Annotated in this window: 96 protein-coding genes, 1 tRNA gene, 1 other RNA gene and 2 pseudogenes (1 of these 100 running past the window's edge); 44 read left to right on the top strand and 56 right to left on the bottom strand. The window is 40.1% G+C overall.

Annotation, left to right across the window (positions count from 1 at the left end):
* Positions 1 to 659: the 3' portion of a DEAD/DEAH box helicase gene (locus AC0SAP_RS05625; protein WP_473383334.1), read on the top strand. It extends 4,351 nt beyond the left edge of the window; the window shows 659 of its 5,010 coding nt (coding positions 4,352–5,010); its start codon lies off the left edge, out of view; the stop codon is at positions 657 to 659.
* Positions 660 to 1,231: 572 nt separating this feature from the next.
* Here AC0SAP_RS05625 and AC0SAP_RS05620 read toward each other — a convergent pair.
* Complete coding sequence (locus AC0SAP_RS05620) at positions 1,232 to 1,522, bottom strand: hypothetical protein (RefSeq protein WP_473383333.1); 291 nt, start codon at positions 1,520 to 1,522, stop codon at positions 1,232 to 1,234.
* Between the two features lie 3 nt (positions 1,523 to 1,525).
* Complete coding sequence (locus AC0SAP_RS05615; RefSeq protein ID WP_473383331.1) at positions 1,526 to 1,840, bottom strand: helix-turn-helix domain-containing protein; 315 nt, start codon at positions 1,838 to 1,840, stop codon at positions 1,526 to 1,528.
* A 390-nt stretch (positions 1,841 to 2,230) separates the two neighbouring features.
* Between AC0SAP_RS05615 and AC0SAP_RS05610 the strand changes: the two genes are divergently transcribed.
* Genes AC0SAP_RS05610 through AC0SAP_RS05600 form a run of 3 tightly spaced genes read left to right on the top strand, consistent with a single transcriptional unit; the run spans position 2,231 to position 5,309 of the window.
* Positions 2,231 to 4,057 carry a hypothetical protein gene (locus tag AC0SAP_RS05610; protein WP_473383330.1) on the top strand — a complete coding sequence of 609 codons (1,827 nt, stop codon included), beginning with the start codon at positions 2,231 to 2,233 and terminating at the stop codon, positions 4,055 to 4,057.
* Positions 4,054 to 4,293, top strand: a complete 240-nt coding sequence (locus tag AC0SAP_RS05605; protein ID WP_286481547.1) for a hypothetical protein — start codon at positions 4,054 to 4,056, stop codon at positions 4,291 to 4,293. Before AC0SAP_RS05610 ends, AC0SAP_RS05605 begins: the two co-directional genes overlap by 4 nt.
* A 14-nt stretch (positions 4,294 to 4,307) precedes the next feature.
* Positions 4,308 to 5,309: a tyrosine-type recombinase/integrase gene (locus AC0SAP_RS05600; RefSeq protein WP_473383328.1), complete on the top strand. Its 1,002-nt coding sequence runs from the start codon at positions 4,308 to 4,310 to the stop codon at positions 5,307 to 5,309.
* Between the two features lie 214 nt (positions 5,310 to 5,523).
* On the opposite strand, the gene AC0SAP_RS05595 is transcribed toward AC0SAP_RS05600, so the two are convergent.
* The gene (locus AC0SAP_RS05595; protein ID WP_473383327.1) at positions 5,524 to 6,180 is read right to left on the bottom strand and encodes an IS1595 family transposase; all 657 of its coding nucleotides are present in this window, start codon (positions 6,178 to 6,180) and stop codon (positions 5,524 to 5,526) included.
* Positions 6,181 to 6,263: 83 nt separating this feature from the next.
* Between AC0SAP_RS05595 and AC0SAP_RS05590 the strand changes: the two genes are divergently transcribed.
* The gene (locus tag AC0SAP_RS05590; protein WP_286481550.1) at positions 6,264 to 8,102 is read left to right on the top strand and encodes a DUF262 domain-containing protein; all 1,839 of its coding nucleotides are present in this window, start codon (positions 6,264 to 6,266) and stop codon (positions 8,100 to 8,102) included.
* Between the two features lie 141 nt (positions 8,103 to 8,243).
* Here AC0SAP_RS05590 and AC0SAP_RS05585 read toward each other — a convergent pair whose 3' ends face one another.
* Positions 8,244 to 8,597 (bottom strand): hypothetical protein, encoded by a 354-nt coding sequence (locus tag AC0SAP_RS05585; RefSeq protein WP_473383326.1) that lies wholly within the window; start codon positions 8,595 to 8,597, stop codon positions 8,244 to 8,246.
* 424 nt (positions 8,598 to 9,021) lie between these two features.
* Here AC0SAP_RS05585 and AC0SAP_RS05580 point away from each other — a divergent pair, with 424 nt between their 5' ends.
* The 4 genes from AC0SAP_RS05580 to AC0SAP_RS05565 all read left to right on the top strand — a co-directional run bounded on the left by AC0SAP_RS05580 (position 9,022) and on the right by AC0SAP_RS05565 (position 12,800).
* The gene (locus tag AC0SAP_RS05580) at positions 9,022 to 9,582 is read left to right on the top strand and encodes a hypothetical protein (protein ID WP_473383324.1); all 561 of its coding nucleotides are present in this window, start codon (positions 9,022 to 9,024) and stop codon (positions 9,580 to 9,582) included.
* Positions 9,583 to 9,706: 124 nt separating this feature from the next.
* Positions 9,707 to 9,925, top strand: coding sequence for an EexN family lipoprotein (locus tag AC0SAP_RS05575; protein WP_473383323.1), 219 nt, complete (start codon positions 9,707 to 9,709; stop codon positions 9,923 to 9,925).
* A 531-nt stretch (positions 9,926 to 10,456) separates the two neighbouring features.
* On the top strand, positions 10,457 to 11,458 hold the full coding sequence (locus tag AC0SAP_RS05570) for a reverse transcriptase domain-containing protein (RefSeq protein ID WP_473383322.1): 1,002 nt from the start codon (positions 10,457 to 10,459) through the stop codon (positions 11,456 to 11,458).
* A complete protein-coding gene (locus AC0SAP_RS05565; protein WP_473383320.1) occupies positions 11,445 to 12,800 on the top strand; it encodes an ATP-dependent nuclease in 1,356 nt (451 codons plus the stop codon). Before AC0SAP_RS05570 ends, AC0SAP_RS05565 begins: the two co-directional genes overlap by 14 nt.
* A 21-nt stretch (positions 12,801 to 12,821) precedes the next feature.
* Here AC0SAP_RS05565 and AC0SAP_RS05560 read toward each other — a convergent pair whose 3' ends face one another.
* The 3 genes from AC0SAP_RS05560 to AC0SAP_RS05550 are packed head-to-tail and all read right to left on the bottom strand — an operon-like array spanning position 12,822 to position 18,842.
* On the bottom strand, positions 12,822 to 14,069 hold the full coding sequence (locus AC0SAP_RS05560) for a GIY-YIG nuclease family protein (protein WP_473383318.1): 1,248 nt from the start codon (positions 14,067 to 14,069) through the stop codon (positions 12,822 to 12,824).
* Positions 14,066 to 16,117, bottom strand: a complete 2,052-nt coding sequence (locus AC0SAP_RS05555; protein ID WP_473383316.1) for a DEAD/DEAH box helicase — start codon at positions 16,115 to 16,117, stop codon at positions 14,066 to 14,068. The genes AC0SAP_RS05560 and AC0SAP_RS05555 overlap by 4 nt, the downstream gene beginning before the upstream one ends.
* A 1-nt stretch (position 16,118) precedes the next feature.
* Positions 16,119 to 18,842: a DNA methyltransferase gene (locus AC0SAP_RS05550; RefSeq protein WP_473383314.1), complete on the bottom strand. Its 2,724-nt coding sequence runs from the start codon at positions 18,840 to 18,842 to the stop codon at positions 16,119 to 16,121.
* 168 nt (positions 18,843 to 19,010) lie between these two features.
* On the opposite strand from AC0SAP_RS05550, the gene AC0SAP_RS05545 reads away from it, so the two are divergent.
* From AC0SAP_RS05545 to AC0SAP_RS05525, 5 genes are all read left to right on the top strand, one after another.
* Entirely contained in the window at positions 19,011 to 20,054 is a 1,044-nt protein-coding gene (locus tag AC0SAP_RS05545) for a cyclic GMP-AMP synthase DncV-like nucleotidyltransferase (protein WP_473383508.1), read from the top strand.
* The gene (locus AC0SAP_RS05540) at positions 20,051 to 21,784 is read left to right on the top strand and encodes a HesA/MoeB/ThiF family protein (protein ID WP_473383312.1); all 1,734 of its coding nucleotides are present in this window, start codon (positions 20,051 to 20,053) and stop codon (positions 21,782 to 21,784) included. The genes AC0SAP_RS05545 and AC0SAP_RS05540 overlap by 4 nt, the downstream gene beginning before the upstream one ends.
* Entirely contained in the window at positions 21,774 to 22,250 is a 477-nt protein-coding gene (locus tag AC0SAP_RS05535) for a Mov34/MPN/PAD-1 family protein (RefSeq protein WP_473383311.1), read from the top strand. Before AC0SAP_RS05540 ends, AC0SAP_RS05535 begins: the two co-directional genes overlap by 11 nt.
* Positions 22,243 to 23,823: an SAVED domain-containing protein gene (locus AC0SAP_RS05530; protein WP_473383310.1), complete on the top strand. Its 1,581-nt coding sequence runs from the start codon at positions 22,243 to 22,245 to the stop codon at positions 23,821 to 23,823. The genes AC0SAP_RS05535 and AC0SAP_RS05530 overlap by 8 nt, the downstream gene beginning before the upstream one ends.
* A 1,071-nt stretch (positions 23,824 to 24,894) precedes the next feature.
* Positions 24,895 to 25,659, top strand: a complete 765-nt coding sequence (locus tag AC0SAP_RS05525; protein WP_473383309.1) for a hypothetical protein — start codon at positions 24,895 to 24,897, stop codon at positions 25,657 to 25,659.
* A gap of 241 nt (positions 25,660 to 25,900) precedes the next feature.
* Here the strand turns inward: AC0SAP_RS05525 and AC0SAP_RS05520 are convergent, their stop codons facing one another.
* Positions 25,901 to 27,199 carry a CitMHS family transporter gene (locus AC0SAP_RS05520; protein ID WP_473383307.1) on the bottom strand — a complete coding sequence of 433 codons (1,299 nt, stop codon included), beginning with the start codon at positions 27,197 to 27,199 and terminating at the stop codon, positions 25,901 to 25,903.
* Between the two features lie 460 nt (positions 27,200 to 27,659).
* On the opposite strand from AC0SAP_RS05520, the gene AC0SAP_RS05515 reads away from it, so the two are divergent.
* Positions 27,660 to 28,355: a DUF1345 domain-containing protein gene (locus AC0SAP_RS05515; RefSeq protein WP_473383306.1), complete on the top strand. Its 696-nt coding sequence runs from the start codon at positions 27,660 to 27,662 to the stop codon at positions 28,353 to 28,355.
* 314 nt (positions 28,356 to 28,669) lie between these two features.
* Positions 28,670 to 29,272, top strand: a complete 603-nt coding sequence (hflD, locus tag AC0SAP_RS05510; RefSeq protein ID WP_473383305.1) for a high frequency lysogenization protein HflD — start codon at positions 28,670 to 28,672, stop codon at positions 29,270 to 29,272.
* 106 nt (positions 29,273 to 29,378) lie between these two features.
* Here the strand turns inward: hflD and AC0SAP_RS05505 are convergent, their stop codons facing one another.
* Complete coding sequence (locus AC0SAP_RS05505; protein WP_473383303.1) at positions 29,379 to 30,347, bottom strand: KamA family radical SAM protein; 969 nt, start codon at positions 30,345 to 30,347, stop codon at positions 29,379 to 29,381.
* A gap of 75 nt (positions 30,348 to 30,422) precedes the next feature.
* On the opposite strand from AC0SAP_RS05505, the gene miaA reads away from it, so the two are divergent.
* Positions 30,423 to 31,334 carry a tRNA (adenosine(37)-N6)-dimethylallyltransferase MiaA gene (miaA, locus tag AC0SAP_RS05500; protein WP_473383302.1) on the top strand — a complete coding sequence of 304 codons (912 nt, stop codon included), beginning with the start codon at positions 30,423 to 30,425 and terminating at the stop codon, positions 31,332 to 31,334.
* Positions 31,335 to 31,389: 55 nt separating this feature from the next.
* Here miaA and AC0SAP_RS05495 read toward each other — a convergent pair whose 3' ends face one another.
* From AC0SAP_RS05495 to AC0SAP_RS05485, 3 genes are all read right to left on the bottom strand, one after another.
* A complete protein-coding gene (locus AC0SAP_RS05495) occupies positions 31,390 to 32,325 on the bottom strand; it encodes a TAXI family TRAP transporter solute-binding subunit (RefSeq protein WP_286483064.1) in 936 nt (311 codons plus the stop codon).
* A gap of 182 nt (positions 32,326 to 32,507) precedes the next feature.
* Positions 32,508 to 32,584: transfer RNA gene (locus AC0SAP_RS05490), tRNA-Asn, on the bottom strand.
* 111 nt (positions 32,585 to 32,695) lie between these two features.
* A complete protein-coding gene (locus AC0SAP_RS05485; RefSeq protein WP_094567623.1) occupies positions 32,696 to 33,532 on the bottom strand; it encodes a transporter associated domain-containing protein in 837 nt (278 codons plus the stop codon).
* A gap of 259 nt (positions 33,533 to 33,791) precedes the next feature.
* Between AC0SAP_RS05485 and mrcB the strand changes: the two genes are divergently transcribed.
* From mrcB to AC0SAP_RS05465, 4 genes are all read left to right on the top strand, one after another.
* Entirely contained in the window at positions 33,792 to 36,149 is a 2,358-nt protein-coding gene (gene mrcB, locus AC0SAP_RS05480) for a penicillin-binding protein 1B (RefSeq protein ID WP_286483063.1), read from the top strand.
* A gap of 120 nt (positions 36,150 to 36,269) precedes the next feature.
* On the top strand, positions 36,270 to 36,983 hold the full coding sequence (locus AC0SAP_RS05475) for a tetratricopeptide repeat protein (protein WP_158214359.1): 714 nt from the start codon (positions 36,270 to 36,272) through the stop codon (positions 36,981 to 36,983).
* 220 nt (positions 36,984 to 37,203) lie between these two features.
* Positions 37,204 to 40,533: an Rne/Rng family ribonuclease gene (locus tag AC0SAP_RS05470; RefSeq protein ID WP_473383300.1), complete on the top strand. Its 3,330-nt coding sequence runs from the start codon at positions 37,204 to 37,206 to the stop codon at positions 40,531 to 40,533.
* Between the two features lie 151 nt (positions 40,534 to 40,684).
* On the top strand, positions 40,685 to 41,266 hold the full coding sequence (locus AC0SAP_RS05465; RefSeq protein ID WP_094567625.1) for a peroxiredoxin: 582 nt from the start codon (positions 40,685 to 40,687) through the stop codon (positions 41,264 to 41,266).
* 195 nt (positions 41,267 to 41,461) lie between these two features.
* On the opposite strand, the gene AC0SAP_RS05460 is transcribed toward AC0SAP_RS05465, so the two are convergent.
* The 7 genes from AC0SAP_RS05460 to AC0SAP_RS05430 all read right to left on the bottom strand — a co-directional run bounded on the left by AC0SAP_RS05460 (position 41,462) and on the right by AC0SAP_RS05430 (position 47,637).
* Positions 41,462 to 42,442: a tyrosine recombinase XerC gene (locus AC0SAP_RS05460; protein ID WP_473383299.1), complete on the bottom strand. Its 981-nt coding sequence runs from the start codon at positions 42,440 to 42,442 to the stop codon at positions 41,462 to 41,464.
* 90 nt (positions 42,443 to 42,532) lie between these two features.
* Entirely contained in the window at positions 42,533 to 43,936 is a 1,404-nt protein-coding gene (locus tag AC0SAP_RS05455) for an aspartate ammonia-lyase (protein WP_286483058.1), read from the bottom strand.
* Positions 43,937 to 43,979: 43 nt separating this feature from the next.
* On the bottom strand, positions 43,980 to 44,354 hold the full coding sequence (locus AC0SAP_RS05450) for an RNA-binding S4 domain-containing protein (RefSeq protein WP_109236479.1): 375 nt from the start codon (positions 44,352 to 44,354) through the stop codon (positions 43,980 to 43,982).
* A gap of 157 nt (positions 44,355 to 44,511) precedes the next feature.
* Positions 44,512 to 44,775, bottom strand: coding sequence for a cell division topological specificity factor MinE (minE, locus tag AC0SAP_RS05445; protein WP_109236478.1), 264 nt, complete (start codon positions 44,773 to 44,775; stop codon positions 44,512 to 44,514).
* Positions 44,776 to 44,777: 2 nt separating this feature from the next.
* On the bottom strand, positions 44,778 to 45,587 hold the full coding sequence (gene minD, locus AC0SAP_RS05440) for a septum site-determining protein MinD (RefSeq protein WP_094567712.1): 810 nt from the start codon (positions 45,585 to 45,587) through the stop codon (positions 44,778 to 44,780).
* A gap of 769 nt (positions 45,588 to 46,356) precedes the next feature.
* The gene (gene minC, locus AC0SAP_RS05435) at positions 46,357 to 47,124 is read right to left on the bottom strand and encodes a septum site-determining protein MinC (protein ID WP_473383297.1); all 768 of its coding nucleotides are present in this window, start codon (positions 47,122 to 47,124) and stop codon (positions 46,357 to 46,359) included.
* A gap of 30 nt (positions 47,125 to 47,154) precedes the next feature.
* Positions 47,155 to 47,637, bottom strand: coding sequence for an FKBP-type peptidyl-prolyl cis-trans isomerase (locus AC0SAP_RS05430; protein ID WP_094567631.1), 483 nt, complete (start codon positions 47,635 to 47,637; stop codon positions 47,155 to 47,157).
* Between the two features lie 144 nt (positions 47,638 to 47,781).
* Here AC0SAP_RS05430 and rpiA point away from each other — a divergent pair, with 144 nt between their 5' ends.
* The 8 genes from rpiA (at position 47,782) to ssrS (ending at position 54,610) form a co-directional block, all read left to right on the top strand.
* Positions 47,782 to 48,447 carry a ribose-5-phosphate isomerase RpiA gene (gene rpiA, locus AC0SAP_RS05425; protein ID WP_286483055.1) on the top strand — a complete coding sequence of 222 codons (666 nt, stop codon included), beginning with the start codon at positions 47,782 to 47,784 and terminating at the stop codon, positions 48,445 to 48,447.
* Between the two features lie 254 nt (positions 48,448 to 48,701).
* A complete protein-coding gene (gene lptC, locus AC0SAP_RS05420; RefSeq protein ID WP_094567633.1) occupies positions 48,702 to 49,328 on the top strand; it encodes an LPS export ABC transporter periplasmic protein LptC in 627 nt (208 codons plus the stop codon).
* Entirely contained in the window at positions 49,318 to 49,863 is a 546-nt protein-coding gene (lptA, locus tag AC0SAP_RS05415; RefSeq protein ID WP_286483053.1) for a lipopolysaccharide transport periplasmic protein LptA, read from the top strand. Before lptC ends, lptA begins: the two co-directional genes overlap by 11 nt.
* A gap of 102 nt (positions 49,864 to 49,965) precedes the next feature.
* A complete protein-coding gene (lptB, locus tag AC0SAP_RS05410) occupies positions 49,966 to 50,688 on the top strand; it encodes an LPS export ABC transporter ATP-binding protein (RefSeq protein ID WP_286483052.1) in 723 nt (240 codons plus the stop codon).
* 289 nt (positions 50,689 to 50,977) lie between these two features.
* Positions 50,978 to 52,390 (top strand): exodeoxyribonuclease I, encoded by a 1,413-nt coding sequence (gene sbcB / locus AC0SAP_RS05405; RefSeq protein WP_473383294.1) that lies wholly within the window; start codon positions 50,978 to 50,980, stop codon positions 52,388 to 52,390.
* Positions 52,391 to 52,441: 51 nt separating this feature from the next.
* Positions 52,442 to 53,299, top strand: coding sequence for an endonuclease/exonuclease/phosphatase family protein (locus AC0SAP_RS05400; protein WP_286483050.1), 858 nt, complete (start codon positions 52,442 to 52,444; stop codon positions 53,297 to 53,299).
* A 354-nt stretch (positions 53,300 to 53,653) separates the two neighbouring features.
* Positions 53,654 to 54,376 (top strand): ComF family protein, encoded by a 723-nt coding sequence (locus tag AC0SAP_RS05395; RefSeq protein WP_473383293.1) that lies wholly within the window; start codon positions 53,654 to 53,656, stop codon positions 54,374 to 54,376.
* A 39-nt stretch (positions 54,377 to 54,415) separates the two neighbouring features.
* A non-coding RNA gene (gene ssrS, locus AC0SAP_RS05390) (6S RNA) lies at positions 54,416 to 54,610 on the top strand.
* A 467-nt stretch (positions 54,611 to 55,077) separates the two neighbouring features.
* Here ssrS and AC0SAP_RS05385 read toward each other — a convergent pair.
* The 8 genes from AC0SAP_RS05385 to ubiD all read right to left on the bottom strand — a co-directional run bounded on the left by AC0SAP_RS05385 (position 55,078) and on the right by ubiD (position 64,194).
* Entirely contained in the window at positions 55,078 to 55,608 is a 531-nt protein-coding gene (locus AC0SAP_RS05385) for an OmpA family protein (protein ID WP_286483048.1), read from the bottom strand.
* A gap of 267 nt (positions 55,609 to 55,875) precedes the next feature.
* The gene (msbA, locus tag AC0SAP_RS05380) at positions 55,876 to 57,609 is read right to left on the bottom strand and encodes a lipid A export permease/ATP-binding protein MsbA (RefSeq protein ID WP_473383291.1); all 1,734 of its coding nucleotides are present in this window, start codon (positions 57,607 to 57,609) and stop codon (positions 55,876 to 55,878) included.
* A 94-nt stretch (positions 57,610 to 57,703) separates the two neighbouring features.
* Positions 57,704 to 58,216: an OmpA family protein gene (locus AC0SAP_RS05375; protein WP_109236471.1), complete on the bottom strand. Its 513-nt coding sequence runs from the start codon at positions 58,214 to 58,216 to the stop codon at positions 57,704 to 57,706.
* Between the two features lie 47 nt (positions 58,217 to 58,263).
* Positions 58,264 to 59,532: a Tol-Pal system beta propeller repeat protein TolB gene (gene tolB, locus AC0SAP_RS05370; RefSeq protein WP_473383290.1), complete on the bottom strand. Its 1,269-nt coding sequence runs from the start codon at positions 59,530 to 59,532 to the stop codon at positions 58,264 to 58,266.
* A 29-nt stretch (positions 59,533 to 59,561) separates the two neighbouring features.
* Positions 59,562 to 60,113, bottom strand: coding sequence for a hypoxanthine-guanine phosphoribosyltransferase (locus AC0SAP_RS05365; protein ID WP_094567641.1), 552 nt, complete (start codon positions 60,111 to 60,113; stop codon positions 59,562 to 59,564).
* Positions 60,114 to 60,170: 57 nt separating this feature from the next.
* The gene (hemA, locus tag AC0SAP_RS05360; RefSeq protein ID WP_473383289.1) at positions 60,171 to 61,421 is read right to left on the bottom strand and encodes a glutamyl-tRNA reductase; all 1,251 of its coding nucleotides are present in this window, start codon (positions 61,419 to 61,421) and stop codon (positions 60,171 to 60,173) included.
* A 637-nt stretch (positions 61,422 to 62,058) separates the two neighbouring features.
* A complete protein-coding gene (locus AC0SAP_RS05355) occupies positions 62,059 to 62,622 on the bottom strand; it encodes a Slp family lipoprotein (RefSeq protein WP_473383287.1) in 564 nt (187 codons plus the stop codon).
* Positions 62,623 to 62,721: 99 nt separating this feature from the next.
* Entirely contained in the window at positions 62,722 to 64,194 is a 1,473-nt protein-coding gene (gene ubiD / locus AC0SAP_RS05350) for a 4-hydroxy-3-polyprenylbenzoate decarboxylase (protein WP_473383286.1), read from the bottom strand.
* A 309-nt stretch (positions 64,195 to 64,503) separates the two neighbouring features.
* On the opposite strand from ubiD, the gene AC0SAP_RS05345 reads away from it, so the two are divergent.
* Positions 64,504 to 66,195, top strand: coding sequence for a sulfatase-like hydrolase/transferase (locus tag AC0SAP_RS05345; RefSeq protein ID WP_473383285.1), 1,692 nt, complete (start codon positions 64,504 to 64,506; stop codon positions 66,193 to 66,195).
* 203 nt (positions 66,196 to 66,398) lie between these two features.
* Here the strand turns inward: AC0SAP_RS05345 and AC0SAP_RS05340 are convergent, their stop codons facing one another.
* A complete protein-coding gene (locus AC0SAP_RS05340) occupies positions 66,399 to 67,742 on the bottom strand; it encodes an MATE family efflux transporter (RefSeq protein WP_473383284.1) in 1,344 nt (447 codons plus the stop codon).
* Positions 67,743 to 67,986: 244 nt separating this feature from the next.
* On the opposite strand from AC0SAP_RS05340, the gene AC0SAP_RS05335 reads away from it, so the two are divergent.
* Entirely contained in the window at positions 67,987 to 68,913 is a 927-nt protein-coding gene (locus tag AC0SAP_RS05335; RefSeq protein ID WP_473383282.1) for an HAD-IIA family hydrolase, read from the top strand.
* Positions 68,914 to 69,058: 145 nt separating this feature from the next.
* On the opposite strand, the gene AC0SAP_RS05330 is transcribed toward AC0SAP_RS05335, so the two are convergent.
* The 3 genes from AC0SAP_RS05330 to AC0SAP_RS05320 form a co-directional block, all read right to left on the bottom strand.
* Positions 69,059 to 70,537: a Ppx/GppA phosphatase family protein gene (locus AC0SAP_RS05330; RefSeq protein WP_286483034.1), complete on the bottom strand. Its 1,479-nt coding sequence runs from the start codon at positions 70,535 to 70,537 to the stop codon at positions 69,059 to 69,061.
* Between the two features lie 46 nt (positions 70,538 to 70,583).
* Positions 70,584 to 71,366, bottom strand: coding sequence for a 16S rRNA (adenine(1518)-N(6)/adenine(1519)-N(6))-dimethyltransferase RsmA (gene rsmA, locus AC0SAP_RS05325; protein ID WP_286483033.1), 783 nt, complete (start codon positions 71,364 to 71,366; stop codon positions 70,584 to 70,586).
* A gap of 292 nt (positions 71,367 to 71,658) precedes the next feature.
* Positions 71,659 to 72,651 carry a peptidylprolyl isomerase gene (locus tag AC0SAP_RS05320; protein ID WP_473383280.1) on the bottom strand — a complete coding sequence of 331 codons (993 nt, stop codon included), beginning with the start codon at positions 72,649 to 72,651 and terminating at the stop codon, positions 71,659 to 71,661.
* A 170-nt stretch (positions 72,652 to 72,821) separates the two neighbouring features.
* Here AC0SAP_RS05320 and AC0SAP_RS05315 point away from each other — a divergent pair, with 170 nt between their 5' ends.
* From AC0SAP_RS05315 to ppnN, 7 genes are all read left to right on the top strand, one after another.
* On the top strand, positions 72,822 to 73,406 hold the full coding sequence (locus AC0SAP_RS05315) for a ProQ/FINO family protein (protein ID WP_473383279.1): 585 nt from the start codon (positions 72,822 to 72,824) through the stop codon (positions 73,404 to 73,406).
* A gap of 177 nt (positions 73,407 to 73,583) precedes the next feature.
* Entirely contained in the window at positions 73,584 to 75,302 is a 1,719-nt protein-coding gene (argS, locus tag AC0SAP_RS05310) for an arginine--tRNA ligase (protein WP_473383278.1), read from the top strand.
* A gap of 52 nt (positions 75,303 to 75,354) precedes the next feature.
* On the top strand, positions 75,355 to 76,101 hold the full coding sequence (locus tag AC0SAP_RS05305) for an SPOR domain-containing protein (RefSeq protein ID WP_473383276.1): 747 nt from the start codon (positions 75,355 to 75,357) through the stop codon (positions 76,099 to 76,101).
* Positions 76,102 to 76,334: 233 nt separating this feature from the next.
* Complete coding sequence (locus AC0SAP_RS05300) at positions 76,335 to 76,904, top strand: single-stranded DNA-binding protein (protein WP_094567653.1); 570 nt, start codon at positions 76,335 to 76,337, stop codon at positions 76,902 to 76,904.
* Between the two features lie 142 nt (positions 76,905 to 77,046).
* Positions 77,047 to 77,655 carry a 5-formyltetrahydrofolate cyclo-ligase gene (locus tag AC0SAP_RS05295; RefSeq protein ID WP_473383275.1) on the top strand — a complete coding sequence of 203 codons (609 nt, stop codon included), beginning with the start codon at positions 77,047 to 77,049 and terminating at the stop codon, positions 77,653 to 77,655.
* Positions 77,656 to 77,758: 103 nt separating this feature from the next.
* Entirely contained in the window at positions 77,759 to 79,942 is a 2,184-nt protein-coding gene (gene yccS, locus AC0SAP_RS05290; RefSeq protein ID WP_473383274.1) for a YccS family putative transporter, read from the top strand.
* A gap of 420 nt (positions 79,943 to 80,362) precedes the next feature.
* Entirely contained in the window at positions 80,363 to 81,772 is a 1,410-nt protein-coding gene (gene ppnN / locus AC0SAP_RS05285) for a nucleotide 5'-monophosphate nucleosidase PpnN (protein ID WP_286483025.1), read from the top strand.
* Between the two features lie 119 nt (positions 81,773 to 81,891).
* On the opposite strand, the gene AC0SAP_RS05280 is transcribed toward ppnN, so the two are convergent.
* The 4 genes from AC0SAP_RS05280 to AC0SAP_RS05265 form a co-directional block, all read right to left on the bottom strand.
* Entirely contained in the window at positions 81,892 to 82,134 is a 243-nt protein-coding gene (locus AC0SAP_RS05280; RefSeq protein WP_473383272.1) for a hypothetical protein, read from the bottom strand.
* A gap of 48 nt (positions 82,135 to 82,182) precedes the next feature.
* On the bottom strand, positions 82,183 to 82,440 hold the full coding sequence (locus tag AC0SAP_RS05275) for a hypothetical protein (RefSeq protein WP_473383271.1): 258 nt from the start codon (positions 82,438 to 82,440) through the stop codon (positions 82,183 to 82,185).
* A gap of 126 nt (positions 82,441 to 82,566) precedes the next feature.
* Positions 82,567 to 84,210 carry a chaperonin GroEL gene (groL, locus tag AC0SAP_RS05270; RefSeq protein WP_286483021.1) on the bottom strand — a complete coding sequence of 548 codons (1,644 nt, stop codon included), beginning with the start codon at positions 84,208 to 84,210 and terminating at the stop codon, positions 82,567 to 82,569.
* Positions 84,211 to 84,367: 157 nt separating this feature from the next.
* A complete protein-coding gene (locus AC0SAP_RS05265; protein ID WP_094567660.1) occupies positions 84,368 to 84,658 on the bottom strand; it encodes a co-chaperone GroES in 291 nt (96 codons plus the stop codon).
* A gap of 422 nt (positions 84,659 to 85,080) precedes the next feature.
* Between AC0SAP_RS05265 and AC0SAP_RS05260 the strand changes: the two genes are divergently transcribed.
* Complete coding sequence (locus AC0SAP_RS05260) at positions 85,081 to 86,424, top strand: MATE family efflux transporter (RefSeq protein WP_473383268.1); 1,344 nt, start codon at positions 85,081 to 85,083, stop codon at positions 86,422 to 86,424.
* Positions 86,425 to 86,759: 335 nt separating this feature from the next.
* On the opposite strand, the pseudogene AC0SAP_RS05255 reads toward AC0SAP_RS05260, so the two are convergent.
* Positions 86,760 to 87,284, bottom strand: a pseudogene (locus AC0SAP_RS05255) (RNA pyrophosphohydrolase); the annotation flags it as partial.
* 574 nt (positions 87,285 to 87,858) lie between these two features.
* Between AC0SAP_RS05255 and fabG the strand changes: the two are divergent.
* Positions 87,859 to 88,614 carry a 3-oxoacyl-ACP reductase FabG gene (fabG, locus tag AC0SAP_RS05250; RefSeq protein ID WP_473383267.1) on the top strand — a complete coding sequence of 252 codons (756 nt, stop codon included), beginning with the start codon at positions 87,859 to 87,861 and terminating at the stop codon, positions 88,612 to 88,614.
* A gap of 144 nt (positions 88,615 to 88,758) precedes the next feature.
* On the opposite strand, the gene AC0SAP_RS05245 is transcribed toward fabG, so the two are convergent.
* The 4 genes and pseudogenes from AC0SAP_RS05245 to lptM form a co-directional block, all read right to left on the bottom strand.
* Complete coding sequence (locus AC0SAP_RS05245; protein WP_473383266.1) at positions 88,759 to 90,033, bottom strand: MFS transporter; 1,275 nt, start codon at positions 90,031 to 90,033, stop codon at positions 88,759 to 88,761.
* A gap of 3 nt (positions 90,034 to 90,036) precedes the next feature.
* Positions 90,037 to 91,074: a tRNA preQ1(34) S-adenosylmethionine ribosyltransferase-isomerase QueA gene (gene queA, locus AC0SAP_RS05240; protein ID WP_473383506.1), complete on the bottom strand. Its 1,038-nt coding sequence runs from the start codon at positions 91,072 to 91,074 to the stop codon at positions 90,037 to 90,039.
* A gap of 221 nt (positions 91,075 to 91,295) precedes the next feature.
* Entirely contained in the window at positions 91,296 to 92,513 is a 1,218-nt protein-coding gene (lysA, locus tag AC0SAP_RS05235) for a diaminopimelate decarboxylase (RefSeq protein WP_473383264.1), read from the bottom strand.
* 67 nt (positions 92,514 to 92,580) lie between these two features.
* Positions 92,581 to 92,673 (bottom strand): annotated as a pseudogene (lptM, locus tag AC0SAP_RS05230) (LPS translocon maturation chaperone LptM); the annotation flags it as partial.
* A 448-nt stretch (positions 92,674 to 93,121) separates the two neighbouring features.
* Between lptM and gyrA the strand changes: the two are divergent.
* Positions 93,122 to 95,803: a DNA gyrase subunit A gene (gene gyrA, locus AC0SAP_RS05225; protein ID WP_473383263.1), complete on the top strand. Its 2,682-nt coding sequence runs from the start codon at positions 93,122 to 93,124 to the stop codon at positions 95,801 to 95,803.
* A 152-nt stretch (positions 95,804 to 95,955) separates the two neighbouring features.
* Here gyrA and AC0SAP_RS05220 read toward each other — a convergent pair whose 3' ends face one another.
* From AC0SAP_RS05220 to AC0SAP_RS05145, 16 genes are all read right to left on the bottom strand, one after another.
* A complete protein-coding gene (locus AC0SAP_RS05220; RefSeq protein ID WP_473383505.1) occupies positions 95,956 to 96,309 on the bottom strand; it encodes a RidA family protein in 354 nt (117 codons plus the stop codon).
* A 190-nt stretch (positions 96,310 to 96,499) separates the two neighbouring features.
* Entirely contained in the window at positions 96,500 to 97,249 is a 750-nt protein-coding gene (gene ptuB, locus AC0SAP_RS05215; protein ID WP_473383262.1) for a retron Ec78 anti-phage system effector HNH endonuclease PtuB, read from the bottom strand.
* A 3-nt stretch (positions 97,250 to 97,252) separates the two neighbouring features.
* Positions 97,253 to 98,971, bottom strand: a complete 1,719-nt coding sequence (gene ptuA, locus AC0SAP_RS05210; RefSeq protein WP_473383261.1) for a retron Ec78 anti-phage system effector ATPase PtuA — start codon at positions 98,969 to 98,971, stop codon at positions 97,253 to 97,255.
* A gap of 211 nt (positions 98,972 to 99,182) precedes the next feature.
* Positions 99,183 to 100,817 carry a thiamine pyrophosphate-binding protein gene (locus tag AC0SAP_RS05205; RefSeq protein WP_473383259.1) on the bottom strand — a complete coding sequence of 545 codons (1,635 nt, stop codon included), beginning with the start codon at positions 100,815 to 100,817 and terminating at the stop codon, positions 99,183 to 99,185.
* A 168-nt stretch (positions 100,818 to 100,985) separates the two neighbouring features.
* On the bottom strand, positions 100,986 to 102,455 hold the full coding sequence (locus AC0SAP_RS05200) for an aldehyde dehydrogenase (RefSeq protein WP_473383504.1): 1,470 nt from the start codon (positions 102,453 to 102,455) through the stop codon (positions 100,986 to 100,988).
* Positions 102,456 to 102,481: 26 nt separating this feature from the next.
* Positions 102,482 to 103,273, bottom strand: coding sequence for an aspartate dehydrogenase (locus AC0SAP_RS05195; RefSeq protein WP_473383257.1), 792 nt, complete (start codon positions 103,271 to 103,273; stop codon positions 102,482 to 102,484).
* 143 nt (positions 103,274 to 103,416) lie between these two features.
* Entirely contained in the window at positions 103,417 to 104,229 is an 813-nt protein-coding gene (locus AC0SAP_RS05190; protein WP_286482899.1) for an SDR family oxidoreductase, read from the bottom strand.
* Positions 104,230 to 104,354: 125 nt separating this feature from the next.
* Positions 104,355 to 105,152: an alpha/beta fold hydrolase gene (locus tag AC0SAP_RS05185; RefSeq protein WP_473383256.1), complete on the bottom strand. Its 798-nt coding sequence runs from the start codon at positions 105,150 to 105,152 to the stop codon at positions 104,355 to 104,357.
* 255 nt (positions 105,153 to 105,407) lie between these two features.
* On the bottom strand, positions 105,408 to 105,929 hold the full coding sequence (locus tag AC0SAP_RS05180) for a cupin domain-containing protein (RefSeq protein ID WP_094567675.1): 522 nt from the start codon (positions 105,927 to 105,929) through the stop codon (positions 105,408 to 105,410).
* A gap of 167 nt (positions 105,930 to 106,096) precedes the next feature.
* Positions 106,097 to 107,326: an MFS transporter gene (locus AC0SAP_RS05175; RefSeq protein WP_286482883.1), complete on the bottom strand. Its 1,230-nt coding sequence runs from the start codon at positions 107,324 to 107,326 to the stop codon at positions 106,097 to 106,099.
* 330 nt (positions 107,327 to 107,656) lie between these two features.
* Complete coding sequence (locus tag AC0SAP_RS05170; RefSeq protein WP_473383254.1) at positions 107,657 to 108,868, bottom strand: NAD(P)/FAD-dependent oxidoreductase; 1,212 nt, start codon at positions 108,866 to 108,868, stop codon at positions 107,657 to 107,659.
* Between the two features lie 59 nt (positions 108,869 to 108,927).
* Positions 108,928 to 109,860 carry a VOC family protein gene (locus tag AC0SAP_RS05165; protein ID WP_473383253.1) on the bottom strand — a complete coding sequence of 311 codons (933 nt, stop codon included), beginning with the start codon at positions 109,858 to 109,860 and terminating at the stop codon, positions 108,928 to 108,930.
* Between the two features lie 85 nt (positions 109,861 to 109,945).
* Complete coding sequence (locus AC0SAP_RS05160; protein ID WP_473383251.1) at positions 109,946 to 110,704, bottom strand: SDR family oxidoreductase; 759 nt, start codon at positions 110,702 to 110,704, stop codon at positions 109,946 to 109,948.
* Between the two features lie 11 nt (positions 110,705 to 110,715).
* The gene (locus AC0SAP_RS05155; RefSeq protein WP_094567680.1) at positions 110,716 to 111,786 is read right to left on the bottom strand and encodes an aromatic ring-hydroxylating oxygenase subunit alpha; all 1,071 of its coding nucleotides are present in this window, start codon (positions 111,784 to 111,786) and stop codon (positions 110,716 to 110,718) included.
* Positions 111,787 to 111,814: 28 nt separating this feature from the next.
* A complete protein-coding gene (locus tag AC0SAP_RS05150) occupies positions 111,815 to 112,114 on the bottom strand; it encodes a recombinase-like helix-turn-helix domain-containing protein (RefSeq protein ID WP_094567681.1) in 300 nt (99 codons plus the stop codon).
* Positions 112,115 to 112,547: 433 nt separating this feature from the next.
* Positions 112,548 to 112,859 carry a non-heme iron oxygenase ferredoxin subunit gene (locus tag AC0SAP_RS05145; RefSeq protein ID WP_094567682.1) on the bottom strand — a complete coding sequence of 104 codons (312 nt, stop codon included), beginning with the start codon at positions 112,857 to 112,859 and terminating at the stop codon, positions 112,548 to 112,550.
* A gap of 344 nt (positions 112,860 to 113,203) precedes the next feature.
* On the opposite strand from AC0SAP_RS05145, the gene AC0SAP_RS05140 reads away from it, so the two are divergent.
* The 3 genes from AC0SAP_RS05140 (at position 113,204) to AC0SAP_RS05130 (ending at position 115,049) form a co-directional block, all read left to right on the top strand.
* The gene (locus tag AC0SAP_RS05140; protein ID WP_473383250.1) at positions 113,204 to 113,989 is read left to right on the top strand and encodes an IclR family transcriptional regulator; all 786 of its coding nucleotides are present in this window, start codon (positions 113,204 to 113,206) and stop codon (positions 113,987 to 113,989) included.
* 208 nt (positions 113,990 to 114,197) lie between these two features.
* The gene (locus AC0SAP_RS05135; RefSeq protein WP_094567684.1) at positions 114,198 to 114,551 is read left to right on the top strand and encodes a TM2 domain-containing protein; all 354 of its coding nucleotides are present in this window, start codon (positions 114,198 to 114,200) and stop codon (positions 114,549 to 114,551) included.
* Positions 114,552 to 114,773: 222 nt separating this feature from the next.
* Positions 114,774 to 115,049 carry a hypothetical protein gene (locus tag AC0SAP_RS05130; RefSeq protein WP_473383248.1) on the top strand — a complete coding sequence of 92 codons (276 nt, stop codon included), beginning with the start codon at positions 114,774 to 114,776 and terminating at the stop codon, positions 115,047 to 115,049.
* Positions 115,050 to 115,343 lie beyond the last annotated feature (294 nt).

The following is a 115,343-nucleotide window of genomic DNA, read 5'->3' as shown; positions in this document are numbered from 1 at the left end:
TGAAGCACTTCCAAGATGCTTATCCTGATAATTCAATTACGAAAGAAGATTTGTTCTATTACATTTATGGCTTATTGCATAGTGAAGAATATCGTGAGAAATATGCTGATAACTTAACTAAGCAATTACCACGAATACCTAGAGTTAAAACATATAAAGATTTTGCTCACTTTTCTAATGCGGGTCGTGAATTAGCTGAACTTCATTTGAATTACGAAACAATAGATATTCATGACAAAGTTAAACTGAAAGGCAAGAATGGATATACGGTAACCAAACAAGCTGTAAAAGGTGGTGCTGATAGCGATTATTATGTGACTAAAATGAAGTTTGGTAAAAAGAAAGATCCTGAAACGGGTAAGAATGTGAATGATCTATCCACTGTTATTTATAACAACTTCATCACCATCGAAAATATCCCTGAAGAAGCTTATGACTATGTTGTGAATGGAAAACCTGCCCTTGAGTGGGTGATGGAACGTCAATCTGTGACAACTCATAAGGCATCTGGCATAACGAATGATGCAAATGATTGGGCGATTGAAACGATGAATAATCCACGTTATCCATTAGAATTATTCTTGCGTGTCATTACAGTGAGCTTAGAAACTCAAAAGATTGTGAATAGTTTGCCTAAACTAGACTTATTGGTGAATTAAGGTAATTCACTTTAACTTTAAACAAGGCTCTACAGTTTGTGAAGCCTTAATGTAAGTAATGCGTGCCTTATTTTAAGCTGTCATTCTTTAGGAGGAACCACTCTTATTAGACATAACAGGAAAGGCTACTAAATAAAGATCCCTAAGGCTACATAATTAATACCAATTTAAAGCAAATTTATATTTTGGCAAAAAAACACCGTAACAAATGTAACAAAACCAAAAAACTCCCAAATACGTTGGTATCATGGGGTTATAAAGAATTGTGATTTGTGACATTTCTGTAACATTCCTGTAACACAATGATGAACACATCTCTATTTAGTAACATTGTTATATCTTTGTTACGTAAATGTTACACCAATACTATCTCTGAAAACCCTGCAATAATCAGGAATACAAGAGAAAAAAGGGTTTCTGTTACATTGTTACAAGTTTTATTCAGGCCTTTGGTTTTTTACTTTTTAATTGCTCTTTTCACTGAATAAGCTTAGAAACAACGGCTAAAAAAATCTAACTAATAAAAAAGCTCCTCAAAGGAGCTTTTCTGGAATGCTAGAGCTGGCAGCAATTTATTGGTCCAGCTTTGCTTTTCGAATGACTGCCTCGCTAAATTCTCTATACTCCTCTTCCATTCTCTTTAATTTTCGGATAAGAATCACATTAGAAATGATCGAAACGACTACGAACACAACTAATCCAATCATGAATATATTTTGATATTCCGAAGAAACAATCTGGGTAACGAACGCAAAAATAAAAAAGAGAAAGATTAAGGTGAAATTAAAAATAATTAACTTTTTAAAATCAAAAAAAATATCTCGTTGAATAGTTTGATCTAACCTATCTTCTGCTGATTTCATAATTTACTCTTCTGGTAATTTGGTTTTTAATACTTGAATCGCTATTAACTTCAATGGTTTCTTTGCCAATTTAAATAGCGTTAGAAATTCCGCCTCTTCCGGTTCAATACATTGATCAGAAGCCACACCTGTAACTATATATTGAATATCACAGCCTATTTTTGCAATATTTGCTAGATATTCAACATCTGGTTTTCTAGAACCTCTCTCATAATTATATTGGGATGCTTTTCCCACACCGCCTAGGATGCCAAATTCTTCCGCACTCAAGCCGGTTTTTTCTCGTTCTAGTCTTAATCTTTTAGCAAGTTCTAACATATTATAAAAATATCCTTGATATTGTTACGAATGTGCACTACTATACTTCTATAGAGCTACTCCAAGCCATACATAAAAGTATCTTCAACAGGTAAGTGTATATGAAAAATAACAATGTTCCAACAAGGCGATCCGAAGTAATTAATATTCGATTTATGCCTCAAGATATCTCTCGATTACAAAAATTAGCAGAAAAAAAGGGGATACCTTTATCCACCTACTGCTATTTAATTATTAAAAACGCTATCGATCACGAAGCTAGCCTTATTTCTTAGCTTCATATCTAATCCCCACACTCATACTAATTAGCTTAAATCTAAGCTATAGGGGGATTTTTCGTCTAAAAAAAGCTACTACATAAATTCATCTTTATGTAGTAAAGGAGTAATCATGCCTAAAAAAAGTCAATCTTCCCCGATAATCAGGGAATCTAAAAATGATTATCGATCTTTTCTGCAAGATAACCTTTTGAATAATGTCTATACTTCATGGCTTATTAACAAGGAAGATCAATTATTTACTGAGTTTGATAACAAAATTTACTGGTGCAAAGTTGATAATCATAAAATCAATAAAGATCTTTCAAAAGTCGAGGCTCCTAGAGTCGATAATACAGGATTTAATCTTGATTTATTTATGATCTTTTGTCGGAATTGCAAAGTTACAGAGATAGGTAACTTTACTATCCAATTTCTATATTTTCAAAGAGATTCCATCACTCAAGAAAGCTTTTATTTCACAAGTATAAAAAATAAAAATAATAAAATTAAACTGCCGATTTCACCTAAATCTTTGGCAAGTAGTACAGAGTTTAAAGCCACTATTATGGGATCTCTTCCAGGGGCTATATTTCTTGGTAATACAAATCAATTGAATCAAATATTCAAAGATAAAGCCCATGATCTAAAGAATATTGAAACAATTCCTTACGTAGGATATTGCAAAGAAAATAAGGCCTACATATTCGAAAAATATGCCGTCAAATTAGGTCAAATCTATCCTATACATGATGAAGGCTATTTTCAGCTTCCTAATAATCTCAATATCAAAAGTACTCTAGCACTTAATTTTACTCATCATATTGAATACAGAAATGAGTGGCTACAAGACTTTATAATTACATTTGGACACAAAGGGATCATTGCACTTGCCTTTTGGGTTGGTACTTTATTTGTACAACAAATTAGAGAAAGAGAGCATCCATGGCCTTTCCTTACTATTACAGGACAAGCCGGTGCAGGTAAATCCTTTCTAATAGAGTTTTTATGGAAACTCTTTGGAAGAAATCAATATGAAGGCGAGAATCCTTCATCGGGCTCACATTCAGCCCGATCTAGATACTTAATGCAGGTCTCCAATTTACCCATCGTATTTATAGAAGGAGATATCGATGATCCATACAGCAATCAAACATTAAAGGGCTTTAATGTTGAAGTATTAAAAGCTTTATTTGATGGTAATTCTCCTCGTATCACAGCTAAGAAAACAACTGATAATACCATTAATAGCCAACCTTTTAGAGGCGGGTTAGTTATATCTCAAAATAGAAGAGTGGAGGGATCTGAGGCTATAGAGTCTAGATTAATAGATCTCCATTTTGACAGATCACACCATACTCAAGATTCTTATTTATCAGCTAATAAGTTATCACGCTTAACTGTTCAAGAGCTATCTGGATTTTTATTCTATGTCCTAAGACATGAAGAATTAGCACTACAAATTATAGATAAAGATTTTTCTTTTTATCGAGATAGCCTCAAACAAACCTTACAAAATAATAGCTATAACCGCATCGAAGTAACACACGCTTTAATTTTATGTTGCTTAAAGTTTTTAGGAAAAATTTTACCCTTAGAGTCAGCTCATTTGTCATTTACTGAAGCATTTATCCACAAAATGGCTCTACATAAAACAAAAGAAATCATAAGGGAACCTATGCATATTACTCAATTCTGGGATGTGTATGAATATCTTTCTAATAATGCATCTATGAGTTTTAATCACGCAAAAGATCCTAATCAAATAGCTATTAATATGAATGAATTCTATCGCTTAGCGAGTCAATTTAGTCAAAGTTTAGAAGATATTAAGATCATTCAGAAAAGCTTAAATCAATCTATTAGACACAAATTTATCGAAGCAAAAACTATTAGAAGCGCAATAACTAACAAAACGCTACGTTGTTATATTTTTGAAAAAGGAACTGAGAGATTATGACAAAAGAATCTATGAGTTATCTAGTAAAAGAAGGACAAAATTATATTCTAATTAAATCTGAAAGATGCCTATCTATTAAAAAGGTTGCCGAAAAATTAGATGTTCATGTGACGCATGCAAAAAAAAATATTGTCACCCTTCCTGACTTCCCTAAACCAATACGATACGAAGATAAAAGTCACCCTAAGTGGTTAGAGTCAGATATTGATTATTGGTTATTTAAAAAGAAAGCTTAAAAGAGGGGGATAATATGGGATCAATTACTAAAAAAGGCAAAAATTATCATGCCAGAATACGCATTGTACACAATTATAAAACCTATGCTGATTACAAAACATTCCCCACTAAATTAGAAGCAATCAAATGGGTAGAAGTCAGAGAGGCACAAATTAGAGCCGGTATATATAAAAATATAGACACGACTAAGACGCTAAGAGAAGCTATTGAAAGATATCGGGATCTCGTTACTCCAGAAAAAAGAGGTGCCAGATGGGAAACATTAAGATTAAATGCTATGCTTCGCGATTCTAATCTCCCTCTTGATAGAAAGCTAGACTCAATAACTACAGATGAACTCGCACATTGGAGAAGGCTTTTAAAGGTTACACCTGCAAGTAAAAACAGAATAACAACTATCCTAAGAGCAGTTTTTGAAACCGCTAGATTAGAATGGAAATGGTTATCTACTAACCCCTTAGACGATCTTAGAAGATTACCAGAGCCTCCACCTAGGGAAAGAAGAATTAGCGATCATGAAATATCTTTAATATGTTCTGAATTAAATTTTAATCCTGATGATCCTGATGTAAGTACCCAAAAACAGAAAGTAGGATTAATATTTTTATTTGCTCTAGAAACTGCTATGAGACAAAGTGAAATTACAACACTTACTTGGCAACAAATTAATCTAAGAGCCAAATATTTAACTCTTATAGAAACAAAAAACGGTTATCGCCGTCATGTTCCTCTTAGTAGTAGAGCTATCCAATTATTAGAAATTATGAAGCCACAAAAAAATGGAGATGTTTTTGGAATCGACGCCGATACAGTATCTACATTATTTAGAAGATGCGTTAGAAAATGCCACATTAAAGATCTGAGATTTCATGATACAAGACATGAAGCTTGTACTCGATTAGCTCAACTAATCCCCTTATTAGATTTAGCTAAAATGTTAGGACACAGAAATATAAAGTCTTTAATGATTTACTATGATGCCACGCCTACAGAAATTGCTAATAAACTTGGTTAAGTAAAATTTAGAGAGCTACCCTATAGCTCTCTTTTTTTTTGAGGACTATTTGAGGATTTTTTGAGGATTGAGAATTGAAATTTTAAAGTTAGGGCACGATGGCGATCCGTTTACAAATTACTACGTAATCTGATTGGATCGACTGTGCTTAAGGACTTCCCTAAAACCCTTCTTATAAAACCAAACAAATATAAAATGGGGCTGTCCTAGATAACTAACCCATAAACTCTCGAACAAGTCGTTTTAACTGCCTTAGCTGATTTTGATAACCACTGTTGTTAAAACGCCACTCACATTCCTTCAAATATAACTCAAAATGATCTTTAGGAATGCCATTAAATTTTCTCATATGGCGTTTCGCTTGGTTCCAAAAATTCTCAATTTCATTAATGTGATTATGAGATTCTACGAAGAGTTCGCTATGGTTAATTCGATAATGTTTAAACTCACTAACATCAAGCGCATTATAGCTTTTAAATGAATCACTATAGACAATGCTATCGGGAATAACTTTTTTCTCAATAATGGGAATTAATGTTTCAGATTTAGCATTGGGAATAATCTTTGTATAGACCATTCCTCCGCGTTTTAATAGACCAAAAACAGGGGTTTTCCCTCCAGCACCACGACCTCTTTTACCTTTACGAATTCCACCAAAATAAGATTCATCTACTTCAATTTTCCCTTCAAAAAGGGTATTTTCAAATCTCTTCTGATGTTCGTAAATAATCAGACGTAAACGATGAAAATAGTAAGCTGAAGTATTCTTATTTACCTGGACCAATTCAGCAGCGCATCTTGCTGTTGTGCCCGCCACAAAATGCTCAATTAAACGATCCTGTTTATACTGACTTAATCTACTTTTTCTCATACCCAAATAATACCTTAAAGTGTATTATCTAGGATAGCCCCCATAATTAATTAATATTTATATCAAATATAATAGGATGAATAATGCAACAATTAGAGAAGAAAATAGAAGCTAGTGACCGTAATATCTCTCAAGTTCTAACTGAAAAAAAATACTCTGTCGATTACTTTCAACGAGAATATCAATGGACAGAAAAACATATAGAAGAGCTGATTACTGATTTAACAGGCGCTTTTTTAAATGAATATACGCCTGGTGATTCTCGAGAAGAAGGACAAAATTACAATAATTACTATTTAGGTCCTTTCGTGGTCTGCAATAAAGGCGGTCAGCTCAGTATCATTGATGGTCAACAACGGTTAACATCCCTTACCCTATTTTTAATTTTTTTAAATAATTTGCAAAAAGATTTTGAGCATCAAGAAAATATTACGCCGATGATTTTTTCAGAATTACGAGGCGTTAAGTCTTTTAATATAACAGTTGATGAGCGTATTCCTTGCTTGAAATCTCTTTTTGAAACAGGCGACTATCAAATTAAAGAAAATGACGATGAGTCAACTATTAATATGTTAGAACGATATCAGGATATCGAACAGTTCTTCCCGGAAGAATTGAAAAAAGAAGCATTCCCACACTTTGTTGATTGGTTGAAATACAATGTCATCTTAGTAGAAATAACTGCTCATTCAGATGAAAATGCTTACACAATCTTTGAAACAATGAATGATAGAGGATTAAGTCTTACATCAGCTGAAATGTTAAAAGGATTTATTCTCTCTAAATTCAAAAATGCTGAAGCTCGAAAACGAGCCAATGAGACTTGGAAAAAAAAGATATTAGATTTAAAGAGCATTGATCAAAATGATGATTCTAAATTCTTTCAGGCTTGGTTACGGGGGCAATATGCTGATACGATTCGCCCAGGTAAAGCAGGCTCTAAAAATGAAGATTTTGAAAAAATAGGTACTCGATTCCATAGTTGGTTTAGAGATAACCTTGATAAAATGGAGCTAGATTCAGATAAAAAATCATTTGAAACTTTTTTTGATATTGATTTTCATTATTTCTTTGAAAGTTATCTTAAAATTTTAAAAGCAGAACAACAATTAACCACTGATATGGAGTATGTCTACTATATTAATCATTGGGGAATTGCGCCTACATTGAGCTATCCTTTAATGCTAGCACCATTAGTAATTGGAGATAGTGAAGCTATAACAAAAGCTAAAATCAATCTTGTTGCTAGATATATTGAAACATTTGTTGTTCGCCGCTCTGTCAATTTTAAAAATTTCTCAGCAAATTCTATTCGCTACACAATGTATAGTCTTGTTAAAGAGATACGGCATAAATCATTGGATGATTTGAGGGATATCCTTTCTCAAAAGCTCAATAGTATGGGAGAAAAATTTAATGCAATGGCCAATTTTAGATTACATGGGCAAAATCGTAGATTTGTAAAATATCTTTTATCTAGAATAACTGCTTGGGTTGAAAAAGAAGCAGGAATGGGAAGTAATTTCTTAACATATTATAATCCAGAACATGGTAAGCCCTTTGAAGTAGAACATATTTGGGCTGATAAATTCTTTCGTCACACCGATGAATTTTCACAAGAGAGCGAATTTGAAGTATATCGCAATCATATTGGTGATCTACTTTTACTGCCTAGAGGATCAAATCAATCATATGGCGATAAACCTTATGAACAGAAACAGGCGCACTATATAAAAGAGAATCTCTTAGCTAAATCATTATGTGAGCTTACCTACAAAAATAATCCTAATTTCACCAATTTTATTCATCACAGTGAGTTGCCATTTAAACCACATAACACGTTTAAAAAAATGGATATAGATCAAAGACAACAGCTCTATCAAGAAATTTGTGAAAGAATGTGGAATGAATCATTGGAATAGATCAAATCAAAAAATCCCATTACCCTCTAATAACGCCGCTCATCATACAATGAGAAGCTCGAGGGTAAGAACCGATTTTATATATTCAGAATATATTTTAAATTATTAAAGGGGCTATTGAGGCGCAATATTCAACAGCTCCTATTTATTTTTAAATTCAGTAATACCTGTTCTAAAGTTTTCATTAAGATTATTAACACTTCTTAAAATTGCATTTAAAGTTTCTTGTTTTAACTCTCCATTCTCTTTTAATGATTCTTGATGGATTCTTTTTGCAACTTGATTGATATTATTACTGGCTTTATTGAAGCAATAAAGAAGCCCGTTAAATGTTTCTGTTTTTCTTTTATCGACTTTATTTAAATCAAAGTTAGATACAACTAAACTTCTAAAAAAATCAGATTTATTATCGCTTCTTAATATCTCCATAGCCTCCAAAAAAGGTTTAAATTCTTCATCGCTTAAGCGGAATGTAATCACATTATTTTTCTTCATTTTCTTAGTCCTTAAATCGTATGATTTCCAAAAAGGGTTTTAGGGGCTTCCCCTAAGCACATGTGGTTGTTATCAGATTGCGTAGCAATTTGTATACAACCACCATCGTGCCTTCCTTTTTAATCAATGTGGTGGCATGAGAGTATCTAAACATATCCGATCCACACGAGATCCACAAGAGATCCACAAAAGTTTAGAAAAAAACTTGCAATCCACAAGAGATCCACGCACAATCCACAGCAGATCCACAGGAAAAAGAGGAGGTTCATCATACAATCCACACGAGATCCACAATAGATCCACACGATCCACACGAGATCCACAAGAAATCCACACGATCCACACGAGATCCACAAGAAATCCACACGATCCACAATAGATCCACACGATCCACACGATCCACACGAGGTTCATAATGTAAGAAATGATAAATAAACCTGAATATAAATTTTTAATTGAGAACTTAAAAGCAAGCACAGATAGAGATGGGAGTATCCAATATGCACAATTTGTTAGGCTATCTTATGACCATTTAAAATACTTCTTGGATCGATCTCTTAACTTAACAGATATATCAAGATTATTAGGGAAAGATCTTAACTTAAAAATAAGATACAGATCGCTCTGGGAAGCTTATAACAGATATGTAAAAAAAATAGAGGAAAACAAAAGCAGTGCGATAGAAAATATTCCAGAGGGAGGATTTCAAGACAAAGAAAAACCAAGAGAAGAAAACAAAAAAACAGTCAGTGATGAAATTAAAGATTCAGAAAAAAATATTGAATTGGATTGGATTAAAAAGCCAAAATTCGATCATTTAAATAAAAAAGAAATTATAGAAACTATTATTGAATACGGGATAACAGAACAGGAAGTTATTGATCTAAATTTACCGTTATATACTTTGAAATGCTTAGATCTTTTAATTCACTATGGCGAAAGAAAGAAAGCTGAAGAAATCGGTAAACTCTATTTTGGAAATTAAAGAATGGTTATACATATAATTACTTTAAATAGTCCCAAAAGTCTGCATATTTAAAAAATTTAGATAGTTTAAAGGCAGAAATAAAATTCAAGAACCTAAAGATTTTAATATAAGGAAATTTATTGTGAAAAAAATTATGATTACTGTTTTCTCTATTTTTGTAATTACAGCTTGCTCTGAAGAAGTTAAACCTGTTGATTACTATCTCGATAATTTAGATGAAGCTGAAGCAGTAAAAAAGAAATGCGAAGTCACTCAAGGAAGTAAAAATGATCAGAACTGCATCAACGCAGATAAGGCTCTTTATAGAGATTATATGAATAAAATGATAGGTATAGAGTAATAAAAAAATAAAGGTTATGTAACGTGTAATACTTCAATTGTAAGCTGTGTTTCTAAGGCCTAAAAATGTACGGATTACTCCAACTTTTACTCCAACTCAAAGGTTTTATATAACAATATATATATTTAATTTTTAGCTATCTTGCTGATATTATTAGATATACCACTATATACACATCCCTAAATTTCCGGCCCTAGGCACCATTACAAAGTCTTAAAGCCCGCTATTTAGCGGGCTTTTTGCTGTCTGGATTTTGATTTACTCCAACTTTTATTTAAATTAGACTGTTTTTGATAGATCTAACAATTATGATTGCAATTAAAATCAGACCTAAAATTTACAATAATGCTGGATCCACTCAACTAAGTTGACTTTATCAACACTCCGTGAAATAATTTACCCATGTCGATGACTAGGAGTATCTCCAGTCAATCCTTAAATGGATGATCGACCTCTACGGGATTTTAGCAAATTTATAAAAGCACGTGTAAGGTAACTTGCACGTGCTTTTATAAATTTAGAGGAAATATTATGAGTAATCATCAGTTATCTCAAAGTGAAACCAGGCACCCAACTTTAAAGCAATCTTTTAATGCATTTTTTGCAGGTAAATATCTTTTTGATGAATTAATAAACTTAAACGCAGAAAGAGAATCTAGAGCTTTTACTATTAAAAAAAAAGAAGCTTATAAAGCCAATCAAAAACTAGCTGATACTCATAATTTTTTAAGATTAGCAGTTCTCTCCAACTTAAAATTCAACACAGAAATCGTATTCTCATACAGAAAAAATAAAAATAGCAAAAATGCTGTTGAACCCCATGTAAAAAATCAGTTCTATTACATAACAGACTTTCAAAACTTTTTTGCAAGCTTAACACAAGCTGATATTAAAAAAGTTATACAACATAATCTCGATATAATTCCTATTTCAGATTGTGATAAGTATCTAGAACAAATAATTAGCCTTACAACGATACAAGAAAAACTACCTATCGGATTTTCCACATCTCCTATATTAAGCAATTGTATTTTGTTTGATTTTGACAATTTACTCCAACAGTCTTGCTCCCAATTATACGTAACTTATACAAGATATGCTGACGACCTCATCTTTTCTAGTAATCAGCAAGAAAGCCTCTTAACAATTCCCCAGATAATAGATAACTTACTAGAGACTGAATTTAACAATAGACTACGTATTAATAAAAACAAAAGTAAAATGTTAAATAAACAATCTGATAAAATTAAAATATTAGGCAATGTTATATTACAGAATGGGCTTATTACTGTTGATCGCTCTACTAAAAATGACATTGAGAGCGCTCTATACATTTATTTGAATAAGCCTGATCTCTGGCCAACATTCCTTCAAGAAAAATTCCCCAATGGTATTTCACATATATCTGGCGTACTTGCTCACATTAATGCTATAGATCCTGCATACATTAGAAAATTAAAGGGAAAATATGGAATATTAGCTGTAGATTTATTTTTAAAAAAAATATTAGAGACGGAAAATGCTGAGAATTGAAATTAAAAACATTCAGGGAATCTCACATTGTATATTTGATATAAGTGCACAGTCTCCAAATATACAGTGTATTGTAGGAAAAAATGCATCTGGTAAAACAACCCTTATTAGAGCTATCGCTAACATAGCTATAAGCGATATTTTCAGAAGGCAATGTACTCGTCACATATTTGATGAAAACTCTAGTCAAATTAGCTATACACTATCAGATGGACAACACTACTCTTATCTATACAATAAGATCCTAAAATCTTTAGACTGTAAAGGAAAGATCCCCCCAGATCATATTATTAATCAGTTCTGCATTGAGTCAGCATTTCCATATGGAAATAGATACTCTCATATACAAAAAATAAGAACCAAAGATAAGAATATTAAAATTCAAATCAGTCAAAAAGAATACAAGAAACCAAGCAAATTGATTAACTTTCTTAACTCAATCTATAACACTAATAAATTCGATAAGCTGAAAGAAACTATTGTAGATAAACTGTCCGTTTGCTTCTTTTTAAGAGGTACTAATAGATATATTAGAGAAGACCATTTTAGTTCTGGAGAGTTTTTTCTTATTAATCTTTATCGTGCATTTCAAAACCCTTCAAAAAAGATAATTCTTATAGATGAAATCGACTCGGCATTAGATGCTGAGGCTCAAGTAAATCTTATTCAATATCTGAGAGACTTAAGTGAAAAAGAGGATAAAAAAATCATATTCACAACTCATTCTCTCGCACTAATGAAAACTCTAAAAAAACAAGAATTATTATATTTATCCAATACAAAAAAAGAAGTAACAATCAAACCCCAAAGCTATTATTATATAAAAAGTTTATTGTTTGGTTTTAAAGGGTTTGATAAATATATTCTTGTTGAAGATAACTTAACCTGCGACTTTATTGAGCGCTTAATCCGAAAAAAAATTTCTAATTGCTTTTATAAATATAAAATATTGCCAGTTGGAACAGCTAATAGTACTAATGCTTTATATGAAAAAAACAAAAATGATAATTTTTTATCGAATCCAAGTAATGTAATAGTAATTTTAGATGGGGATCAAAAGTCGGAAAAGTTCAAAAATTCACATTATTTCTTACCCTTTGATGATATTGAGAAATATACCTATAACTTATATACCAATACCCCCTCTGCTCTTGATGATTTACTTGATAAAGACTTTCAATTTATTCCTAAGGAAAACATAAATCCCAGTAAAAATGCCAAGAATTTCTACAAAACTCTCACAAACTATAAAGATATCAGTCCGGCATTAATTTTCGATTTCATACTCGATCAAGAAATATGCGAAGATCTAATCCAAGAGCTAAAAATGTTTTTAGCTTAAATATTTAATAAGAATTAGTATTTATTTCTTCATTAACTTCATAGTCGTATTATTCATTCTGTATTGATTAATAGTGCCGTTACTAATTTTACTAATCACTTCTTTAATGGTGTCCAAAGAGACATTAAACCACTCTTGTGGCTGATAACTCTCACCGTTTTTCCCTATTAAAGTAATATTCAGTCTTTGAGCCTCTAAAAATGTATGTGTTAAAAGCTCAAGCTTCTGCGGGTTAATATGGTAGCAAGCAAAAGAAGTCACTAACTTCACAGGTGCCTCCAGAAAGGCAATATCATTTTCTGCATTACAAATGCGTTGCTCGACAGATGTTGTCGTAAATCCTATTTTGTGGAGCTCTGGGTAAGCAGCAAGTTCTGGCTTATTAGCTAAAGATCGAAGTACATATATATAACCTAACGGCTTATCTCTATGTGATACTTGATTAAAAGCATCCACAATATCATCAGACCCCTTTATAACCCGCCTCCCATTATGCTCCTTATATAAAGATGCTGCTAACGAACGCATAAGCATATTGGACTCTTGTCCATTCTCAAAAATTAAGCGCAATCTGGGATTATAATAATCATCTCGCTCACTCTCGGTTCCAATAGCATCAACTAAGCAACTAACTCCTTTTAAAATAAAGAAATCCCCTTCTCTTATCTGCGAGTTATTACTAAATTTTTGTAGTGTATAAGCTCCTTGCTGTAACTTAGTGTGCATATCTTGAAAAAGTGGCTCAAATCGCCAAAAATCCTCACATGGAAAACGATCAGCAATTTCATCTGGCATATTTTTGGTCTCTCTAGGAACATGCTTAAGATTAAAAATCTCTGATTTTGGTAAAGATAATAGATCTCCACCTGTGGCAAAAATATCATCCAAGGACGTTACTTTAGCTGCTATTTCCTTCTTTTTTTTTTGCTCATGCATAACTGGAGGATTTACCTCTTGAGTGTTCTGCAAAAGACCATGCCTATCAAATGAGTACAAATGCCGCCTCTGCTCCTCATTCTGTTTAATCGCCATTAAGGTTTCAGCCAGTAACTCTTCATTAAAATCATCACTTTCTAATTCAGGCTCCCTGCCTTTTTGATCTATAAATTGATTAATCTCCTCAAGACGGCGTACTAAAGGAGAATCACTAAACGCCTGCTTTCTTTTAGGCTTTACAGACTTTAGTAATCCATGCGGATCGTTTCCTTCTTGAAAAATTTCCTCTAATGAAGTGAAAGGAAGCTGTGCTCTTAAACCTACTAACTTCATGATTCATTCTCCAATCTTTCAGCATATTTTCGGCGAATATAGAACAATCCTTCAGCCATCCGCCTCTCGATATTGTCATTACTATCAACAGAGGGTTCTCGACCATGCTCCTCTATAAACTCACCTATTCGTGGCCACAACATAACCGCTTCTTCTTCGGTCATATCAATTCTTTTGGCTGCTAACGTATCTTTTATAGTCTTTAATAAAGGCGCATCGATACTTTTAGAGAGAATCTCATAAGCCCCCTGAAAAGGATTTACAGAAGAAATGAGATCTACATTTAAATCATCAATATTGATAAATCTATTCCCGATATTCACAAACTGTCTCCCTGTATAATCAGGGTCAGATTGTGACTCTCCCTCACTAGGAATCTCTTGTACAAAGCCACCATCAATCACAGCATCTTTAGGTAGCTCATCTTCTGAAATAAGGCCGCCATTCTGTCTTACAAATAGATCCGTTAATAATCCTTGTTGTACTTGATCCACTTCTTCGTCAGTAAGATCTGGATAAAGATTACGAATGATTTTAGGAATGATGAATGTATTGACCACTTCTGTTTCAATAACACCTTCTTCAGTCCAATAAGCTTGTTGTGCTTGATCATCCTGTAACAAGGCTGCAAATAGATCATCTGTAGAACCATTTAAAATATCTAGGACCTTTTTTGAAGCTGGTTTAGTCGTATCATCAACAATAATGGTTCCTGGCTCTAAGATTTCTCCTTCTGCCACCGTTGAGCGAGGTCTAAAGGTAATATTAGGCTTTAAAATCTGCTCCATTAAAAGCGAGGCACTAATCGCCTTTAACATTGTATTTACAGAGATAGCAACATCTTCATCTGCCGCATCAGGCTGAGGAATAAGATTAGTGAATTGTGCATGTGTTTTCCCTTCACAGTCCCGAGTAGCTCGACCAATAATTTGCACAATCTCTGTCAGGGAGCTTCGAAACCCTATTGTTAAAGCATGTTCGCACCATGGCCAATCAAAGCCTTCTTTAGCCATACCTAACGCAATAATAATATCGATATCATCCGCATGATTTACATTGCGCAGATACTCCATAACAATTGGACGCTCTTTACTATCATCAACTAAATCAGCTACCCTAATTAAAGCCCCGTCAGTATGCCTTTTTACAGTAAAAATATGAGTATCAGGATCTTTAGAGACTATCTCTCCAATCACATCATGAATGTGCCCAACTTCCATATATTTATTCCCTGTTGAAGCGACAGAGTTTACATGAGGGATATGGATTAATGTTTTCTTATGGGGATCTAAAACCTCACCTAATGCATCAAGATAACGTCCTTGATAAAAGTGATATCCAATGCCTAAGGTTTTTAAATGGGTATAACCATTTAACTGCTCATAATAGGTATAAGTGACTTTTGTGAACTTTGCCTCTGATTCTGCCTCTAATATAGGAACAGCATCCCCTCTAAAATATGAGCCTGTCATTGCAACAATATGCGCATTAGAGTGGGACATTAGCTTGTCGATTAACTTGCCTAAAATATTATCTTCGGCTGCTGATACGTGATGAAATTCGTCAATCGCTAATAAGGTTTGATTAAACTCTTCTGGATCTAGCTTTTCAAACGCAAAACGTAATGTTGCATGTGTACAAAGTAAAATATTATCTTCTGGGTCATCGCTTCTTATAAAATCTACGAAGCGATCAACCTTTCCGGAGGATACTCCATCAGTTAAACAAAGATTATTGCGCTCCAATATCTTCCAGTTAGCATAGAAACCATGGCTCATTAAGTCTGTATCGTTAAAAGAACCCCCAATAGACATCTCGGGTACGGTCACAATGGCTTTTCTTAAGCCCTGCTTATGTAACTTATCCAGAGCCAAAAACATTAAGGCTCTAGATTTACCTGAGGCGGGTGGCGCTTTAATAAGGAGATATTGGCTTGCACGCTGCTCATATGCTCTCGCCTGCATTTCCCGCATTCCAAGCGAATTATTCTGTGTGCTTAAGCCTGTTTGATCATAGGTAACATTCACAATATTAGTTACGTGGGACATGCTACTTCTCCTCCTCAGCAATTAATTTTTCATATTGCTTAAAAAGGTGCTCTAATCGCTCACTGCTATCTCTAAAGGGAGCATCTCGATAGAGCTTTTCTACAGCACGATCTAAAGCCTCATGCGCCGCCAGCAAATCTCTTGGCATCTTTTCGGGATCATATAGATCTGCTAAGGTTTTATCAGGATATCGAGCCCTGACTCTTAAAATATCTTTGGCTAATTCCTCAATATGAGCACGACGTTGAGGCCCAATGTTTTGGGGCCATGGGAAGGTATTGTACACAACTGTAACTGAATAACTAAATCGCATTTCTAGTCTGCCAGAAACAATCCTAACCCAATCATTGTGCATAGTAGAATTTAACACCCCAAAATCATAAAGTGTCCCATTAGGAATAATATAGTTTCGATTGGAACTAATCACTGTATGCTCATAAAATCCTACTGGAATATATCTTCGTCTTTCTGAGCTTACGCTTGGAACTAAAATATAATGACCACTCCTTGGCTGACGATCCTCTCCAAATAAATGGGGAATATCAGCCCATTCACGAGTATTTTTTCTAGTACTAGATAATCTAAAGTCTCTTACTCTTTCTATTTTTTTTGATATTTCTGGTAATTTTTTAAGTTCTTCTGAGCTTATTCCTTTTAACCATAAACACCAACGGGATATGTTATTAATAAATTCGTGAGCCCCTAAAATAGGTTTAATCCACTTTTCCGCTTCAGGCTCAAACTCTAATAGCTTTTCTTTTTCTTCATCTGTTAATAATAAGTTTCCTGCATCATAAGGTATACTTCCTTTAGTCATTGGTGTAATCCCAGAACATATTGGCTTTCTCTTCGTGACGATTGCCAAGTTTTTCCCCTCAATTAAATAAGGATTAATATTTTTAACCTCAGTTTGATGCCAATTCTTATCAATCTCACGATAAATTTTCTTATGCTTATTATCTGCTACTCTGGAAAGTCCGATAATTACTACATGAACACCGGCAACATCACGGGCACTATTCTTCCAAGGAAATGCTTGATAAGCAAAATCAATCTCAACGCCTAATTCAAAAATGGGTTCCCAAAGAGGCGCCACTTGCGCTCCTTGACAAATGGAATTGGTGGCTACTAAAGCGAGCTTTGCATCTGTTGCTTTAATATATTGAGCACCTCGCCAAAACCATGAGGTGACATAATCGAGCGATTTAAATGAATTAAACCCTTTAAAGCCTTTAAAGATAATTTCCATATCTTCCGATTGCTCATCGGAGCGGCTATTAACGCCATTAAAAGGCGGATTTCCCACAACATAAATCTCTCTACTATCACCAGTAGGACAAAACTGTTCCCAATCCATGCGCAAACTATTCCCTTGAACAACATGCCCACTCTCATGAAGAGGTAAGGTTGCTAAATGACTACTCAGCTCTTGATTGAACTTACGATTCATCTGATGCTCTGCAAGCCAAAGCGATAAACGGGCAATTTCATGAGCAAAATCATCAATTTCAATTCCATGAAATTGATCAAGCCTAATATTCGTTACGAACATCTGTTGAGCGCTATCTAGCTCACGAATCGCTTTTAATATCTTTATTTCTAATGCTCTAAGCTCTTTAAAGGCAATAATCAGAAAGTTTCCAGAGCCGCAAGCTGGGTCAAACACATGTATATTTCCCAAGCGTACAAGTAGGGACTTTAAGCGTTGCTCACTATGACGACTACGCTCAAATTCCTTCTCCAAAGGCTCTAAAAAGAGAGGACATAATACCTTTAAAATATTAGGGACTGAGGTATAGTGCTGCCCCAAACGACGGCGCTGCTCTTTATTGATCACCGCCTGGAACATCGACCCGAAAATATCAGGATTAATTTCAGACCAATCTAAATTACTACAATCAAGTAACATTCGACGAGTTCGAGCATCAAAATGAGGAATTGTTTCCTCTTTTTCAAAAAGCTGCCCATTAACATAAGGAAAATCTGTTAAATGGCGTGGGGCATTTTGACGAAATTGAGAATCTTCTGGACTGTTTAATACTTTAAATAAACTCTTTAAAAAAGCCTTAAGGTCTGAACCATCTGCCTTTGTATATTCTGCAACTGTCCTAGTAAACTGCCCCTTTTTAAAGATCTCCGTACTCTCTGCAAAAAAGCAAAAGAGCAAACGTGTTAAAAACACATTTAAAGCATGTGTTTCTTCTGTGCTTACAATTTCATTTCGATAACGGATTAAATCAAAAAGACGCCCTATTCTTTCAGCAGCCTTTACATCCGCAGGATTATCCGAAAATTCAAATCCCTTCTCTAATCCAGCCAAAGGCAAGAAGAAGCCATATTCCTTATAAAGCTCTTCAAATGGTAAATCTAAAGACTCATCATTAACAACATCATAAGCCAATAGATCTACATAATTGGTCACAATAATAAAGTGAATGTTCTTGGCCTTAATCACAGGCAGAGCACGTAATTTATCCATCTCTGCCAGCAAGCTCTCCTCACTTTTAATCGGCTTAAAATACACTCCCCGCTGGTAAGCAATTTCACCAACTTCCGGATTAGTGGCGATATTAATATTGTCTTGATCCCCAGACAGAGTCTTTTTGAGACGTGTAATAGTCGATTTAGGTAAATTATATAGCGCTAAAAACTCAAAAATAAAATTCTCTTGGCTTCTTTTTTCCGTGAGTTTTTTTAAATTCTCAAAAAGTTCTGTTTGGTTCATCAGGGCTCTCCATTAATTAATCTTGTTATTATTTACTTTATCTTAATGCAGCCCTAAACGCATCTGTTAATATATATACTAGTTGGATAATAAATGACTGATTTAATTAAAAAACAATCCCCATACCGCAAAAACATCTACATAACCTACAAAGAGGGACTCATACAAATGTCATTACAAAAAAAGTTTCTAGAATTTAATAAAAACATTCATTTAACACGAGAGGACCCTGTATATTCAGCTGCTCGCAAAAAAGATGATAGTATTCTCGCAAAGATTAAAGAGAGATTTAAGGAGGAAGGGTATCCTGTTATCGATAATTTTATTCAAGGTTCACTTTCTACATTTACTGCTATAAAGGACGAGAATGAAGATTTCGATATTGACCGAGCGATAGTGATTGATGCAGATCAAGCGCCTGACAATCCTCTAAAACCTAAAGAGATCGTTCTAGACATTCTAGAGAAAAGAGGATTTGAAAATGCAAAAATTAAAAAACCTTGTGTAACGGCAGATTATAAAAATGATAACTTACACATAGATATCCCTATCTATAAACGGGATTCTCATGGGAACTATCAATTGGCAGTTGGTAAAAGTAATTCGACAAAAGAATGGTCTGATTCCGATCCAATAGGTTTAAGGAATTGGATTAATGATTTTGATATGTATTTTTACTATAAAGATGAGCATCGAGATCAGTTTAGACGTTTAGTTCGTTATATAAAAAAATGGAGAAACCATCAGTTTTCTGACTTTATCAAGAAAAACATATTTTCTATCGGATTAACTGTGATGTTTAAGAGGCAATTTAAGCCTTCCATTAACAGTGAAGGTATTGCAGATGATGTTCAAGCGCTAAGAGACACAATTAATGCCATTTTATTTGCAGGTTACTTTATTCCACAAGGCGATAATAAATATAAGATCAGAATTGATTTGCCAGTAACACCCTATAGAGACATTTATGATGGAAAGGGAAGTTCTGAGAGTGGAACTCAGCTATGCAATCGCTTAAATAGATTAGTGGATAAGCTCAATGAAGTAAGTGATCCTAGTATGGATTTATCTAAACAATGCAGAATAATGAATAAACAGTTTGGAGATCAGTTTCCGTCGGTGGCAGTTACGGAAGAGAGTTCTACTGAATCCAACGATTCAAGCAATAAATTTTTATCAGCAGGTATCGTAGGGACATCTCAGGGCGCATGATTAATTACGACGATATTTTAAAGCACTTGGATGATTGTGGTTATAAAGTAGAAGAGTCATATTTTCTAGAGCAACCATGCTTAACGGTTTTTCTTAACATCGATAATAATAAGATTAAATTGGTACATTTTAAGTTAGATCAACTAACTGAAATGCCATTGTTCTTTGTGAAAAGTCCATTAGCGCTAGGTAGGCTGGCACACATATCACTTCATGAAATTGAGGATGAGGAATTGGGAATGTTTTGTGTGAATACTCCCGAATCTCTCTCTATAAACTTTGATCGCCCTAAGCTTGTTTTTGAGGAAACTTTAAAGCGTTATGAAAATCTGTTAACTGAAGTTATTATGGATGACAATTTTAATCAATTAGAACAGCTTCGCGAATTCCAAGCGCATTGGCTCAATATTTATACCGATTCACATAAGAAAATAATTTGCACTTCTGAATCTGGAGATTTTGAAATACTGAATATTTATGCCCCACCTTCTGAATATGGATTAGGTTCTTATTATATTGCCGACTCTAAAGAGAGCGAATTGTCAGATTTTTTTGAATTGTCTTTAAAATATAACTCAAGAAAAATTGCAAGAAAGCGAGGATATATTCTACCCTTGCAATCATTATCGCCTGCCCCTTGGCGTAAAGAAGAATTATCAGATTACTATCTCAATTGTTTATCACAACTTTCTAAAGAAGATGAAAGATTGTTTCAAGATCAATCAGGGTATCGCTCTAATGAGTTTTGGTTAATATTTAATGCACCTGTACCATCAGGCAAAACGTGGTTTTGTATCTATTTGAAACTAAAAGATAAAAAATCTAAAAAATCTTTACCGCTAAATAGAGAAGCGCTAGATAAATGGGATATATCAGCTATAGAAATTATTTCTTTTAATAGAGAATTGATGATGCCTCGCAGTGGGGCTGAAGTAGCTTTAAGCGATAAAAAAGTTTTATTGGTTGGTACTGGATCAGTAGGTGGAGAAATTGCTGAGAAACTAGCCTCATCAGGATTAGGTTTTTTAGATATGATCGATCCTGATTGTTTTAGCTTAGATAATCTGTTTAGACACACTTTAGATTTAAATTCATTAAATCGTCCCAAAACAAGTGCTTTACAGATAGAATTATTAGGAAAAAACCCATGGTTAAATACTAGAGCTTTTCACGACAAGCTTTTGAGTTTAACAAAAAATGAATTGATTAAAAGTTTAGAGCTTTATGATCTAATTATTATTGCTATAGGAAATCCCACGCATGAACGACTATTTAGTCGAAAACTTAAAGAGAACAATATTAATGTGCCAGTCATTAATACATGGGTAGAAGGATATGGTATCGGGGGGCATGCTATTTTAGATATTCCAAAATCCAAAGGGTGTTTATATTGCGCTTATACAGAGCCTACTGGTATTAATGGATTAAATTCAAATCTTAATTTTTTAAAAGAAGATCAAAATTTAACCAAGAATCATGGGGGATGTGGAAGTGCATTTTTACCCTATAGCGGATTGTCTGCATCACAAACAGCATTAATTGCTACAGATTTAGCTCTAAAATATTTATTAAGAGAAATCACAGAATCATCTAAAATTAGTTGGAAAGGGAGTGAAGTGAAAGCTAAAGAAGAAGGGTTTGAATTAACCGATCGCTACTATCTGTTTCAAGAATCTTTAATACCTCTTTCTCTTCATAATCCATTATGTGATTTTTGTAATGTTAGTTAAATATCCTCTTGTCTTCTCTTTTAATGAGAAAAAAATTTATATTCATCGGAGAGTCTTAAGAAGGTGGAAACATTCCAGGCAGTTAGCGAAAAGGGATACTGAAAAATTTGGAATTTTAATTGGCAGGAAGGATAAAGAGAATATTTATATAGATTTTGTAACGCAACCTTATAAACACGACGAGTCTACAAGATATTCCTTTAAGTTAAAAGATAATAGTCATCAAAAAGTAGTCTCCAGAGCCTTTGAGCGAACGCGAGGGAGGTTAGGATATGTAGGAACTTGGCATACTCATCCAGAAGATTATCCAACCCCCTCAAATATTGATCGGAAAGACTGGGAACGTTGCATCAAACGCAACCAGGATCGGAATCTGTTTTTCTTTATTGTAGGGAGAAAAGATATTTATCTTTTCTATAAAAGATATAATCAATTTATAAAAATCAGGAAAGATAAGGATGAATAATTTAAAGTTAAGATTACAAACTCAATATACCCCGTTTGATCAATTAGATAAGTTAGCAGATTATCTTAATACTCTTCGTAAGCAAGGAATTTCCTGGGATCAGGTAGGTATATTAGCTGATCAAGGCCCTAAATCCATTATCTTATTTCTCATCTATCAAAAGGAAATAGTTGTAGCATTACGGGCTGCCTTAGGAACAGGAGAAAATATAAAAGCTCTTAAACTGTTGTCTCCAAAATTAGATAATATCGAATATAGATGTATTCAAGGTATATCAATACAATACAATGATTTAATTTCTTTAGAAGCTTTAAAAAATTTATGGAATCGAGCAAAGGCTCAGGCAAAAACTATTCAAAAATCAGAGATTGAAAAGTTAGTTTTACGACTAGAAGACCTAAGCCTAACAACTGGAAGAGGGACGAATATCCCCACTAATACAAAAAATACTGTTCTATTCGAATCTCATGGACGATGTATGTTTGAAGGTTGTGCGGTAAATATTAATTTAGATGAAATAACAGGTGCAAAAGGCTGCTTTTCATATTTAGCTCATAATGTCGCCTCTTCAGAGAAAGGGCCGAGAGGAATTTTATATTTGTCAGCTGAACTTTCAGATGATCCTAATAATATCCTTCTATTATGCGATAAGCATCATCGCCTAATAGACAAAATAGCAACGCCAGATTATCCAGCAGAGAAGCTTTCAAGAATGAGAAACAGTTATGTTAACTCAGCAAACAGATTACTTAATAGTTTAGCCTATCATCCTGTTAAGGTTTACTCTGTTCTATGGCCTGTTCAAAAAAAAACAATAAGTGCTCCCTCCAACCTTCAGGTTAATCAATGTTTAAATAAACTGGAATGGCGCATGCACAATGAAATAAATTGTTTATCAGATAACGAAAGTGCTTTAAAGGATCTACCTTCAAATTATGATTGGCAGATTCTTCCCTCTCTTATTGATAAAACTTCTAAGGAGATTTTACAACAGACACATAGTGATAATTATAGAGCTGGATTATTTGCATTTGGCTTAATGCCCGCATTAATTGGGTTAGGTGCAAAACTCGGTAATAAAAATGAGATTTATCCAATGCTTCGTTATCGTGATGGAGGACAGTGGACATGGCCTTTAGATCAGCCACGAGAAGAAAAACCTTATACTGTAAATGGCTTGGAAACTCTTTCTTCTAATGAAAAAGAGGTTATTCTAACGCTTGCATTTACAGGGAATCCTCCACAATTTAAAAAGTTTCAAGAGGAGAACCCCTCTTTGTATGTAATAGAAGTAGTTGCACATAATCCTGGCAATGGATCAATAGGGCATCCAACTGAAGGAATCAACTTTATGAATGAGATGCAAAAGCTCATGCTACAGTTAAAAAATAATCACGGAGTGGAAAAAATACACGTCTTGCCCTGTGCCTCAAATGCTGTCTGCGTTTTTTTCGGAAAAGCCTATGATAATTATCACCCTGTACTTAAAATATATGACTTCTCAGAAGAATCAATGAAAGCTGTATTAACAATCAAGAACGAAAATGGGGAATGTATCACTCAGAATTCTTGACTCTCCTAAGCCACTTGCTAGCTACCTCTGCTCACTATAAGTTCTCCCTCACTAAGTCTAAATTATAAACTTTTAGTTCGTGTTATAGCTGGCAACATTTTAAAGAATATGCCGTTAAATCAGGACAGTTCTTTCTACCCATGATGAAGGTTATCTCCCATTAACGCAATGGAAATCAAATAGTTTTTTAACCATAAACTTAAAATACTCATCCCGGTCCTAAGCACCTACGAAAGTCCGCTATTTAGTAGGCGGTCCATTATCCAGAAATAAATATCTCCAACTTTGCTTCAATTATTGATTAAATATCCCAAAGAAAATTTACAGATCCCCAAAAAAGGCGTAACAGATGTAACAAAACTAAAAAAAACGAAAAGCATTGATATTACTGGTTCACAAGGACTCACTATCTGTAACATCTATGTAATATTCGTATAACACAATTATGAACAGGCCACTATTTAGTAACATTGTTACGCCTTTGTTGCGTAAATGTTACATCGCTTCAATCTCTGAAAACCATGTAATAGTCAGTGATACAAAATAAAAAAGAGTTTCTGTTACGTTGTTACACGTTTTAGTCAAGCTTTTTTTATTTTTTAATTACTCTTTTCGTCAGTTATCACATACACTAAAACCTTTCGTTAAATATTCACCTAATATACGCGTTGCTCATTTCCGAAATTAAGCCTCTCTTGTTGAACAAGCGCGATAACCAACGGTAAAAATCACATCTGAATTATAATGATCAATTTTATCTGAAAGCCTCTCTACTACACTATTTTCGAACTATCCGGAATTTCCGGACAGTTGAATTTTTATACAGCTCTTCTTCATCACAAATATAATAAAAAACAAAAGATGGAGTCTAAAAAAATAAATGAAGAACTTCTATCTCCTCATCATATCGATTCCAAACAAAATGTTTCACATAAAACATTTTGGAAAATAATGACTATATCGATCGATAAGTCAAAAAGTAAGATGATTTAGAAACACTTAAAATATCGCCGGTTTATAATGTGAAAATAATTTAAAAATATTGATTGAAGCGATACTTTAGGAGAGCTTATGAGAAAAGCCGCGATGATGCTCTGTGCAGTAGGTTCTATTGCGACAGCTGCTTATGCTACACCTTTCACCTGGAACACTGGTTTTGGACAAGGTTATCTTGAATATAGTTTAGAAAACAATGACGGCGCCGAGCTATTTATTAGTTGTAATGTAGGGGCCGGTGAGGATTATGATCATGGCGTTACTATCTACTTTCAAGGGAATCAAGTCCCTGCCTACGATGATGATGGCGTACTAGCGCCGATTGAACTTGCCATTGATGGGCGATCCTACTCCGTTCCGGAAGAGACCTTTAGTGATAAAGGCGCTCGGGAATGGAATCAACTTACACAGGCGCTCTCTCAAGCGAGCTTTTTTGAGCTCTTTTGGAATGGAGAATACTTAGGGGTATTTAACCCACAAAATAGAGAGATTAGCAAAAATCTTGCTGATTGCCCTGACCTCTCCGATATTTTACCGCGTAACGAGTATCAACGTTATGAAGCTGCTCGAAATGAGGAAGCTCGTCTTCGGGCTATTTTAGATAATTTTGATAATTACACTGCGGATCACTACAAAGATTTCCAATATCAAAATATCAAAGAGACATTAGTTTGGGTCGTCAATGATCGTAAAGAGGTCTTCTTCCTTGAAGGAGTTGTGGAAGGAGATCGAAATAGATCTAACGATACCCTTTTTGAGTACCAAAACTACTTCTATATCCTCAACAACTATGAGAATAATAATGTTATTGACTATCTACAGTTGAGCAATGAACCATAAGCCATTATGTCCATAAAGTTAATCTATAACGTTATTCTATAAAGCTTTTCTATAAAATTGTTCTATAAAATCGCTTTATAAAATCGCTCACAACATAGCAATAAAAGCGAGATCACAATTACGGGTCAGATGATTCTCGATTGATGACTCTAGCTATTAAAAATCCCTAATAGTCGCAAGCGCCATCGATTTTGCGTCTATTAGGGATTATCTATTTTAATTTAGCCTATTGCAGCCCTACTTATACCGCAATAACACCCATAATAATGGCTGCAATCAACAATAAGATGCCAATCGCCCACATCCAAAAGAAGGAGTAACGGATATAGCGTCCCATCTCGATATTCGCTAAACCAAGTGCGAGCCATAGTGCAGGAGAGAAGGGGCTAACAAATGTTCCTACAATATTACCAACAATCATCGCATAAGCTGTTGAGGTTGATACTATTCCATAAGTTGTCGCTATTTGGTCAACAACGGGCAGTAATGCAAAGTAGTAAGCATCTGTACTTAAAAGAAGATCGAAAGGCAATCCTAAAAAGCCAATAATTAGATGGATATAACGTCCCATAAATTCCGGCATAATATTGATAAGATCTTGCGCAATAGAGGTTAACATTCCTGTACCATTTAAAACGCCCAAGAAGACGCCGGCAGCAAGAATAATTGACGCCATCGATAAAGCGTTAGGCGCATGACGTTTAATACACTCATTCTGTAGCTGAATCGTTCTGAAATTCACCGGTAAAGCGATCGCAACCCCGATCATAAAGGCAAATCCGGCAGGAATAATTCCCGTCACTAAGATAGCGATGATGCCAATCGTTAAAAGGAGGTTAAAGAGGTAGAGCCCCGGCTTAAGATCAGATGTCATCGGTGCTAAATCTTCATCACTTCCCTCTACCTCGGATGATGCCGGCAATGCCGCAATACGACGCTTCTCACGCATGCCCAAAACAGTTGCTAAGCCTACCATAAGAATCATTCCCACAACTTGCACAGGAATCAAGGGACGCCACAATTCCGTGACATCCATATCGATTACACTCGCCGTTCTTCCTAATGGCCCACCCCATGGGATCATATTCATGATACTAGCACTTCCACCTATCAAGAGAACTAGAAGGTAAGGACTGATACGCATCCGCTTATAGAGGGGCAATAGTGCCGGGATTGTAATTAAGAAAGTAGAGGCTCCCGAACCATCAAGCTGCGCAATTGCAGCAATAATGACACTGCCGATACAGATCGTAATAATATTTCCTCGGGTTAACTGAATCATCTTATTGATCAGCGGATCAAAAAGACCGGCATCTTGCAAAATCCCGAAAAAGATAATGGCGAAGATAAACATCACCACAACATTCATCACCGAGCCTAAACCCGATTTAAAGAATCCCCCGATCTCTTCCATTCCAAAACCCGCTACTAACGCGCCGATGATCGGAATCAATGTTAAGGCCACTATCGGGATCACCTTCCCCCGAATTAATAAGGTAACAATTGTTAAAATTGTGGCAAACCCAATAAGACTTAGCACTCCATTCTCCTTTACTGTTTTCTATATAAAAAGTTATCTAACTTCGTTTAACTACTTATAGAGGAGATTAGAACGAAGAACAAGAAGTTAAAATGATTTGTCTACAAATTAACTACATTTAATCGCGAATTTAATCGTATTCAATTCCATAAAACTTCTTTTTTGAGAATTATCTTAGACAAATAACGCTCTTTTCTTCTCTCGCTTTAAAAATATCTTTACGCAACTTAATATTTATTCGATATAATTCTTCTATCAATTTTGAAAAATAATTCAAAAAATTTAATGCTTTTAGAGATCTTTTAGAGATATTTAAGAATACTCAGAAATATTCAAAAATACTCAGAAAATACTTAGAAGCACTGAGAAGATCTTAAAAAAAGCCTTAAGAAAACTGAAATATATTTTGAAGATCCAGATTTAAAACTCGATATCTGAGCACACAAAGGGAACGCGCATTATGCAAAAACCTCATGCAGAAAGAAAAAATTTTCGCACCATCCACTTTATCCACAATACAATTCTTTCTCGCCCTCGCTTTATCGTCTCTCTCATCGTCGCTATTACGACCTTCTGCCTCTTAATCTCGAAACATACCCCCTGGATGAGCTTTATCATTAGCTGGAATGCCTTCTCTTGGGTCTATATTCTCTTCTTAGCACAAAAAGTGATTCGTCATAAGAATCGAGATATTCGCAAACTCACAAGCAATGAGGATGAGAGCGCGCGAATGGTTCTCTTCTTTCTTCTTACCGGTTGTTGCGCAAGTCTCCTTGTCCTCTTCTTTGGTCTTGGCGGACATGATGGGTTAACCGGAGATGAAAAGATTCTCCAATATGTCTTAACAGCATCAACACTCATCTCCTCTTGGCTACTGCTTCCCCTCGGATATACGATGCATTATGCTCATCTCTTCTACAGTAGCCCCGATATTGAGAAAAGCCCTTGGCTCCTCTTTCCTGATAAAATTACACGTCCCGGCTATCTCGATTTTATGTATTTCTCTTTTACCATTGCCGTTGCGTCACAAACAGCAGATGTTGAGATCGCCTCAACACCGATGAGACGCGCCGTACTATTGCAATCGATCGTCTCTTTTATCTTCAACATGGCGATATTAGGCTTATGTATTAATATCTCCGCAAGCCTCTTTTAATGATTTTGCAGAAAAAGTATCGGCTCTGTTATGATTTACAACAGTTACAATAGCTGCAATAGTTATAGGTTAACAGACTTCAACAGCGGTCATAACTCTTCACCATTTCCTCAATAGAGATCAAATGGATGAATAATATTAATGAATAAAATTAGTAGATAAAATTGATGGGAACTAAATTAGACCTACTCTCAAAGTGATGAAATAATAGTGACCAATCACATTGTAAAATGTGGCTTATATAAATTGATCTTAATGAGTTAGTCTTAATGAGTTAGACTCAATAATCTATCGAAAGGATGAAATAGAAGGGAATGAATAGAAATCAAGTCATTGCACTATCAGCGGTACTCCAATCAGCGATGTTAGTTGATCGAATTGCAACGGTCGGTTCTATCCCTAATGAGGAGCGAAATCCTCTCCTCCATAGTATCTTTGTCCTAAAACCTGAGAATATTGATGATGTCTACGATGGTGTAAGCAATATTAAACCGGGATTATCTGCTTTTGCACAAGGATTGAAAAATGTGCCGGCACCGGCAAAAATCTACCTCTACTCCCTTATCTCATTAGAGGCTTCTCTTAGAAAGAATCAGGAGATGCTCAATGTTTTAGGGGCCGGTCTTGAAAATATCGCCTCAAGATTACAGCACTTTGAGATTACCCACGAAAATATTATTGCCGCAATTGCAGATCTCTACTCTCAAACACTCAGCAAACTCACCCCGCGTATTATGGTTAAAGGAGAACAATCGATTCTCTCTCAACCCCATATCGCCAACGAGATCAGAGCTCTACTACTTGCCGGCATTCGCTCAACAATGTTGTGGCGCCAATATGGTGGTTCGCGCCTCAACTTACTGCTTCCATGGAATCGCATCCCCCAAACAGCACATGAGATTCTCTTAACGATCTAAGAAATTATCTGCAGATATTAGAGATTGGCCATTAGAAATTAGCTGTTGGAGATGAGCTATGGGAGATTATCCACAAATACTCCCCATAGATACTCTCGAGAGAGATCTAGGCTAAAACATGCTTTCCCTCGCCTTCTGGTATCTCAATAATCAGGCGTGGGATACAGATTCCGGAGATCTCTTCCCGCAATGCGTTGATCAATGCGATACCCTGCTCATTGCTCACGACAAAATGGCTCGTACCGCGCGCTAGATCCATCTGATGGAGATAGTAAGGTTTAACCCCATTCTCGACAAAGGTATACATCAACTCCTTCAATGCCGGAAGATGATCATTAACCCCTTTCAATAGAACAGATTGGGAGAGCAACATCACCCCCCTACTTCGTAAAGCTCGTAATGCAGCTCGCCCCTCAAGAGAGAACTCCGCAGCATGATTCGCATGAAGGACCACAGTAACCATCTTTCCTTGCGCCATTACCTTATCAAGCAGTGTTAACAACTCCTCAGAGATCTTATCAGGAGAAATAAGGGGAATACGCGAATGAATCCGAATACTACGCAGATGTGGAATTGCTGCAAGTGCCGATAAAACCTCTTCTAATCGACGAACAGAGAGAATTAAAGGATCTCCCCCTGTTAAAATCACCTCCCACAACTCTTCATGCCGGGCAAAGTAGTCGAGCGCATCTTGAAGCTCTGACTTAGTTAGATTCTCCCCCTTTTGCCCGATCATCTCTTTACGAAAGCAGAAGCGACAATAGACCTCACACAACTGAGTGATCTTTAGAAGCGCCCGATCGCGATAACGGTGTACCACGCCGGTGACAGGTGTAAAGCGACGATCACCAATGGGATCATCTAGCTCTTCTGGCAAGATATGACTCTCTGCGACAGAGGGAATAAATTGCCGCAATAGAGCATCCCGATCCTCTTCACTAGCGCTAGCGATCTGTTGCTGCATTGTCGGACTAATCTTAATCTGAAAGGATCGAGCCACCTGCTCAATCTCCGCTCCAGGCTCAAGTAACTTTTCTGTATAAAGGTCATCTAAGGTCGTCCAATACTGACTCATTGCGCTATACTATCCTGTAAAAAATAATCTTATTATCATAAAGGATTTTACATGAATAAGAGAGTAATTTGTTTGATGGGCCCCACCGCTACGGGAAAAACGGAGCTTGCAATGCGAATTGCTGATCAAATTCCGGTGCAGATTATCTCAGTAGATTCAGCCATGATCTACAAAGAGATGAATATTGGGACAGCAAAGCCAGATAGAGAAACATTGATGCACTACCCCCATCGCTTGATCGATATTTGTGAGCCTACAGAACGTTACTCTACAGCAGAATTTCGCCGTGACGCCCTTACTGAGATAGAAGAGAGCTTCTCTGCCGGAAAAACACCACTTCTCGTCGGCGGGACCTTTCTCTATTTTCAATCTCTTTTAGAGGGGATCTCCCCGATCCCACAAGTCTCTCCCGCGCTTTTAACACAGTTAACCGAACGAGCGGAGATAGAGGGATCAGCACAATTACATCAAGAACTCAAAGAGATTGATCCCGATAGCTTCCAACGCTTAAACCCTAATGATACACAGCGGGTAATTCGGGCGTTAAGTGTCTATCTTGAGACCGGTAAACCACTTACTTACTACTGGAGTCTCCCGAAAAAGCCAGGAATCGAGTATCCTTTTCTTAAAATTGCTCTAGCTAATAATGATGAGAAGAGAAGAAATCAGCAGATCGCCAATCGTTACCATAAAATGATCGATGCCGGTTTAATAGAAGAGGTGGCAACACTCAGAGAGAGATATCCTGAACTCAATCTCGATTATCCTTCAATGCGCGCTGTCGGCTATCGTCAAATATGGAATTACCTCGAAGGAGAGATGACTTTAGCTGAAGCAGTAGAGCGCGCGATTATTGCCACGAGACAATATGCGAAAAGACAGAGGACTTGGTTAAGAAGCGAGGAAGATCTCGCCATGTTTGAGGTCAATACCCCACACTATACGCAAAAAGCACTCGATCAAATCCTACACTTTATCGATCATTAAATTTCGATAATTAGGTACTAGAGCAACGCTAGATTGAATAGATTAAGATCAGCGCCTAAGATTGAGCTTCTGCAGCCAATTCCGCTTGAAGCTCCTCTTGTAACTCCTCAATAATATCATCCCCTACTTCATGAAGCGGCGTTTGCAGATTATTGTAGTTCAGAAGAATCGAGGCCTCCGTAACAGGCAGTGAACGATTATATTCAAGCTCATCGATAAAGCTATTCATCAAAGCCTCTAACTCATCACTGTCATATCGATTATTAACAGCTAAGAGATGCCGGATACTGAGCGTCTCTATATCTTCAGGAATACGCCAGTAGAACTCTTTCGGAACAACTGTTTTATAGAAATAACGATGTTTTTGAAAAAAGTTTTTTGGGAGCGCCGAAACAATTGAGAGCGGTTCACCGCCACAAAGAGTATTGAGTTGTCGCACAATGCGGCTCGGATGCGCGCCCGTTACAAAAGCAACGTTGATCTCAAAACTACAGAAGTAATCGATCAACTCTTGAGAAGAGAAGTGCCGAAGCGGTATTTTTTTGCGATTAATATTCATCGCCCTTAACACATCCGCTAAAACTTTTGTCTGTGTCGGCTGATCTAGGACACCAAAACTTTGACCTTCAGTGAAGAGTTCATCACGTGAAATGCCTCTCGAAACTACAGTAAAGGCCTGATGATAGAGGGGTAATACTAACTGAAAATCATTCGCCAATGATTCATTATAGAACTGCTCCGTAGTGATAATAAAATCATACTCTCGCAATGCTTTCTGATCGAGATCACCTTGATCATAGTAACGTTCTAGACAGCGATGATAGGGATGAATCACCTCATAGCTCATACAGAGATGATCACTAATCGCTCGATCAATCTCTGAAGGCGTCTGTCTTAAGATCTTAATCTCTCGGCGATCATTGTTATCTCCTACAGCCCATTGTAACGCGCAAAAGGATAACATTAGGATCACTATAAAAAATCGTCTCATCGATCCTCTCTTAGCCTCTTATTTAATTGAGGTTGATATCAACATATTGTGGTTCATACTCTGCTTTCTATATGTCCAATATATCGATACCGCTCTATACAGTCTAAACTTTTTAAGTATAAAAAATTTGCGTATAAAAATATAAAAAAGCCCGAATCATCTGATCCGGGCTTTTCTTAATTTGGCTCCTCGACCTGGGCTCGAACCAGGGACCCCTTGATTAACAGTCAAGTGCTACTACCAACTGAGCTATCGAGGAATTAAGAATTGTCATTCTAGATAAAGCGCCTCTTTCTGTCAAACAAAATTATGTCATTGTTAATTAATTGAACAAAAAACATAACAGCAGATCTTATCAATGGGAAAGCTATTACGCCTCACGCTCTTTAAAAGAGAGCTCAACCTGACTGATATAGTTGCCGGAGAAAGGTAGAATCTTAAAGCACATATCATCGATAATCACCTGATCATTCTCTGCCGGAAGACTTCCTGCTGTCTTCATGATCAGCCCACTCAATGTCTCTACATCCTCCTCTTCAATCTCTCTTTGGAAATAGTGATTAAATTCCTCCAAAGGGATTAAAGCATCAATCACATAGAGATTATCACTCAATATCTTGACCTGCTCTGCCGGCTCTTCTCGACGATCATGTTCATCATCAATATCACCGACAATCTGCTCTAAAAGATCTTCAATGGTAATCAGCCCAGAAACTGAGCCAAACTCGTCAACGACGAGTGCCATATGAATCCGCTTCATACGAAAATCATTGATCAATGCGGTCACAAACTTCCCTTCAGGGACATACTCTACAGGACGGATGAGGGGTTTAATATCTAACTCTTTCTCACCAATATAGGGAAGCAGGTCTTTTGAGAGAAGCACTCCAGCGATCTCTTCATGGTTATCTGATAAGACGGGAAAACGGGAGTGACCCGATGCAATAATGCGCTCTAAGATTGACTCTGGCGATTCATCAATGGCGATCGTGATCATCTTCGCTCTTGGCACCATAATGTCACGCACAATCTGTTGCGAGCCGGCAATGATAGCGCGAATCATCTCTAATGAATCATCGCTAATTAATCCTTGATTCTTTGCCTCTTCGCAATCTCGAATCAAGCCTTCAATACTAATATCTTTATGTTTATCGAACCCTAGTCGTTGCAACCAAGATTCGCCTTTCCTACTACCTTCTTCAGCCATTATCTCTATTCACCTCTATAGAATTTAAATACTAATAGGCTCATTATTTAACACGTTAAGATTATACCGATATTACTAAAAATGCTACTAAGAAAGTTGATATAAACTATTATTTTTCATTAGAGGGCGGATCTTATATAATGCAAAATCGTAAACAAAAAAGTAGATTGTTAAGATCATCTCTCTGAAGATCAAGATATCTATTGAGCCCACTACTTTTTAGACTACTCCCTATTTCAGAGCTGGTATCCGTTATTTCATGAAAAACAAAAAAAACCATCTAACTACTGGTGAACGTGCTAATCGTGCTGTGGCATACCTTATGCGGCTCATCATCTCTATTATTGTGATCGTTGCACTTGTTGCGCTTCCCATCTTTGGCTACTTCATTATCAAAGCCGATCACGAAATTACCCCTGAATTCAAAAATCGCCAATGGGCCCTCCCTGCTCGAGTCTACGCACGACCCCTAGAACTCTATGCCGGCAAAGAGCTTAAGCCTAAAGAGATGGAGCAAGAGCTAGAGTGGATTCTCTACCGAGCCTCAAAATCTCTTCGTCAGCCAGGAACCTTCTACTTCGATCAAGAGAACAATCGTATCTCCGTTCATACTCGCCCCTTCACCTACAGCGATGGCACGGAAGAGTCACAACAGATTGAGGTCACTTTTAAAAATAATCGTATTAGTGACATTAAAAATCGTACCACAGGGGAAGAGATCTCTTTGACACGAATCGAACCCCTCTTAATTGCATCGATCTACCCGACACATAATGAAGATCGAATCCTTCTAAAGCGTGAAGAGATTCCTCCCATGTTGATCGATACACTTCTTGCCATGGAAGATCGAGCATACTACCAACATTTCGGAATCAACCCGAAAGGGATTATGCGCGCATTGATCACTAACTTTAAAGCAGGGAAAAATGTCCAAGGAGGGTCGACGCTCACCCAGCAGCTGATCAAAAACTACTTCTTAACAAGCGAAAAGACATTAGAACGTAAAATTCAAGAGATGTTCTATGCGATCGTCCTCGATTGGCGCTTCGATAAAGATGAGATCTTGGAAGCTTATATCAATGAGATCTATCTCTCCCAAGATGGCGACCGTGCAATCCACGGTTTTGGTTTAGCGAGCGAATTCTTCTTCGGTAAACCGGTCAATGAGCTCTCTATTGGTGAGATTGCGACCCTCGTTGCCGTGATCCCTAGCCCTAGTAGCTACAATCCTCGCCGTAATCCTGAGATTGCAATCAAGCGTCGAAACCTCATTATTGATGTGCTTGTTGAACAGAATCTCTTAAGTGAAGAGGATGCCATTATTGTGAAGGCGGAACCCCTCAAAATTTTAGAAAATCCTCCACCGGCAAAGACACGATTTCCGGCATTCATTGAGCTTGTCTATAAACAGCTCAAAGAGCAATATAGCGCTGATCAACTCAACTCAGGTGGCTTAAGGATCTTCACAACGCTCGACCCTATTGTGCAAAACTATGCTGAGCAATCGGTGATGAATACATTAACGCGCATCGAAAAAGACCGAGGCCTTACGCCTAATATCTTACAAGGCTCCATTGTTATTGCGAAGAATAATACCGGCGAGATCGCCGCGATAGTAGGGGATCGAAATGTAAGACAAGCAGGATTTAACCGTGCGCTCAATACCAATCGTCCTATCGGCTCTTTAGTAAAACCTTTTGTCTACCTAAGAGCTTTAGAAGAGCCAAGTCGTTACTCTTTAGCAACACCACTCGATGATGCTTCACCTATCAATCTTGTCATTGGTGGCAAAACTTGGAGCCCTAACAACTATGACCGTAGATTGCATGGCTGGGTCCCTCTGATTACGGCACTTGCAAAATCATACAACTTGCCGGTGATTCGAGTGGGGATGGATATTGGGATCGATAATGTCGTCGATACCCTCTACCGTCTTGGCGTCAATCCAATCAAATACAATATTCCTGCCGTTCCGGCATCACTCTTGGGATCAGTCGACCTTCCTCCAATTGAAGTCGCACAGATCTACTCCACAATCGCTAATAATGGATACTACACACCACTCCGTTCAATTCGCGAAGTGACCGATAGTGAGAGTAAACTACTTGCTCAAATTGAGGTCGATCCTATCCAAGCGATTGAACCTGGCCCTAACTACCTCATTACAGAAGCGATGATTGATGTTGTTAATCAAGGGACTGCCGGATCACTGCGAAATAGCCTCGGCAAAAATATTCGCGTTGCGGCAAAAACAGGAACAACGAATGATTATCGAGATAGTTGGTTTGCAGGCTTTACCGGCAACTATACTGCGGTCTCCTGGGTGGGACGCGATGATAATAAACCTATCAGACGTCTAACAGGAACTGCCGGAGCCCTTCCTCTCTGGGCTGGTGCTATGAAGAATCTTCACCTTGAAAGCATCGCTCACGATAAGCCGGCAAACATTGTCGATGTCGCAGTCGACCTCTCAACAGGATTGCTTCCTCCGAGAACATCCTGCCCCGATACTAAAATTAGAACGCTTCCTTTCATAGCAGGCTATCAGCCAACCTATGCAAGTGAATGCTTCTATATCCCAGAATCTCCGGAGTCTGGTGGGTTTATATTTGAGTAACATCCCCCTATATCGGGATGTAACTCTCACTGTATTACAGAGATAATCTGTGGTAAATTATAACGACTATTCATCAGTGATTATTCCATGATGCAACAGAATTTGTTTAAGGATATTTTCGTGAAAAGAAATGCCATTTTTTTAATAAGTCTATTAGTCTTAACGGCCTGTGCTGCCACAGCGCCCGAGGGAGCTCGCGTTCGTCCGATCCAAGGACAACCTTATGAGCCTAGCTTCCCTGACAATAGCGGTGCGGTAAAAGCATACGCGCTACAAGATTCACCGGTTCAAGCTCCTCAAAGTAATGAGGTTGGTTTTTTAGGTTCTCAACAACCACAACAAACACCAATGGAGGCACCTGTATTCCCTGCCCCTTCGTCGTCTAACTGGCCTGCAACCACTGCTGGTACTGCAACTCCACAAGCGACATTCCCGGCAACTACAGCTCCCGCCCCTGCTATTCCTGCACCCAACAGTGGTGTTAAGACAGCATCGGCAACGCCTCCAGCTCCTGCAACACCTGTAGCGCCGACGCCTCCAGCAGCACCGTCTGGCGGTAATGCTGTTAAAGTTCTCCTCGATGATGCACGCAAAGCAGTTCAAGAGAATCGTCTCGATAAAGCGGCTAGCTCGCTTGAAAGAGCTGTTCGCTTAGAGCCGAGAAATGCAAGTATTTGGTACGATCTTGCACAGATTCGTCTTCATCAGAAAAACTATGCAGCAGCCGAACAGATGGCCAATAAATCTATTAGCTTTACTAAGAACGAAGATCTCATTAAACGAAATCGTCAAATTATCGCGGCAGCGCAAAGTGCTCGCTCAGCGGGTAACTAGATCGCCCAGATAGTTTAATAGTTCATTTAAAACGTAAGCTTGATCTAGCCCATTTGACAAAATGTCTCTTGGGCTATATCTGCATTGAAGAATAATAAATAATAATTTTTGAGCAATAGAGATCTTTCTTTCCTGCGCTTTCATCGAGTGCTCTTCTATTTTTCTATAAGAAGAGCCGGAAGTGCTTGTAAGCAACCTCTATTTCTCTACTGGAGAAAAAATGAAGCGGATGCTAATTAATGCAACTCAACAAGAAGAGATGCGAGTTGCCCTTGTTGATGGACAACACCTATATGATTTAGATATTGAAAATGTGGCCACAAAGCAGAAAAAGGCCAATATTTACAAAGGTAAAATCACCCGAATTGAACCCTCTTTAGAAGCCTGCTTTGTCGATTATGGTTCTGAACGCCATGGCTTTTTACCCTTTAAAGAGATCTCTAAAGAGTATTTTAAAAACCCTCAAGATCATCAGATGGCGGTTAAAGATCAGCTCGAAGAGGGTCTTGAGCTTATTATTCAAGTTGAACGTGAAGAGCGTGGTAATAAAGGGGCGGCCCTCACCTCTTATATCTCTCTTGCCGGACGCTATCTTGTATTAATGCCCAATAATCCTCGCGCAGGGGGCGTATCTCGTCGTATTTCAGGAAAGAGCCGTGCCGAGATTAGAGATGCGATGGCTGATTTAGTCGTTCCAGAAGAGATGGGGCTAATCGTGCGCACAGCAGGAATGGGGAGAACCGCAGAAGAGCTACAGTGGGATCTCGATTATCTCATTATGCTGTGGGAAGCGATTCAAGAAGCAGGCGAAAAACATCCGGCCCCTCTCTTAATCTTCCAAGAGAGCAACATTATTATTCGCGCACTTCGAGACTACTATCGCAGTGACATTGGCGAGATATTGATCGATGATGAGGAGGTCTTTAAAGAGGCCGAGGTCTTTATCAATACCATCATGCCTCAAATTGGCGATAAGATTAAACTCTATGATGATCAGATTCCGCTCTTTACAAGATTTCAGGTGGAGTCACAGATTCAGACGGCTTATGAGCGCAATGTCCGCTTACCCTCTGGAGGCGCTCTTGTATTTGACCATACAGAAGCTCTCGTATCGATCGATATTAACTCAGGTCGCTCAACAAAGGGGGCCGATATTGAGGATACCGCTCTCAACACAAACCTTGAAGCAGCGGAAGAGATCGCTCGTCAATTAAAACTTCGTGATCTCGGTGGTTTAGTCGTTATCGATTTTATCGATATGCTCGACAGTAAAAATCAGCGTAAAGTTGAATCTGCGCTTCATGATGCACTCGCATCGGATAGAGCCAGAATTCAGGTAGGACAGATCTCACGATTTGGACTATTAGAGATGTCACGTCAAAGATTACGCCCATCACTTGATGAAACTTCACATATTGTTTGTCCTCGTTGTGAAGGGCAAGGAACCATTCGAGATACCAAATCTTTAGCATTGGGCATTCTTCGTCTCATTGAAGAAGAATGTTTAAAAGAGCGCACTTCTGAACTTGTGATTCAAGTTCCCGTAAATGTTGCGGTCTACCTCTTAAATGAGAAGCGATCTGATGTGGAAGATATTGAATCTCGCCTAAAAGTTCGGGTAATTGTGATCCCTGATACAGAACTTGAGACCCCACACTTTAAGATGACTCGTTATCGCATCAACGATGATGAGACAGGTGCAGATAGCGAATCGCATATCATTAAAGAAGAACTTACAATCGATGATATTCGAAATCAGGCCGTTATTGCCAATAAGAAATTGATGGAAAAACCCGCTGTTTCAGGAATCTCCCCTATGGCTCCTCCACCAAAAGTTGAGAAAGCGGCTCCCGAAGCAACTGAGAAAAACTTTGTGCAAAAAACTGAAGCGGTTTTAAGCTCAATCTTTAACTATGTCAAAGCACTCTTTAATAAGACAACCCAGAGTGATGATAAAGCTGAAAAGAAGAAAAAAGAGGTAAAAAACCCTCGCGAACAACGCAATAATAATCGTAATCGCGATAACCAACAGCGCAATAATCGTGGACGCAACAATCAACAACGTCAACGTAATCAACGCCATAATCACCCTAGTCGCAATACGATCGAGACTGTTGAACGCGAAGTTGATATAAATGCGGAATTTAATCAAACGACTCAACAAAATGAGCCGAAAGAGAATAATCGTCGCAATAATCAGAATCAACAACAGAATCAGCAGCAAGAGCGAAACAATCAGAACCAACGCCGCAATCAGCAAAATCGAGCGCAACAAGAGTCACAAAATGGGCAAGAGAGACAGCGAGAGCGCAACGAACGTAATGAGCGTAACAATGGTCGTAATGAGGCTGACAATGAGAAAAATCAGCAGGTAGCGGCCTCACAACAGCCGACTGATCAAAACAATCAAGGTCGAGATAATGATCGTGGCAATGAGGGCTCTCAACGTAACAAAGATCGTAATGAGCGACAAAATGAACGCCAGAACCAACGACAAAAACGTCGTGATGAAAATAGCGATAGAAATAGTGATAAAAATAGTGATGAAGCGATCAAAGCACAAGCTTCTCCTGATAACAAAGAGCAGAAATCGGAAGAGAGATCTGAAGAGAGAGCTCCGCGTCAACGCAATCGCCGCGATCGTGATCAACGTCCTGAGGCCAAGAAATCTGGCAACAGAAACAATAGAGTTCAGGAAGAAGAGATCATCGAAGTAAAAGTTGGTGAAGAGATTAAACAACGCGTTATTAGAACCGGTCGTCCTAGAATCGCTAAAGAGGAGCAAGAGCAGCTCAAACAGGTCGAGGAGAAAACGCAATCCCACGATCAACCTGCTGAAAAAGAGGTCCTAACGACAAAAGCAGAAGCTACAAAAAAAGCTGAAGCGTCCAAAAACACTGATGCTGATCATATCGCTCGCGAAAAGGAGATGAGTAAAAAACCATCTAAAGAGCAAGCAGATAAAAGAGTGGCTGAAAGCGTTGTAGAGAAAGAGAGAGCGACAGCTGATCAATCATCACCAAAAGATGAAGAAGCTCAACAGAGTGCAGTAGAAATACCATCTAAAGAGGAGCAAGCTACCCAAAAAAATGGCACTCAAGAGTCGTCTACAAGTGAAGCTGACACAATAAAAGCAGATGCTAAAGATGAAATGCACCCTCCAAAAGAGCAGCATAATCTAGCGCCGACGAAAGAAGCTGTCACTACAGAGCAAGCAAAAGAGGGAAATAGAGATATCATCGACAATCATGATACTCATGATTCGTCTCACTCCACTCCTACGACGACATCGAAAGAAGTTAAGGCTGAGGCGACTGTAACGCAAAATGATCAACAACCAGAGCAGAAAGCAATGCCACAGGTTGAAGAGTCTATTGTGACAGAGGATCAGAAAGCCGTGGAATCAAACGAAAAAATGGCAATCCCATCATCTGATTCAAGAATGGAAGATCCGGAAGAAAAAGCTGTCGAAGCAACAGCTGAAGTAGAAGAAAAAGCGATCGAAAAAATCACCGAAAACGAGGTAAATAGAGCCTCGCCACGTGATTAAGATTATCTATAAGAGCCTTTCGATAATTCAATGAGCCTTTTCATTGAATTATCGAATCAAAGCCCCTATTATAAATAGTGTAACGAGATCGAGGAGAATACTTCTCGAACACAACAAATTCCGAGTCACTTTCAATATAAAGGAGTTTTCAATGACTTTTGATACAGACTTTACTTATCGCATCCCAAAAACTGTGGGTGATACTTTAGAAGCTTTTGAAGTTGTTGCTGCAAAACCTGGTTTTAACAATCCAGAAGAGAATGGTGTTTCTGCATTTGAAACAATCACAGAAAAATCATTCCCAGGTAAATGGAAAATTATCTACTTCTATCCAAAAGACTTTACTTTTGTCTGCCCAACAGAGATTGTTGAGTTTGATAAAATTGCTAAAGAATTTGAAGACCGTGATGCTGTACTTATGGGCGGATCTACAGATAATGAATTCTGTAAATTAGCTTGGAGACGCGCACATCCAGATTTAGATAAATTAGGCCACTACTCATTTGCTGACCCAGCAGGTGATTTAGTTGATATGCTTGGCGTTCGTGATGAAGAGTCAGGTGTTTGCTTACGCGCAACATTTATCGTTGACCCACACAACGTTATCCAACACGTATCTGTAAACCCAGACAGCGTTGGTCGTAACGTTCCTGAAGTTTTACGTATCCTTGATGCGCTTCAAACTGATGAGCTTTGCCCATGTAACCGTCCAGTAGGTGGTGAAACTCTCTAATTCCTTTTAGGATTGAAGAGACAAAGCTTAAAGGTTATAGCTTCAATTAAGTGATAACCAATTGATAAGAGGGCTACTCAAATTGAGTAGCCCTCTCTTTATTCTCCCTTTATTTTCTCTTTCCATCCATCAATCTCTGATCTATGAATCTCTAATCTATCAAGCTTCTTTATCAGGCCCTTGTTTATCAAATCCTTATTTGTCTGACTCTTTTTTACGCTTCGCTCGAGGATGAGCGGCATCAAAAACCTTCGCCAAATGGTTAAAATTAAGATGGGTATAGACCTGCGTTGTTGAGATATCCGCATGCCCTAGCAACTCTTGCACCAAGCGAATATCTTGACTCGATTCTAAAACATGAGTCGCCATTGAATGTCTCAATAGATGGGGATGAAGATTAATATTAACCCCACTCTGCTCTGCATAACGCTTCACACGGCGGCTAATTTGCCGATCTGAGAGCCTCCCTCCTTTTTGAGAGATAAAGAGAGCTTCGCTATCTTTATCTAGCACTGTTGCAGCAGATAACCACTCCTGACGAATCAAAAGCCACTCCTTAATTGCACTCAGTGCGACCTGCCCTACAGGAACAAGTCGATCCTTTCCCCCTTTCCCATCGATCACGCGCACTAGCTGCTCATTAAGATCAAGATGCGATAGATTAAGGGAAGCGATCTCCGCAAGACGGAGTCCACTTGAGTAGAGCAATTCTAAAATAGCAAGATCGCGCTTCTCGAGCTCATTCTCTGGTGGTCGATCTAAAATCTGCTTTAGTAACTCTGCTTCAACAACCTTAGGTAAACGATCCCCTCTTTTAGGGGGGGAAATTAGACGTGCAGGATTATAAGAGATATCTCCCTGCTCTAATAACATCGTAAAAAAGATTCTTAAAGCGGCAAGATGCGTTTCGAGACTTGAAGCACTTAAACGTTCACGATCATGGCGACGATCCCCTTTCGCTCTAAAAATAAGATACTCACGCAAAAGACGCTCATCACACTGTTGCCAAGATGCAATATCCCGTGATTGCAGATAGAGAATTAATTGCGTTAAAGCTTGCTGCTTTACTCTAGCGCTATGGGGAGAGTAGACTTTTTGATACTCTCTTAAAAAAAGATTCGCCTCTCTCTTCAAGGGCGAATCAATTTCTCTATTTATCTCAATAATATTCGACATTACTCTTCACAATAATCTCTTTTCATGACAAAGACTTTTCATAACAATTGCTCTGCATGAATATGATGTGCGAACTAGATAAGAAGTGGATTAGTGCAATCCTAATGTTTTCCGAAGATTCTCTAATGAGAACATCTCATCAAACTCTTCAGCCCCCATTAAACCTCGCTCTAAAACAACATCGCGGACACTTTTACCTGTTTTAGCACAGATACGCCCGACAATATCCCCCTCACCATGACCAATAATTGGATTGAGATAGGTGATAATGCCGATGGAGTTCAAAATATAATTGAGGCAGTAACTCTCATTTGCAGTAATCCCCTCAATACAACGATCTTGTAAAGAACGACAAGAGTTCATCAACAACATCATCGACTCAAAAGTCGATTGTGCAATAACAGGCTCCATTGCATTAAGTTGCAATTGCCCTGCTTCAGCAGCAGTTAAAACCGTTGTATCATTTCCAAACACCTTGAAGCAGGCATTATTAACAGCTTCTGGCAATACAGGATTGATCTTTGCCGGCATAATCGAGCTTCCTGCCTGTAATTCAGGGAGATTGATCTCTTTTAATCCTGCACGAGGACCTGAAGAGAGAAGACGAAGATCATTTGCCATTTTAGACAACTTAACAGCAAAGCCTTTTAATGCTGAATGGAAATAGACAAAATCTGATAAATCTGATGTTGCGGCGATAAGATCATCCGCCGGTTTAAAGGAGAACCCTGTAATCTCCGAGAGATATTGAGCCGCAAGCTGAGCATAACCATCGGGAGTATTGATCCCTGTACCGATAGCCGTTCCCCCTAAGTTAATCGAGAGCAATGTTTGTCGAGCAAGTTTTAAATAATCGATGCCCGCCTTAATCTGATATGCAAATGCTCCAAACTCCATTCCTAAAGTCATAGGTACCGCATCTTGTAACTGTGTACGCCCCATTTTTAAGACTTCAGAAAACTCCTTCTCCTTCTCCTTCAACCCTTGGTATAGATAATCTGCCGCTTCAATTAATGCCTCAGATACTTTATAAAAAGCGACTCGCATTCCTGTTGGATACGCATCATTTGTCGACTGAGATTCATTAACATGGTCATTAGGATTGATAACATCATAACGCCCTTTCTCAAGTCCTAGCGTTTCGAGCGCAAGATTAGCAATTACTTCATTCACATTCATGTTAAGTGAAGTTCCTGCACCACCTTGGAATGCATCAATAGGGAAATGTTGGTAGTAAGTATCATCCTTTAGAAGCAGATCACATGCCGCAACAATGGCATTCCCCACTTCAGGTTTGATAGCTCCTAGATCCATATTCGCCTTTGCTGCTGCTTTTTTTACTGCTGCTAAGCCATAAATAAATTGTGGATTATCTCGGTTCTTCTGGGTTGAAATGGTGAAGTTATTGATTGCTCGCTGGGTGTGAATGCCGTAGTAAGCATCACTTGGTACTAATAATTCCCCTAACAAATCAACTTCTGACCGATAACCCATTTTCTTTCTCTCCACTTGATATACGTCACTCGACGTATTGATATTACGATTTAAAATATTTTCCTTGTTTCACGTCTCTTAAACGTTTTTTATCTCGACTGCTCCTCGTTTCAGAGTGAGGCTGCGGAGATAACTTGCGAAGCTCACGCTCGTGCTCTCGTCGAGCAATACTCGCCTCTGTCTCTTGGTACATTGTCGTTGCTACAGATGCTGGACCGCGTTGCTCGATAAGCAAGCACACTTTGACTTCGTAGATCATTTGTAACTTCCTTATCGTTACTAAATCACCTACGATGATAGTTCTGGAAGGCTTGGCCTCAATGCCGTTGACTTTTACGCGCCCCTTATTAATCTCCTCCGTAGCCAGACGGCGAGTCTTATAAAATCGGGCAGCCCATAACCATTTATCTAGACGCATAAGTTTTCTTCACACTATTTTGTTATATTAGATCAAAAAAAAAATTGCAAGCTTTAACGAAAAAATAGCCGCATTTTGCAATACGGCTACTTTATTATCAATGAGTTATCGTTCTTTTGCTTAGATAATGATCTACCACAGTAGGACAAAATATCACCTATTTTTCATCATCCGACAAAACGATATTTAACTCTAAAACGTCACAGTCTCCGTCACGCTCCATCGCTATATTGATCTGCTCAGATTCTACCGGCAAATAACGACGGACGACCTCCAAAATATCTCGTTGAAGATCTTGCATAAAATCTGGATTTCCATCCATATTCTTTACACGCTCATGCGCAACAATAATTTGTAAGCGCTCTTTTGCAATCGATGCCGTATTTGATTTACGACGCTTGCCGAATAACAGCTGAAACATCTCTAACCTCCAAAAATACGTCCAAAGAAGCCTCTCTTAGGCGCTTCAATAAAACGATGAGGGAGATCTTTTCCAAGAAAACGCTCAACAATGTCATTAAAGGCTTGTCCTGCATCTGACTCCTCGTTCATAATCACAGGCTCCCCTGAGTTAGAACATTGCAATACGGCCTGAGACTCTGGAACCACTCCTAAAAGGGGAATACCAAGAATGTCTAAAATATCATTCACAGAGAGCATATCACCATTTGCGGCACGGGTTGGATTATAGCGGTTAATAACAAGATGCTGATTAACCTCTTTTCCCTCTTCTGCTCTCTTTGTCTTACTAGCAAGAATCCCTAAGATACGATCGGAATCTCGAACAGATGAGACTTCTGGATTGGTCGTTACAATAGCATCATCTGCAAAGTACATCGCAAGCTGTGCACCTTTCTCAATCCCCGCGGGCGAATCACAGATAATAAACTCAAAACCCATCCCATCGAGTTCTTTCATCACCTTTTCAACACCCTCTTTCGTTAGAGCATCTTTATCACGTGTTTGGGAAGCGGGAAGAATGTAGAGATTCTCAAGACGACGATCCTTAATCAAGGTCTGTGCCAATGATGCTTCATCATTCACAACATTAACAAAATCGTACACAACACGACGCTCACATCCCATGATAAGGTCTAAATTACGTAAACCCACATCGAAGTCGATCACAGCGGTCTTATGTCCATTTTTTGCAAGCCCTGCTGCAATGCTCGCACTCGTCGTCGTTTTACCTACACCACCCTTTCCGGATGTTACAACTATGATTCTAGCCACTCGTGCCCCCACATACTAATTCTATCTAATTTAGACTATCTAACTTAAACTCTTTACCAATTTTGTTGATCCTTTCAGAGATCAAGTACTAAAGTGCTTTTAAAACATTGTCTTTTAAAACATCGTTTTTAAAACTGTTTTTAAAACATCTGAAAAGCATAAATTCTAAAATTCACACATCTCATCACACTACACTATCTTTATCTAATTCCATACGGAATAGATTTAAAGATGGTATTTCAACAATCGACTTTAATCGATCGCTCTATTAATAAGCCTTCATATTGCATCATCCTGCTATTAACCACAATATAAATTGCATTTTAAATTACATTTAACTTATATCCTGATTTTATATTCAGATAATACAAGCTATATAGCTCTCTGTAATCTCTACAATTCCTATCATCTCTATAACATACCGTCTCTTATTCTCATCCTATCAAGAGGTGCATATCAACAGATAAGGGTCTGCACAGGCTTATTAAAAAACTCTTAACATCTATTCTTAACATCTAATTTTAGCCTCTTATTGACACCATCTACTCTATAGTGAACTACTTCTACAACTATTCTAATATAGAGCTTACATAGCATGTTGCAACTGATTCCTTAATGCATCTGATTAATATCACAATTAATCCGCTAAAATTAATCTGCTATTTAATAATATAATGGGTTATGCCATCATTGATTGCGCTTAATGCGTTACGCTAAATCTAAAAGAGAGGAAATAACAGCTCCTACCTCTTTATGCCATCGCTCAGAACTACTTTACTAACTGCTCAATCTTAAGCTCATCTTGATCAAGATAGATCTGAACCGTTTTCCCTCTAAGCTCAGCAGGAATATCCTCTTGCATCCGATAGAAACCAGCTATTGCAACTAACTCCGCTTCTAATGATTGGCAGAAGATTCTTGCAGATCGATTGCCATGAATACCAGCTAGAGCACGACCTCTTAAAGCACCATAGACATGAATATTACCATCGACTAGTAACTCAGCCCCTTCATTAACAGAATTGATCACCACCAGATCCCCTTGAGGAACAGATAGTTGCTGTCCTGAACGAACTTGTTGGACATGCATCATTGTCTCGATGGGTTCAGCAGGTTCTACAACCTCTTGAGGTGTCACCTCTTCTGCGACCTCTTCATGCGATATTTCACGCTGCTCTTTCGCAACAATTTCAGCGCTATTGAGCTCAATTTCACGCGAACGACCACCGTTACCGGCTAAAAGAGCCCATCCAGCATTGCCCGCCTTAACAGCTAAATCTTCATTAGCATTTCTTAAGCCTACCGGAATAAGATCTCTATTGAGTAGCAGATTCTTTAACCACTTCAAGTCTAAGCTGTTACCCACTTTAATCGCAGATAGATCAACAATTATTGGAATACCTCTAAATAATTGAGGAGAGCTATCAATTTGTCTTGATAGCTCTTCCTCTAATAATTTTAGATCTATTCCTCTCAAATAGAGAACCATCATCGTTGATAGTTCTCCCTTCAATTGATAAATTTTACTTTGAGACATAGATTCTTTTATAAATCAAAAATTTAAAAATTAATGATCATGACCATCGGCATGAACGTGACCATGTGCAAGCTCTTGCTCAGTTGCATCACGCAAGCCTACTACCTCAACTTCAAAGTTAAGATTTTTACCTGCTAATGGGTGATTTGCATCCAATTTGATTGTTTCATCAGATACAGCAAGAACTCTAAATGCTTGCATTTGACCATCGGGTGTTGTACCCGTTACTTGCCAGCCCACTTGAACTTCTTCATCTTCAGGGAATGCTGTACGGGGAACTTCAATGATAAAATCATCGTTTGACTCGCCATAGCCTTCAGCTGGAGAAACAGTAAATGAGAGGGTTTGCCCTTCAGTTGCACCTTCTAATGCTTTTTCAAATCCAGGGATCATCATTCCATGCCCTTGAATAAAATCCAAAGCCTCTTGACCTTTATTTGTATCAAGGAGCGCGCCTTGATCATCGGTGAGGGTGTAAATTACGCTAACTACTTTATCTTTTGCTACTGTCATTGAATGTTCCCTTTATCGATTTTACGGGTATAATTAGTCCGTACACTATACAGCAAAGCACGTAGTATATAAACGATTAAATCCTTATAATTTGAGCGTCTAGACTACTTTCCACTTTTATTTCAATTATTGTGACACTTTATTATGAACGCACAACAACAAAAAGAAGCAGTCGCAAAAGCGGCGCTACAATATATCCCTGAAGATCAGATTTTAGGTCTAGGAACAGGCTCTACCGTCGATTGCTTAATTGCTCTTCTCCCAACGCTTCCTTTCAAAATCAAAGGGGTCGCATCGAGTTCAGAGAGAACATCTAAACAGGTAGAAGCGCTAGGTATCCCTATCGTTGATCTTATGAAGATCACAACAATCGATACCTATATCGATGGCGCTGATGAGATTAATCATCATCTAGCGATGATCAAAGGAGGGGGCGGCGCTTTAACACGCGAAAAGATCGTCGCAGCTCATGCTAATCGCTTTGTCTGTATTGCCGACCAATCAAAACTGGTGAAGACTTTGGGTCAATTCCCACTACCGATTGAAGTGATCCCTATGGCGGCTCATTATGTGATACGCAAAATGGAGCAGATGGGGGGAAAAGCAAAGGTTAGAGAAGGTTTTATCACTGACAACCATAATCTTATTGTCGATGTTTCCGGCCTTAAAATCACAAGCCCCATTCAATTAGAAGCATCCATTAATCAAATTACCGGGGTTGTCACAAATGGTCTATTTGCAGCACGCGGTGCGGATATTCTTTTAATGGCAGATGAGGCGCTTAATATTCAGACCATTACTAAAAAATAGTAAGAAGTAGTGGCAAAAAGTAGCAGCAATAAGTAGTAATAAGCAGTAAAAAGACCATTACAGAGAATGACTCACGGTAGAGCAATAGAGTAAAATGGTGAGATAAAATAGTGAGATCATTAAGATGTCCATGAGAAGCCCCATACAAAGGGGCTCTCGATCTCATCTGATCTAACCCCTGATACCAATAATTGATAGATCACATACCCCTTCCCCATAACCTTCCATTCCACCGACCTTTTTAAGGAGCCATTATGACAACTGCAGAGATCTTTAAACGTCTCCTCCAGCTCTTTATATTAGGCATCCTGCTCTATTTTGCTTGGGTCATCTATCAAGATAGTCGTAGCCAAGAGAAAGTGGAGTCAACAGATCCACAACTTTCACTCAATGACTTTGAAGTCTTTCGTTATAACAGAGAAGGGGTTCTTGAGTACCGCCTTATTGGAGAGACACTTGTACATTATGATAATGAGGAGGGAGGGTATTTAACAGATCCTTTCCTAAAGCATTATGACTTAAGCCATGATCAACATGAGACGCAAGAACTTAGCAATCTTGTTGAATGGACCGCCAAAAGTGATTTTGCCCGCTATACACAGGATAAGTCTCTTTTAACATTGATCAAAAATGTCAATCTCCATAAGCCGAACCGAGAAAAACCTCAAGATGATATGGTTATTACAACCGATCTTCTCTATATCCATGATGAGGGGGAGAAAGTAACGACCGATCTCTTTGTGGAACTTGAGATGCCAACGCGACAACTTTCTGGATACGGCTTGATCGGCTATCCTCATAAAGAACTGTTTACACTCCATAGAGATGTAAAATCGACCTATATAACTGAATCTGATACAGGGCAACACGATGAAAAATAATCTCTTACCCTCCCTCTCTCCTCTTTTTAAACAGGGTATCTCTCTTCTTCTCCTCTCTCTCTGCTTCAGCGGTATCGGTAATATTGCATTAGCACTGCCCGAGGATCGTAAATTACCCCTCCATATCGATGCTGATTGGTCTGAATTTCAGAGTAATTCGCCAACCGAACCTACCGGCATCTATCGTGGAAATGTTGTTATGGTCCAGGGTAACCTCACGATCTATGCCGATGAAGCCCACTTCCTTCTCGAAGATGGTGAGTTGGAGTATATTATTGCTACTGGCAATCCTGTAAAGATTAAAGATCTTCCAAAGCCTGATGAACCCTGGGTTTTTGGCGAGGGAAAAACGCTTCGCTACTATCCTAAGCGCGCTATTTTAGAGCTAGAAACCAATGCACAGGTAGAACAGAGCAATGATATCGCAACGGCCAATAAGATTATCTATGATCTCGATACGCGTACAATCAACGCTGAGCGAAGCCCTAAAGAGCGAGTCCACTTTACAATTCAGATGGATAATCGCGATAAATAGTGGCCACATCGCTCTTCTCCCTATCACACTTAGAGAGAGTAAGAGTGATAGAATCAAAATGACTTCTCAAGAATCTCATACCAGTAAAAGGTAAAGCAAACGATGCTACTAACTGCACAAAATCTTATTAAGCGTTTTAAGAATCGTACTGTTGTTAATGGTGCCTCATTCCATATCGAACAGGGCGAAGTTGTAGGACTGTTAGGACCCAATGGTGCCGGAAAAACAACGAGCTTCTATATGACGGTTGGTCTAATCACTCCCGATGAAGGCGAGGTCTTTATCGATGATAATGAGATCACCCAAAGCCCAATGCATATCCGTGCCCAACTCGGCATCGGCTATCTTCCCCAAGAGGCATCGATTTTTAGAAAAATGAGTAGCCGCGATAATATTCTTGCGATCTGTCAAACCCGAAAAGATCTCTCCCCACAAGAGCAACAGACCCTCACAGATGAGCTATTAGAAGATTTCAAGATTACGCATATCGCCAACTCCTTGGGAATCTCGCTCTCAGGAGGAGAACGTCGCCGTGTTGAGATTGCCCGGAGTCTTGCTCTTAATCCTAAATTCCTACTACTCGATGAACCTTTTGCCGGTGTTGATCCCCTTTCAGTATCAGATATTCAATCGATTATCTTACAGCTCTCTAAGCGCAATATTGGTATCTTAATTACCGATCACAATATTCGTGAAACACTCTCGATCTGTGAACGCTCCTATATCTTAAGTGCCGGCACAGTCATTGCAGAAGGTGATACCGAATATCTCCTCAACCATGAGGATGTCCGCCGTGTCTATTTGGGAGAAAACTTCTCTTTATAAACAATTCTCTCAATCTCTCAACTCTCCCAGAATCCTAATATTCTCTCTAGATATGTTCTCTCTAAAGATCTGTTAAAGAGTACATATCAAAAATGTATTTCAAAGAATGAGTTTCAAAGAATGGGTTTCAAAGAAGAGACTTCAAAGAGTGGGAGGCAAAAGAGAGATTAAAACATGAAGAGAGTAAGGGATTCAGCGCTGGCGATCACATTTTGTTATCATGCTCTCTAACCGCCGTGAGGCATAATTTAAATAGCTATTTTAAATAGTAGTGGATAGAGGAGACATCATGAAACCGAGCTTCTTTTTTTATGATCTTGAGACCTTTGGCATTAGCCCTAAAGAGGATCGAATTGCCCAATTTGCCGGCATTAGGACAGATGAAGAGTTCAATATCATTGAGGAGCCGATCAATATCTACTGCCAACCACCGAAGGATTATATTCCTGATCCTAATGCGATTCTTATTACCGGCATCACGCTCGAGGAAGCGCAAGAGAAAGGGATGCCTGAAGCGCAATTTGCAGCTCAAATTGAAGAGGCCTTCTCTAGACCTAATAGCTGTATTTTAGGATATAACAATATCCGCTTTGATGATGAGATGATCCGATATCTCTTCTATCGTAACTTTATCGATCCCTATGCCTATAGCTGGCAAAATGGGAACTCTCGCTGGGATCTACTCGATGTTGTCCGTGCAACTTATACTTTTCGCCCTGAAGGAATAGCGTGGCCACAAGATGAGATGGGAAATATTAGCTTCAAACTAGAAAATCTCTCTAAAGCCAACGATCTACTTCATGAGAAAGCACATGATGCGTTAAGTGATGTCTACGCCACAATCGGTATGGCGAAGCTGATCAAAGAGAAGCAGCCTCGGCTCTTCTCCTACTACTTTAACCATCGACGCGCACGAGATCTGCAACAATTGATCGATCTTCGCTCGCTCAAACCATTACTACACATCTCCGGCATGTTTGGCTTAGAGCGCAATAATATCTCTATGATGGCGCCGATCCTCTTCAGCCCACAAAATCGTAATGAGCTTATCTCTATCGATCTTATGGGAGATGTTGAACCACTTCTTCATCTCTCGGCAGAAGAGGTTCGAGAAAAGCTCTATACTCCTAGTGCGGAACTTCCTGAAGGCGAAGCACGGATACCTCTAAAGGGGATTCATCTTAATCGCTGCCCCATTTTAGCGCCCACTTCTCTACTCTCAACGCTTCCTAAAGAGATCCTCGATCAACAACGATGCCAGAAAAATCATCAACTTATTCTCAACAATCGAGAGCTGATCGAAACAAAATTGATGGAGATCTATCAAACACCCCGTATCTTTGATAATGACCCACATAGTGAGCCGGTCGAAACACTTCTATATCAAGGATTTTTTGAGCGAAAAGATCGGCACCAGATGGATCTTATTCCTAAGATGAGTGGTGAAGAGCTGAAATATCATGAGTTCTATTTTGATGATCCACGTCTCGAGCCTCTACTCTTTATCTACCGTGCTCGCAACTATTTTGAGACACTCTTTGAGGATGAACAAGATGAGTGGCAACGCTATATTCTTCTCAAAAAAGAGTATTACCGCAGTCGCTATCAACCGATCTATAAAGCATTATTGGAAGAAGCGGAAACAGATGAAGATCAAAATAAGATTGCTTTACTTCAATCGATTCAACACTACTACCAATAAGTTACTCTATCGACCCACCTCTCTTAAACCTGATCATAAGCGATAAAATTGATGTCCCCTCTTCTCGATCTCTCTATTGCCTCCTGCAATGTTCAAAATCTCTATGAACACTCCTCTCTGCAGAAGCTCTTCAATTTTATTATTGCACTCGATGATCCTCTCAATCTTCCTGACATCATCGCCCTGCAGGAGATAGGTGCAGAGACAGACGAGCAGAAGGATTACGCTCAAGCTATTGTTGGCGGGCGAATTTGTACAACCGTTAAAAATATGACTGGAGTGAACTACCGCTATTACGATCTTCCCCCTACCAATGAGAGTTCAGGCGGTGCACTTAATTTAAATATTCGCCCTGCATTTCTGATTAAAGATTCAATCACAGTCACAGAACTACAAACATTACCGCCGATGACCTGCTTTTCCGGCGATGAGAGCCGCTTCTTTTCGGCGTCACGCTATCCGCTTGTTCTCACTATCGATTATCAAAAACAGCCTATTACCCTCATTAACTGCCACTTAAAATCACAAAATGCAAAGACCAATCAGGATAAAAAGCGAGCACGAAAGCAGAGAAATGAACAAGCTCGCGCAATTTATAACTTCTATAATAAATTGTTGCCTACCCACTATATTATTCTCTTAGGGGACTTTAACGATACACCCAATAGCCAAACGCTAGAGATTTTACAAGGAGGAGAGCTAATCTCAATCTGGAAAGATTATCCTGGTCGACTCTACACAACAAAGCATCGAAATCGACCTGTTGTACTCGACTATATTTTAGTAGACAAACGCCTTTCATTTCACACACCACAAGCACACCATATCAACACCCCGCTAGAATATACCTTTCGTTATTCCGATCACGACCCTATTAGCGTCAAAATCCCCCTCTCTCAGAGGATCTGATAGTCAGATAGCCCCACCAATTAGTGCTCGAAATGGCGTGTTGAGTTGAGACAAGCAACAATACTCTTTCAACAAACACCATCTTTAATACATCTTTTATATACTTTTATATACTTTCATATACGTCCATATATGTCCATATACGTTCATATAAGCTCATGTAAAAGCTCATATGAACTCAATACAGGTTCAATATGAGCTCATTCAGGATCAGTTCATTCAAGATAAATTCATGCTATATGAGTGCAATATGAGTGCAATATGAGTGCATTGTGAGATATAGAGATTAAAAGAGCGATTAAAAGAGAGTTTAAAAGATCTAGCTCAAAGGAGATAGATAAGGAGAGTGTTACGATGAAAAGAAGATGGGTAATCGATCATACTAAAAATCTTCTTAAGAGTCTTTTTCCCCCTTTCTGTACCCTCTGCCAACAAAAAATTGTGATCGAGGAGTATGAAAATCTCTGCCAGAAGTGTTGCCTCGATATTATTTTAGCGGATCGAAAGTGTATCTTTTGTGATACACCCGGTGCGTTTTTGTGTCATTTATGCAAAAAAGAATCGCCAAATTTACAAAATATCTTTGTCTGTTTCAATTATGAGAGCACTATCCGCAAAATTATTCAGCAATTTAAATACTCCCTACGCCCCTATTTAGCACGAACACTCAACCAACTTATCTGGCAACGATCCCTCAATTTCTTTGCCCAATTACCCATCGATACAACAATTATTCCAATGCCGAGCGGCCGCTTACGTGTCGCTAAAAGAGGGTATAACCCCGTTAGTGAAGTTGCTCGCCATCTCTCACAACGTAGTGAGCTCCCCTACTGTGATAACTACTTAAAAAAACGAGCTTTTTCAATTCCCCAGACAGATCTAAAAAGAGCCGACCGCCTTACCAATCTTCAGAATCACTTTCTTAAAAACCATCAAGTACTCCCACCCTCACAACAGAGATCTCTTCTCATTATTGATGATGTTGTTACAACGGGGCGCTCTTTTAAACAACTCCTTGAAAGTGTGGATAATCCTCATACAGAGGAGCTTTACGGCCTCTTTATTGCCCAATCTTAGGTTGATAATTAATGGTGATTATGTCAAACTGTCGTTGATGCGTTTCTGTTATGTACGAGCGTTTTTATCACCATACACCTCTTGATCCTAATTTTAATACTTTGGATCGCCGATATTAGGGCTCGGTGTGCAAGCTGATTTAGTTCAGAAGCCTAAAGAACCCTGTTAGGTATCCACTTGAACGTACGCGTTCAAGAGTCTTGGTGATTTGCAACCGACTACTACGGAAGCGCATCCTTTTTTTGCCTTAAAAAAGTATCTCTCTAGCGAAGGTTATATAGCATCAATGCTTAAAGTCAGAGCGTATCTATACCTTCCTCTATTAATACCTTATAAATAGAGCTATTGTAGCCGATAGATCGTCAATAATGGCGCTCAGTAAACACATTAGGGATGCTGCTTATAGAACTTCTCAATAACTACTTAACGTAGCGGTTAATAGGACTATTTTGCCTCTCCACTCTTTTATCATTCATCCATATCATCATCTTTCTAGCATGAAGCAGCTGAAAGCTCAATGAGATACCTTTGGATCTGATACCTCTGGATCTACTCAATTCCCTAAACAATAAAAAAGCACCCTATAAAATAGAGTGCTCTGAACATAAGCCTTTACAACCTAATAGATACTAATATTTCTAATAGTTAATACTACTCAAGGTAAAAGAGACTTAGTTACTCAACAATAGAGAAACGTTCAATTAGTTAACGCTTACTTCTCTTACTGCTTCAATTTTAACATCTACACGACGGTTTTTCGCACGGCCTTCAGCTGTTGCGTTATCAAATGTGTAGCTGATACCTTCACCCTTAGCAGTGATGATTGCTGGGTTAACACCTTTCTCAACTAAGTAGTTGCGTACTGCATCTGCACGACGTTGTGAAAGACCAAGGTTGTATTGCTCGCTACCGATTGCGTCAGTGTGGCCTGTAAGAACGATTGATTTTACATCGTTTGCATTCTTAACAAGCTCTGCTGCTACTTTATCAAGTAACTCACGGCCTTGTGGACGAAGTTCTGCTTTATCAAAAGCAAAGAATGTATCTGCTGAGAAAGTTAAATCTTGCACAACAACACCACATCCAGGAACGCCATCTTTAACTAAGACACACTCGCCTTGACGATCTTTTACAAACTCACCTTGTCTATCGATTAACGAATCTGTCGCTGCTACAGCTGTAGAAGTCGCGAATAGACCTGCTAATGCAGCAATAGTTAATTGCTTTTTCATATAAGTCTCCACTTAATTACTAATTATAAAATAAATGTATTACAGACAGTTGTAACAAGTTACCTTCAGATAATACAAACTAACGGTTCAATCATATCTCATTTTTATTAGAATTGATACATATTTGCATCAAAAATCCAAATTTGTGGGATTTTTAATACAAATATCTTTTTTGATACAACCCACAATATCGTTAGAGCGATCGCGAAAGAGATAAATTTTATTTATAAACTTGATAAATTTATAAAATAACAATTACTTTGTAGGTTATTTCTTATCAACTCGATACAATTTTGCGTAGTACCCATCTCTCTCGAGGAGGCTCTGATGCGTTCCTACTTCAACAATTCTGCCTTGATCAAAGACAACAATTTTATCAGCATGCTCAATGGTAGAGAGGCGATGCGCAATAATAATAGTCGTCTTCTCTCGACTAAGCTCTTTCAATGCTTGTTGAATAGCATACTCACTCTCATTATCTAAACTACTAGTTGCTTCATCAAAAATAAGAATAGGAGCATCTTTTAAGATTGCGCGGGCAATTGCAATCCTCTGACGCTGCCCACCTGATAATTTTGCGCCATTTTCACCAATAACAGTCTCATATTTTTCTGGCAACTTTTCAATAAACCCACTCGCATTTGCAAATTGCGCCGCCTTTTCAATCGCGTCTTCTGAAGAGGTCTCATTACCAAAACTGATGTTTTTAGCAATTGTATCGGCAAAAAGGATAACGTGTTGCCCCACATAACCGATCGCTGAACGATAAGCTTCTAGCTCAATCTGATCAATACTTTTTCCATCTAGCGAGATAGAGCCTGATGTGGGGTTATAAAAACGGGAAAGGAGGTTTGCAAAGGTGCTCTTACCACTTCCTGAGGCACCTACAAGCGCGACTGTTTCATAAGGTTGAATCTCTAAGGAGATCTCATTGAGTGCCGCTACATCACTCCCTTCATATTGGAAAGTCACCTCTTTAAATTCGATATGCCCTTTCACTTGGGGAAGCTGAGCACTGCCCTGATCCTTCTCTCCTTCTGCATCTAAAATACTAAAGACCCCTTCTGCACCCGCAGCACCACGTTGTAATGCTTCATTCATGCTCACTAGTCGTTTAATAGGCGTTAACATGCCGACCATTGCCGCTAAAAGAGAGATAAAGCTACCAATGGTTACCTGATCTGCAGATGCTTGATTTGAGGCATACCAAATCACAAATGCGATAAAGATCACCAAAAAGACTTGGGAAACAGGGCTCGCTAGCTGACTTGCAACCAAGCTCTTCATACTCAAATGACGAAGATGCTTATTCACTTGAGAGAAGCGGCCATTCATCTGATCATAAGCGGCAAAAAGCTTGATCTCTTTTTGACCTCGAATCCCCTCTTCCAAAATATGGTTAAACTCCCCCATCTGCCCCTGCATTCTACGAGAGATGCCTCGCAGACGCTTAGAGACATAACGTAATACAAGATAGAGAAATGGTGCCATAAAAAAGACTAATAGCGTAATTTGCCAATTATTGATAAACATTACGGTAATTAAACCGATAATCATTGCACTATCTTTAATGATTGAAACCAGCGTTAAAGAGCTCACTGCCATCAACTGGGCAACATCAAAAGTCAGCTTTGACATAAAATAACCGGTCGAGTGCTTATCATAAGCTGTTTGCGGAAGATGGAGTAATTTATCAAACATCTGTACCCGCAGAGTTGTAATTACTCGCTGAGAGATCCATTGCATACCGAAACTGCCGGCAAAGTTGAGAGCACTCGTTAAGATAAAGGCACCTACAACGAGCCACGGCATCAGCTCAATAAAGAGCCTATTCTTATCCACAAACCCCTCATCTAAAATCGGCTTCAACAACCAAAATAGCCCCGCCTCTGCAAAGCCACCCAATACAACACAGGCCAGTGAAGTGATTAAGATCAGTGGATATTTGAAAGAGTAAGATAAGATCCGTTTATATAAGCCCAAACTCTCTTTTTTAATCACAAAATTTCCTTCTTAAAAGTAGAAAAGCACCTATGCTATTTTTCGCACAGGCGCTCTCTTTATATCGATCCTAATTCGTGATACCGAACCTTGATTAATAGACGATCTCTACACGGCGGTTTTGTGCCCATGCACGCTCATCATATCCTGAGACTGCTGGCATCTCCTTACCGTAACTACGTACTTTAATCTGATTAGGATTTGCTCCCGATTGAAGTAGAAGATCTCTTACGCTCAATGCGCGACGCTCACCTAACCCCATATTATACTCATGAGATCCTCGGTCATCAGTATGCCCTTCCAACCAAACACCACGATTAGGATTTGCTTTTAACTCTTGTCCATGCGCTCGAACAACATCATAAGATTCACGACGTAGACGATCTGAATCGAAATCAAAATAGATAATTCGATCCGCCGTTCCACGCTTACCATAGTCGGCATCATAATAGGTACTTGCAGGCCCTTCACCATAACCATAGCCATAACCTACGCCTCCAGGGCCACCTGTCCCCCCGACACCGCCAGCACCACCGGTAGAGCTACAAGCTGCAACCACAACCCCCAATAGCGCTATGGAGATACCTCTCATCATTAACTTACGCATTTTAAACCCTCTTGAAATCTATGTAGTAGTAAATCTTTTATTGTTATCTATCGAACATTAGGCGACCAGCTTGGCTTGCGAACATCGGTTCCAATTCCATAGAATCGCTGCTCAACATTACCATCTGTCGAGATAATTTTGAGTCCGCCACGGCCATCTGAATAGAGAATCATATGACTATTACCAGAAAAGCTAGGCGCCTCATCCTTACCACCATTTGTTAATCGTTTAACATTACCCGTCGTTAAATCCATCACCGCAATCCCAAAGCCTTGTCCCGGATTACGTTGCATCATCGCTAAATGCTTACCATCTGCTGAAATTGTCGCATTAGCATTATAGTTTCCTGTATTAGAGATGCGTACGGGTGTACCACCATTTTCAGGTATCCTATAAATTTGGGGAGAGCCCCCACGATCAGAGGTAAAGTAGATCATTCTATCTGGACCCCATGCCGGCTCTGTATCGATACTTGGACTATTTGTTAAACGAGTCAAATTACTACCATCAATATTAGCCGTATAGATCTCTGGATTACCATCTCGCGAAAGTGTAAATGCTAGACGTGTACCATCCGGTGACCAAGTCGGAGCTGAGTTAATTCCCGGCTCACTAATCACCACATGACGCTTCCCACTATAGAGGTCTTGCACCATAATCTGGTTACGCTTCTTCTCAAAAGAAGCATAAGCAATCTTACGTCCATCGGGAGACCATGTTGGTGATAAAATCGGCTCATTCGACTCTAAAATCACCTGTGGATAAGCGCCATCGGCATCAGCAACCACAAGAGAGAAGTTACGGTTATTGCGTGAAACATAAGCAACTTTTGAACTAAAGGATCCAGGAACACCCGTAATCGCTTCATAAATAAAATCAGCGACTTTATGTGCTACAGCTCGCTGCCCCTTCTCATCATTCACATATTGAAAATCACGGCTTGCACGAACACTCTTTGTAAAAGTATCGCCAACCTCAACATGCAACATATTTCCTTTCGGTGTTAAGATCGCAATAAAGTTGATGCCGGCTGCGCGCCAAATCCCGCTATCTGCCTGACCAACATTATTGAGCTGTTCCGGCACAGCAAGCCCTACTTTAGGGATAAAGCGTCCAGAACGATGAAGGTCATTGATCACCACCTCTAAAAATTTTTGATTGTTTGTCGCATGATCAACAATCGCAATAGGATAAGCCTGACTTGAGGCCTTAACAATCTCTAACTTCACTTGCGCATGAAGCGGAGCTATAGCCACTAATGAGAAAACCATCAGCAGTAGTAACTGTCGCGCTCTTATAATTAAGTTTTTACTCATCTCACACCTCTGTTATCTCTCTGTTAGCTCTACTCTTTCAGCGCCCAAATACCTGGGAGATTACGCCAATATTCATGATAATCCATACCGCAACCAAAAATATAACGATCGGGGACATCAACACCGATATAATTAACTTTAAAATCTTTCGGTTTACGCTCGTGAACCTTATTCACCAGTGCCGCCGTATAAACTACTTGCGCACCCATATTTTCAATCACAGAAACAATCTCTTTTAGAGTTGTCCCTTCATCAAAAATATCCTCAATTAATAACACAACACGATCTTTCACATCAACGGATGGTTTAACTTTCCACTCAAGTGTTGCGCCTTCAATATCACCGTTATATCTTGTTGCATGAAGATAACCGATTTGAAAGGGAAAATTTAAACGAGTTAAAAGTTGTCCTGCGGGAATAAGGGCCCCATTCATCACCACTAACACTAATGGATCTGAAAGTTCTAAATCATAGGTGATCGCTCGACCCATCGCATCATAAGCGTCCTGAATTTCTGAAGCTAAGATAATCTCTTCCGATTTAGCAATAATATCTTGCGCCTCTTCAAACGTAATTGACATACCAATCCTTGAGTAAATAAAAAATGAATGACGTAATTATACCAAATTACCTCTTTTTTAAATCTTAAATTGTGTTAAAAGCTCGGTAATGGTTGACTCATCCTCAGCCACCTCTAATGACTTGAGATGTTCGATCATCGGATGAAGAAGTCGGTTAGTCAGCTGAGTTGCCATCTTTTCAATTAATTCAGCATCAAATTCATTATCTAATTGATTAAAGAGTCGATGAATTGCTTCATCTCGTTCTCTATTTGCGTAAGTGACTATTGATTGTACAGAGTGACCTATTTCTGCGATTTTATACCATTCACACCAACGTACAAGCCCTTTCTCAATATATTGTTCAGCAAGTATTGCTGCCTCTTCCCTAGCTCGTTGATTACTCTCAACTATCTCGTTAAGATCATCAACTGTATAGAGATAAGTATTGGAAAGTTTATCAATTTCAGGAGAGATATCACGCGGTACTGCCAGATCAATCAACAAAATTGGGCGATTTTTACGCGCTTTCAATGCTGCTTTTGTCATCTCTTTTGTAATTAAAGCCTCTTGTGCCGCCGTTGAAGCAACAACAATATCTGCTGCCGGCAAAAGCTCCGGCAATCGATCTAAACCGTGCGCTTTCGCTTCAACACCAAGCTCGTCTATCATCAGCTCGGCTCTCTCAACACGGCGATTAGCGATCGTAATCTTGCGTACACCTGCTTCAATAAGGTGCCGCGCCACTAACTCTATCGTCTCCCCTGCCCCTACAAGAAGGACATGGTGATGCTCTAATCCATCAAAGATATTTCGCGCTAACTGTACAGCAGAGAAGGCAACAGAAACTGCAAATGCACCAATATTGGTCTCAGTTCGAATCTCTTTTGCCACATTAAAGCTCATCTGTAGAGCTCGCTGAAGATACTTTTTAGCCATCCCATATTTGCTTGCCAAGGTGAGAGCATCTTTTAACTGCCCCATAATTTGAGGCTCACCTAGAATAAGAGATTCTAAACCTGCTGCAACTCGAAAAATATAAGCAGCAGCGTCATCCCCTTCAATTTGATAGAGATGTGATTTTGCTGTTTTAGCATCTAGCTCTGAGTACTTTGCCCAGATCTCACAAAATGCCTCTACCGATATAGAGAGCTGATAAAAATAGAACTCAGTTCGATTGCACGTCGACAACACAACAACTTCACTTGCTAATCGACTACTCTTCGCCATCTCTAAAAATGCCCTAATATTTTCCGGCACTAATGTTGCGCGCTCTCGAATTTCTACCGAAGCAGTCTTATGTCCTATCCCTAATACTAATAAACTCATGAGCTATTAAAATCCAATCTGTCCTCAAATATAATAATCGCCCAAATCATACCAAAATTCAGGAGATTACGCATTGAGATCTACCCTTTATAAATAGCGTCTCTGCTCTTAATCTCTATTTTTTAAAATAATTATTCCGATGTGCAAAGACCCTTCCAAGCCATCTACTGCTCTAATTTCTGCAAGAGTAAGAAAGAACAAAACTCGACAAGTCCAACTGATGCCTTGCGAGTTTTTATAACTAACTTTCTCTTTTTCTGCTCTAGATCAACGTTATCTCATCTGATAACTCTCTAACCTATCTCAACTTACCCTAACTTATCCCAAATTATCCCAATTTATCGATTCAGATCACTCTATCGATCGATTATTTCAAACTATTTGAGATGTTCGAGTTACTAGAGTTACTCGAGTTATTGGCGTTATTGAAGTTATTCGAGTCATTTAAGATTACACCAATCTAATATCGTTCTATCTGTTTCATCTATTCTATCAATCATCCACCAATAGCTATCTCCACAACATATCCCTACAGTGGGGAAATGGGCTTTAATGGTTTGATTCAATTTTTACTGTTTATTTTTACTGTTTACTATTCTATCACTTCAATCGCCTAAATTTTATCACTTAATCAGCCTCAATAGTAATAGGGGGCATAAGGTCCAAATCCAAAACCCCAATTAGGACGATAAAAGCCGAAACCGATTGCGGGGCTATTGAAGAAGGGTTCATCGTAATAGATCTCCCTTTTAGGATCTCGCCAAAACTGATAATCGATGGCATCCATCGTAATCACGCGAACACGCTCACCCGCTAAAGAGATCTCCTCTGCCGATTTAATCACACCTACAGCAGTAAGATAATCACCAGGAGAGTAACCTCGTACAGAGATGCCACCGGGGATATCCACAATCAAACGATTATTATCCATCTCCCCATTTCGAAGAGGATAACCATCTCTATTGAGCTCATAACGGACTAACTCTATACGGGTCCCTAGTGCAGGCTGATTCATTGTAATAATCATCCCACCTAAAATGGCCTCTTTTCCAATCAGATCGCGATCACTCATCATATCCACTTGATAATCACCATAAGCATTAGGATTATTAGTAGAGATATTCCCTCCGCCTAATGAAGCACAACCTACAGCAACAAGAGCCATCACAGAGAGAATGCCCATTTTTAGTAACTTCTTCATCTTCACTCCTTCGCGCCCATGTCCATTTCAATGATCAGAAAGCGCTCCAACAACAATCTATCTCTACTTGATCTCGCCCAAATATTGATGTTCAGATCATCACTCAAAGATCTTAAGCCGATCCCACTTCGCATCAACCTTCGCTACAATTTCAGGATCTTGAACAATGGGGATTCCCCACTCCCTATCAGTCTCCCCTTCCCATTTATTAGTGGCATCGAGCCCCATTTTCGATCCCAATCCAGAAATGGGAGAGGCAAAATCGAGATAATCGATCGGCGTATTATCCACCATAACAGTGTCACGAGATGGATCCATTCGGGTCGTGATCGCCCAGATAACATCTTGCCAATTACGGCAATTGACATCCTCATCCACAATCACAATAAATTTGGTATACATAAATTGACGCAGATAAGACCAGATCCCTAGCATGATCCGTTTTGCATGCCCAGGATACTGCTTTTTAATAGAGACAACTGCCATACGGTAAGAGCAGCCCTCTGGGGGAAGATAGAAATCGACAATCTCTGGAAATTGTTTACGTAAAATAGGGACAAAGACCTCATTGAGTGCAACCCCTAAAACTGCCGGCTCATCGGGTGGTCTTCCTGTATAGGTCGAATGGTAGATCGGGTTGACTCTCGTTGTCATTCTCTCAACAGTAAAAACAGGGAAAAAATCTGTCTCATTATAGTAGCCCGTATGATCTCCATAAGGTCCCTCTTCCGCCATATCATCTGGATAGATATAACCCTCTAAGATAATCTCTGCTGATGCCGGCACAGAGAGTTCAGGGTGAAGTGTTGCACGCGCAATAGAAGTTCTTTTTCCGCGCAAAAGTCCGGCAAAAGCATATTCTGAAAGAGCGTCAGGAACCGGTGTCACCGCGCCTAAAATCGTTGCAGGATCTGCCCCTAAGGCCACGACAACAGGAAAGGGCTTCCCAGGATTTTTGAGCTGAAAATCACGATAATCGAGAGCGCCACCACGATGAGCTAGCCAGCGCATGATCAGTCGATTTTTGCCAATCACCTGTTGCCGATAGATTCCTAAATTTTGTCTTCGTTTCGAGGGACCTTTAGTGATGGTCAATCCCCAAGTGACTAAGGGCGCTGCATCCCCTGGCCAACAGTGCTGAATCGGCATTGCGGTCAGATCGATCTCCTCTTTTTCATAAATGACCTCCTGACAGAGTGGTTTTTTCACCCGCTTAGGACGCATCGACAAGATCTGTTTAAATTGTGGTAGTTTCTGCCAAACATCTTTGAGATTTTCCGGCGCTTCTGGCTCTTTAAGAAAAGCCAAAAACTCTCCAACCTCCCGCAACTTCTCTACCGATTCTTGCCCCATACCAAAAGCAACACGCTCCGGCGTTCCAAAAAGGTTGGTTAAGACAGGCATATCAAAACCCTTAGGATTTTCAAACAGAAGCGCCGGCCCCTCTCTTCTTAAGGTCCGATCACTGATTTCGGTCATCTCTAAGTAGGGATCGATCTCTTCTGTAATTCGCTTAAGCTCACCACGCGCTTCTAAAAAAGCAATAAATTCCCGCAGATCCTGAAATTGCATGCACTATTCCTATTCTTAAGTTATCGATAGAGGTTTCATTTTAACATAGAAGGCGATTATCTCTCGCCACAATCCTCTTAATGCATCTCTAATAAGGGGGTCTCTACTGCAACGCCCTTACTCTATACCTATCTTTGCATTATATCCCTATTTCAAATGATCTTTGTGATCTTTCAATGGATCTTTATAGGGCTCTTTATAAAGATCCACAAAAAACCGTTAAAATCGATCTTCTCATTATTCATCTTGGAAAATGATCGGTATAATGCAAACTTTCCATCCATCCCTGAAACAGGAGCAAGAGCCTCTATGCGCCTTCTGAGTAAAATTATCTTAATTGCCCTCGGCTTTATTTTGATTAACTACCCTTTTATCGAAGGAAAAGCCTACTACTATATCTCAATTGAACGCCCCGATCGGCTCATTCGCCATCTCTTAACGGCCCTCTTTGCGCTGACAATCATTGAGCTCTTTGCTTTTACGAAAATGCGCTATCGCATCCCGCTCTATCTCCTCTTTCTCTTTGGCTCTATGACCTATCTGATCTACTATTTTTCAGCAGGAAGTGAACCAGATTATGAAGATTTTCGTACTTTGATGGATGCTCGCGTCATGATTAAAGATGCTGCTTTAGGCTATCAAGATGCCATATTTATGGCGATTCTCTACCATCTCCCTATCACGATCGGCATCTTTCTCTTTCCGAAGCTCTATATGGGTTGGAAGGGAACAACAACCGCCATCGCACTCTATCTTATCGCGCTTGCCGGCATGTTAATGATCATCTACAACAAAAGTGGGAAAGGAACCAATGGACGCGCTTCCTATATTACACCTGTAGCCCAAGTAGTAACTTTCACCTACCTTAACTATCTGCGTGCAGATGGTGCCAGTTTCGATTTCTATCCCCGAGAAGCACCTACAACAGCTGATCTTACACACCCTAAAGCACGCAACATTATTGTCGTGATGGATGAGTCGATCCGTGGTGATATGGTCTCTCTTGAGAATCACTCCGGCACAACACCCGCGCTGACCACATTTGCGCCAGACACTGTTTATGACTTTGGTCTAATCGCTTCCTTTTCAAACTGTAGCGATACCTCCAATCTTGCCGCCCGAAAACTTCCCCGTCTCAATAAAGAGCCGAGTGATCTCTTTTTAGATAATACGACCATTTGGGATCTTGCTGAAATTGCCGGCTTTAAGCCTTATGTTATCGATGCACAACATAATGCCTCTGGACATAACTTTTATACCGATAAAGAGCTAGAGAATGTCGTTAATATTCCTGCATCTCAATTGAAAAACGATGGGGAAGTGATCGATATCATTGCTGATATCTTTGCAGAGAGCGAAACACCGACCTTTATTTATGCCGGACTTAAAGGCTCACACTTTCCTTTTCAAAACACTGGTTTTCCAACACCCTTTGAGCCGGCAATGAAGAATACTGTGCTTGCCGATGCTACCTCCGAGGAAGCTCTCAACTCTTACAAAAATCTTATTTTGGCAAATACAAATCAGTTTTTTGTAAAGCTAAAAGCACTGCTCGAAACATACCCCGATACCATTGTGATCTACACTTCTGATCATGGACAAGATCTCTCCGACCCTAAAAATAAGAAGACCCATTGCGATGCAAAAACAACCTCAATGGAGGAAGGAATCGTTCCACTACTCCTCTTTGCTGATCAATCTGTCATAGAGAGCCCTTTTATTGAGCAATTTAAGGAGAACCCCGGTATTACCAATCAGATGATTATTGCACCGATGGTGATGGATTTTATGGGATATCAGCCTGCCTTTATCGAACAATTTACAGAGTATCCAACACTACTCAACCGCAAAGGAAAAGAGATCGGCTTTATCTATAAACGGCCGATCCCCCACTTTAGAAGTGAGATTGAACGCTTCGATATTACGCCGGAAGATCTCCAATATTTCCGAGAGCATGGGCGATCTGATAAGCAGCTAGAATATAACTTCTTTGCAGATTAAAAATAGGGAGCTATAAAACGATCTATCAAAGAAATCAGTCAAAATGAAGCCAATGTAATTCATCATACAACTCATCATACAATTCATAATAGAATTAGAATTTGTAAGATATGATGCGTTACATTGGCTTTTTGGTAGCTATCAATAGCTATTGATCGCTAAATTCAACAATAAAACTTCCTACAGAGAATAGCTCTCTTTCGCTACCCTCCTAGCTCATCTTCAAACTCTTCATCCGTTATTCGTTGATAGCGACGATAAAACATAATACTGACAGGAATTGCCAAAATGACTGTAGCGATAGGCATCGTTAACCAGACGCCATCTAATCCCCAATATTTTGGAAGAATATAAAGAAATGGAACTTGGAGTAGCAAGTTCCCAATGGAGATAACTAGCGCCTTCTGCCCTTCACCAATTGCTTGGAAAAACATTGTTGCTGTCACAAAAAGCCCATCTAAAAAGAGGACGGCAAGATGCAATCTTAAAGCATAAGCTGTCACCTCTGTCAATTGTGGGTCATCGGTAAACCAGCTTGTAAAAAAGTGGGGAAAAATAAGCAAAAATGCGGTGATAATAATCCCAATACCTAAACCCACATAGATCATTAATCTTGTAACATAGCGGGTCGACATTACCCGCTCTTCTCCATAAAATCGACTAATTAAGGGTTGGGCTCCATTGGCAACTCCCTCAACAGCAAAATAGTAGATTGTCAAAAGATAGCCAGCAATCGTATAGGCAGAAACAGCCACAGTGCCACCATAAAGAACTAAGGCTTTATGGTGCAACGTCATAATAAAGCCGATATAGATAAAGGTGAAAAAGGCGGAGCTACCTGTTAAAAGGATGCGCCCTAATAATTTAAAATCGGGCTTAAAATCAGAAAGGCATAATCTCTCTTCACTCTGCTTTAAAATATAGTAGCCCCCTAAAGTCATCGCCACTAATTCCCCACCAATACTCGCTAAAGCAGCACCTACAATGCCGATTTTAAAGTAGGAGATAAGAAGAAAAGAGAGAAGAATATTGACGGCCACCCCAGCTGCAATATAACCCGTTGCTCGTAGAGGAGTTCCCACGTTTCGAACAATAAAGGGCATCGCTAAACTACCGATAACAAAAGGCGCCGCAAAAGAGAAGGTACGAATAAAGAGGATCGACATCTCTGCCGTATCTCCAGAAACACCTAACACACTCACTAGCCAAGGAGCCAGCGTATAGAGCGTCACCCCAATTAAGATGCCGGGAACAAGTTGTAGAAAGAGAGCCTGCCCCAATATTTTCCGGGCTTTTTGATCCTCCTCTTCCCCCTTGGCAATAGAGTAGAGGCTTCCGATCCCGACCCCAACTAAAAAACCAAACCCCAAGAGGAGAGTAATATACGACCAACCAATATTGACAGCAGCTAACCCATCAACACCGATAAAATGTCCTACAAAGAAACCATCAACTATCTGATAAGTTCCACTAATAAACATCGCAAGCACAGTAGGAATCACATAACTTGCAAAAAGTTTAATTACAAGAAGATTATAACGGCGCACAAAAACCTCAAGGTAGCTGATAATAGCTCTAGTTTACTCTGCTTTTTGAAAAAAATGATAGTGAAAAATAAAATATAGATAAAATAGAGATTAATTATTATTTTAGAACTTTTTCTACCCGATATAATCCCTCATAATTCTCTACCAACAGCCTTAAGTAACATGTTAAAACATTGCCATAAAGGTATGATATGGTAGAGCTCTAATTTTTTGACAACCCGACTTCTTGCAATAAAGGTGTAAAATGCTTGATTTTGATAAAGTTTGGTCACTCTATGATACTCATTACAATCATGACCGACTCTTTCCTGAAAGTGATGCTCCCATCAAAGCAGCGGAGCAAATCGACTCCCTTCTTGCGATCAAGGAGCAGTTTGATATCTTGTTACTCGATGGCTTTGGGGTACTCAACGTGGGAGGCACTGCCGTTCCTCACATGCCCGATACTATCAAGGCCTTACAGAGTGAAGGAAAAGAGGCTTTTATCCTCACAAATGGTGCATCTTATCCCACCGACGTGCGAGCTAAAATGTATCCCCCTTTAGGATATGATATTCCGGCATCCCACATTATCTCCTCTCGAGATGCTGTAGAGCTTGAACTTCCCCACTTTGAATTAACACGTGCCGGTGGCACTTGGGGTGTGATTGTGGGCGATGGCGCTTTTATTGAGCGAATGCCGGCAAATACTGTACTTCTCTCAAAAGAGAATATCGATCGTGTGGATGGCTTTATCTTTCTTGCAACGAGCTATTGGAATCAAAAATGGCAAGATCTTCTCACGATCTCTCTCATTAAGCGTCGCCGTCCAGTGATCATTGGAAACCCTGATATTAGCGCACCGCTAGAGACCTCATTTTCAGTGGAGCCGGGTTATTATGCAATTGAACTTCTTAAGATGATCCCTGACCTTGAGATCACCTATTGTGGTAAACCGTTCCAGAATAGCTATAGAGCCGCTTTTAATAAAATTGAAGAGGTGGTTGGAGCGTTTGAGCCAAATCGCGTCTTAATGGTGGGAGATACACTCCATACCGATATCTTAGGTGGAAATGAAGCAGGCTGTAAAACCCTGCTCAAAGCAGATTGGGGCTTTCTTCGAGGGCGTGATCCAAAACCCTATATTGAAGCATCCAAAATTTATCCCGATTTCATCATCAAAAATAGATAATCGAAAGAAAAAGGCTTCTCGATTTAAATATCGGGAAGCCCTTTAAAATCTTTAAAATCTTTAAAATCTTTAAAATCTTTAAAGTCTTTGAACTTTTTAAAATTCCAACAGAACTAATATCGCTAACATCTTTAAAGTCTGCTCACTACCAAGTAAGATCAATGCCCGCTTGACGCAAGAAACGTCGCTCACTTGAGAGATCTTCTTGAAAGAGAGGATGCTCTTTTAACCAATTCTCCTCAAAATGGAGTTCAATCTCCTTATCTGACACAATAATCTCTACCGCCGGTGATTCTTGTAAATAACGACCGCGGTTAAAGAGGACCGAAACACGAAGCAGAAGTGTCACCTTCAACAGATATTCGGGAAGGCCAATAAAATCATCAAGATCTATTTTTCGTTGATGATTGCGAATAATAGTGGCTAAAATTCGCTGATCTTGCTTACTAAAACCATCTAGATCGGCATGCTCAACAAGATAGGCAGAGTGACGAAAATGACGATGATGAGAGATCGACAAACCGATCTCATGAAGATAAGAGGCCCATTTAAGGTAACGGAGCGCCTCCTCATTGAGGGTAATCTTCTCCCCTTCTCGATTCTTCAACATCTTTGCTAATTTGAGACTACTGATAGCAACCCGGCGTGCCTGCCCTTCATCAGCCCCCAGTCGAGTAATAAGACTATTGATGGTCTCATCTCGGCGATCTTTCTGTTGGACTCGCCCTAAAAGATCAAAAAGAATCCCCTCTCGCAATGCCACATTTGTCACGGACATTTGCTTAATCGAAAGAATTTTAAAAGCCGCCTGTAAAATCACTAAACCGGCACCAATTACATCTGCCCGCAATTCACTAATATCGAAAAATTTAGCAATCTTCTTAACAGATCCTAAAGCGATAAACTTACGCACAAGCCTTTTAAGTGCTTCTCTTGTAATCACCTCATCCTCAAAACCTAAATAGGTGATCAAGGTCCCAATTGTTTTAATAGTGCCAGATGTCCCAATAAAATAAGCATCTTTGTACGGTATAAGGTAACGGAGCGATTGCAATTCCGACTCAATATAGATCAGCGCCTGCTCATATCCCTGCTGAGTAAAAGCTCTGTCAGGAAAGAAACGGCGAGTCATATTGACACAGCCCACATCACGGCTATAAGCCGATTTAATACTATTCTGATGACCTAAGATAAATTCGGTACTTCCCCCACCAATATCCATCACAAAAAGATCTTGATTCTCAACATGCACATATTGAGAAACGCCCAGATAGATCAGACGCGCTTCTTCTCGACCAGAGATGATATCAATAGGTAGACCTAAAGCCGCTTCCGCCTCTTTAATAAAGTGAGGATCTTTCATCTTTCGAAGCGTTAACGTCCCCACAGCCCGGCAATTTTGAGGGGCAATATTGACTAAACGCTCTCGAAACATCCGTAGACAGTGAAGTGCCCGCTCTCTGACAACAGGATCAATCCCGCCACCATCGAGTAGACCATATCCTAACTGCACCATCTCCTTAATGCGATCGACCACCATGATTCTGCCATGATCTTCCTGCATTACTGCCATATGAAAACTATTCGAGCCTAAATCAATAACAGCATAGATATTCTCTTTCATGCCTACTCCATTAATCCATTAGCTATCTACTTTAGAGCGCTATCCTCTAACTTCGTTCAGCTAAATAGTTACTTAAACGGACAAAATCTTCGATCTCTAAATTTTCTGCCCGAATTTTAGGATCAATATCGAGTGCTTCAATCTCTGCCTCACTCATCAATCCTTTTAAGTTATTACGTAACATCTTTCTTTTCATGGCAAAAGCGGCCTTTACTACATCAAAAAAGAGCGCATCACTCTTAATGCCGTAAGGATTTCCCTGATAAGGGATCAATCGTACAAATTGACTCATCACCTTCGGTGCAGGATCAAATGCATGAGGTGGGATCTCCAAAAGTGGGACGACCTCACAATAGCGTTGTACCATAATAGAGAGCCGGCCAAATGCTGATTCTCCTGACTGCGCCGCCATGCGGTCAATCACCTCTTTTTGAAGCATAAAGTGCATATCTTCGATCAACTCAACATGGACAAGTAGATGAAAGATAATAGGTGTTGAGATGTTATAGGGAAGATTTCCAACAACACGAAGTTTCTTTCCTTCGTCACACAACTGAGCTAAATCAACTTGTAACACATCTTGGTTAATAACCGTCAAACCTCGTAATGACTCTAGATAAGCGATGAGATCACGATCTAGCTCAATCACGGTCATCTCTTTTGCGGCGGCAAGAAGTGGACGCGTCATCGCACCAAGACCAGGCCCTATCTCAACCACTCTGTCGCCTGGCTCTGGCATAATGGCATCCACAATTTGAAAGATAATGCTCTCATCTACCAAAAAGTTTTGTCCAAATCGTTTCCGGGCTTTATGTTGTGGTTTATTCATCTCTTATAACCTTTATTTTATCTCTACTATCAATCTCAATCTTGAGCATGATGCTAACTTTTATAATACTTACCAAAGCTGAGAGCGCTTACGATTCTTACAATTTAAAAAAGAAGACTTTACAAAACAGATAGCGCCCTTGCTCGCCCCTGACCTCTTCTATTGTATCCTACTCTCTCTATTTTAAAGGGTTATCCCTATTCTGACTATAAAAAAGAGCTCCGGTACCCTTCTCTGGATTATCGGAGCTCTCTCTTATGATCTTTTTTATGACCTTTCTTATGATTTTTGTCTACTGCTTTGTTGGCGTTCCCACATGCTTCTCAATATGGACATCCGACAACATTCTATTGAGCCACTCATCAAAAGTATCGCCCGCTTTCTTACGGAAATAGAATTCACGCGCAACATTACGAATGGTCTCATCATCTTGGAAACCTTTACGACGCTCTTCTACCTTAATAAGGTGGTAGCCATATGGCGTTCTTACAGGTTGACTAATTTCACCAATCGGAAGCGTCATCATTGTCTTCTCAAAAGTAGGTGCTAATTGGCCAACACCCACCCAACCTAAATCACCATCTTGCGCCGCAGAGAAGGGATCTTGTGAGTTTGCACGAGCGATATCTTCAAATGTCCCATCTCCAGAGATAATACGATCTCTAAGACGATTCGCTTCCTGTAACGCTTTTTCTTCCGACTTATCTTTATTCACAGCAACTAAAATATGACTCACTTTATGTTGAGGCACATCTGCACGCATCATCTCCTCTTTAAGACGCTTAAATTCCGCTGTCTTCATATAGAGATCGAGCTCTTTTTCTGTAATATTGACCCCTTGGATCACCTGATTTTGTAAACGTGATGCTAACATCTGCCCACGAATATTTTCACGATATTGATTAAAGTCCATTCCTTGATAAGCAATATACTCTTTTAAGGTTGCAACATCTGTACCATTTCGCGCGGCAATATCCATAATTGCGGCATCAACTTCATTATTTTGAATATAAAGTCCGAGTTGTTTTGCAAATTGATCCTGAAATTTGCTCGTAATTAAGACACGAGCAACATGATCTTCGAGCTCTGTTCCACTCATTCTTTGATTCGGTGGCAGATAGGCCATCTCTTGCTTTGCAAGATCTAATTCCCGCTGCCAATCAGATAATGTGATAATGTCATTGTTGATCACTATCGCGATACCATCAACGGTTCCAAGACGCGCCATCGCACTTGGAAGGGATATAAACAATAAAGCTATCAAAGATAAAATACGCAGTTTCATAAAGGCTCACTTCTGAAAAATTCAATGAGTTATATCGATCTATTGCCTCTCTAAAGAGTCATCTCAACACTTGTGTAAACAGAAGAATTTTACCACCTTAATGCAATTATCGCTAAGATATAATAAAATTAGCCTTAGCAAAAATTTTATAGATCTAGGTTTTGGAAATAATGTCAAACGAAAATAATACACAACTAGAAGCATCGGCTCCACAAGAAGAGGTTCACCTCTCGCCGCAAGAAGCTCGTCAAAAACGTATCGAAATCTCACAACAGCTTCTCCAGAAGTTATCAGAAGAGTTTCCGAATATCTTTCCTAAGCCCAAGGATGGTCGTCCTGTAGCATTAGCGATCGGTATTCACAAGCAACTCATTCCGATCGTCACTGAATGGGGTTTTAGTGCGGTTAACCTTCGCTCTGCTCTCTCTTGGTATACCAAGCAGCTTCGTTATCAACAAGCAGTTGTCCATGCACCTCATAGAACGAATCTTGATGGTACAGAAGCAGAAGCAATTGATGATGAACATCGTGCTCTTGCTAAAGAGAACGTTGAAAAAATTCAAGCGATTCTTGCCAAGAAAAACCCCGAAAGAGCCAAAAAACGAGCTGAAAAACAGGCGCAAAAAGCACCTAAAAACCGTAAGCCGAAAGCAGCAAAATCATCTGCATCTGCTCCTAAAAGAGCAGCTGAAAAAGCACCTCAGCAGACGCTCGACGAGAAGATGCAATCACTCCTCAATAAATTCAATCAATAACACGAAGATTGCAAGAGTAGTATTCAAGAGTAGTATTAGATTCATCACGATTCTATTGAGTACATATCCTATCAATATGATATGTGCTCAAGATCGAAGGACTAATGACTACTCTCTCTTTTTTCTCTCGTATCTATCTCCCGTGTCTATTTTAATAGAGTAAACGTAAAATAACGTATGAAACAGATTCCTATCCGTATTATTAAACAGGCCCTTCAACAGGTTGCAGAAAATGAGCAGGTCGAGATCGATCTCGCACTCGCTGATAAGAGCGTTGAGAGAACTCGCGATCTTAGCCATGGGGACTTTGCAAGTAATATTGCAATGATGTCTGCTCGCGCCTTTAAGAGCAATCCTCGTGCATTAGCTGAGAAGATTGTCGATGCAATCGGAGAGCAGCCTGAAATTGAAAAGATTGAGATCGCAGGTCCTGGCTTTCTTAACTTTACCTTCAAACCCGAGGTCTACCATCACGAGCTACAAAATGTTCTTACCAAAAGAGCACAATATGGGCATAACGAGAGTGGCGATCGGGAAAAAGTACAGATTGAATTTGTTTCTGCAAATCCCACAGGTCCCCTCCATGTCGGCCATGGTCGAGGCGCAGCAGTAGGCGACTCTATCGCCCGCTTACTTGAGGCAAATGGCTTCGATGTTACGCGTGAATTTTACTACAACGATGCCGGCGCTCAGATCGATAATCTTGCCGCTTCAGTCAAAGCGCGCATTGATGGTAAAACCCCTGAAGATAAGGGCTGGCCTGAAGATGGTTATCGCGGGGAATATATTATCGATATCGCAAAGAGCTATCTAGCAAAAGAGAGCGTTGCAGCGGATGATCGCGAAATCACCGCATCGGGTGATCCTGAAGATCTAGAGAATATCCGTAACTTTGCCGTTGCCTATCTTCGCCGGGAGCAAGATCTAGACCTTAAAGCGTTCGACATCAATTTCGATGTCTACTACCTAGAGTCCTCTCTCTATAAAGATGGCTCTGTTGATCGCGTTGTTGAACGATTAATTGAGAAAGGAGTCACCTATGAAGAGGAGGGAGCGCTCTGGTTAAAGACAACAGAATATGGCGATGATAAAGATCGTGTTATGCGCAAAAAAGAGGGTGGATATACCTATTTTGTCCCAGATGTTGCTTACCATGAGAAAAAATGGGAACGTGGCTTCCGCTTTGTCATTAATGAACAAGGTGCAGATCATCACGGCACAATCTCCCGTGTAAGAGCGGGGCTTCAAGCGCTTGATATCGGTATTCCTCAAGGATGGCCGGAATATATCCTTCATCAAATGGTGATGGTATTGAGAGATGGCAAAGAGGTAAAAATCTCCAAACGTGCTGGATCTTACGTCACATTACGTGATCTGATTGATGAGGTCGGAAAAGATGCAACACGCTACTTCTTAGCGGCACGTAATCCTGATTCTCAACTTCAATTTGATATCGATCTTGCGCTCTCTCAATCGAGCGATAATCCGGTCTACTATATTCAATATGCACATGCTCGTATCTGCTCAATCTTGGCAGAAAGAGAGAAGCGTGATCACAATTTTGATGCAGAATTTGCGGCAAAACATCTCTCTCTACTAACAGCTACCGCTGAATATCGCTTAATGCGTACCCTCTCTAGCTTTGGAGAGATGGTTGCAACTGCCGGTAGAAATCGAGCACCTCATCTGATCGCAAATTATCTCCAAGAGCTCGCAGCAGATGTTCATAGCTATTACAATGCAAAAGATGAATCTGGAAATGCCATTCGTATCTTAACTGATAATGAGTCAGAAAAAGGGCTACAAGATGCTAAGCTCTATCTCTTGATGGCTGCGAAACAAGTTCTTGCAAATGGATTAACACTATTAGGCCTCTCGGCACCAACAAAGATGTAATATAAAGATATAATACATCGTTGTAACTTCAATCCTAAGTGATGCGCAAAGTATGCCAAAAATAGATCAAGTACAGATAAAAGGACAATGGAGAAGAGTTAAATCTTTTCTCCGCTTCTTCCGTAGAACTCCCACTCGAGGGGAGTTCATTGTCTATGTGATCATTGTTGCTGCAGTGATCGCGATCTCCCTCTTTTTTGCCCATCATGCAGAAAAAAAAGCAGCAGAGAAAGAGGCGCGACGCATCGCACAAGAAGAGCGAGCATTAGCGCGGGAACTTGAGAAGCAAAAGCCCTTTTCTCCTGAAGAGATTCAGATTCCAGAATCGGAGTTCTCTTTCTATGAGCAACTCGCTAATCGCTCCTTCCATATGGCAGGAGAAGAGACTATTGGCGGGCGCAACCTTAGTGAAGTACCGATGATCCCTAAAGAAGAGAAAAAGCCTCTTAAATTTGAATTGATCAGCCAACCCTCCGGATATGAATCGGTGGATAAAGAGATCAAAAATGAGTTAGCACTTGAGTTACTCTCTGTCTCCGAATATGTTGCTCCTGAGCCAGATCGCGATCAAGGTGTTCAGAAAAAGCTACAAACCGGTAGCTTCTCCTCTACTTTTGAAGCAAATATTCATAAATCACAGTTGGAGTCGATGGGGTATACGCCAACAGTCAATAAAATCACCGTTAATGGGAAAACCGTTTACCGCGTTCAAATTGGCCCATTTAGTCCGAGAGATTTAGCACAGACAAAGCGGAACCTCGATGAACAGAGAATCCCCTTTATTGAAGTTAGACCCTAATTAATCTTCTCTCTACTACGCTTATCGCTGACAAACGATATCGATTATAAGATGGGATTTTTATCAAATATCAAGCTGTTATCAAACTGTTATCAGAATAATTACACTCTGATAATAGTTGATGATCTAATCATATTCATTGTCACCCAATAAATTTAAAATAACGCACAAATAGCGTATAGTGTGACAATACAATACTATTTATACTCATTACATGATTTAAGGTTTTTACTATGTCTCGTGGAATTAATAAAGTTATTCTTGTTGGTCGTCTCGGTAATGACCCTGATGTTCGTTACACTGCTGCAGGTAGCGCTGTTACCACCATCTCTGTTGCAACATCAGAGAGTTGGAAAGATCGTAATACTGGACAACAGCAAGAGCGCACCGAATGGCACCGCGTTGTCTTTTTCGGTCGCTTAGCAGAAATTGCTGGGCAATATCTTAAAAAAGGAAGCCAAGTCTATGTAGAGGGTTCTCTTCGGACTAATAAATATACCGATAAAAATGGTATTGAGCGCTACTCTACCGACATCAATGCAAATGAGCTACAGATGTTAGGCGGCGGTGGTGGCGGTGGCAATAACTTTGGAGGTCCTGCCGCATCTTCTGGTTACCAAGACTTTAATCAAGCACCGCAACAAGACACTTATGGTGGATCACAACAAGCACCTCGCCCACAACAAAACCAAGGCTATAACCAGAGCCAAAATCAAGGACAGAGTCAAGGATTTAATCAGCCCAAACAGCAAGAAAGTGGAATGGCTGACTTTGATGACTTCGATGACGATATCCCATTCTAGGCGAGACCTAAGAATAAGTAGTGCAATAATAAGCTTTAAACAGCCTAGCCCTTATATGCTAGGCTTTTTATTGTCCCCTCTTATCATCCCGTTTCCAGATTCTTTCTAGATTCTTCCTAAGTCTTAAAAGGAGCAACCTATCATGAAGATCGATCCTCCCCACAGTGCAGAGAAAGCAGAACTGAGAGATTATTTCAGCAATGCAAGAAGAGCCCTTTCAGATGATCAATATCGGCAATATTCACAAGAGATTTGCCGGCAACTTTTGAGCTACTTAATCGATCTAAAAAGTGAGCAACCCTCAGCAATACATCTCCATCTTTTCCTGCCGATAGAAGCTCAAAGAGAGGTCGATCTGCGTCCTCTACTCCCACACCTTTGGCAATACGATATCAGAGTTGCCGTTCCAAGAGTCAAGCAAGGGGCGCTTGAACATATCCCATTAACAGCAGAAACCAAATTAAAAACTAGTCGTTGGGGTATTCCTGAGCCGACTGAGGATTATAACCCCTTAACCGAGGAAGAGATCAACTCTATTACAACAGTTATTACCCCCCTTTTAACCTGTGATATAAAGGGACATCGCGTCGGTTATGGGGGCGGTTTTTATGATCAATTTTTTAAAACTTATCCCCATCTTATCAAGATTGGCGTCGGCTTCTTCCCACCTATTGAAAAGATATTGGATAGTTACCCAGGGGATATCCCTCTCGATTACTATCTCTACCCCAAAGAGCTGATCCGTTTCTAAGATAGAAGAGCAGGAATGAAAGGCTAAAAGAAGAGAGATGAGAGATACGACCGGACAATAGAGTGGTAAAATAGCCACTTCCCCTCGCTATGGAGATTATGAGATGAATAGAATGTTAGCCCTCACAAAAATTATGGCTCCTTTTTATAATAATTATCTTCTCTATAGTCTCAAGATATTGATCATTATGGTGGGCGTTGTACTGATCCCTATGGCACTGACCGGCGATCTTCAACTCTCCCCTATCTTAGGCGCTGTAGCGGCAGCACTCTCTGATCTAGATGACCATATTAAAGGCCGAATTAAAAATATTGGCTTAATTCTGCTCATCTTCTTTCTGGTAGCTACAACCGTCGAGCTCTTCTTTCCCTACCCACCACTCTTTCTCCTCCTCTGTACTTTAGGAACAAGCGCCTTGATTATGTTAGGTGCATTAGGAGAGCGTTATGCAACAACTGCCTTTGGAACTTTAGTCTTAATGGTCTATGCCATGCTCACTCTGGAACCAGATCGAGCTTGGTATATTCAACCATTAACACTGCTAACTGGCGCACTCTGGTATCATCTGATCTCTCTACTATTTCACCTGATCTGGCCTGCCCGTCCGATTACCGAATCATTGGGAGAAGCATATCGTGACCTGGCCCATTTTTTAGAACTTAAAGCACGTTTCTTCGACCCTGATGAGGGAGAGAGCATTCAAAAGTTGAAATTAAAACTCTCTATTGCCGGCAAAACATTAACAACGCGCCTCAATAGTATTAAGGGTGCTTTAATACGACGATTACAGAATGAGCAATCTAATCAGCCCTATTCAGAACTTCTCAATTACTACCTTGTAGCACAAGCGATCTACGAGCGCGCATCATCTATCCATGTAGAATATGAGATCCTGCATAAAGAGTTTCTCTATAGTGATCTACTCTTTCGCTATCAGCGTGTCATGATGCAGCAAGGAAATGCGGCTCAAAAGGTGGCCGAAGCTCTACTTCATAAAAAAGAGTATCTCTATCCACAATATCTCTCGCGCATCACGAGCCGTCTTGAAGAGACTACATTAAGACTCAAAAAAGATCATGCCGCATCAATCGAGATTATTATCTCGATCGAAAATATCCTTCATAACCTCAAACAGATCAATACTCTCCTTCTTAAGATGGAGAGCGGTTTAACAGATTCAGAGCTTTTTCAAAGAGAGATTAAAGCGCTACTTCCCACGAAGAAGAGCAGCAAAATAGCGTCTCTGAAAGACTCACTTCTCAATATCTATCAAACCATCAATGCCCATTTAACTAAAGAATCAGAAATTTTTCGTCATGCCGTCAGAATGGGCTTTGTCATGGGAGTAGGTTACCTCATAATCTGGGGAATTAATCTCGCTAATACCCATCTATTCGGGAATGGTCCTGTCACCAATCGCATCTACTGGATTGTCTTAACAGCCATTTTTGTCTGCCAGCCTAATGTGATTGTTACCAAAAGTCGTATCTTAAAACGGCTCTCCGGTACCTTTATTGGTGTCTTATTTACACTGCTCTTTCTTCAATTTTCACCCTCAACGTCATTGCAGGTCCTAGTGGTCATTGCAAGTAGCACCCTCTTTTTCAGCTTGAGTGCTCTAGGCTACTCTTTTACAACAGCCCTGATTACGATTATGGTCTTGATCAGTTTTAACCTCAATGATTATGCATTTATTGCTCCAGAGCGCTTAATTGATACCATTATTGGCTGTGCAATTGCTTGGTTTGCTGCACGCTTCATTCTTCCAGATTGGCGCTATCATAATATTCAACATGCTTATGAGAAAGTCGCCGAAAAAAATAGTGAATACTTAAGGGAGATTCAAGAGCAATATCATCAGGGGCGACATGATAGCTTAAGTTATCTCTCAACACGCGCCCGGGCAAATGAGGCTGATAGTGAATTAGCCGCACTCTTTGCTTCCTTATCAGAGACTAAAGGGAAAGATGAAGCTGTACTCTCAGAGCTCTTTCACAATCTCTGCCTCAACAATACCTTTTTAGGATACCTCTCCGCTCTTGGTGCCCATCGCTCCGCAATTGAGAATCAACAAGTCCTACAACTTTTAGATAAAACTGCCAACTTTATTATTCAAACATTACAACAACGACAATTTGATCAGCCAACCTATAGCCAATTAAAGAGAGAGATCGTTCAACAGCAGGATCAAAATCGAAGTGATTTAGCTTCCGCCCTACTACTCCAGCAGCTAACATTGTTACTTCGAACACTCCCCTCCTATCTTAAGGCACTCTTTAAAGCTTAAAATATTTAATCACGGTAGAAGAGATTAAGGATGCAATACTTAGTGATACAATGAACTATTAAACTAAAATAGTTAAAAGTATAAAATGAAAAGTAAAAGTGTTATTTAAAAGGTGTTATTAATTAGAAACTTTAATCAAAATTGGTATTAAAAGAATTATCAAAAGTGAGTGATAATAATTGAATGAGCATGATTTAATGAGAATAATGAAGAGTGAACTTATTAGCCTCTAGCTCAATCTCATCTAACTCAACCTTGTTCAACCTGGTTGTGATGTCATCCTTAAGTCATTACTCATTATGCGTTTGTCATTAATAGAGTTAATCACGCTGATAACATCGATAGCGTTGATAGCGAAAAAAAGTACTCACTCTTAATCTACCAATTATTAGAGTCCTATTCCTAAAGGAGTTTGTATATATGCCAAACCGTATTCGATACGATATCTATCCCCCAAAAGGATCGATGGATCTGATCTCACATACAGAGAGCGCTATCTTAAAAAAGACAGCAAAAGGGGAGCTCTACCCTCTCTTTAGAAACTGTACACTTGCTGTGCTCAATACTGGTAGCAAAACCGATAATCCTCAGCTCATTGCCAGTCAATATAAAGATTATGATATCGAATTAATTCGTACAGAGAGGGGAATTAAGCTACGCCTCTTCAATCCTCCACAAGAGGTCTTTGTAGATGGTAAATTAACCAATGTGATTCGACGCAATCTCTTTTCTGTCTTAAGAGATACCCTCTTTATCGATTCTGTCTCATCGCTCTATCATGAATATAAAAATGGAAATGATACCGGTTCACTCATTAAAGTTTCAGAGAATCAACGTAACTCTTTAACGACCGATTTTGTCTTTGCGATTTTACGAAATGCCAATGCTTTACTCACAGATCAAGATCCTAATATTATCGTCTGTTGGGGTGGGCACTCAATTAATGAGACTGAGTATGAATATGGATATGCGGTAGGCCAAGAATTGGGAGTTCGCCATCTTAATATCTGTACAGGATGTGGCCCGGGCGCCATGGAAGCACCTATGCGTGGTGCAGCAGTGGGTCATGCTCGCCAATCGAATAAAGAGAGTCGTTTTATCGGTATTACTGAAACCTCTATCATTGCAGCGGAACCTCCCAATCCTCTCGTCAATGAATTGATTGTTATGTCCGATATTGAGAAGCGCCTTGAAGCCTTTGTCCGCCTTGGGCATGGCATTATTATCTCCCCTGGTGGTGTCGGAACTGCGGAAGAGTTCTTCTATATCTTAGGTTTACTACTTCATCCTAAAAATAGAGATATCTGCCTCCCCCTCGTTTTAACAGGACCTAAAGAGAGTGAAAGCTACTTTAGAACGCTAGATGCCTTCATTGGTAAAACTTTAGGAGAAGAGGCACAAAAACTATATGAAATAATTATCGATGACCCCGCTGCAGTTGCTCGCAAAATGAAGCGATCCATGCCACAGGTTAAAGAGTGCCGAGAATTACGGGGTGATGCCTACTGCTTTAATTGGTTACTCACTATTCCTAAAGATTTTCAGCAACCTTTTATCCCAACGCATGAAAATATGGCAAAGCTCGATCTTCATCTCGATCAACCTAAAGCACAATTAGCCGCTAATCTACGTAAAGCCTTCTCCGGCCTTGTTGCAGGAAATGTTAAAGAGTTTGGTATCCGAGCAATTCAGGAAAATGGCCCCTTTGAGTTATCGGGAGATCCTGAATTAATGGAGATGATCGACCAACTATTAAGAGAGTTTGTTCTGCAGCAACGAATGAAACTCCCAGGGTCGGAATATACACCTTGCTATACCATCCGAAAATAGAATTAATAATAAACATTAAAACTAAAAGCTCACTTCAATTTAAAGTGAGCTCTTTTCTATCCCTTAAATAGCCATCAGGCTACTCTACAAATTAGATGGTCTAATTACTAGATGATTGGCTATCGAATATTTGCTTTTTTGAGAGCTTCTAACAATTGACGAATATTTTTCTGTGCAGTTAAATTACGAGCATCGATCGCTCTTGCCGTTCCAAGATAGGAGACTTTTAAAGGTGCTTCCGCCTCAGTTCTAATATCTCGGTTAAATAGAACTCTTCCTGTCGTCGCATCAACGAGCTGATAATTGACTTCCATAATTGTTGGGAAATGTAATCCAATACTTAATTGGCTAAATTTTAACACCGTCGCTTTTAAGTTCGCTTCTCGCTTCGTACCATTAAAAAGCTGTGATTAATCAAGGCTCTCTTGAAGCGCTTTTGCAAACGTCGATTTAAATTCTGCCTCAAAATGATTTTTATTCTCTAAATTAAAGAAGAAGTCATCACTCGGTGCATTTGATGCAATATTGACAGAGACATCTCCTAAGTGCATTAGGATTCTCTCCGCTTCTGTAACAGCGATCGACTCACCCTCTGATGTATATTGAAAATTGACGACTGTACAGCCCGTCATCAACAGTGCGAGAGATAATAGGGCGAGTTTCTTCATTACCGATTTTCCTAATGTTAAGAAAATGATGTCGTAGTAAAAAAGGGCCACACATCGTGTGACCCTTCTTCTTAAGCTACTTTTATTTTTTAATCTATCCCGAATAAGAAAGGGATTAGAGTGATATTACATCATGCCAGGCATTCCACCCATGCCGCCCATACCACCCATATCAGGCATACCGCCATCTTTCTTTGGTAGGTCTGCAATCATACACTCTGTTGTGATGATTAAAGAGGCAACGGAAGCTGCATTTTGGATTGCTGAACGAGTAACTTTAGTTGGATCTAAAATACCCATCTCAACCATGTCGCCATATTCACCTGTTGCTGCGTTATAACCGAAGGAATCAGTCTTACCTTCTTTAACCGCATTAAGAACAACATCCGCCGGCTCACCTGCATTCGTAACGATTTGACGAAGTGGTTCTTCCATCGCTCTAAGTGCTACACGAATACCTGCATCCTGCTCATCATTATCACCTTTAAGATCAGCAATACGCGTTAATGCACGAACAAGAGCAACACCACCACCTGGGACAATACCCTCTTCAACAGCGGCGCGAGTTGCATGAAGCGCATCTTCTACACGCACTTTCTTCTCTTTCATCTCAACTTCTGTTGCGGCACCTACCTGAATAACGGCAACACCGCCTGCAAGTTTAGCAACGCGCTCTTGAAGTTTCTCTTTATCATAATCAGATGTCGCTTCAACAATTTGTTGCTGAATTTGAGCAACGCGCGCATCGATCGCAGCCTTATCTCCATTACCATCAACAATTGTTGTCGTATCTTTATCAACTACAACACGTTTTGCGATACCAAGATCAGCTACTGTTGCTTTTTCTAAGCTCATACCGATCTCTTCAGAGATTACAGTACCACCTGTTAATACAGCGATATCTTCAAGCATCGCTTTACGACGATCACCAAATCCTGGAGCTTTAACAGCGGCAACCTTCACAATACCGCGCATGTTGTTGATTACGAGTGTTGCTAAAGCTTCACCTTCAACATCTTCTGCGATAATTAAGAGTGGGCGCCCCGCTTTTGCAACTTCTTCTAAGATAGTGATCATCTCACGGATGTTACCAATCTTCTTATCGCAGAGAAGAACAAATGGGTCTTCTAATTCAGCAGCCATCGATTCTTGATTATTGATGAAGTAAGGAGAGAGATAACCACGATCAAACTGCATACCTTCTACAGTCTCAAGCGAGTTTTCTAAACCTGAACCCTCTTCAACAGTAATGACGCCCTCTTTACCTACTTTCTGCATTGCTTTTGCGATAATTTCACCAATTTCCGCATCTGAGTTTGCAGAAATCGTACCGACTTGAGCAATTGACGTATCATCTTCACATGGTTTAGAGATATTACGAAGCTCTTCAACTGCCGCTGCTACCGCTTTATCGATACCACGTTTGATATCCATCGGATTCATCCCCGCAGCCACTGCTTTCATACCTTCACGAACAATCGCTTGTGCTAAGACAGTTGCTGTAGTTGTACCATCTCCAGCTGTATCTGCAGTTCTTGAAGAGACTTCACGAACCATCTGTGCGCCCATATTTTCAAACTTATCTTCAAGTTCAATTTCACGCGCAACAGAAACACCATCTTTTGTTACAACAGGTGCACCAAAGCTTTTATCTAAAACAACGTTACGACCTTTAGGGCCAAGCGTTACTTTTACTGCGTTTGCTAAGGTATTAATACCTGCAACCATCTTTTTACGAGCGTCTTCACCAAAACGTACTTCTTTAGCCATATCTATTAATTCCTTCTATGTTTAAATTCTTCTATAACTTTGATCTGTTAGTTTGATCTGTTAACTATGATCAGTTAGAGGTTGAATTAATCTAATAAGTGATAAGAACATCATCTCTATATCTATGTAAATAGAGTCTCATCTACGTTATAAGCTATTAACCCTCGATAACCGCCATGATCTCATCTTCACGCATAACGAGTAGCTCTTCGCCTGCTACCTCTACTTCAGAACCTGAGAATTTACCAAAAAGAACTTTATCCCCAACTTTGACATCTAAAGTCTTTACTTCACCACTTGCCAATACCTTACCGTTACCTACAGCAAGAACGACACCGCGTGAAGGCTTCTCTGTAGCAGTTCCTGGAAGAACGATACCACCTGCAGTTTTAAGCTCTTCTTCTTCACGTTTGATGATTACTCTGTCATGTAAAGGACGTAATTTCATAGTCTATTCCTCATTAAAAGATTCATTAAATGATTGTTAATTGCTACCTTAAAAGTGAGTCAATTAACGCTCCATATGATGTTTTATCAATTGTTATTATCAGAAACCTTATCTAACTTGCCCTAGCAGAGGCTTATTTATAAGGTCCAGCCTGAGTTACGTCTTAATTGATGGGGTCGATAAAAAGAGTTTCAAGTCTTTTCCCCCTCTTTTTTTTCATTTTGAATAATAAATAGTCAACAATTAAGCGATTTTAGAACACCCGCTTCAGCGTCCTAATAGATTCTCTGATAAGATTCCTTTTTCAATCCAGCGCACCACATCTTGGAAAAATTTTAATCTCTTTTTCAAATTTTTTTCAAAAATAAATTTCAATAAATATCGCAATAGTAAATGAAATCGATTATAAGAGCCGATAAAATATGGGAAAAAACCTCTTCTTAGCTTGGAATAACCTTACCATTCATCGCCGAGTCTGGGCTTTAACGCTCCCGATGATCCTTTCAAACATCTCTGTCCCACTGGTAGGGACAGTTGATACCATGATTGTAGGTCATCTGAATGATGCAAATCAGATGGCAAGTGTCGGTATTGGCAGCAGTATCTATCTCTTTCTAATCGCTATCTTAAACTTTCTACGCATGGGAACAACGGGCTTTACCGCACAGGCTTATGGCCATAAAAATGGAGGAATGATTCGCCTAATCCTCATTCAAGGTATTCTCTTAGCGCTTCTCTTAGCACTGATCCTACTACTTCTAGCCTTCCCGATTACAACACTCGCTTTTTCAATTATCGATCTCGAACCTGCTCTTTATGACGGCGCCTCCCAGTTTTTTTCTTGGCGATTAATGGGAGCTCCCGCAGCTTTAATCAACTTTGCACTCATTGGTTGGTTTTTAGGTATGCAAAATGCACGCATTCCCTTCTATATGCTATTAGCCACTAATATCCTCAATATTCTTTTGACATTGCTCTTTATCTTAAAACTGAATCTCGGTATTACAGGCGTTGCAAAAGCAGCGGTTATCTCTGAATATTTTGGCCTTTTTGTCGGCTTAGCAATCCTTCCTAAAATATTACTAAAAAACCGTGGTAGTTGGAGATTTTCGCCACTAAAAAAATGGCAAAATTGGCAACCTCTAATCTTTGTTAATCGGGATATCTTTATTCGTAGCTTAACACTACAACTTGCCTTCTTTTTAGTAACGCTACAAGGCTCCCGGCTTGGCGGTGATATTGTTGCCGCAAATATGATTATTCTCAATGGTCTCTTTATTCTCTCCTATCTCTTAGATGGATTTGCTCATGCTATCGAAGCATTAACAGGCCGAGCAATTGGTGAAAAGAGCCGAGACCAATTACGATCTGTCATGGTCGTCGCCGGTGGCTGGGCATTAATAATCACACTACTCTTCTTCTTTCTCTTTCTATTATGGGGAGATCAATTTATCAATCTGATATCCAATATCGATGCTGTCCGAGAGAGCGCTTACCCGCTAATTCCTTATCTAACACTCCTCCCCTTAATTAGTGTTTGGAGTTATCTTCTAGATGGTCTCTTTATCGGCGCAACGCGTGCAAAAGAGATGCGCAATGCAATGATAGGCGCTTTTATAATCGCTTTACCGATCGGTATTCTGCTAACCCCTTTTGGTAATGATGGATTATGGCTCTCATTCCTCCTCTTTATGCTGTTACGAGGTATTATTATGATCTATTTCACCTACCGAATTGAACAAAAGGAAGGCTGGATTGAGCATTAAAAAGAGCATAGGGCTCCACTGCCATAAAATATTGTGGATAGATGATTATTAATTTGATTAATAATTGCCGAAGCTTGAGTCAACAATCAGCATGCAAAGATCAATCATAAGATCGATAAATGCGCTTCGATTCATTCCAAATAAAAGAGCTCTAGAAGCCCCGAAAAATGACCATTATAAATAGTGGAAATAGTGATATAAAAAAAGCACGTTTAATACGTGCTTTTCTCAATAATAATATGTTGCTCTATATGTCGCTCTTCAAAAGAGATTCTCTTCTCTCCATTTCGCTCTTTGAAAGTCTGCTTGCGAGAGTGCATTCTAAAGAGGGAATGACGTCTTCGTGAGCGTAAATCTTTAGGTTTTTTAGGAACCGTTCTTTCAAAAATCAAAGGGGCAAGCTCTGTTAGCGCTTTATCATAAACTTTACGTTTAAAATGAATCACATCGCGCAATGGTAACCAATAATCAACCCACTTATAGTGATCAAACTCGGGATGGTCCGCCGCATTCAGATTAAAATCCGCTTCCTCACCGATAAATTCGAGCATAAACCAGACCTGCTTTTGGCCGATACATGTTCTCTCATTCATATGATTTCGGCGAATCAAATTGTGGGGTAAACGATAACGTAACCACCGATCTGTTCTACCTAAAATTTTAATATGTTCAGGGCGTAATCCAACTTCCTCATAAAGCTCTCTATACATGGCTTCTTCCGGCGTCTCATTTGGATCAATTCCCCCTTGTGGAAATTGCCAAGCATCTAATTGACCGATGCGATGACCCCAGAACAACTGCTGATTTTGATTACACAATATGATTCCAACGTTTGCCCGAAAGCCATCATTGTCTATCATTTTGTGCCTTTATCTAAAAATTAAAATATCAACTCTATTGTTCCACAAGGCGCCTTTAAAGCCAAATCTTATTTAAAATAGAAGTAGGAAGCCTCGCTAAAATGGGCTGTTAGATGTGATAGTCATCTCTTATCTAAAAGATAGAGAGTATCAAAGATAATAAGAACTTATAAGCAGATCAGTCAATTTATACAAAACTGATTAAAAGATTACGGGGATCTTGTGGAGGTCTTTTAAAAAGATATAGATGAACACATCACTATTTTATAAATAGCGTAGATAAATAGGCGCACAATAGACTTTTAATAAAATGACTAAAATAATAATTTGAATGACGATTGGAATAATTATTTTAATAACCCCCAACCCACCCTATTTCTTGTATGATAATTTTATATATGAGTTTATATATGAGGTTATGTGATGAAAAGAGTGTTGAGAGATGAAATATTGAGATCCATCTTTCTAACTGGGAATCCATCATCAAAGTAAATTGTAGATAGTAAAGATTATCTACCAAGATTCCCACTCTTATCTTTCTACTTAAGATCTCTGCTTAAGCAAAGGAGTTACGATGTTTTCATTAGATAAACAGATCGCAATGGTGACAGGTGGCGCAAAAGGTATCGGGCGCGGCATTGTTGAGGCACTTATTGAAGCTGGAGCAACCGTTATTATTGCGGATATCGATACCACTGCCGGCAATAATACAGCAAAAGAGTTAGGTTGCGATTTTGTCGCATTAGATGTTACGAATCAAGCCCTCTGCCAAACGCGTATCGAAGAGGTGATCGAAAAGTATGGTAGGCTCGATATTCTCTGCTCCAATACCGGCATCTTTCCACAGGCAACCATAGAGGAGATGACGGAGAAAGATTGGGATTTTATGCAAGAGGTCAATGTCAAAGGAACTTTCTTTATTGTCCAAGCAGCCCTTAAAGTGATGAAAAAACAAGGTTATGGACGCGTGATTATTACATCATCTATTACAGGAAATATTACGGGATTCCCCGGATGGAGCCATTATGGGGCATCTAAGGCAGCTCAATTAGGATTTATGCGTAGCGCTGCTCTCGAATATGCTCGCTTTGGCATTACCGTGAATGCAGTTCTACCCGGCAATATCTTAACAGAGGGACTCGAAGCACAAGGGGAGACTTATCTCAATCAGATGCGTGCGACAATCCCAACTCATACATTAGGCGAACCTAAAGATATCGGCTATGCTGCCGCTTTTCTAGCATCGAAAGAAGCTAAATATATCACAGGACAAACGATCATTATCGACGGCGGTCAGATTCTACCAGAATCGCCAGAAGCACTACTCTAATCGCTAATCAAGCAAATAGCCATCCAAAATATCGAGACAGCTATCTATAACTATATATCGTTAATATAGAAAGAAGAAAGGGAGCCTATTTTTCAATAGGCTCCCTTTTCGTTTTTTATCCCTCGCATCATTAACTATTAACTATTAAAGATAACTCTTGAATCTCTCTCGACCTAAATAGAGGCTTAAAAAGATTCCTAATGCACATAAGAAGAGAATGTAATAGGCAATAAACATTGGATGGAAATGCTCTGCAATCACCGGTACTAAGAAGGTTGTTAGCCCTGCAAATACGGCATTACCGATATTATATGAGAACCCCATGCCAGTTAAACGCACATCTGCCGGAAAGAGACGAATAATAATCATCGGCACACAAGCAACGATCCCTAAGAAGAAAGAGGCGATGGCATAGAGGATTCCTACCTGCGTCAAATCACTACTGCCTAATGCGGTAAAGAAGATATAGCTTGTGATCGCAAGAAGTAGCGCAAACCCGAAAAGGGTTCTTCTCAAACCGATTCGATCAACCAAGAATCCCGCCGCTAAACTCCCCACAATATTCATAAAAGTGGCGACTAATGCTGCTTTATTAACGAATCCGGCCTCAATATTAAAGACTTCTGACTTCATTAAATTAGGTGCTAACAGGACTAAAACAACTCCGGCAATTAATAACCAAGTACTCAATGTCGCAATAAAGAGTTGCGGGCGAAAATCTTTTAAAAGCGTCTTCATTGGCGTTCCGGCATGCAGTGCTTTCTTCTTCTGCATCTCTAAGAAAACCGGTGTCTCTTTGAGATATCGACGAAGATAGACTGCTAACAACCCTAAAACACCCCCTAAAATAAAGGGAATTCGCCAGGCATATGCTAAAGTCTCCGAGGCAGTAAAGGAGATATTCATCATCGTTGAGACAAAATGACCGATCAATACGCCAAAAGTAAGACCTGCGGCAATAGCGCTATTAGCGATACCAAAACGCCCACGGGAGACATGCTCTGTGACAAAAACATGAGCACTAGGAACCTCTCCCCCTAATGCGACACCTTGTAAGATTCGCATCAAAAGAAGAAGTGCCGGTGCAAAATAACCGATCGATTCATAAGTCGGTAATAATCCGATTGCCAAGGTCGGTAGTGCCATCATAAAGAGCGAGAACATAAAGACCTTTTTCCGGCCAATCAGATCTCCAAAATGGGCAAGTACAACGCCACTTAATGGACGAACAAAGTAGGCAATTGCATAAGTGAGATAGGTCATTACCGTAGCGACTAACTCTGACTCTGCCGGGAAAAAGAGCACTCTTAAGGTTGAGGCAAATGTTAAAAAAACTATAAAATCATAAAACTCCAACGCCCCACCTAAAGAGGAGAGCGAGAGAGTCTTTACTTCATCGCGTGTTAAACCTTGCGCCATAACTTACTCCTTTGCTCGATCTAATTCCGGCACCAACAACATACTATCCCCATAACTAAAGAAACGATAATGCTCTTTAACGGCATGCTGATAGATCTCTTCAATACGCTTCTTCCCCATCAATGTTGAAACTAACACCAAGAGTGTCGATTTAGGAAGATGGAAATTGGTTAAGAGCCCATCAATCACTCTAAATTTAAAGCCCGGCTTGATAAAAATATTGGTATCCCCAACAAATGGTTGCAACTCCCCTGAAAGAGCAGCGCTCTCTAATGCTCGCACGGCTGTCGTGCCAATCGCAATCACTCTTTTCCCCGCCGCTTTTGTTGCTTTAATCTCTGCTACTGCCGATTCCGGTACAGAGATCCACTCTTTATGCATCTGATGCTCATCTAAATTTTCACTTCGAATCGGTTGAAACGTCCCGGCACCGACATGCAGCGTAATCTCTGTAATATCGACCCCTTTTTGACGCAGTTGATCAAGCAACTCTTCTGTAAAGTGAAGTCCGGCAGTCGGTGCTGCAACCGCTCCCTCCTCTTTATTAAAGACGGTCTGATAGCGGGACTGATCAAGTTCTTCATCACTACGTGTAATATAGGGCGGCAATGGAAGATGCCCATAAGTTTCTAGCAGTTGTGCAATCGCGCTTCCATCGATCGTTCGTAGTTGAAAGAAATGATCATCCCTGGCCACCATTTCTAGACGGGGCTCCCCCTCAATCAAAACTTTTTGCCCCACTTTTAACGCCTTGCTCGCTTTAATTTGCGCTAAGACATCTGTCTCTGTCAAAAGGCGTTCAACCATAATTTCAACCTTACCGCCGGTCTCTTTTTGCCCAAAGAGTCGAGCTGGCAAAACACGGGTATTATTGATAACAATACGATCCCCGGGGCGTAAATATTCAACCAAAGCATCAAAGCTATGGTCTCGAATCTCCCCTTGATAAGGGACTAATAGCCGAGAAGTCCCCCTCACTTTCGGTGGAAATTGGGCAATCAATTCCTCGGGCAGATGATAATCGTAATCTGATAATTTCAACATGAACTCTTATTCCTACTTATATTTTCACTGATATTTTTCACTGATGTTTTTTACTAATATTTCTACAGCCAATTCCAATTGTGCTAAAGATAAAATCCCAAAGTCCACCGAGGACATTGGGATTTTTATCATCACACGACTCTTTTTAATTAACCACTCTCAATCAATAGCTCTTGTTAACAATAATTAATTAACGATCTTAACGATCATTACTAACATTAGAGATATTGCAACTCATCTGCATAAAGTGACTCTTCGCTCTCTCTTTTACGAATCAGCTTTGCTTCATCCCCCATCAATAATACCTCTGCGGCTCGACCACGAGAATTATAGTTAGAGGCCATGGTAAAACCATAAGCGCCAGCATGAGTAATGGCCAAATAATCACCCGAAGTTAATGCAAGCTGACGATCCTTTCCTAAAAAATCACCTGTTTCACAAATAGGGCCGACAATATCATAATTTTTAACCTCACCTTCATCACGCTCATCGAGGTTAATAATATTCATCCATGAGCTATAGAGCGCCGGACGAATCAGATCATTCATTGCGGCATCAACCACGGCAAAGTTTTTCCCCTCATTCTCTTTAGTAAGAATTACCTGCGTCACTAAAATGCCGGCATCCCCTACTATAGAGCGACCCGGTTCAATCAATATTTTAAGGTCGCGATCACCAATCTTTTCGATCGCTTGATCGATCCACTCTGCAGGATCGATTAAAGTCTCATCTTCATAACGAATCCCTAATCCGCCCCCCATATCGAGATGCTTTAGATGAATTCCTAATGCAGAGAGTTCATCAATCAAGGCAAGCGTAATATCGAGCGCTTCAGCATAAGGTTCAATCTCTGTCAGTTGCGAGCCGATATGAAAATCGATTCCCTGAATATCGATATGGGGCATACGCGCCATCTCACGATACATCGGTAATGCATCTGTCATGCTGATCCCAAACTTATTCTCTTTAAGGCCTGTTGAGATATAAGGATGTGTCTTAGCATCCACATTGGGATTAATCCTTAATGAGACGGGGGCTTTAACTCCCAATTTGCCGGCAATTGTATTGAGCATATAGACCTCTGCAACCGACTCTACATTAAAGCAGCCAATACCGGCATTAAGAGCAAACTCTAAATCACAATTTCGTTTACCGACCCCTGAATAGACCACTTTTTTGGGATCGCCTCCAGCAGCTAAAACGCGTTTTAACTCACCACGAGAGACGATATCGAAACCCGATCCCGCTTCCGCTAACAACTTCAAAATCGATAAGTTACTATTCGCTTTTACGGCGTAGCAGATAAGATGGGGATAATCACCAAATCCACGGCGATAAGCATCATAGTTTGCTAAAATTTTCTCTGCTGAATAGATATAAACCGGCGTCTGAAACTCCTCCGCCACCTCTGTTAAACGCACCTGATCAATTTTCATCTTTCTCTTTTTTATAATCTTTTTTATAACTTGTCATAAAGTGTCCATCATTATGCTCTGCCTCGCTTTTTGCGATATAGAGCGCACCTGTTTGCCCGCAACCGGCTAAAAGCCCCATCACAAACAGGAGAACTATTCCCTTTTTATAAACCTTTAACACTCAACTATCCTTCTGAAGTAAAGCGATCTAGAGATTATTCTCCATTATTCATCGGTCATTCATCTGTTATCCACCTGCTATTTACCTGCTATATATCCGCTATTCTCTACTGAGAGCCGATAGATTAGATACACTATTAACAGGGTCAATCATTCTATTACAATTAACACAGCTTAGCACTTTGGAGCTACTGCTTTTCATCTTTCCTTAACAAAAAATATTTGATTGAAAAGATAAAGTGGAATCAACTTTCCTAAAGATAGCGCATTATTCGCTAAATATTCCCATTTTTAAATATTATTTTTCTACTGTAGGGGGATAGCAGGAATTATTCTTTCTCGCTCAATCCGCTAATTTCTATCTGAAACAGGCGAATTAATCAACAAAATGTGTTACAATTACATGCTGTTTTTAAGTTAACTATCGTTTTTCAGTAAAGGTTGGTTCAATGAGTGATTTTGCCAAAGAGATTGTCCCGATTAGCCTAGAAGAGGAGATGAAAAGCTCCTATCTTGATTATGCCATGAGTGTTATCGTCGGCCGTGCTCTTCCCGATGTTCGCGATGGATTGAAGCCGGTGCATCGACGCATACTTCATTCAATGAATCAGACGAATAATCACTGGAATAAAGCCTACAAAAAATCTGCCCGTATTGTGGGGGATGTGATGGGTAAATATCACCCTCATGGTGACTTTGCTATCTATGATTCCGTCGTCCGTATGGCGCAAGATTTCTCTCTCCGCTATATGTTGATTGATGGACAAGGAAACTTCGGTTCAATCGATGGCGACTCAGCAGCGGCAATGCGTTATACCGAAATTCGGATGAGCAAAATTGCCGAGACACTCCTTCAAGATATTGAGAAAGAGACTGTTGACTTTATTCCAAACTACGATGAATCAGAAATTGAGCCATCGGTACTCCCTACACGTATTCCTAACCTGCTTGTTAATGGTTCTGCCGGAATTGCCGTAGGGATGGCAACAAATATCCCCCCCCATAACCTTACCGAAACCATTAATGCCTCTTTAGCGCTCTTACATGACCCTGACCTGACCATTGATCAGCTGATGGAATATATTCCGGCACCTGACTTCCCAACGGCAGGGATTATTAATGGAACACGTGGAATTCGTGAGGCATATCATACAGGCCGAGGCCGTGTTGTTATTCGCGCACGAGCAGAGATTGAACATGATGAGAAGCGTGATCGTGATGTCATTATCATCACTGAGATCCCTTACCAAGTGAATAAAGCGCGCCTCATCGAACGTATTGTTGAACTCTACCGTGAAAAAGTGATCGAAGGGATCGCCCCTGATGGATTGCGAGATGAATCGGATAAAGATGGGATGCGCATCGTGATCGAACTTCGTCGTGGCGAGATGGGGGAGGTTGTTCTCAATCAGCTCTATAAACATACCGCGCTACAATCGAGCTTTGGTATCAATATGGTAGCAATCGATCGTGGACAACCTAAATTACTCAACCTAAAGCAGGTGTTAGAAGCATTCCTGCTCCATCGTCGTGAAGTGATCACCCGTCGAACCATCTTTGAATTAAGACGCGCACGTAGCAGAGCGCATCTTTTAGAGGGCTTAACAGTAGCGCTTGCCAATATTGATGAGATGATTCAACTGATCAGAACATCGGCGACAGGGGCTGAAGCAAAAGAGCGAATGTTAGCGCGTCAATGGGCGCCGGGTGAAGTCTCTGCCATGTTAGAGCGCGCAGCGGAATTGAAGACAACCCCAGATGGTTTAGAAGGTGTCGGCCTTATTGGCACCACCTATCAGCTCTCTGAAGAGCAAGCGCAAGCGATCTTAGATATGCGTCTTCAGCGCTTAACAGGTTTAGAGCAAGATAAAATATTAGAAGAGTATCAAACGCTCTTAGATACTATTCGTGAATTGATCGAAATTTTAGTCAATCCTGATCGTCTTCGTGATGTTATTGAAGAGGAATTTATTGCGATTAGAGATGAATTTGGTGATGAGCGTCGCACGGAGATTAGAGAAGCCGCTGAAGATATCAGCTTAGAGGATCTCATTGCCGAAGAGGATGTTGTAGTAACTCTCTCGCGTCGTGGCTATATCAAATATCAAAAACTGGATGAGTATCGTGCCCAGCGCCGTGGTGGTCGTGGTAAGTCCGCCGCTCGAGTGGTCGATGAGGATGATGTAGAGCATCTGATGGTTGTCAGCACTCATGCACAATTGATGTGCTTCTCCTCTTATGGCCGTGTCTACTGGTTACGCGTCTTTGAGCTTCCTGAAGCGGGCCGTGGTGCAAGTGGTCGACCTATTATCAATCTGCTCCCATTAGAAGCAGATGAGCGAATTACATCGATGCTTCCTGTCGATAGTTATGACGATGATCGCTACATCTTTATGGCAACTAAATATGGTGTTGTGAAGAAGACCGTCCTCTCTAACTTCCAAAGTCAACGTTCAAGCGGTTTAATTGCCGTCAACCTTGATGAGGGGGATGAGCTCATTGGTACTGAAATCACTAATGGTGAAAATGATATTATGCTCTTCACCAATACAGGTTTAGTTAATCGCTTTAGTGAATCTGATGTGCGCCCAACCGGACGTGGATCACGCGGTGTTAAAGGTATCACGCTTGTAGAAGGACAACATGTCATCTCAATGATGCTTGCTGTGGAAGAGGGTGTGGTCCTCATCGCTACAGAGAATGGTTATGGTAAACGAACCTTAATTGAGGAATTTGCGCGTCGTAATCGTGGTGGTAAAGGGGTTATTGGCATCCAAACTTCAGAGCGAAATGGCCAAATCGTGGGCGCATCTATTGTGGAAGAGGATGATGAGGTGATGCTCATTACTTGTAATGGCGTATTAGTCAGAACCTCTGTTGCAGAAGTCTCAATCTTAGGACGAAATACACAAGGCGTTCGTCTCATTCGCCTCGATGATGGCGATACACTTGTCGGTATGTCTCGTATCGAGGAGAATGATGCAGACGATGAGATGAGTACAGATGAGGAAGATCTCGAGCTCGATGTTGTTGAAGTGGTTGAAATCGATGAAGTAGACTTAACGGTTGAAGCAGAAGAGTCGCTCGAAACAGAGAAGGAGAGTGATGAGGAGAAACCCTCGGAGGAGTAAATCGAAAGGGTATAAATCCAACTCATTAACTATTAGCTATTAGCTATTAGCTATTAACTATTAACTATTAATCATCATTTAATGAAGTAAATTAAGAGTAAGAGAGCCGATCTATCCTTAGATCGGCTCTCTCTATTTTGTACTATCTTGCTCTATTTTGACGGTAATGCGACAACAATCTTCACCTCAACCTTCCAATTAGAATTCATCAATCCCGCCTGCACAGTACAGCGAACGGGCGCATTGTCAGAATCGACCCACTCATCCCAAGCACGATTCATCCCCTCGATATCTAAGCTACTTACAAGAAAGATCGTTACATCTAGAATATGGGATTTTTCAGCTCCGACTTTCTCTAAAAGCTGATCAATATCGGCAAGTAAACTCTGCATCTGTCGATAGATATCTGCCTCTTCCACTAAAGGAATAGCAGTATAGTAGAGCGTATCGTTATAGATCACCGCATCTGACATCCGCGGGCCTTTATTAATTCGAGTAATCATGATGGTTCCTTATTACCGGTAATACCAGCGATTCAATTGCTAATGGAAAAGTCAATCATAACTGACTGCCTTTTGAAGTCTTATCGTAATCAATATCATTGATATCTTTGTCGTTATTGTTGCCGCTCTTGACCTTGTGACCTTGTGACCTTGATCTTGATCTTGATCTAACTATCGATGTTAATATCTCTTACTAATTTTTATCCCCTCCGATTCCTTCATATGATTCTTCCCATCTCTCCACCCCTTCTTCGATCCGCTCTTCAACTAAGCCTAAAAGATCTAAATGATTATGGATATAGTGCTCCTTAATCGATTGATAAGCACTATTTTTCTGCTCCGCTAAGAGTGAATGAATCTCCTCGGCTAACTCTTCGAGTAACTCCGGATCCCCCTCACACAATTCACACCAGAGAATAAACTCCTCTTCTAACTGTTGAAGCGGCTCGAGATGTCGTCTGCGCAGACTCGCTAACGCATTATGATTGAGATTGAATCCTCGGATAGTCTCTTTCGCACGATGATAGTCATAATCTGATAATCCCGGCTTTACCGAAATTCGTCCATTAAGATAGTAACGAAAGTAGGCGTGAGGATCCTCCTGATCCGGTTTTATCAACAACTCATGAATTACTTTATGGGGATTATGCGCACCATCTTTATAGATACCACAGCTATTATTATTGTTACAAGAGCCAAAAAGATTTTTCCACTCAAAAGTTAACGCCTCATATTTAGCGCGGGGATAGAGATGCTCAATATGGCTATCTTCCGTAGTAAAGGGGGTTTCACAATAAGCACAGAGTCTATGCTGCATCTCATTGAGTTTTGACCAGATCTCTCGCCGATCCCCACCTCGTAGTCGTTGCCAATTTTTTGCCCCATTCTTCTGCGCTCGCACAAGACATTTAGGCACTTCTTTGGGCCGAACTAACTTTCTCATAGCCTACTCCTTTGACTCCTGAGCAGAGCGTCGATTACGGATTCGAGCTTTGAGTTGCTGTAGCTTTTTCTGATGACGAAGCTTCTCCATCTCGATACTCTCTCGACCAAAGTGCTTCTCTAACATTAGATAGAGCGCTTCTCCCTCCGGCGTTTCATCTAAACCATTCTCTATCATCTTCTCTAACTGCTGATATTGCTGATGCTCATAGACATCGGGGATATCAGCAATATTGAGAATGCGCAATAGAATATTATCGGAAGAGAGTCCACGAGTCTGAAAGCTTGGGGAATGTACGCGCACGCGATTAGTCTCAAAATCATTCTTCAAGAAACGAATTTGATCTTTATGAACTGTGGAGATCACCTGCGGACTATGCGTTGTGATAATAAATTGCATATTGGGGAAGATCTTCAAAAGCGAATCGATAATGGTCTGCTGCCAAGTAGGATGGAGATGAAGCTCGATCTCATCGATAATCACAACGCCGGGGCTCTCCCTTGGATCTTCTAGATGGGGATTTAAGATCTCTAACCGTGAGATAAGATCAGCAACCATGAAGAGAACCGAGCGCTGTCCATGTGAAAGATGTTGGATATCATGTAACTCATCATAGATTGAGAGAACAACCCGATCCTTTCCTGTGGAACGATCAACAAAGATCCCTGTGGCATTCGGGATCAGATCACAGACAATCTCATTGACGATCTCTTTTAACTTCTGTGCGGTATTGAGCGGGCGACACTGCAGTGCAGCAATTTTTTCATCTGTCTCTGCAATCTTCACTTTTAACCCTGAAAGCATATCATCAACAAGCGCCTGCTTCATGGGATCAGCATTTTGATGCTCTTGGGTAAACTCTTCTGCTGTCTGCTCTAATAACGCTCTAAATTGTAGAAGATCGCGAAGTTCCGTTCCTGAGTCTTGCCGCGAAAGATTCTCTAACATCACAAACCACTCAATCATATCGGAGATGCGAACTTTCTCATCTAACGCATAATCGTAAGCACTTGCACGATGAAGATGTATTTTACGCGCACCACGAACAAAATTGGGGCGGTTGACGCTATAGAAGATAAAGAGGGGTAACGTAATATTACAATCATTAAAGGTTATACAATCACGAATCACCTTCGCATACGCATTGAGCTCACTAAAATCAGATCGTTGCCCGATTGCCCCCTCTTGTAAGGTCCGCTCAAGCATAAAGTGAATCTTATTATCTGCATCAACCTCGACTTCAAGTGAGATCTCAGCTCTATTCTCTCCACTTTTAATCTCCTCTTCCGAAATCTCAAGCCCGGCAGGCTCCTCTCGATTGATCGCATTGAGAACCCAAGAGAGCCCTTTTGTTAAACATTCACAAACCGTTGTTTTTCCAGTAGCATTCTCCCCTATCAAAACAGTGAGTCGATCATCAAAGGTGATCTCTAACTCATTTAATCGGCGAAGATTCTTAATCTTAATATGGCGAACTTTAAAGGTCGCCTCATTGAGGATCGATTCACAACGAGAGAAAGCTAGTTTTGCTTTCTGTAACAAAGGGTCCTGCGCTAAAGAGGTATCTGTATCAAGATCTACTCCTCGAAGATAGCGTGCTGCCTGCTCATAATTTTTTAATAAAGAGGATTCTTCAGTCGCTAAATTTCCCGGCAATTCTCCCGACAAATGATCCCGTTCCGGCATTAACTCACTAACCGCTTCTCGCTCCTTTCGTTTCATTCTACGCTCCTCAAAAGTACTCTCAATCTAACAATCATCTAAAAAAGGACCCTACTTCCAAGATATCACAGAAAGCGCAAAGAGGAGTGCCATAAGCAGCAAGGCCCCCTCTTTTTAAGGAGGAGGCTTGATCAAATAGTTCTCTCACATTTCAACTCAATCTATCACTCACTGATAGGTGATATTGATAGAACTCTTAATAATAGAACTCTTAATAGAGCTTTTTCTGTGGCGGACCTGCAAAGTTAAGGGGGCCGATCGCAGTCATATCTACTTCAACAACGGTGGGGCCTTCAATCGCAATCGCATCGGCAATGACCTGACGAAACTCCTCAACAGAGCTTGCTAAAAAGCTCACACAGCCCATCGATTCCCCTAACTTCTTATAGCTTGGCGTATGTAGCTCATTATAATATTGGCGACCACCAAAGTAGTTATTCTGAATGCCACGCATCACCCCATAACCTTGATCATTCATCACAAGTAGAACCATATTCAGATTCTCCTGAACCATGGTTGCAATCTCACCAATCCCAAGCATTAAACCGCCATCTCCCACTAAAGAGACAATCTTTTTATCACGATTGGCAATCGCCGATCCAATACCATGCGCCAAACCTAAGCCGATAGCACCTGCAAGCGAGTGGATATTACGAAGTGGAGCTTGTACTGGAAAGAGTCGACTTCCCCAAGTGCTTCCTGACATCGTAATATCTCGCACTAAAATACCACTCTCCGGTAATGCATCTCGTAGAGCAAAACAGATCTCAGCATAAGGACCTAACTGCTCTGTCAAAGCATTGATCGCCGCTTCTTTCGCTTCTCTAATCTCTCGATCATAGTCAGGATCGATAAAAGAGTGTTGCTCTAAGGCGGTTGCAAGATACGCTAAAGAGGCTTTTGCCTCAGAGCAGATAAAGTGCTCGACACGGTAGTTTCTCTGCTGCGCGACAGGATTGGCATCAATCTGAATCAATTTTTCAGGAAATTGGACGCTATAAGTCTTCGTCTCATTACTTCTCAAACGAGATCCCACTACCAAAGCAATATCAGCTGACTTTAGGAGCTCTTCGACCTTTTGAGAGTTATGGAAAGCGCCCAAACTACGGGGATGGTGATCCGGCAATACTCCTCTTGCATGGGTCGATGAGAGAACAGGAATCCCAAGATCTGCCAATGCTTTAACCTCATCTTCAGCCTCTAAACATCCTCCTCCAATCCATAGAATTGGGCGTTTTGCCTCTTTTAAAGACTCTACCACTCTGTCTAAGGCAGCACGATCGATCATCGGCATCTGTAAAGCTCCCACAGGATAGAGCTCTTCGGGAAGCTCGATCTCGGCCGCTTGTACATCGATCGGAATCTCAACACTCACCGGCCCCATTGGAACGGTTTGCGCCACACGAATGGCCTCACGCATAATACCAATGGCATTATCGGGACTCATAATACGATAAGCTGCCTTACTCGCCGCCTTCAAGAAAGTTAATTGATCTTTTGCTTCATGAATAAATGAGGCATCTCGATCGAGATACTCTCGTTCAACCTGACCGGTAATATGTAATACCGGACTCGCCGCATTACAGGCCTCAATTAGAGATCCCACCGCATTTCCGGCGCCAGCACCGGTACTTGTAATTGCAACACCTAATCCCTTAAAACGCGCATGGGCATCTGCCATCGTTAAGCAACCTGCTTCCCCTCTAGAGCAGACAAAATTGATCTTCTCTCGGCGCCCAATAGCATCTGCAATAGGGAGGTTATGGATCGAAATAACACCATACACATCCTCAACACCATGCATCTCTAATAAGCGTGCAATCGCTTCTCCAACTGTTACCTTCATTCTTTTCTCCTACGCCTTCTAATCTGCGTCTATCTTATTCTCTACCCATATTCTCTATTTTTAGAGACGCTATCGATCTAATAACATTTTCTCTCATGAGATATCTCACTCGATATCTCGCTACCTCTCGCGCGAGCTCTCTATTTTTCTTTATCTATCTCTCTTTTATTACGACTCACACCAAGGATTAGGAGTCTCATCTAAGCTTAAGAAGATACTCTTTTGTTGCATATAAGAGAGAATCCCTAAACGCCCCTTCTCTCGCCCGATACCGCTCTCTTTATAACCCCCAAAAGGTGTTGAGATAGAGAATTTCTTATAGATATTGATCCAAATGGTTCCCGCTTCTAAAGTTCGTGCTAATTGCCATGCACGGCGATAATTTTCTGTCCAGATGCCGGCAGATAGCCCATAAACGGAGTCATTAGCTTCGGTAATAAGTGCTGCTTCATCATCAAAAGGAAGCACCACCAATACAGGGCCAAAGATCTCCTCTTGACAGACAGAGTCACTATTTTTTAAGCCGGTAATAATCGTCGGGGCATAATAACTGCCCTTTGCTAACGCCCCTTCTAATAGCCGTTTTCCACCTATCTCGATCTTCCCCCCTTCAGCAACCGCCTGCTGAACATAACGGTCGATACTCTCTAAATGTTGCTCGCTAATCACTGGTCCCACCTGTGTTGTGGGATCTTCTGGGTGTCCAACGCGCAGAGCGGCACTCTTTTCAATGAGTTTTGCTAAAAAAGGCTCATAGAGCGAACGATGCACAAAGAGGCGTGAGCCGGCGATACAGGCTTGTCCGGCTGAACTAAAGATGCCATAAATAACACCATTGACGGCTAACTCTAAATTGGCATCCTCTAAGACGATTGTAGGTGATTTCCCTCCAAGCTCTAATGAGGTGGTAATCAGGCGCTCAGCAGCAACATGAGCTAACGCTCTTCCAGTATTGGTGCCTCCGGTAAATGAGATCTTCTTCACTAATGGATGATTCACAATGGCATTTCCCACCACCGAACCACGCCCCGGCAGAACACTTAAGATTCCCTTGGGCAATCCTGCTTCTTCAAATCGTTTAGCTAATTCTAGTGCAATTAACGATGTAGCTTCCGCAGGCTTTAAGATGACCGCATTACCCCCCGCTAATGCCGGGATCAACTTCTGCACTTCAGAGGCAATAGGAGAGTTCCAAGGGGTTATTGCCGCAATAACGCCCAATGGCTCATAGAGGCTAAACGTAATAGCATCATGCATACGCTGATTGGTTAATTCGTTATCCATCGTCTCTAATGTAGAGGCGACATAACGCGTCGTGGCAATAGCACTTGCAACCAATCCCCGTGTTTCATAGAGAGGTTTACCATTATCCCGAGTTTGAAGCTGAGCGAGTTCATCTCGATCCCGCTCTAAAATATCTGCAAACTTAAAGAGAATGCGCGCTCTCTCTGTCGGCAATAGGTCTCTCCAGGTGGGCTCTCTCCATGCTCTATCTGCTGCAACAATCGCCTCTTTTACATCTTCTAATGAAGCTGTGGAAAACTCTGCGTTAAGACTCATATCTGCGGGGAAGAAGCTCTTAGAAGGCTCTCCACGACCAACTCTCCATTCACCTGCTAAAAATATTTTTTTCACTATATCCTCCTTATCCTCTGTCAATATCCTTAAATGAGCAACGCATCATCTAGCTGACGACAGAAACGCGCAACACTTAATGCAGCGAGCATTGAGGTCTTAGGGTTACTCTCTAAAGGAACCCCCATCATCACAATCTCCATAGCACCAAACTTACCTTGCGCAATGATTTTATGCTGATTTCGCGCCATCTCTGGATCGGCAATCAACTCAACTTCAGTCTCATCCATTCCGATTCCGGCAAGCGCTAAAGTAGCAGCGACATTGGCATTAGCAGGAAAACGTTTTGCCGCTTCTCTCGCACTTCCCTTAAAGAAAGTGGTCGCATTCTCTAGCTGATCGAGATCGACAAGCTCTTCTGCATAACTTCCCTTCCAACTACGGGGATTCTTTCTCCCTTGATAGAGAACGGAATCTAATCCTGCTAATTTAGCCGAGGCTAAACCATCGATGCCGGCAATCGCTCCCGATAAGATCGAGATCTTCACCTGATGCTCTTTTGCTGCCTGCTCAACCTGCTTCTGAAATAGTGAATCGGCAAAGGTTCCTACTGAGATCACCCCAACATCGATTCCCGCACTAATCAAATCAAAGAGATGTGCTTTCAATCCTAACTGCCCTGCCATCTCAACGGCACAATCTGGCTGACCATCTATCTCCGAGATGCGACTAATGACTTTAATCTCATCGCCCACAATTGCTTGAGTCTTAGCGACATCTTGTGGCATCACTACTAACCACCCCACTTTGACATCTTCGGGTAGAAGCGGCATCACAGCTTGTGCCATCGCCCCATAACCAATCATTACTATTTTCTTCATTCTCTCCCCTATCTCTTCCTGCTCACTCTATATCTGTTATTCTCTATCTATTGCTTCTCTATCCATTTATTCTCTATATATTAATTGCTCTCTATTACGCTTCTACCGATACCACTTATTGATTATTTTATGGAGCAACCTCATCAAATCTCTCGACTGAAGCCACCTGAGACATCAACAACTGACCCCGTTGTATAGGAAGACATCGGTGATGCTAAAAAGAGTAACGCTCGAGCCGCCTCTTCTGCCTTACCTAATCGCCCCATGGGGATTCCTCGCTCCTGGGCAATGCCGGCAATCCACTCATCCCAACTCTTAGAACGATCTGAACGCTCCTCATATCGACGGCGCCACTGCCCCGACTCCACCATACCGATTAAGATCGAATTGACCCGAATCCCATTAACTCCTTTCTGAGCAAATTCTTGCGACAATGTCTTACTCAAATTGAGTAAGCCCGCTCTTGCTGCCGATGTTGCAATCATATGCCGCTCCGGCTTTAGGGCTAATAGCGAGTTCACATTGGTAATCGAGGCCATATCTGATTGCTCTAAGTAAGGCAATGCCGCCTTAATAGGATTTAAGACACCAAAATATTTAAGAGTCACTTCTCCGAGCCAATCCTCATCTTGAGTCTCTTCAAAAGAGGCGACTTTCCCCTGCCCGGCATTATTAATTAAGAAATCGATCCCCCCAAAATGTTGAACTACAGCGTTGATCATTGCTTCCACAGAATCACGATCTAGCACATCTGCGACAATGGTTAACATGTCACTAGACGAAACTTCAGGTAATGCTAACCTCACCGCTTCTAAAGAGGCATCTAAACGCGCCTGATTACGTCCACACCAAGCAACTTTAGCACCGCCTGCTAGAAGTAATTTTACCGTTTCTAAACCAATACCAGATGATCCACCGGTCACAATTGCGACCCGATTCTCCACACCAAAACTCATCGACTGCCTCCTCATCTTCCTTCTAATCCTTCCTATTTATGATTCTCGTCTCAATATCAAACGCTCTCTTCCTCTAATAGAGGGGGGAGATCCGCCTATCTCACTCTGTAAACGTTTTTTTCCTCTTAAATCGGCCCAAAGAGTCTCTCTTTAAAAAAAAGTGGCGCATCGATATAAGCAAGATGCCCCGCATCAGCAACCTCAACTAAATTGAGCCTTGAATGTCGTGCTTTTAAAGCATGCATCCCTTCTGGTGGCGTAATGCCATCTTTCAGGCCAAAATAGAGATCAATCTCCAATTGTGGATCAATTTGTGACAATGCACGATCGATCGAATCATAAGCAAGAAGATGAGATGCATTGGTAAAGCCATCCATTGTTAAACGTTGAGAAACTTCACGAACAATGTCCATATTCTCAGTAGAAGGATTTCCAAGCAGATAAAGACCGCGCTCCTCAGCCATCCCTAAATTCCCTAATCGAGCTAATAATTTTGGCCGACGCTGATACACTTCCGCCTTAACAGATTCCTCTTCTTTAGCATATCCTTGTGCCGGTGCAATCAGCTGGACTCGCTCTAAATATTGTGGATATTTTGCAGCAAAAGCAGTGGCCATCATCGCCCCAAGAGAGTGCCCCACTAATATGATGCGCTCCAACCCTAACTCATTGATCAATGCAAAGAGGCGATCGGAATAATCTAACGCCAAAGGGGTATCTGTTATCAACTTCTCACTCTTCCCATATCCGGGCGCATTCCAGGCAATAAGATGAGCAGAGATTTCACGATCCTGTAACTGTTTAATCCATGAGTATGCGCCAGAGCTAATCCCATGGAGTAACAGAAAAGGTGTGCCCTCTCCCTTTTTCTCTAAATACTCGATCCCGCTCTTTGGGGCGAATTGATACTCAACCTGATTCATAAAATCTCTTCTCCTCTCAATCATCAGTCAAGATGGCTTAAATCGATATCTCCTAAAATCTTTAACAGATCCTCAATACATCTCAAATTAAGAACCCGATCCCTCTAGGATTCGATTTAAGCCCCTCTTGTTATCCCTTCTTCTTATCTCTTTTGTTATTAATATTACGTACAAAATCTCATGATCTTGAATAACCTATCTATCTCTAATCACGTTTAATGACACTTGATTACACTTAACTACACATAATTACACTTAATTACGCTTAACTTTAGAGAGCGGATGATCTTCAGGATAGGTCGGGATCTGCGGTTTTGAAGTACCCAACATGACACACATTAAGGCATCTTCTTGCGTATAGTTATAAAGTCCACGATAAATTCCTGGAGGAATAGAGATCAGGTCACGCTCTTTAAGAATGACTGAATATTTCTCCCCTTTATCTTCTAAAAAGAGTTCGATAGAACCTCTTAGCAGGAAAAAGACCTCTTCAACATCATCATGAAGATGGAGTGGCCCTTCACATTGTGCCGGTAATACCATCGTTGAAAATGTAAAGTTCTCTGCCGGAACGGTATTACTATCTGATGCAACGCCTGTTGCGCCTGTCCCCATGTAACGCATCTGCGCACGTCGATATTTAGGGTCATAATCAGCTTGAAATTTGAGTGCATCAAAATCATACTTACGATCTTCTAATCGTGCGATTCGTGTATTCATCCACTCTTCTAAACTTTTGCCTTCTGGACGGTTCCAAGTTTCAAATTCTCTAGACATCTCTATTCTCCTTTGTGAATAAATTTTATGAATAAATCTCTATGGATAAGATCCCCTTTGGGTTCTCAATAAAGTATTGTTGTTACAGTTACTTCTTCAATAATATTTCCGCTCTATTGCGATCGGTAGGAAGTTACTGCTCTAAAAGTGCCCCTGATAACATCTCCCTAATAACGTCTCAATAAGGGGACAAGAATGATCGATCCTGCAACGGCAACACCCGCAAGAAAGATAATTCCGGTATTAAAGTTGCCAGAAAAGGCAACGATATATGCGATTAAGACCGGTACAATAGCGCTTGTAAAGTTAGCGAGACCATTAAAAATCCCCCCTGCAGTCGTCGCCACATCACGATCACTCACATTTGAGAGAAGTGCAAAGACGGCCGATACGGAAACTCCCCACATTAAAGAGCTGATGGTCATCATCGTAATCACGAGTATATTGCTCTCAACGATCACCATTAGGTACATCGCTATCCCGGCACCTAATAACCCTATAAAGACTTGCGGTGCGCGACGAATCGAAAAACGATCTGAGTAGAGCGCTCCTCCGATCTCTCCAATCAACATCCCAATAAAAGGGATCATCGATAGTGCGCCAAACTCTTTAAGATTGAATCCTTTCTCTTCCATGAGATAGGTAGGAATCCAACTATTGAGTCCCCAGAGATAGGTCATCAAAGCGATATTAAAAAAACAGACTAACCAAAAAGGACCATTACTCATCAATCGCTTAAGATTAACACTATGTGAGCTCTTAACGACTCGCTTCCGTCCCGATACTTCCACATTACGCAAACCATAATGGACTAAGATTGTTGCAATTAAGGTTAATGCGCCCATCACATAGAAGGTGGTATGCCAATCGTAATTGCCTAAAACATATGCGGTAATCGGAAATCCTAACGCCGCACCAATAGGGGTACCTAAAATAAACATTGTGGAGGCACGCGCCTGCTCTTTATCGCTATAACAGAGCTTTACGATGCTATAGCAGAGTGCAAAGAGAGGTCCTTCTGCAATCCCTAATAAGATCCGATTGATCAGCATCCCTTCATAAGTCGTTGTAAATCCCATAATGAGCATCAAGATACCCCAGCTCAAAACAGACCAGAAAATTAATTTTTTAGGGCTAAATAGATCTCCTAAAAAACTTAAAAATACGGAGGAGAAACCATAAGAGAGAAGGAAACTTGTCATCAACCAACCGAGCCTGCTCTTATCTTCAACAACACCCATCGTCTCTTGAAAAGCGGGATCAGAAAAGAGTACAGCAATGCTGATCTTGTCAAAAAAGGCTAAGACAACGCAGATCATTAAGACTGTTGCCGGCGTCCAATGCACTATTAAATTTTTGGGCACAAAAGGTAGCCTTTCAGCTAGCGCTTCTTTCATAAATTTCCTCCTAGTAGATATCTCAATGCGTACTCTTGATGAGAGTCGATCTTTTGCACTGTCGACTTATTACGCTTCGGTGGTTGCTCTTTTCTGCTATTTTTATTCTGATTCTCTATTGCTTTTTCTATTACTTTTTCTATTACTTTTTCTATTCTATTTCGACACTGACTTCTATCTTATAGAGACCCTCTCCCCCTATTTCTCGCCTGTTTCTCTGCGCTCCTACTTTAGAGCGATAGCCCTCTCGCTGGCATGCTTGAACTTCTACCAATTTATTCTGATAAATCCATCCTGATCAATCGCTCCTATCGAATTTAGCCTCATCAATTAACGGAGCTTCATCACATTAAAAGCAGGATCGCCAATCTCTACCGCCTCTAAAGTTCTATCAGCCTTGATCCATCGCTTTGCAATCTGTACTACTCTTGCATCATTAATCGAAACTAAATATTGCAATTTTCCCTCAGGCGTAAGGTAGAAGAAGCTCTTTTGACGTGGCGCGCTATCACGGATCACTACCTCAGTACGATCAAGTCCGACCGGCGTCCCTAAAATCTGAATATTGCAATCATATTGATCCGACCAGAGCCAAGGGGTTTCACGGTAAGGTGTCGCCTTCTCGCCCCCTAACATCGCTTTTGCGGCAATTACCCCTTGATGCTGTGCATTTGCCCAAGATTGAACAGAGAACCCTAAATCTGGGTGAATAGCGACATCTCCTGCAGCATAAATATGGGGATCAGATGTCTGGCAATAATGATCTACAACAATACCGTCACGCACATCTAATCCTGCCTCAACAGCGAGCTCTTTATTGATATGCGCCCCTGCTCCAACAACGACTGCATCAAAGCTGCGCCATTTCTCCCCATTTTGAATAATCGTTAACGCCCCATTCTCTTCCACAATATCGAGAGTTCCACACTCAAAACAGAGCTCAATACCCTCTTCTTGATGAAGCGACTCAATAAAATCAGAGACCTCGACAGAGACACTTCTAGCACAGAGACGCTCACCTAACTCCAATAGTGTGACAACACACCCCTGTTGCCGTAATGAGGCTGCAATCTCTAAACCGATCCAACCACCACCAATAATTGCAAGTGACTTAATCGATGGGAGCGCGCGCTGCAATGCTAAACTATCCTCAACTGTACGCAGTGTGAAGAGATTAGGCAGAGATCGCCAGGCATCAACAGGAACTCGTGCTTGACTGCCGGTCGCAATCAGAAGCTTGTCATAAGGAAGCTGTGAACCATCTGAGAGCGTCACTACCTGTTTATCACGATCGATTTTGGTAGCAGAGAGGGGCGCGTAGAGCGTCAAATTGAGCGCCGCAATCTTCTCTGGTGGGAAGAAATGGAGATTTTGATGATCCATCTCTCCAAGCAATACCTGCTTCGATAATGGTGGTCTTTCATAAAAGAGTTGTGATTCATCTGAAATCACGGCAATCTCTCCTTCAAATCCCTCTTCTCTTAAGGTATAAGCAGCCCAAGCAGATGCCTGCCCACCCCCAATAATAACCACTTTCTCCATCTTCACTCCCTCCTTTTTCTATTTTGATAATAGGTTTCACATGAAACAATAGTGACGCTTTAAGATCCTTTGACCTGGCGTCGTGTTTCATGATCCAGGCCACCCTCAATCGCCCACTCCGTAAAGAGCTCAAGAGCATAATCATAGACTCGGGGTATCCATGCCGGCGTCACATAATCATCATTGGTGTAATACTCAAAAGCGCCCCCTAAAGGTGAATGTACATACCAGAAATAAGCTGATGAGACGGGATGACGACCAGGACCGATAAAGGAATCCCATTTGAGTCGATTCATATTGAGCCCCCCACCAATCACCTCATGAATATCTCGCACCACAAAAGCAACATGATTGAGCCCCGTTGTTTCACGTTGTGGCAGTTTCAATAAGAAGAGATCATGATGCCAACCTTCTGCAGCACAACGCATAAAAGCGCCACGCCCACGATAGGCATCTGAAAGATAGAAGCCTAACTTCTCCTCATAAAACTTCTGCGTCTTTTCTAAATCCGGGGTAAAGAAGACCACATGCCCAATAGCAACAGGATCTGCTTTTTCATAAACAGGACTAGGCGCATTGACCCGATTGATTCTGCCAAACTGATTGATCGGCAGACTTGTCGCCTCTAAATCTGCTTTTAGAATGTACTCCTCAAAACGGAGCGTCATACCATTGGGGTCCTGACACTGAACAACACCATCGGCAAAGTGATATCCCGGCTCTGACTGAAGTCTCTCTGCTAGAAGCTCAATGTCTTGATAACGATTCACCGCCCAAGTCACCTCTCTTAAGGTGGATCCTGCTTCAAATGCCGGCGGTAAGCGCTCATCATCGATAGCAAAAACATAGATTGAGCTACCATTGCCTAATTGATATTTCGCTGCCCTCTCAATATCACTCTCTACCTCTTTAAGGCCAAAGTCTGCAAGATATTGTTTCGACTTTGCAATATCCTCAACACCAAACTTTAATGTTTTGATTCCATTTAACATACTTAAATTCCTCGTTAAAACTTCTGACTCTGATGAACCCTATTAATTTCTGCGTAATAGTACGTCATGTTTGTTTCATATTTATTTAATTAAAGACAAAACCACCATTAACAGGGATATTTTGCCCGGTAACAAAAGCAGCGAGATCAGAGAGAAGATAGAGTGCGGTGCCACTGACATCTTCAGGAAGTTGTTCCCGTTGAATCGCTCGGCCATTAACATAGAGTGAGTGTCGCTCTGCCGGTACATATGCCGTCGCTTCAACTAATGTTAAGCCTGGAGAGAGGCTATTGACGGTAATATTAAACTCTCCCAATTCACGGGCCATAGAGCGTGTCATCGCCAAGATAGCCCCTTTACTTGCGGTATAAGCCATCAATTTAGGGGCCCCCCAAAGGGCCGTATCGGAAGCGATATTCACCACGCGACCCTGATCCGATCTCTTAAGAAAAGGAACCATCGCCTGTGTCATCAACCATGTTCCTTTCACATTAATAGTCATGACTCGATCCCATAGATCAGGATCATAATTCATCATATCGACGCCCCCAACACCTGTAGCTAGCGCCGCACAATTAATTAAACCATCCACATAGGGCCACGCTTGCTCAACTTCCTCAGCAACCTTATCGATAGCTTCAGGCAAACTTAAATCTGCCACAATATAGGATGCCGGCAATCCCTCAGCTTGCAGTAATTCTGCTCGCTCTTTTAAGAGATCCTCTAAAATATCGACCATTAGTACTGTAGCACCAGCCTCTAGAGCCGCGCGAGTAAAGTCATACCCTAACCCGCGTGCCGCGCCTGTAATGACGATCTTTTTCCCCTCTAATAGTGCTCTCATGATCACCTCAATTATTCTGCAGGATGAATAGTGGCGCCCACAGCATCTACATTTGCCTGACTCGCTTGATATGCCTCATACTCTTTAAACTGCTTTTCTGCGGCGCGCTTAAAAGTGCGGCGGAGACGTGTAATACCGACATCATGTTGATAAAGGAACTCATGCTCTCGAGCATTAGGGGCTAATAGCTCTAAAATAATACGATCTTGCTCTAATACATCCCAATGCAATCCTTCTAAATGATTGCGATACATAAAGCGCCAAGTATCACGCTCCCATCCTGAAACTTTACGGCAACGCCAGAAAAATACGCGCGTATTATTTTCATCAATAGGGGTCGCAAAACCAACAATCCAGAAGCTTCCACCAGGACCAAATTTAGATTGATAAGGAATAGAGAGTCGTAACCAAGCGCCACCAGTTTCTCCATACTCCACCCAGTCAAAGTTCACGCCTGATTGCCCATCTTTCTCAAAGATAAAACCTGTTTTCGTCATTTTTAGGCTCATCTCCGCTTGGCGATCACCCTCAGACATTGAGTGAGAAACGGAGTGAAGATAAGTTCCATGCATGGGATCCATCACATTATCAACTGCATATTGATAATTGACTTTCCAATCTGCGATACAGAGGAAATGACTCCACTCATCACTATCGAGTTGCTCCGGGAAAGTGAGTTCTGTAGGTGCTTCATCACCAACACCAAACCAGAGGAAAATGGCACCATGAACCTCTTTCACATGGTATGATTTCACACAAGTAGCCCCGGTCATCGGACAACTTGCAACAGCAGGAACATCCTCAACAACACCATCAAAACGAACTTCAACACCGTGATACCAGCAAGCAACACGATTGCCTAAATTCCATCCTAAAGAGAGTCTCGCACCACGATGGGGGCAGCGATCTTCAAGAGCATGAACCTTACCCTCTTCATCACGCCAAACAACAATGTTCTCACCTAAGCGGGTAATTCCCACAGGACTGGTCCCTACCTCCCAACTCGCTAATACTGGATGCCACAGGTTACGTAAACCAAAGTTGAGGTACTCTTGTGCGTCTTTAAATTTTCTAGATGTCATAATCTTCTCCTCCTACACTCTTAAAACCTTAATAACCTAAACGAGCCATCTCAGCTTCGAAGCTCTCTTCTGTAAATTTCTCACCACTCTCTAATAACATTCCTTGTTCATTAAGCGCAGAAACCACCTCGGAGAGTGTTGTCGCCCCTTTTGAAAAAGCGGCAATAAGGTTCTCCACAAGACTCAATTCATAAGCGGAAGGTTCATGTGCACGGTTTTGCCAAACCACATGCTTCACATCTCCAGGAATCTGAATATTATTGATGCCGGCATCAGGGTTAGGTCTATTTTCTAGCCAGGTTTTAAGCTTTTCATTGTAATTTGCCATCTGCTTCCTCCTTTGATTTCTGTATGTCATTGCATACAAAATTTCTTAATAATTTCTTAATTTATAGTATCTCTTGGTATCTTGAATCAGCCTACACTTCACCTATCGACCAAGCTACAACAGAGTATTGATACAAGATATTTGATATCAGTGATTAAAAATCGATCTCCTTTCGCTCCCTCACGTCTACCACAGGTACACTTTAAAAAAGCTCCCTTTTGCAATAGCCCTCAATAATCTCATTCCAATGAATCTATTTAACAAAAGGGAAATGGAGGTAATACGGAGATATGAAAATATGAATATAGGGAGATATTAAGATTTAACTCTTCAAAAATAGTTATTAAATAGAACAATAATCACTCTATTATCCTAATCTCTGCGCTCTTCCCTCTTCTCTACGCTCGATAACAAAAAGTATCAACAGCAATAGTTACTGTTCAACAGAGATCATGATCTCTCCTGCCTCTACTTTCACAGGATAAGTCAATAAATTTCGACAGCCAGGGCCACTCTCTAAATTCCCCGTCTTAATATCAAAAATAGCTTCATGAAGAGGACATTCAACTGTTCCGTCTTCCACAAAGCCTTCTGTTAAGAGTGCATAAGCATGGGGGCAGATATTCTCAATGGCGAAATAGTGATCTCCCACCTGAAAGATTCCGATCTTAATATCCCCAATATCAACCGATTTAGGCATATACTCTTCCACTTCACCCACTTGGCATACTGAAACCCAATTCATCTTCTTCCTCCTCAAAGACCCCTATCCTGCTTGACAGGGATAATCAGAAAATAGCGATCCACTCATATTATTGTTTTGACATCTTGTGAATGGTAATCGTCTGTTATTCAAATAAAATATTTAATTTATAAGGGTAATCCCATAATGACTAGTCTTTTATCTAGCTTATTTTGCTCAATCTACTAAATTATTTAGTTTTATATATAAAACACCATTTACTTTATAAAACAATAATGCAAGAATACGATTAATAAAAGAAGCTTGTCAAGCCCATTTTCTAAATAGGAGTCTTAACAGCTAATTTTTCCTATAATAGATAAGAATAAAAAGTGAGGAGTTTAGCGATGATTGAAGAGATTGATGCAGAAAAATACCTTGTGCCGGGGCTCGTTAGAGGATTGAAGATATTAGAAAGTTTTACCGCAGAAAAGAGTGAGATGACTCTAAGCGAGATCGCTAAAAACTTAGAAATTAATCGATCAAGTGCTTTCCGATTAGTCCAAACATTGGAATATTGTGGTTATCTTTTGCGCACGCCTCATAAGAGTTATAAGCTCAATGTGAAAGTACTACAACTCGGTTACACCGCAATTGAATCGATGAATATTCCACAGCAAGTTACGGCGATTATGCAGCAATTACGGGATAAAACAAAAGTAGCCGTTCATCTTTCTATTCTCGATGATATCGAAATTGTCTATCTCAATAATATTCAGGCATTAGGGGCTTTCACCTCCAATATTCGAGTTGGAACGCGATGGCCTGCTTATGCAACAGTGATTGGTCAAATGTTATTAGGATCATTGAGTAATGAGGAGATAAGGGCTCGTTTTGAGGGAGTCTCCGAATGGGAAAAATACTCAGCGTCAACAGCAAAAGATATCAATGAATTGATTGAAAAGATCGAAATAGCAAGAAACTCCGACTATCTCATTAGCTGGAAAAACTTTAAACCCGATATGATTGCCTGCGCTGCACCTATTCGCGGTAAAATCTCTAAAGAGATTCAATATGTACTCTCTGTAAGTTGTCCGGCAACAAGCTATAGTAACCGAGAGCAATTTGTAAAAGAGGTTGTTCCGCTACTATTAACAGCTGCCGATGAGATTTCAGATCTGATGATTCAATAACATTACTCTGCTACATTATGCTGATCGATTCTAAAATAGATTTTAGAGTAGAACCCTATTTTCCCTCTATTAGTATTATTAGTATAAAATAGAAGAGATTCCCTATTAATAATCGATGCAGATGTAGGTATGTAGCACTATTAGAAACCTCTACCATAGAGCGATCGATCAATCTGATTAATTCAACGTAGAAGAAAGGAGTATTCTAGTGAATAGTCATAATCAAGAGTTTATCAATACTTATCTTGCTATCAATGCGAATAAATATCCTAAAGAAGCACTAACAACAGTGACCTCTATTTTACACAGGCTCAATGAGAGTCAACAAGCGGCACTCCATGCACTTCCTCTTAAAGATCCGACATTAGCATTACTTCTCTCCTTCTTCTTCGGCTCTTTTGCTGTAGATCGCTTCTATATTGGTAATATTTTATTAGGAGTTCTTAAGCTCATTACAATTGGTGGCTTAGGTATTTGGACGGTAATAGATTGGTTTATCATCTCCAAGCAGACCCGGCAACAAAATTTAGACCTTTTACTCAAATTTGCAGATCAACTATAATCTTTAAAAACGGAATTCATCATACAACTCACCTCTTTTTAGAGTGAAATAACCGTAATCAAATAGTATCTGATCTACATAGATGGTAAAACCAACAAGGGCTGGCGGGTATCTGCAAAAGAGCAGACCCATCAGCCCAATTTTATATCTTAGTACTTAGTAGTACTAATCAATAACTACAGATAAATTGATCCAACATCACAAAGGAATTACACCTATCTCATGATATTACTTGTTGTTGCCCTTATTGTTATTCTCTTTTTAATCTATATTCTCCGCTATCAAAGAGCACTCATTCGATATGGCATTCCTCTTCTTGCTATTCTAGCCACTCTATTGCTCTTCTTTATTTTACAAAATATTATCTATCCCTATGATAAGCATACTCCTATTCGAGCAAGTGAACAGAATCAAAAATTAGAAGAAAAAAGCAGAAATAGCCGAATGCGATCTCGTGAGCGACAACTTCAAAGAGGAGAGATTGAAGCAATCAATTGATCTTTATAAAGCCTTTCTTCAATCTATTCACAAAAGGGGGCTGATGAATTGCCGGATCTTACTATCGCGTTCTTCCAGAAGTTATGTGCCGGCAATGGACATCGAAGTTGCCGACCAGCGGGCATGCATTGGTTAAAAGAATGAAGTAGTTGGCTCCCGCAGCTCCAGGAGCTTTCTTAAGAATAAAAAATCCAGACAAAGAAAAAGCTCCTAGCTAATTAGCTAGGAGCTCTTAATGAAGCCCTGGGGTTGACCTACTCTCACATGGGATCTCCCACACTACCATCGGCGCTG

The organism is Ignatzschineria sp. PL_is040 (assembly GCF_055813795.1).
This window is presented reverse-complemented; position numbering and strand designations above follow the sequence as displayed.

Coding starts and splice junctions, on each gene's coding strand:
- AC0SAP_RS05620 (WP_473383333.1), bottom strand. CDS start 1,522: ATGAAATCAGCAGAAGATAGGTTAGATCAAACTATTCAACGAGATATT.
- AC0SAP_RS05615 (WP_473383331.1), bottom strand. CDS start 1,840: ATGTTAGAACTTGCTAAAAGATTAAGACTAGAACGAGAAAAAACCGGC.
- AC0SAP_RS05610 (WP_473383330.1), top strand. CDS start 2,231: ATGCCTAAAAAAAGTCAATCTTCCCCGATAATCAGGGAATCTAAAAAT.
- AC0SAP_RS05605 (WP_286481547.1), top strand. CDS start 4,054: ATGACAAAAGAATCTATGAGTTATCTAGTAAAAGAAGGACAAAATTAT.
- AC0SAP_RS05600 (WP_473383328.1), top strand. CDS start 4,308: ATGGGATCAATTACTAAAAAAGGCAAAAATTATCATGCCAGAATACGC.
- AC0SAP_RS05595 (WP_473383327.1), bottom strand. CDS start 6,180: ATGAGAAAAAGTAGATTAAGTCAGTATAAACAGGATCGTTTAATTGAG.
- AC0SAP_RS05590 (WP_286481550.1), top strand. CDS start 6,264: ATGCAACAATTAGAGAAGAAAATAGAAGCTAGTGACCGTAATATCTCT.
- AC0SAP_RS05585 (WP_473383326.1), bottom strand. CDS start 8,597: ATGAAGAAAAATAATGTGATTACATTCCGCTTAAGCGATGAAGAATTT.
- AC0SAP_RS05580 (WP_473383324.1), top strand. CDS start 9,022: ATGATAAATAAACCTGAATATAAATTTTTAATTGAGAACTTAAAAGCA.
- AC0SAP_RS05570 (WP_473383322.1), top strand. CDS start 10,457: ATGAGTAATCATCAGTTATCTCAAAGTGAAACCAGGCACCCAACTTTA.
- AC0SAP_RS05565 (WP_473383320.1), top strand. CDS start 11,445: ATGCTGAGAATTGAAATTAAAAACATTCAGGGAATCTCACATTGTATA.
- AC0SAP_RS05560 (WP_473383318.1), bottom strand. CDS start 14,069: ATGAAGTTAGTAGGTTTAAGAGCACAGCTTCCTTTCACTTCATTAGAG.
- AC0SAP_RS05555 (WP_473383316.1), bottom strand. CDS start 16,117: ATGTCCCACGTAACTAATATTGTGAATGTTACCTATGATCAAACAGGC.
- AC0SAP_RS05550 (WP_473383314.1), bottom strand. CDS start 18,842: ATGAACCAAACAGAACTTTTTGAGAATTTAAAAAAACTCACGGAAAAA.
- AC0SAP_RS05545 (WP_473383508.1), top strand. CDS start 19,011: ATGTCATTACAAAAAAAGTTTCTAGAATTTAATAAAAACATTCATTTA.
- AC0SAP_RS05540 (WP_473383312.1), top strand. CDS start 20,051: ATGATTAATTACGACGATATTTTAAAGCACTTGGATGATTGTGGTTAT.
- AC0SAP_RS05535 (WP_473383311.1), top strand. CDS start 21,774: ATGTTAGTTAAATATCCTCTTGTCTTCTCTTTTAATGAGAAAAAAATT.
- AC0SAP_RS05530 (WP_473383310.1), top strand. CDS start 22,243: ATGAATAATTTAAAGTTAAGATTACAAACTCAATATACCCCGTTTGAT.
- AC0SAP_RS05525 (WP_473383309.1), top strand. CDS start 24,895: ATGAGAAAAGCCGCGATGATGCTCTGTGCAGTAGGTTCTATTGCGACA.
- AC0SAP_RS05515 (WP_473383306.1), top strand. CDS start 27,660: ATGCAAAAACCTCATGCAGAAAGAAAAAATTTTCGCACCATCCACTTT.
- hflD (WP_473383305.1), top strand. CDS start 28,670: ATGAATAGAAATCAAGTCATTGCACTATCAGCGGTACTCCAATCAGCG.
- AC0SAP_RS05505 (WP_473383303.1), bottom strand. CDS start 30,347: ATGAGTCAGTATTGGACGACCTTAGATGACCTTTATACAGAAAAGTTA.
- miaA (WP_473383302.1), top strand. CDS start 30,423: ATGGGCCCCACCGCTACGGGAAAAACGGAGCTTGCAATGCGAATTGCT.
- AC0SAP_RS05495 (WP_286483064.1), bottom strand. CDS start 32,325: ATGAGACGATTTTTTATAGTGATCCTAATGTTATCCTTTTGCGCGTTA.
- AC0SAP_RS05485 (WP_094567623.1), bottom strand. CDS start 33,532: ATGGCTGAAGAAGGTAGTAGGAAAGGCGAATCTTGGTTGCAACGACTA.
- mrcB (WP_286483063.1), top strand. CDS start 33,792: ATGAAAAACAAAAAAAACCATCTAACTACTGGTGAACGTGCTAATCGT.
- AC0SAP_RS05470 (WP_473383300.1), top strand. CDS start 37,204: ATGAAGCGGATGCTAATTAATGCAACTCAACAAGAAGAGATGCGAGTT.
- AC0SAP_RS05465 (WP_094567625.1), top strand. CDS start 40,685: ATGACTTTTGATACAGACTTTACTTATCGCATCCCAAAAACTGTGGGT.
- AC0SAP_RS05460 (WP_473383299.1), bottom strand. CDS start 42,442: ATGTCGAATATTATTGAGATAAATAGAGAAATTGATTCGCCCTTGAAG.
- AC0SAP_RS05455 (WP_286483058.1), bottom strand. CDS start 43,936: ATGGGTTATCGGTCAGAAGTTGATTTGTTAGGGGAATTATTAGTACCA.
- AC0SAP_RS05450 (WP_109236479.1), bottom strand. CDS start 44,354: ATGCGTCTAGATAAATGGTTATGGGCTGCCCGATTTTATAAGACTCGC.
- minE (WP_109236478.1), bottom strand. CDS start 44,775: ATGTTTCAGCTGTTATTCGGCAAGCGTCGTAAATCAAATACGGCATCG.
- minC (WP_473383297.1), bottom strand. CDS start 47,124: ATGTCTCAAAGTAAAATTTATCAATTGAAGGGAGAACTATCAACGATG.
- AC0SAP_RS05430 (WP_094567631.1), bottom strand. CDS start 47,637: ATGACAGTAGCAAAAGATAAAGTAGTTAGCGTAATTTACACCCTCACC.
- rpiA (WP_286483055.1), top strand. CDS start 47,782: ATGAACGCACAACAACAAAAAGAAGCAGTCGCAAAAGCGGCGCTACAA.
- lptC (WP_094567633.1), top strand. CDS start 48,702: ATGACAACTGCAGAGATCTTTAAACGTCTCCTCCAGCTCTTTATATTA.
- lptA (WP_286483053.1), top strand. CDS start 49,318: ATGAAAAATAATCTCTTACCCTCCCTCTCTCCTCTTTTTAAACAGGGT.
- lptB (WP_286483052.1), top strand. CDS start 49,966: ATGCTACTAACTGCACAAAATCTTATTAAGCGTTTTAAGAATCGTACT.
- sbcB (WP_473383294.1), top strand. CDS start 50,978: ATGAAACCGAGCTTCTTTTTTTATGATCTTGAGACCTTTGGCATTAGC.
- AC0SAP_RS05400 (WP_286483050.1), top strand. CDS start 52,442: ATGTCCCCTCTTCTCGATCTCTCTATTGCCTCCTGCAATGTTCAAAAT.
- AC0SAP_RS05395 (WP_473383293.1), top strand. CDS start 53,654: ATGAAAAGAAGATGGGTAATCGATCATACTAAAAATCTTCTTAAGAGT.
- AC0SAP_RS05385 (WP_286483048.1), bottom strand. CDS start 55,608: ATGAAAAAGCAATTAACTATTGCTGCATTAGCAGGTCTATTCGCGACT.
- AC0SAP_RS05375 (WP_109236471.1), bottom strand. CDS start 58,216: ATGCGTAAGTTAATGATGAGAGGTATCTCCATAGCGCTATTGGGGGTT.
- tolB (WP_473383290.1), bottom strand. CDS start 59,532: ATGAGTAAAAACTTAATTATAAGAGCGCGACAGTTACTACTGCTGATG.
- AC0SAP_RS05365 (WP_094567641.1), bottom strand. CDS start 60,113: ATGTCAATTACGTTTGAAGAGGCGCAAGATATTATTGCTAAATCGGAA.
- hemA (WP_473383289.1), bottom strand. CDS start 61,421: ATGAGTTTATTAGTATTAGGGATAGGACATAAGACTGCTTCGGTAGAA.
- AC0SAP_RS05355 (WP_473383287.1), bottom strand. CDS start 62,622: ATGAAGAAGTTACTAAAAATGGGCATTCTCTCTGTGATGGCTCTTGTT.
- ubiD (WP_473383286.1), bottom strand. CDS start 64,194: ATGCAATTTCAGGATCTGCGGGAATTTATTGCTTTTTTAGAAGCGCGT.
- AC0SAP_RS05345 (WP_473383285.1), top strand. CDS start 64,504: ATGCGCCTTCTGAGTAAAATTATCTTAATTGCCCTCGGCTTTATTTTG.
- AC0SAP_RS05335 (WP_473383282.1), top strand. CDS start 67,987: ATGCTTGATTTTGATAAAGTTTGGTCACTCTATGATACTCATTACAAT.
- AC0SAP_RS05330 (WP_286483034.1), bottom strand. CDS start 70,537: ATGAAAGAGAATATCTATGCTGTTATTGATTTAGGCTCGAATAGTTTT.
- rsmA (WP_286483033.1), bottom strand. CDS start 71,366: ATGAATAAACCACAACATAAAGCCCGGAAACGATTTGGACAAAACTTT.
- AC0SAP_RS05320 (WP_473383280.1), bottom strand. CDS start 72,651: ATGAAACTGCGTATTTTATCTTTGATAGCTTTATTGTTTATATCCCTT.
- AC0SAP_RS05315 (WP_473383279.1), top strand. CDS start 72,822: ATGTCAAACGAAAATAATACACAACTAGAAGCATCGGCTCCACAAGAA.
- argS (WP_473383278.1), top strand. CDS start 73,584: ATGAAACAGATTCCTATCCGTATTATTAAACAGGCCCTTCAACAGGTT.
- AC0SAP_RS05305 (WP_473383276.1), top strand. CDS start 75,355: ATGCCAAAAATAGATCAAGTACAGATAAAAGGACAATGGAGAAGAGTT.
- AC0SAP_RS05300 (WP_094567653.1), top strand. CDS start 76,335: ATGTCTCGTGGAATTAATAAAGTTATTCTTGTTGGTCGTCTCGGTAAT.
- AC0SAP_RS05295 (WP_473383275.1), top strand. CDS start 77,047: ATGAAGATCGATCCTCCCCACAGTGCAGAGAAAGCAGAACTGAGAGAT.
- yccS (WP_473383274.1), top strand. CDS start 77,759: ATGAATAGAATGTTAGCCCTCACAAAAATTATGGCTCCTTTTTATAAT.
- ppnN (WP_286483025.1), top strand. CDS start 80,363: ATGCCAAACCGTATTCGATACGATATCTATCCCCCAAAAGGATCGATG.
- AC0SAP_RS05275 (WP_473383271.1), bottom strand. CDS start 82,440: ATGAAGAAACTCGCCCTATTATCTCTCGCACTGTTGATGACGGGCTGT.
- groL (WP_286483021.1), bottom strand. CDS start 84,210: ATGGCTAAAGAAGTACGTTTTGGTGAAGACGCTCGTAAAAAGATGGTT.
- AC0SAP_RS05265 (WP_094567660.1), bottom strand. CDS start 84,658: ATGAAATTACGTCCTTTACATGACAGAGTAATCATCAAACGTGAAGAA.
- AC0SAP_RS05260 (WP_473383268.1), top strand. CDS start 85,081: ATGGGAAAAAACCTCTTCTTAGCTTGGAATAACCTTACCATTCATCGC.
- fabG (WP_473383267.1), top strand. CDS start 87,859: ATGTTTTCATTAGATAAACAGATCGCAATGGTGACAGGTGGCGCAAAA.
- AC0SAP_RS05245 (WP_473383266.1), bottom strand. CDS start 90,033: ATGGCGCAAGGTTTAACACGCGATGAAGTAAAGACTCTCTCGCTCTCC.
- lysA (WP_473383264.1), bottom strand. CDS start 92,513: ATGAAAATTGATCAGGTGCGTTTAACAGAGGTGGCGGAGGAGTTTCAG.
- gyrA (WP_473383263.1), top strand. CDS start 93,122: ATGAGTGATTTTGCCAAAGAGATTGTCCCGATTAGCCTAGAAGAGGAG.
- ptuB (WP_473383262.1), bottom strand. CDS start 97,249: ATGAGAAAGTTAGTTCGGCCCAAAGAAGTGCCTAAATGTCTTGTGCGA.
- ptuA (WP_473383261.1), bottom strand. CDS start 98,971: ATGAAACGAAAGGAGCGAGAAGCGGTTAGTGAGTTAATGCCGGAACGG.
- AC0SAP_RS05205 (WP_473383259.1), bottom strand. CDS start 100,817: ATGAAGGTAACAGTTGGAGAAGCGATTGCACGCTTATTAGAGATGCAT.
- AC0SAP_RS05195 (WP_473383257.1), bottom strand. CDS start 103,273: ATGAAGAAAATAGTAATGATTGGTTATGGGGCGATGGCACAAGCTGTG.
- AC0SAP_RS05190 (WP_286482899.1), bottom strand. CDS start 104,229: ATGAGTTTTGGTGTGGAGAATCGGGTCGCAATTGTGACCGGTGGATCA.
- AC0SAP_RS05185 (WP_473383256.1), bottom strand. CDS start 105,152: ATGAATCAGGTTGAGTATCAATTCGCCCCAAAGAGCGGGATCGAGTAT.
- AC0SAP_RS05180 (WP_094567675.1), bottom strand. CDS start 105,929: ATGTCTAGAGAATTTGAAACTTGGAACCGTCCAGAAGGCAAAAGTTTA.
- AC0SAP_RS05175 (WP_286482883.1), bottom strand. CDS start 107,326: ATGAAAGAAGCGCTAGCTGAAAGGCTACCTTTTGTGCCCAAAAATTTA.
- AC0SAP_RS05170 (WP_473383254.1), bottom strand. CDS start 108,868: ATGGAGAAAGTGGTTATTATTGGGGGTGGGCAGGCATCTGCTTGGGCT.
- AC0SAP_RS05165 (WP_473383253.1), bottom strand. CDS start 109,860: ATGTTAAATGGAATCAAAACATTAAAGTTTGGTGTTGAGGATATTGCA.
- AC0SAP_RS05160 (WP_473383251.1), bottom strand. CDS start 110,704: ATGAGAGCACTATTAGAGGGGAAAAAGATCGTCATTACAGGCGCGGCA.
- AC0SAP_RS05155 (WP_094567680.1), bottom strand. CDS start 111,786: ATGACATCTAGAAAATTTAAAGACGCACAAGAGTACCTCAACTTTGGT.
- AC0SAP_RS05150 (WP_094567681.1), bottom strand. CDS start 112,114: ATGGCAAATTACAATGAAAAGCTTAAAACCTGGCTAGAAAATAGACCT.
- AC0SAP_RS05145 (WP_094567682.1), bottom strand. CDS start 112,859: ATGAATTGGGTTTCAGTATGCCAAGTGGGTGAAGTGGAAGAGTATATG.
- AC0SAP_RS05140 (WP_473383250.1), top strand. CDS start 113,204: ATGATTGAAGAGATTGATGCAGAAAAATACCTTGTGCCGGGGCTCGTT.
- AC0SAP_RS05130 (WP_473383248.1), top strand. CDS start 114,774: ATGATATTACTTGTTGTTGCCCTTATTGTTATTCTCTTTTTAATCTAT.